This window comes from Rhodococcus sp. IEGM 1307 (assembly GCF_030056915.1).
Taxonomy (GTDB): domain Bacteria; phylum Actinomycetota; class Actinomycetes; order Mycobacteriales; family Mycobacteriaceae; genus Rhodococcus_F; species Rhodococcus_F opacus_D.
In genome coordinates this window covers 357,929-471,453 of the sequence record NZ_JASHKW010000003.1, presented here as the reverse complement: position 1 = coordinate 471,453, position 113,525 = coordinate 357,929, and the positions used below count along the sequence as shown (strand labels likewise).

Below are 113,525 nucleotides of genomic sequence, written 5' to 3'. Positions count from 1 at the left end.
GCCAACTTCGGGCTCGCCGGCCACCCCGATCACGCCGACCGCTATGCGCGGGCGCGGGAGTTCGTCGACGCGACCGTCAAGCTGTGGGACAGCTGGGAAGACGACGCCATCCTGATCGACAAGGCCGCAGGCATCTACGCGGACCCGGCGAAGATCCACGAGATCAACTACGTGGGGCGCCACCTGCGGGTGCGGGGACCGTTCAACGCGCCACGCTCCCCGCAGGGACACCCGGTGCTGGTGCAGGCGGGTGCGTCCAACGAGGGCCGCGCATTCGCGGGCCAGTACGCCGAGGCCATCTTCACCGCGCACCAGCGGCTGTCCGACGGGCAGGCGTTCTACGCGGACGTCAAGCAGCGCGCGACGCAGTACGGTCGCAACCCCGATCACGTGAAGATCCTGCCCGGCATCAGCCCGTTCCTCGGCGACACCGAGGCCGAGGCCCGCGACCTGGAGCGGGAGTTCAACGAACTCACGTCGCCCGAGTACGGGCTCGCCCAGCTCGAGAGCCTCACGGGTTCGAGCGTGCGCCACCTCGAACTCGACGCCCCCGTGCCCGCCGGACTGTTCGGGGACGCCGGCGACGTCACGGACAACCAGCAGAGTCGCCTGCAGGTGATCGCCGGGATCGTCGAGCGGGAGAACCCGACCCTGCGCGGATTGCTGCACCGTCTCGCCGGTGCGCGCGGGCACCGGGTCGTCGTCGGGACGCCGGTGCAGGTGGCCGACACCATCGAGGAATGGTTCACGCAGGGCGCGGCGGACGGTTTCAACGTCATGCCGCCGTACTACCCGGGCGGTCTCGAGGTGTTCGCGGAGAAGGTGGTCCCGATCCTGCAGGAGCGCGGGCTCTTCCGCACCGAGTACTCGGGCGCCACACTGCGCGACCACTTCGGTCTGCCCCGCCCCGAGAGCCAGTACGCCGACGCGTCCGGCGCCGTCGCGCTGTAGGCGCGGCCGCCGGCGTCCGCTCGCGCCCGGTGTCGCATCCGTTCCGTTCGAGTGGACGGGTGTGACATCGGGAGCCCGCGGCTGCGGATGGACCGGACGCAGGAGAAACTCGTCGAGCTCACCAACGGCTGCATCTGCTGCACCCTGCGGGAAGACCTCGTCGAGGCTGTCGCGCGGCTGGCGAAGGAGGGCCGGTTCGACCATCTCGTCATCGAATCGACCGGCATCTCCGAACCGATGCCCGTCGCCGCCACGTTCGACTGGGAGTTCGAAGACGGGTTCAGTCTCGGTTCGGTGGCCGCCCTCGACACGATGGTGACGGTGGTGGATGCGTCGACGTTCCTCGGTGAGCGAGGCCACCGTGCGCAGGCTCAACCCCACCGCGACACTGCTGCGCACCACGCGCGGCGTCGTGGATCCCGGTGAGGTTCTCGGGACCGGCCTGTACAACTCGGAGGTCGCGGCCGAGCTGCCCGGCTGGGCCGCGATCCGCCCGGACCTCGCCGCCGTCTGGTCGCAGGCCGGTCCGAACCTCGTGATCGAGCCGGCCCAGCTGTGGGCGTCCGCGCACGAGACACCGGGGGAGGAGATCGTGTTCATCGGGATCCGCCTCGACCCCGGCGGTCCGCGGCGGATCCTGGAGCCGGCGCTGCTCACCGACGACGAGCTGGCGTCAGGGCCGTCGGCCTGGGTTCGGTTCGACGACCCGCTGCCCGCGTGGGACGCGGTGCATCGGCACTAGTCCAGAACTTCTTCGACGGCCACTTCTTCGGGCGGCCGCGCCATCTCCTGCCGGTAGTGCCACACCCCGAGCACGGTGCCGATCACCAGCAGCGCGACCATCCCGGCGAGCACGGCCGGCATCAGCCACGACACCCGGTCCAGGAAAGAGCCGAAGTAGAAGCCGATGAGCAGCAGGACGGGGGCCCAAAAGATGGCGCCGATGGTGCTGGCGATCGTGTACTTGGTGTGGTTCATCTTGGCCGCGCCGGCGACCAGCGGGCACAGGGTGCGGACCCACGGAATCCAGCGGGCGATGAGGACCGCCCAGAAGCCGTGCTTCTCCAGCAGGACGTTGACCTTGTGCAGGTTGGTGTAGTTGAGATACTTCCCGCCCTTGCGGGCGAGGATGCGGTTGCCGGTGCGGTGACCGATGACGTACCCCACCTGGTTTCCGCAGATGGCGGCGATCATCGCGCCGACCGACAACGCCCACACGTGGCCGGCGCCCGACGCATGGTTGGCCAGCACGATTCCGGCGGTGATCAGCATCGAGTCGCCGGGCAGGAACAGGCCCAGGATCACCGCGCACTCGATGAACACGAATGCGAGGACGACGATCCAGACCAGCGCCGGGCCCGCCGAGACGAGAGGCCCGAAGGTGCCTGCTGCCGTGGTGACCATCGTCAGTGCGCTACTCGATCGGTTTCAGGAGGTCGGATCGGTGGGTGTGGTGACCGGCTGCGCGTCCTCGGTCGTGGCGCCCGCGCTCTGCCGCGACTTCACGACGCGCTTGCCCACCTCGAGAACGATCGGCAGGACGGACACGAAGACGATCAGCAGGAAGATGATGTCGACGTTGTCGCGGATGAACTCGATCTGACCGAGCAGGTAGCCGAGCAGCGTGACGCCGGCGCCCCACAGGATGCCGCCCACGATGTTGTACGTCAGGAACAGCGAGTACTTCATCCGTGACGCACCCGCGACGACCGGCGCGAACGTGCGCACGATCGGAACGAAGCGGGCCAGGATGATGGTGATCGGGCCGTGCTTCTCGAAGAAGGCGTGCGACTCGTCGATGTACTTCTTCTTGAAGAACCGCGCGTCGTCATGCTTGAACAGGGCGGTACCGCCCTTGCTGCCGATGAAGAAGCCCACCTGGTCGCCGAGGATCGCGGCGATGGGGATCAGAACCAGTAGCGCCCAGATGGGGGCGAACGGTTCGATCTCCGTCGACTTCGACGCCGCGATGAGTCCCGCGGTGAAGAGAAGCGAGTCGCCGGGGAGCAGGGGGAACAGCAATCCCGACTCGATGAAGACGACCAGGAGAAGTCCGACGAGCACCCACGTGCCGAAGGAGTTGAGGAGGTTCACCGGGTCGAGGAATCCCGGCAACAACGCGAGGTTGGTCACGGAATCCGATGCTGCCTGCACAATCACGGCCCTCAGCGTACCGGCGTATTCCCCGACTGACGGAATACTGCAGGTCATGGAGTTTCGGCCGGGTCGTGGACCTGTCGAAACGGGGTGCCGCGACAGCCACCGGGAGACGTACGCTACCGGTATTGCCATACTGCTAGGACCACATCGCGCGCTGCGCTGATCGCGCGCGCCGAAATCGACTCTTAATGGAGGACTGCCGCCGTGCCAATCGCGACTCCCGAGGTCTACGCCGAGATGCTTGGTCGGGCCAAGGAGCACTCCTTTGCCTTCCCCGCCATCAACTGCACTTCTTCCGAAACCATCAACGCCGCCATCAAGGGCTTCGCGGACGCCGGCAGTGACGGCATCATCCAGTTCTCGACCGGTGGCGCCGAGTTCGGTTCGGGCCTGGGCGTCAAGGACATGGTGACTGGCGCGGTCGCACTCGCCGAGTTCGCGCACGTGATCGCTGCCAAGTACGACGTCACGATCGCCCTGCACACCGACCACTGCCCCAAGGACAAGCTCGACACGTTCGTCCGCCCGCTGCTGGAGATCTCGCGGCAGCGCGTCGAGGCCGGCCGCAACCCGCTGTTCCAGTCCCACATGTGGGACGGTTCGGCTGTCCCGATCGACGAGAACCTGGAGATCGCCAAGGAACTCCTCGCGAAGGCGAAGGCCGCCAACATCATCCTCGAGGTCGAGATCGGCGTCGTCGGTGGCGAAGAGGACGGTGTGGAAGCCGAGATCAACGACAAGCTGTACACCTCGCCCGAGGACTTCGAGAAGACCGTCGACGCCCTCGGCACCGGCGAGAACGGCAAGTACCTGCTGGCCGCGACGTTCGGCAACGTGCACGGCGTCTACAAGCCGGGCAACGTCAAGCTGCGTCCCGAGGTGCTCGAGACCGGCCAGAAGGTCGCCGCCGCCAAGCTGGGGCTGTCCGAGAGCTCGCAGCCGTTCGACTTCGTCTTCCACGGTGGATCGGGCTCGCTGAAGTCGGAGATCGAGGCCGCGCTGAACTACGGCGTCGTCAAGATGAACGTCGACACCGACACCCAGTACGCGTTCACCCGTCCGATCGTGGGTCACATGTTCACCAACTACGACGGCGTGCTGAAGGTCGACGGCGAGGTCGGCAACAAGAAGGTCTACGACCCGCGCAGCTACCTGAAGAAGGCCGAGGCCGGCATGACTGCCCGTGTCGTCGAGGCCTGCAACGACCTCAAGTCCGCGGGACGTTCCGTCTCCGGATAGGCGCTTCGCGCCCGTGCGCCTTTCCGGTAGCCACCGCTACCGGAAAGGCGCACAGTCGTTTATCGGGGGTCGCAGATCTTCCAGGTGCCGTCGACCTTCTCGAGGTTGAACGTGCGCCACGACTGCTCGCCGGGGTTGGCGGCCGTGTGGGCCTTCACCTGGGCGATGGCGCTGTCGCCGGTGATCTGCACGGCGTCGACGCCGCCGACCACCGGAATGTTCTGCTGGTTCACGGCGACCTGGTGGACCTCGGCGAAATCCTGATCCGCGATGCCCTGGTAGTACTCGGCGAGGCTGCCGCAGGTGCTGGTGCGCAGCGTCGCCAGATCGCCCTGGGTGAGGGCCGCGACGAACGTGTCGATCGTTCCCTGCACCTGGGCCTCGGGGGAGTTCTCGGCCTGGTTGTTGTTGTAGACGATCACGCCGGCGACCGCGATGGCGGCGACGACGATGACGCCGGCGGCGATCGCGGCGAACAGCCACGCCTTGCCGTGCTTCTTCGCAGGCTGCTGCGCCGCGGCGACACGCTGCGGCGCGCTCTGCTGGGGCGGCAGCACCCGCTGCGGTGCGGCCTTCGGCGGGGCGGGCGCCGGCCGAGGGGGAGCGGGCGGCGGGGGCACGGGCCGCGCGTTCTGAGGCTGGTTCGGCTGGGCGGCGGCAGGTCGGGGTGGCGGCGGCGTCGCCGGGACGGCGGGCTTCGTCACCGGGATCGCGACGGTCTCGTCGTCCGACGGCGGTGTCGCCTGCCCCTGCCCCTGCGGGGTCTGTGTGGTCGCTGCGCGGTGCATCTTCACGGTCGCGGCGTCGCCCGATGCCGGCACGCTCTTCTGCGTCGGGATCGCGGTGGTGGCCGCCTCGGATGCCTTGTCCACGGGTTTCGCGGCAGAGTCCGGGCCGGCCTGAGGTGTCTCCGCTCGTGGGCGTGGTGCCGGAGGCTTGGGCAATTCGGGCTGCGGTTCGTCGGCCTTCTTCTCTGCTACCTTCTCGGGCGCCTTCCTCTGCGGGGGCTTCGGCTCGGGCGACTTCGGTGCGGCGGGCTCTGCGTCCGCCGCGGGCTGCGCGGTCTTCGCAGGCTTCGCAGTCGCGTCGGCGCCGCCGGCACCCTTGCCTGCGGTGGTGCCGGCCGCGGCCGGGCCGGACGGTGTGTCCGCGGCCGGCTTCTGAGTCGATTCGTCTTTCTTCGGGTCCTGCACTCGCTGCCCCTCGGTCTGCAGAGAAATGAACGTTGGGGGCAGCCTAACGACATCCTGCGTCATCGGAGACCGCGACAGGGCGCGTCGCGGACGCGGGCCGACGCAGTGACGGCGTCGCGGCGGGGGCACAATAGGCGCATGACGTCTTTCGGTGACCTTCTCGGACCACAGCCCACGCTGCTCCCCGGGGACGACGAGGCCGAGTCGGCCCTGTTGAACCACGAGGATCCGGCTTCCGTCGCAGCCGCCCATCCCACCGCATCCATCGCATGGGCCTACCTGGCCGAGGCGGCCCTCCAGGCCGAGGAGACCATCGCGGCGTACGCCTACGCGCGCACCGGGTACCACCGTGGACTGGACCAGTTGCGTCGAAACGGGTGGAAGGGTTTCGGCCCGGTTCCGTACAGCCACGAACCCAACCGTGGTTTCCTCCGGTGCGTCGCCGTGCTGGCGAAGGCGGCGAAGGCGATCGGCGAAACGGACGAGTACGCGCGGTGCCTCGATCTGCTCGAGGACTGCGATCCCCGAGCCGCCGAAGCGCTTGGCGTCGGTTAGCGCCCTCAGCTCGGCGAAAGTCCGTGGCCGGGACGGGCTGAGGACTTCGGCCCAGCGACTGCGGGTGTCGGCACTGCCGATCCTGCAGTGCGCGATCGCTGCCGGCGCCGCCTGGTGGGTGGCGACGGTGGTGATCGGTCACCCGACGCCGTTCTTCGCGCCGATCGCGGCGGTGGTGTCGCTGGGGCTGTCTCTCGGCGCCCGCCTGCGCCGTTCCGTCGAGTTGGTGGCCGGTGTCACGATCGGGATCGGGGTCGGCGACCTCATCGTCTCCGTCATCGGGAGCGGTACCTGGCAGATCACTCTCGTCGTGATCCTGGCGATGTCCGCGGCCGTATTGCTGAACAGCGGACCGATCTTCTCGATGCAGGCGGGTAACTCCGCGGTGCTTGTGGCGACGTTGCTGCCACCCGGCGGCACCGCCGGTATCGACCGCATGGTGGACGCCTTGACCGGTGGTCTGGTGGGGATCGCCGTCGTCGCGCTGATCCCCACGCATCCCGTGGGGCGGGCGCGGAAGTACGCCGCGAACGTTCTCGGGACGGCGTCCGAGGTGATGCAGCTGGTGGCAGACGGTCTGGTGGCCAACGACGAGAAGCCTATCGAGAAGGCCCTCCAAAAGGCGAGGGCAACGCAGGCGTCCATCGACACGCTGCGGACCCACCTCGCCGGCGGCCGTGAGATCAGCCGAATCTCGCCGCTGTACTGGAACACCCGCGGCCGGCTCGAACGACTCACCGCGGCCGCGGACCCACTCGACAATGCGTTGCGCAACATCCGGGTTCTCGCGCGGCGTTCGCTCACGCTGGTGCGTGACGACGAGATTCTCAACCCACGGCTCGTCGACCAGGTGGAGAAACTCGCCCACGCCTTGGAAACCCTCCGGCAGATGGCGCTCGCCGACCCCGGTCAGCAACCCGATCAGGCCGAGGCGGCGCGAGTGCTGCGTTCGGTGGCGTCTGGACTGAAACCGGAACTGGTGGAGAACGCGGGCTTGTCGGCCACGGTCGTCTTCGCGCAGATCCGGTCGCTGACCGTCGACCTTCTGCAGGTTGCGGGGCTGAAGCGCATCTCGGCCATCGCCACCCTGCCGCCCACCGTGGAGAAGCCGGCCTATCGTCCCGAGCTCTGACCGCCCGAGCACGCTGTTGAACATATGCGTATGTACGCATATGATCGGCACAACTCGGGAGGAGGCTCACCCATGGGAGTCGGTCACGGCCATTCGCACGGCCATACGCAAGGCAGCGGTGAGGTAGGCCCGTCGCGGGGTCGGATCCGCCGCATGGTGATCGCTCTCGTCATCCTCCTCGCGTTCCTGGTTCTCGAGGTCGTCGTCGGTCTCACCGTCAACTCGCTGTCGCTGCTCGCCGACGCCGGGCACATGCTGACCGACGTCGTCGGAATGTCGATGGGGCTCGTCGCACTTCTCCTGGCACGCAAGGGCAGTGCCACCGCGGCCCGGACCTTCGGCTGGCATCGCGCCGAAGTGCTCACGGCCATGGCCAACGCCGCGATGCTGCTCGCCGTCGCGGTCTGGGTGTTCTACGAGGCGATCTCCCGCATCGGCGACGCCCCCGACCTTCCCGGCATGGCGCTGATCCTCACCGCATCCGTCGGACTCGCCGCGAACCTCGTGGTGATGCTGATGCTGCGCGCCGATTCCAAGGACAGCCTGGCCGTCCGCGGCGCCTACCTCGAAGTGCTCGCGGACGCCGTCGGCAGCGTCGGCGTGCTCATCGCCGGCGGCGTCGTGCTGGCGTTCGACTGGACCTACGCCGACATCATCGTCGGTGTCCTCATCTCGCTGTGGGTGGTGCCGCGGGCGATGAAACTCGCCGCCGCGTCGCTGCGCATCCTCACGCAGGCGTCCCCCGAGGACGTCGATGTCGAATCGGTCCAGGCCGACCTCGAAGCGCTACCCGGGGTCACCGGCGTGCACGACCTCCACATATGGACGCTCACGACGGGAATGGACGTGGCCACCGTCCACCTCACCACGGACGCCGACTCGTCCGTCGTCCTCGAATCGGCGCGGACCGTCCTCGAGAGCCACCTGCTCTCGCACGCGACAGTGCAGGTGGAATCCACCGCCAACGGACGCCACTGCGCCGAGAACGTCACCTGGTAGGCGCCCTGTCTGTTTCGTCCGCTATCGCGGCGGGAAATCGTTGCGGGACGACTCACGAAAGGGAACACCATGTCCACTCTCGCAGCGTTCGCACGACCCGTCGCCGTTGCCGCACTCGGTGCGGCCGCCCTCTTCGCAGCACCTGCCACCGCCTCCGCCGCGCCGTTCATGCCCGACCCGCTGGCGAACTGTAAACCCGCCGCGACGCTCGATGTCGAAAAGGAAGGCAACCAGGTCGAGTGGGAGTTCGAGGGGCCGGAAAAGGCCACGACCGACGCTCAGGTGACCTACCTGAACATCGGCGGCCAGGCGCCGACGATCGGCTCGTCCGGGCCGTTGACGAACGGTGAGGGTGTCGAACGCGAACTGCCCGGCTTCACCGGACACCTGATTCCCGGCGGAACCTACGACCCCGACGGGCCGAAGGGGCCGCTCGAGGCCTGCACTCTCGGCTTCGGATTCGCCGTCACGCAGTAACCGTCACTTGGTGAACCGGGTGACCTCCGCACCCGGTCGCCACAGATCGACGTACAGGTGGTCGCCGTCGACGGTGGTGAGCACCATCGTGTGGTGACCGGGGTTGCTGTGGAGAGAGAATCGCGGATCGCGTTGCAGGTCCTGTACTTTGCGTGCACCAACCATCGAGCCGAGCAGTAACGCGCCTTCGTAGAACTCGACCTCGGTGCCGCTCACCCTCGGGGAACCGTCCTTGCGGAGCGTCGCCAGTACGTGGTGCTTGTGCGCCTCGAAGCGTGCGGCGACAGCCTTGGCGAGGTCGGGTGCTTCGGTCTCGAACTGCGTCCAGTTGGTCATGCCGACCAGTGTGCTCTCCTATCCCTGACATCTACTGTCAGGGATTTTCACTAGAATCGGAGCATGCGTTCGAGTCGGCTCGTCGAGGTCATGCTCCGTCTGGAGGGCAGTCGCGGGGCCACCGCGCAGCAACTCGCGGACGAACTCGGGGTCTCGGTCCGCACCGTGTATCGCGACGTCACGGCGTTGTCGGCGGCCGGTGTGCCGTTGTGGACGGAGAGCGGGCCCGGCGGCGGAATCCGGTTGCTCGACGGCTGGCAGTCGAAACTCGGCGGCATGACGGGCGAGGAGACGTCCGTGTTGATGTTGCTCGGTGTCCCGTCGATCGCCGACGATCTCGGTCTTCGCGACGTCACCGCTGCGGCGCAGTCGAAGCTGTTGGGGGCGTTGCCGGTCCCGTTGCGCGCCGGGGCTCAGCTGTGGCGAGATCGCCTCTACGTCGACGCCCCCGGCTGGTTCGACGGACCACGCGACAACGGTGAGCTCCCGGTGGTGGCGTCCGCGGTGCTCGAGGGCCGGCGCCTCGGCATCCGCTACCGCAAGGGGAGCCGTTCGGCGGCAAGAACTCTCGACCCCCTGGGGCTGGTGGCGAAGGCCGGTGTCTGGTATCTCGTTGCGCAGCATCGCGGACGGACGCTGTCGTATCGCGTGTCGCGGATCAGTGACGCGACCGTGCTGAAACAAGCGGCGGTGCGGCCCGACAACTTCGATCTGGGTGCGTGGTGGTCGGCGTCGGTGGCCGAATTCGATCGTGCGCTCCTGCGTTTCCGGTGCCGGGTGCGCCTGTCGCCCGCGTCGTGGCGCCGGCTGCCCCGGGTGGTCGGTGTGGAGGCCGCACGGGTCGAAGCCGGAACGCCGGACGACGACGGCTGGGTGACCGTCGACCTGGTGCTCGAGGCCGAGGACGTGGCGCTCGAGCAGTTGACCGTTCTCGGCGGGGGAGTCGAAGTGCTCCAGCCGCACTCGCTGCGAGAGTCGCTGCGTGTGGTGGGGGACGCGATCGCCCGCCGAAACGGCTGAGGTGGACTACTGCCGCGTCACACGAGTCGTTCGAGCACCGTGGCATTGGCGAGTCCGCCGGCCTCGCACATGGTCTGCAGCCCGAACCGGGCCCCGCGCTGCTCCATCGCGTTGACCAGCGTGGTCATGATGCGGGCGCCACTGGCCCCCAGTGGATGTCCGAGCGCGATCGCGCCGCCGTGCACGTTGACGCGGTCCAGGTCGGCTCCGGTGTCTGCCGCCCAGGCCAGGACCACCGACGCGAACGCCTCGTTGACCTCGAACAGGTCGATGTCGGAGATGTCGAGTCCGCTGCGCTGCAGCACCTTGCGTGTCGCGGGAATGACGGCGGTGAGCATCATCAGCGGGTCGTCGCCGACGACGGCGAAACTGTGGAGCCGGGCCAGCGGGCGCAGTCCCAGGCGTCCCGCGATCTCACTCGTGGTGATCATCAGCGCCGCACTTCCGTCGGACAGGGGACTGCTGTTGCCCGCGGTGATCGACCAGTCGATCTGGGGGAACCGCTCCTCGTAGAAGTCGCTGCGGAAGGCCGGTCGCAGGCCGGCGAGTGCGTCGAGCGTCGTGTCCGGCCGGATGGCCTCGTCGACGCTCAGCTCCGGCAGGACGGCGAGTTCCTTCGCGAAGTTCCCGGCACTCGTTGCCGCCGCGGACTTCTGGTGGCTGCGCAGGGCGAACTCGTCGAGCTGGGTGCGGGACAGTCCCCACCGGGCGGCGATGAGTTCGGCGCTGATTCCCTGCGGGACGAGGCCGTCGGGGTAGCGGCGCTCGAAGCCCACGCCCATCGATTCGCGTCCGATGCTGCTGGATCCCATCGGAACTCGGCCCATCGATTCGACACCGGCGGCGACGACGATGTCGTAGGCACCCGACATCACGCCCTGCGCGGCGAAGTGAACGGCCTGCTGGCTGCTGCCGCACTGCCGGTCGACGGTCGTGCCGGGCACGGATTCGGGGAATCCGGCGGCCAGAAGCGCACTGCGGGTGATGTTCTGGCTCTGGTCCCCGACCTGGGTGACGGTGCCGCCGATGACGTCGTCGATCAGCGCGGGATCGATTCCCGTGCGCTCGACGAGGGTCGACAGGCTGTGGGCGAGAAGGTCGACGGGGTGCACTCCGTGCAGGGCGCCCGAGGGCTTGCCCTTGCCGATCGGCGTGCGGACGGCCTCGACGATGACGGCGTCTCTCATGATGGTTCCCTTTCGGTGCTGTGAGTACTTGTCAACCGCGGGCGGTTGACAAGTACTCACGGGGTGGATTCATCCGTGTGGCGGTGAGTGCGGCGACGACGGCCACCACCGCCACCGCCGACCAGGCGAGTTGGAAGGCGGAGTGGGTGTCTGCGTAACCGGTGGTCGTGCCGAGGATTGCGACCAGCATGCTCACGCCCAGCACGGTTCCGACCTGACGGCTCATGGTGACGACGGCGCTACCGGTGGCCGAGCGCGTCTGCGGTAGTCCGGCGGTGGCGGACGACAGGATCGTCGGCAACGCCAGTCCGACCCCGACACCCGCGATCATCCAGCCGGGCAGCAGTTCCGACGCATACTGCGGTTCCCTCCCGACGGACGAGAGGACGAGCACGGCGCCGGCCGCCCACAGGGCGCTACCCGCCGCGGTGAGCGCTGCGGCCGAGAACGTGCGGGACAGGAACTGGCCGACCACGGCGAACACCGGCACCATCAACGGGCCCGGCGCGATCGCGAGACCCGTCAGAAGCGCGGAGTAGCCCCACACCTGCTGCAGCCACAGGATGTTCGCGAGCAGACCGGCCGCGAAGGCGGCACTGAACGCGAGCGCGGTCACGTTCGACCAGGCGAACGTGCGCACCTTCAGCATGGCGGGTTCGATGAGCGGCTCACGCTGTCGGCTGTTGCTCCACCAGAACAGTGCGACGGACACGGCAGCGACGGTGAAGGCGAGCGCGATTCGGGGGTCGCCCCATCCCCAGTCGGGTCCCTGGACCAGTCCGAGTGCGAGGGCGCCGATACCGACGGTCAGTAGTGCAGCCCCGAACAGGTCGAGGTCCGCGTCGCGGGCGGTCGGGCGGAAGTCGGGGACCAACCGGACGGTGGCGATCAGGAACGCGATTCCGATGGGGACGTTGATCAGGAAGGCCCAGCGCCACGACGCCTCGACGAGCAGGCCACCCACCACGGGTCCGAAGGCCGCGGCCGCGGCACCCGACGCGGCCCAGATCCGGACCGCGCCCGCACGTCTGGCTTCGGGGACCGTGCTGATGAGCAGTCCCAGGCTGGCTGGGGTCAGGGCGGCCGCACCGACGGCCTGAAGGAGTCGGAAGGCGACGAGCAGCCACAGCGAGGGGCTCAGCGCGCATGCCGCGCTGGCCGCGGTGAACAGCGCCAGCCCGAGAAGGAATCCGCGCCGGCGGCCGACGCGGTCGGCCCAGCGTCCGAGCGGAACAAGGAGTGCGGCGAACACGATCGCGTAGCCGCCCAGCACCCAGCTGAGGTCGCCGAGGCTGTACCCGGGATAGCTCGCCGCGATGTCGCCGAACGCGACGTTGACGACGAACAGATCGAGGCTGGCGACGAACGGCGCGCCGGAGAGGACGGTGAGGAGCGGGCCGACCCGCACTTCCTCACGCACCTGACTATTGAGGGCCATAGTCAGCAATCTACACCTGACTATGACTAACGCAAGTCAGGTGTGATGGGCGACTCGGATCGCCGGTTTGCGCTGCGAAGACCCCGCGGCGGTCCTAACGTGAGGCATGGCTGTTCTGACCCCCGGCTTCCACGGCAGACCTCGCAGCGAGCACTCTCTTCCGCCCGGGCAGTACGAGGTCGGCGATTTCCCGGTCCTCTCGGCAGGACCGACGCCCCGCGTCCCGACCGAGACGTGGACGCTGACCGTGACGGACGAGACCGGCCGGCGCCACGAGTGGTCGTGGGCCGAATTCATGAAGCTCCCGCAGGAGCGGCCGACGGTCGACCTCCACTGCGTCACGCGATGGTCGAAGTTCGGAACCTCGTGGAAGGGCGTCTCCCTCGACACCCTGTTCGCGGACGTCGAGACGTCCGCGGGATTCGTCCTCGTCGGATGCGACGGCGGCTACACCACCAACCTTCCCGTCTCCGACATCCTCGGCGGCAAGGCGTGGATCGTGCACACCTACGAGGGCGCGCCGCTCACGCCGGTGCACGGGGGTCCGGCCCGTCTGCTCGTGCCTCATCTCTACCTGTGGAAGTCCGCGAAGTGGGTTCGGTCGATCCAGCTCGTCACCCAGGACGTCCCGGGTTTCTGGGAACAGCTCGGGTACCACGATCGCGGCGACCCGTGGCGGGAGCAGAGGTATCAGGGTGACCAGTGAACTTCTGGGCCGGGCGGTGCTCAGCTGGCGAGTGGCGGAACTCGTCGAGTCGTGGCCCGAGACGGCGAGTGCGCGGGCCCTGGTCCTCGAGGTTCCGGAGTGGCCTGGGCATCGCGCCGGGCAGCACGTCGATCTCCGCCTGACCGGTCCCGACGGATACACCACCGAACGGAGTTACTCGCTGGCGTCGCCGGCCGAGCGTTCACGGGACGGGTGGCGACTGCGGTTGGTCGTCCAGCGGGTGGCGGACGGCGAGGTGTCTCCGTATCTGACCGACGTGTTCGCCGCGGGCAATCTGATCGAGGTGCGCGGACCGATCGGTGGCTGGTTCGTGTGGTCGCCGCGCGAAGGTGGCGGCGCGCCGGTGCTTCTCGTCGCGGGTGGGTCGGGGATCGTGCCGCTGATGTCGATGATTCGCGAGCGCCGGTTCCGGCACGACCGCACGCCGTTCCGGCTCGTGTACTCCCTCCGGACGCAGGCCGACGAATTGTTCGCGGACGAGCTGAACCGGCCCGGGAGCGGCGACGGGGGAGTCGAGACGTTCGTCCTCTGCACCCGTGAGGACTCGCCGCGGCGTCCGGCGGGTCGGATCACCGCCGCCGATCTCGCGGCATGGGGATGGCCGGCGGACTTCGCCCCGCGCTGCTTCGTGTGCGGGCCCACCGGATTCGTCGAGGAGGCGGCTCGCCTGCTGCTCTCGCTCGGGCACTCGCCGGACGACATCAAGACCGAGAGGTTCGGTCCTTCGGGGCCGTGACCGGAGGAAGGAATTGTCGATGAGTACGTTGCAGGGCAACGACTTCGAGGACGGGAACGTTCTCGGCGGGCCGTTCGCGGAGATCTTCGTTCACGACCTCACCGCGGCGACCGGGCAGTGCCGGTTCTGCGGTCTCGACGGACCGATGGCGGCGGTGCACGTCTATACGCGTGCGCCCGGTGTCGTCGTGCGGTGTCCGGGATGTCAGGAGGTGCTGCTGCGACTGGTGTCGACTCCGCGCGGGCTCGAGCTCGACGCCAGCGGGCTGTCGCACCTGTCCTGGAAACTGTGAGCGCTGACTATGGAATTTGCAAGTCAGCTATGCTGAGGTGCATGGACGCGGCACGGTTGGACGGCTTTCTGGCAGATCGCGACACCTGGCGGGCGACGCACTGCTCCATCGGCAAGGCGATGGACGTGATCGGCACGCGTTCGGCCGTCCTGATCCTGCGCGAGGCCTACTACGGCACCACGCGATTCGACGACTTCGCGAAACGGGTCGGCATCACCGAGGCCGTTGCGGCGTCCAGGCTGCGTGAACTGACGGCCGAGGGCCTGTTCGAGCGGCAACCCTACAAGGAGCCCGGGCAGCGCACCCGCTTCGAATACGTGCTCACCGAGAAGGGGCGAGACCTCCTGCCCGCCGTGCTCGCGCTGATGCAGTGGGGCGACAAGTACCTCCAGGGCAAGCACGGTGCGCCCATCGGGATGCGGGACGACGCGACCGGCGAACCCGTGCGCGTCGAGGTCCGCAGCCCCGACCGCGAGGTGCCGTTGGCGGAACTGCGGCTGACCCCCAACTTCACCGAAGAGGATGCGTCCCGCCCGTGAGTACTTGTTAACCGCGGGCGGTTAACAAGTACTCACGGGTCAGAGCCAGAAGCGCATCAGGTAGTTGCCGTACTGCGCGTAGATCTCCGGCACCCCGGACAGTTCGAACAGCCGGTAGATGACGTCGAAGAACACCACGTTGATCGACGGCACGAACAGCAGCGCCACGAGGATCAGCAGTCCGTACGGCTTGAACTGGTCGACGGACCTCCGAGTGCGCGGCGGCAGGAACGGTTCGAGCGCGGCGTACCCGTCGAGTCCGGGCACCGGCAGGAGATTGAGCACGGTGGCCATCACCTGCAGGAACGCGAGAAAGCTCAGTCCCGTCCAGAACACCTGGTGGTCGCCGCCCAGCCCGAACCAGCGGATCACGGCGAGCAGGACGATCGCGGACACCAGGTTCACGGCGGGTCCGGCGAGCGACACCCGCGCCTGCACCTTCGGCGAGAACAGTCCGGTCCGCAGGTACACGGCGCCGCCGGGCAACCCGATCCCGCCGAGTGCGATGAACAGCACCGGCAGACCGATCGACAGCAGCGGGTGGCTGTACTTCACCGGGTTGAGCGTGAGGTAGCCGCGCACCTCGACGTCGGTGTCGCCGTGCCGCCACGCCGTGTACGCGTGCGCGAACTCGTGCAGGCAGAGCGTCACCACCCATCCCGCGACCACCAGCAGGAACACCCCGACGTGGCCGAGCACCGACTCCAGTTCGGCGCGCCACGCGAGAACACCGCCGGCGACCGCGACAGCGACGACCAGGAGGAACACCGGACTGGGCCGGACCGCGGTGGTCCGCGCCCTGGGCAGGCTCATCGGACCAGCAACCACTCTTGATCGTGCCGGTAGAACGTCGAACGCTTGACGTCGCGCGGGTTCGGCACGCCGTCCCGGTTCAGCGCCGCCGCGGGCGACCCGAGCTGCACGGCGCGACCCTCGACCCAGCGGCGGGGGAGCCAGCGCCTGCGAGGCTCGACCGACGCCCGCAGACCGGGCATCCGTGGGGTCGGGGTGACGTTCATGCTCGTCGTCGTCCCCGAGAACAGCCGGGTGTCGTCGACGTAGGCCTCGCCGACGAGCGGACCCCCGTCCGGACCCGTGACGGTGGCGCACCCGACGAGCGCGATCCCCGCGTCGTCGCGGATGAGGGGGACCGGCTTGGCCGTCCCCTTCAGCGCGGTGCGGGCGCCGCGGGCGCCGGAGGACAGGTGGTAGGCGTCCGTCGCCTCCGAACGATGCTCCGCGACGTACGCGAGTTCGATGTGCAGGCGATCGGTGCGCATCAACCGGGTCAGGGTGGCCGCGAAGGCGGCGTCGCTGCCCACCACGATCAGTCGCGGATCCACGACGACCTGAAGTTTGGAGAAGACCTCGTCGAAGTCGTCCTTGTCCGGGACGGCAGGTGCGCTCGAGGTCGAAATGGAGCCCAGAGGCAGGGGAAGCGGCACGTCGCCGCAAATGAGCACTACGGGGGTCAACGCCACTCCTCGCCCGGATGTCCCGCCGCGATTTCCGCAGCTTCCCTTTCGGATCATCCTAGTGGCACGCCCGAGATGGCCTCCCCAGCCGTACTGTGGGGTCTGTTCTCCGTGCCCTCGGCTAGACTGTTCCCCCGGCCACTGCCTACGAACGGCAGGACCACGCAGTCGGATACGACTGTACGTCGACCGTAGGAGACAACGTCATGCCGGCAATCGTCCTGATCGGCGCCCAGTGGGGCGACGAGGGCAAGGGCAAAGCTACCGATCTACTGGGCGGACGCCTGCAGTGGGTGGTGCGCTACCAGGGCGGTAACAACGCCGGACACACAGTGGTTCTTCCGAACGGCGACAAGTTCGCTCTGCATCTGATCCCGTCCGGAATCCTCACTCCGGGCGTCACGAACGTCATCGGCAACGGTGTCGTGGTGGACCCGGGAGTGCTGCTCACCGAACTCGCCGGACTCGACGAGCGGGGCGTGGACACCAGCCGCCTGCTGCTCTCGGCCGATGCGCACCTGATCATGCCGTACCACGTGGCCATCGACAAGGTCACCGAACGCTTCCTCGGAGCCAAGAAGATCGGCACCACCGGCCGCGGCATCGGGCCCTGCTACCAGGACAAACTCGCGCGTGTCGGCGTCCGCGTGCAGGACGTGCTGGACGAGAAGATCCTCACCCAGAAGGTCGAGGCGGCACTCGAGTTCAAGAACCAGGTGCTCGTCAAGATCTACAACCGCAAGGCCCTCGACCCGCAGCAGGTCGTCGACGAGGTGCTCGAGCAGGCCGACGGTTTCAAGCACCGCATCGCGGACACGCGCCTGCAGCTCAACGAGGCACTCGAGCGCGGTGAGACGGTGCTGCTGGAGGGTTCGCAGGGCACGCTCCTCGACGTCGACCACGGCACCTACCCGTACGTGACGTCGTCCAACCCGACGTCCGGTGGCGCAGCGGTCGGTTCGGGCATCGGACCCACCAAGATCACGACGGTGCTGGGCATCCTCAAGGCGTACACCACCCGCGTCGGCTCGGGCCCGTTCCCGACCGAACTCTTCGACCAGAACGGCGAATACCTCGCCAAGACCGGTGGCGAGGTGGGTGTCACCACCGGCCGTGCCCGTCGCACCGGATGGTTCGACGCCGTGATCGCCCGCTACGCAACGCGTGTCAACGGCATCACCGACTACTTCCTCACCAAGCTCGACGTGCTCAGCAGCCTCGACACCATCCCGATCTGCGTCGGTTACGACGTCGACGGCGTGCGGTACGACGAGATGCCCATGTCGCAGACCGACGTTCACCACGCCAAGCCGATCTACGAGGAAATGCCCGGCTGGTGGGAAGACATCTCGCACGCCCGGACGTTCGAGGAACTCCCGAAGAACGCGCAGAACTACGTCCTGCGCCTCGAGGAGCTGTCGGGTGCGTACATCTCCTGCATCGGCGTCGGCCCCGGCCGCGACGAGACCATCGTCCGCCGGGACGTGGTTCGGTAGTCCGCGCTCTTCTTCGCTTGACCCGTCGCCCGATGTCACCGCGGTTCCGTCAGATCGAACCGATGTGACATCGGGCGACGGGTAGGTGGTGCGGCAACCTACAGGGTTGCGGGCAGGGACGGCGCGAGGCGCTCCAACGTCGGCTTGCGCCCGTGCTCGATGTGAGCGAACGCGCTGGCTTCCGCGAGTCTCCCGTTTCCGCTGCGGATCGCTTCGACGAGTTCCCGGTGCGCCGCACACGACACCGCGGGATTGTGGTGCCACGTCAGCCGGAACAACCAGTGGACCCGGCCCATCAGCGAATTCATCACCGACACGAGGAGCTTGTTGCCGGACAGTTCGACGACGTCCATGTGGAACCGCGCGTTGACTGCCGGGATCAGGAGGGGTTCGTCGTTTCCGATCAATTCCTCGGTGCGCGCCATCGTCGACAGCAGCGCCTCCATGGATGCACCCCGAGCGACGTTCTCGGCTGCGCATCGTGCCGCGTACGGTTCCAACGCCAACCGCACGTCGAACAGTTCCTCGATGTCGCGTAACGACAGCTGAGTCACGACCGCGCCCCGCCGCGGCAGGATCTGAATGAAACCGTCCCACTCCAGCTGGGGCAACGCCTCGCGGAGCGGGACCCGCGAGACGTCGAACTCCTGCGACAGTTCGCGCTCCCGCAGGCGACTGCCGGGTGGATACGCGCCCGAGATGATGCGCTCACGAATCACGGAATAGATCTGTTTCGGGAGTGGCACGTCCGACAGTCCGCCGGCCACGCCCGTGCCCAGAGGCGACGCCGTGGACTCCGCGACCCCGATCTCGCCGTTCAGGTTCACCGTCATGAACCGATGATGGCATACCAAGCTGAAGTCGACCACCGGACGCGTTTCGTGACAGTGCTGGTCAGAGGGATTAACCCGAATGTAACGCTCCACGCTTGGCGCTCGGGTTCCGCGCTTGGTAGACCATATACATCCGGCCCGGCAGCGCAGTGTGGCGCAAATTCGGTCGCCGCTCACTTCGTCGAAAGCTTCGGAACTACCCTCTCCATGCGGAAGGATTCCCGTGTCCACTGAACGAAAAATGCTTGCTCGCAAGGGTTTCGGGTATGCGCTGATCGGCCTGTCGGTCACCTTTTCCTTGGTGGCGTGCACCAGCGCAGCCAGGACCGACGCAGGAGGCGGACCGGGCGACCGGCCTGTCGTCCTGGCCTACCAGAATCAGATCTCCACGCTCGACCCCATCCGCGCCGACTACGCTCAGACGAACTTCGTCGACCAGGCCTTGTACGACACCCTGGTCACATACGACGCCGACAACGAGATCGTCGGTCAGCTCGCGTCCGAGTTCGTCCCGTCTCCGGATGCGCGATCGATCCAGATGACCCTGCGCGGGGCTACCTTCCACGACGGTGCCCCCGTCACCCCCGAGGACGTCCGTTACACACTCGATCGGACGGCGGCGCTGGGGCAGGGTATTGCCGGTCAGATGACTGGATACCTGGGTACCACGGTCACCGGTCCGCGGAGCCTGACGATCGAACTGACGGAACCGAACTCGCTGTTCCTCGGCGCTCTCTCGAAGATCTACATCCTCAACTCGGCCCTCGTGAAAGCCAACGAGGGGACCGATCGGGGGCAGGCCTATCTCGCGGGACACGACGCCGGGTCCGGGCCCTACTTCCTGGCGGGCCCGGGCGGTACCGACACGTACACGCTGACACGGTTCGACGACTACTGGGCGGGCGACGCGGGTCGTCCGGCCTCGCTCGTCTATCGGCGAATCGACGAGAGCGCCACGCAGAGTGCGGAACTGAAGGCAGGCAACATCGATGTGTCCTTCGGGCTCACCAACGCCGACGCCGAGGCGCTGGACGGCTTCTCCGGCGTGACGGTGCAGAGTCAGCCCGTCAACCTTCAGGCGAACATCTTCTTCAACGTGATGAACGGGCCGACGGCGAACAAGGCCGTACGACAGGCCATCCAGCTGGCGTACGACTACACCGGTGGCCTCGCCACGATTCGTGGTGGCAACGGCAGCATCGCCACCGGCCCGCTGCCCGGACAGTTCTCGTGCCGGCCGGAGATGCCCGCCTACGGGCAGGATCTCGAACAGGCGAAGAAGTTGCTCTCCGACGCCGGAATGTCCGACCTCACCCTCACCATGAAATTCCAGCCCGTCTTCAAGGAGCAGGAACGCGAGGCGACGCTGCTGCAGTCCAACCTCGCGCAGATCGGTGTCACGCTGGATCTCGAGCCCATCGCGTACGCGGATTATCTGTCCGCTCTGAAATCGCCCGACTCGATTCCGCAGATGATGCTCGCCACCGACTTCGCGCAGTACCCGGATCCCGGAGTGATGCTCGTCAAGACTTACAAGTCGGACCAGGTCGGAACGAACAAGTCCGGCTACATCAATCCCACGGTGGACGAGTTGCTCGGCCGCGCGGCCGAGACATCCGATGCCGCGGCGCGGTGTGACCTGTACAAGCAGGCTCAAGAGGATATTCGCAACGACGCGGTGGCCGTCAACATGTACACCCTGGGGCAGACCACCGCTCACAGCAACAGGGTGACCGGTGTCGGTCCGGCGGTCGTGGGCAGCGGAGTCTGGGTTCCCGCGATCCGCGTGGCGTGAGGGAGTACCCGATGACGACACTCGACATGCCTCGCGCCGTACATCGCCTCACGGCGCCGGTGGCGTTTCTCGGCCGCAAACTGGGCGCGGCGCTCCTCACCCTGGTCGGACTGGCCACCATCGTCTTCGCCATGACCAAGGTGATTCCCGGGGACGAAGCGCAGGTGGCCGCGGGGGAGAGCGCCACTCCGGACCAGGTGGAAGAGGTGCGTAGTCAGCTGGGACTGGACAAGCCGGCGGCCAGGCAGTATTTCGACTATCTCGGCCGGATGCTCCACGGCGATCTGGGCACCTCGAGTTCGACCCGCCAGCCGGTGCTCGACGACGTTCTCGCGCGACTACCCGGAACGCTCGAATTGGTCTTTCTCGCAATGGTGCTCGCGGTATCCTTCGCGGTTCCGATGGCGACGATCGCAGCGGCGCGATCACGAGGAGGATTCGACAAGGTCAGCCGCGTCGGTGCGATCGTCGCATTCGGGCTTCCCGGTTTCTGGCTCGCGCTGATGTTGCAATGGGTGCTGGGCTCGTGGCTGCAGATCCTGCCGATCTCGGGACGTATCTCGGTGGGCGTCGAGGTCCCGCACCGAACGGGCATGACACTCGTCGACGCCACCCTCGCCGGAGACTTCGCCGCGTTCAGCAATGCGTTTCAGCATCTGATGCTGCCCGCGTTCGTGCTTTCCGTCGCCGTCGCCGCACAGATGTTCCGGGCTCTCCGTGCCGATCTCCTCCGGGTCCGGGGCCGCGATCACATGACCGTTGCCCGAGCGAAAGGTGTTCCAACCCTGCGTCTGTGGACCAGGCATGCACTTCCCAACGCGACCGGACCGCTTCTGAACATCATCGGCATCGAGATCGGCATGCTCGTCGGTTCCGCGATCTTCGTCGAGTCCGTGTTCGGGTTGTCCGGGGTCGGCGACTACCTCTCCAATGCGGTCAGCCGCAAGGACATCACCGCGGTCATCGGCACCGTCACCGTCGTCGGCGTGATCGTCGTCGTCGCGAACTTCATCGTGGACATGCTCCAGCTGGCCCACGACCCCCGGCTGCGTACACCCGGAAAGGTGCAGTGAGTCCGATGAGTATTGCAGCGAATGTCACCGGAGTGACCGGAGTGGTCGGCCGATGGAGATCCGCCTCGATTCGCGGGCGTCGACGCCGATCGAGATGGGGACTTCTCGACGTCGTCGTCGTCGGTGCTGTCGCCGTGATCGTGGTGCTCGCCGTCGCCGGTCCCTGGATCGCACCGGAATCCGTCTACCGGTCGGATATCGCGAACGCCCTTACCGCTCCCAGCAGCGAACACTGGCTCGGGACCGACGACCAAGGGCGCGATGTTCTGTGGCGCACGATCGCGGGCGCCCGGTCGTCGGTGCTGTCCGCGGTTCTGGTCGTCGCCGCGTACTCGCTCATCGGAACGGTTCTCGCCACGATGGCCACGGTCGGCGGACGGTGGCTCGACGAAACTCTCATGCGAGTGACGGACATCGGGTTCGCTCTTCCCGGACTCGTCGTGGCACTGGGTATCGCCGCTGCACTCGGTCCGAGCCTGAGCAGCGCTCTGATCGCGATGATCGCCACCGGCTGGCCGTACACGGCGCGACTGCTGCGCGGGGTGATGCGCGAGACGATGGCGTCGCCGTTCGTGGACGGCGCAGTGGTCCTCGGGGTCGGTCGATGGCGCCTGATGACACGGCACGTGCTGCCGAACTCGCTCGACGTCATGACCGTCAAATGGGCAGGGGACATCGGCAACACCGTTCTGGTGCTCGCGGGTCTGTCGTTCATCGGTGTCGGCGCGCAGCCGCCCAGCGCGGAGTGGGGCGCGGCCGTCGCCGGCGCACGTGACTACCTGTCGACGGCCTGGTGGGCTGCGCTCGTGCCGGGCATCGCGATCGTCATCACGGCCGCGGCCTTCGGCCTGCTCGGTGACATGTTGCACGAGCGGCGCGACCCTGCACGACAAGGAGCGTGATCGAACATGACGACAGAAACAGTTCAGCGCACGGCACTTCTCCAGATCTCCGGGCTGACCATCGACACGGAGCCGGGCGGCACGTCCGTCCGGTTGGTGGACGGCGTGGATCTCACGGTGGCGGCGGGCGAGCGCGTGGCTCTGGTAGGCGAATCGGGTTCGGGAAAGTCGGTGACGGCACGCGCACTCATGCGTTTGGACGGTTCACTGACGATCGGCGGTTCGATTCGGCTGGGCGACACGGAGATCCTGGCGCAGACCGAACGCCGCCTCAGCACGATCCGGGGCAATCGCATCGGGATGGTGTTCCAGGACCCGATGGGTGCGCTCGACCCGCTGCAGTCGATCGGCGCACAGGTGAGCGAGCCACTCCGGCAACGCGGCATCAGGAAGAAGGACGCACTGCGGCGGGCTGCCGAGGTGCTGAGCGAACTCGGGGTGGTGCGTGCGCACGAACGACTCGGCGCCTATCCGCACGAATTCTCCGGGGGCATGCGGCAACGGGTAGTTCTCGCGATGGCCCTCATCGGTGAGCCGGAAGTTCTGATCGCCGACGAACCGACGACCGCACTCGATGTCCGAGTGCAACAACAGGTGCTGAATCTGCTCGACGAGGTCACCCGTGAACGAGGGCTCGGCCTCCTGTTGATCACGCACGACCTCGGGGTCGTCGCCGGACTCGCCGACCGTGTCGCGGTGATGTACTCGGGGCGGATCGTGGAGGATCGTCCGGTCCGAGCACTGTTCGCGGACCCTCTGCACCCCTACACCGCAGGACTGCTCGCTGCGGTGCCGAGGCTGGATGTTCATCCTTCGCGGATGACCACCATTCCCGGTGCGCCTCCGTCACCGGCGCTGCGGCCCGCCGGTTGCCCCTTCCATCCGCGATGTCCTGTCGCGATGGAGCGCTGCGCGAGTGAAACCCCACCGACGACGGCGACCGCTGACGGCGGACGTCTCGCCTGCCATCTCGATCAAGGGAGCGGGAACTGATGAACGGGACACCTCTTCTCGACATCCGAGCTCTGAACAAGTCTTTCGGAGGATCCCGCGGCAGCAAGGCGCTCGATGACGTGTACCTGTCGGTACCAGAGGGCGGAACGTTCGGGCTGGTCGGCGAATCCGGTTCCGGCAAATCCACGCTCGTCAAGTGCATCGTTCGGCTCGAGCGACCGGACTCCGGGACCGCCACCTTCGAAGGGCGTGACGTCCATGCGCTCCGGGGCGGAGAGCTGCGCCGGTTTCGTCGCGACGTCCAGTTGGTCGCGCAGGATCCGTACGCCAGCCTCAACCCTCGGATGACGGTGGAGCAGATCGTCGGCGAGGGACTCGTCGTGCACCGGCTGGCCCGTACCCGCGCGGAGCGGCGCGAGCGGGTCGCGCAGACCCTGATCGAGGTGGGTCTCGACCCGGATGCGATGGGCCGATTGCCGGCGACGTTCTCCGGTGGACAGCGGCAGCGTATCGCCATCGCGCGTGCCCTGATCCTTCGCCCGAGGTTGCTCGTGTGCGACGAACCGGTGTCGGCCCTGGACGTCTCGGTACAGGCACAGGTGATCAACCTGCTGGCGTCCCTGCACGAGGAGCTCGGTTTGACGATCTTGTTCATCGCGCACGATCTCGCGATCGTGCAGCAACTCTGTTCTCAGGTGGCGGTCCTTCGATCCGGCGTGGTGGTGGAGGAAGGGCCCACCCGGCAGGTGTTCTCCACTCCACGTCACCGATACACCCGCGAACTGCTCGAGGCGGTGCCGGTTCCCGACCCGGATCTGGCACGTGCCGGGCGAACCATCCCCGGTGGCGTCCTGACTCTGCCGTGAGGCCGTCGAGTCTCGGCCTCTCATTACATCGATCATCCCTGACGGAAGTAGGTAGACATGCGAATTGGTGTAGACGGACGCAAGATTCCCGAGAGCCGCACTCGGGGTCCCGTGAACAGCCTCGAACACGCCCACGAACTGGGTATGGCCGGCTTGTTCTTCCGGACCGTACTCGATATGAGTCCGGCCCTGGACGCCGCTGAACTGCGCGACATCCGATCCAAGGCAGACGAACTGGGTATGTACCTGGAGACCGGTCTGGGCAAGGTCAATCCCTACGCGAACCCGGAGGCGCCGGAGCTGCGCGCCGTCGGCGACGGTGACATCGTCCTCGGCTTCCGCCGGATGATGGAAGCCTGCGCGGCCATCGATTGCCGTGAGCTCTGGGTGGCCACCGCGAACTACAAGTCGGCGTACCGCGGCCGCTGGGCATACGACCGCTTCCGCACCGACGTGGCGTGGACGGAACAGCTGGCTGCGACGGCGCGTTTCCTCGGAACACTGGCTCCGATCGCACGGGACCTCGGTATCCACCTCAACCTGGAAACACACGAGGAGATCACGTCGTTCGAACTCGTCCGGCTGGTGGAGGCGGCCGGCTCGGACGTGGTCGGGGTCGTGTTCGACACCGCGAACGTGCTTCAACGCCTCGAACATCCTGTCTGGGCGGCCGAACGGCTGGCACCGTACGTGCGTCAGACACACATCAAGGACGCCGCGATCACCCACACCGAGGGCGGTCTCGCCTATCAGATGCGCCCATGCGGCACCGGCGTCGTCGACTTCGATCGCATACTGCCGGTACTCGCGGCGGCGAATCCGGCGCTCAATCTCACGATCGAGAACGACGAGTCGCTCGACGACCTGCCGCGTCCCCGGCGGATGATGCTCATCGAAGCGTTCGACTCCGAATTCCTCGACGGCCACCCCGATCTGACGGTTCAGGAGATGGCGGCGTACGTGGACATGGTGCAGTCGTACGACCGGCAGATAAGGTCGGGGGAACGGATCGACAACGCCACCTATGCCGCGCTGCCGTACGGCTACGCGGAGACGGTGTCGTACATCAGGTCGAGTGCCGACCACGTGCGGAGTGTGTGTGCAAAACACGATCTTCCGGTCGAATCGGACACGAAGGCAGGCAATCTCGCGGAGTCGGCGCGGTGATCGTCGGCGACGACGTCGGCACCGTTCGCCGGGACATCGGAGCGTGCGCGCGTGTGCTGGGCGAGGAATCAACCCCTCGGGAGACCATCCGCACGGCGTCCGGTCTCGGTCTACGGCACGTGGAGTTCGCTTCTCCTTTTGCGATTTCGCCCGCGCTCGATCCGACCGCCTTTCGGGCACTCGCCGACTACGGACGTTCACTCGGTGTCCGGCTGAGCTGCGCGCTGGGAATGGTGTCCGCCGGGCATGCCGAACGAACCACGCGATTCCGCGAGGCAGGGCGAGGCGATCTGGTGGCGGGACTGAGCAAGGCGTTGACGGCCATCGGGGAACTCGACACCGACTACGTCCAGGTCGTCGTGGGGATGCTGGACGACCGCTATGACGCATCGGTCGTGTGGCCTGAGCAGCTCGACGCCACGGCGCAGTTGTATCGGAACCTGTCCCCGGTGCTCACCGACCTGGGCCTGAAACTCGCGGTCAAGACGCACGAGGAGATCACGTCACACGAAATCCTCCAGCTCATCGACGCCGTCGGCTCCGACCATCTGGCGGTGGGCCTCGATCCGGTCAACCTGCCGGTGCGAGGCGAGGATCCGGAGCTGGCGACCGCCCGGCTCGCCCCGCACGTCGCCCGGATTCACTACGACGACGCGTGGATCACCTTCACCGGTCGCGGTCTCGCGCGACGGTTGTGCCCGGGCGGTCAGGGCGACATCGACTGGGGAGCGATCTTCCGGATCCTCGACGGCGCAGGCTCCAGCGCGCCGGTCCTCGTCGACCTGCACCGCGGAGAGTTCGAGATGCCGGTGTGTGACGAACGGTGGCTGCTGCAGAACAGCGACGTCTCACTGAGAGAACTCTCGATACTGTCGTCCCGGGCGCGGCCCGACCGGCCTCCGGTGATGGCAACAGCGCCGCGACTGCGGGCTGCGCTGTCCGAACTGGCGACGATGACGCGCGGGACGGCGGCATGACCGCGATGTTGCTGCACGGGGCCACAGTCGTGACCGTGGACCGTGAACGCCGGATCATCGAGGACGGCGCCGTCCTGATCGACCGTGGCCTCATCAGCGCGGTCGGTGACAGCCAGGCGCTCCTCGCCGTCACGGATCCGTCCGTCCGCCGAATCGACTGCCGGGGCAAGCTGGTGATACCAGGGCTCGTCGACGCCCACGGTCACGCCGGCCACTCGCTGATCAAGACGCTGGGATGCGATAGCCCGACGTTCTGGATGCGCACCGTCACACCTGCGTACTTCCACGCGACGACACCGGAGTACTGGTATCACGACGGGCTCGTGTCCGCGCTCGAGCGCGTCCGCGCCGGAGTGACGTGCGGAGTCAGTGTCATGGGATCACAGCCCCGCAGTGACGATCCCGAGATCTCACTTGCTCACGCGCGCGCCTACCGGGAGGTCGGAATACGCGACGTCGTGTGTGTCGGGCCGGCGGGTTTGCCGCTGCCCCATCCGGTCACGCAGTGGTCCGGCGGGGTTCCCCGTCGACGTGAGGTCGGATTCGACGAGTTGCTGTCCGGCGCGGAATCGGTGATCGAGACGGTGAACGGCTACGAGGGCGATCTCACGTCGGTGTTCCTGACACCCTTCACGATTGTCCCTTCGGTCGATCCGTCCCACCCGTCGCGACCCGACGTCGCCACCCATCTCACCGAGGACGATCGCTACCAGGCGCGCCGGGTCAGGGAGGCGGCGGAGCGCTGGGGTGTCCGCATCCACTCGGATGCCTTCGGTGGCATGGTGCGGCTCGCGGCGAAGGATCGGGAGAACGCGCTCCTCGGGCCGGACATCCATCTGCAACACTGCACGGGTTTGTCTGCCGAGGAGGTCGCGATCCTGGCGGAGACCGGGACGTCCGTGGGCCATGCACCGGGAGGACGTGCGCCGGTCCCTCAGATGTTGCAGGCAGGCATCACCGTTGCGATCACCACCGACGGTTCGTCGCCGCGCCGTCCCTTCGACCTCTTGCAGGCCGCGCGCGCCGCTCAGGCCGCCAATCAACTTCTCGCCGACGATCCCTACCTGCTGCCACCAGGTCGATTGCTCGAGATGATCACGATCGATGCTGCGGCGGTCCTCGGAATGGCCGACTTCATCGGATCCATCGAAGTGGGTAAACGCGCCGATCTCGCGATTCTCGACATGCGCAAGCCGCATCTCGTACCCAACTGGATGCCGGTGCATCGCCTCGTCTACGAGGCGACCGGAGCCGACGTGCAGACGGTGATCGTCGGGGGAAGGGTGGTCATGGAAGACCGCATCGTGTGCGGAGTCGACGAGACGGCGGCGCTGGACGAGGGGGACCGGCACGCCCGATTGCTCGTCGAACGCGCCGGCCTGGCGCACCACCTCACCGATCCCGGATGGCGAAGCAACAGGCGTGAATTCGACGGGCCGATCGAGGTGCCGGTGCCATGACGGAACCTGTGGTCAGAATGACGGCGGCCCACATCCTGGCCTATCGTGACGGCGACCACGTGCTCGTCTCCGACGGAGAGATCGTCTATCGGGGCGCGCGGATCCTGCACGCGGGACGGGGATGGGACGGCCCGGTCGACGAGACGGTCGACTGCGGTGATGCTCTGATCATGCCGGGATTCATCGACCTCGATGCGCTCGCAGACATCGATCACGCGCTGCTCGATTCCTGGGCGACACCCGATCTGGCACTCGGGCTGCAGTGGTCGGCCGACTATTTCCGATCGGGGCGGCGCGACGTATTCGACGCACCCGAGCGTGCCGTCATCCGCGAATACGCTCTGTCGCAGCTTCTTCGGCACGGAATCACCACCTTCATGCCGATCGCCTCCGAGTCTCACAGCAAGTGGGCGGAGACCTATGAGGACATGGTCGAGGTGGCTCGGATCGCGAAGCGTCTCGGAATTCGGGGATACCTCGGTCCCGCCTACAGGTCCGGTGTCAACGTCGTCGACGGTGGACGCCGGTCGGTGCTGTTCGACGAGGAACGGGGCCGAGCCGGGCTTCGGGACGCCGAGCGCTTCCTCGATCATGCCGCCGACCACGGCGGCGATCTTGTGCACGGCGCTCTCCTGCCCTGCCGGATCGAGACGCTGACAAGGGAACTGATGGCGGCGACCGCACAGGTGGCGATCGCCCGCGACACGGTGGTGCGACTGCACTGCATGCAGGGTGAGGTGGAGTTGGCGCTGCTCGACGAGTGGTACGGGATGCGCCCCGTCGAACTCCTCGAGACGTCCGGACTTCTGGAGACGCGTCTGCTGGTGCCCCACGGCATCCATCTCGGGGCACCGGGCGGTCAGGGTGGGCAGGCCGACCTGCGGCGCCTGGCGGAGGCGGGTGTCACGATCGTGCACTGCCCGATGACGTCCATTCGATACGGGGCGGTGCTGGAGTCGTACGACCGGTATCGAACGGCCGGTGTCCACCTCGCTCTGGGAACCGACTCGTTTCCCCCGGACCTCGTCCGCGGAATTGACTACGGGACCCATCTCGCGAAACGGGCTGACGGATCACTTTCGGCGGGTGCCACAGCCGATTACATCCGTTCGGCGACGATCGGCGGTGCTCGTGCCCTCGGCAGACCGGATCTGGGACGCCTGCAGCCCGGAGCGAGCGCCGACTTCATCGTGGTCGATCTCGCAGACTTCGCCATGGGTGTCCGCGACGATCCACTTCGCACTCTCACGATGAACGGATCGGCCCGCGACGTCCGCCGGACGGTGGTCGCAGGTAGCACCGTCATGGTCGACGGCGTCGTCCTCGGCGCCGACCAATCGCGGCTGCAGGCTCACGCGCAGGTCCTGTTCGAACGCATGAGAGCGGCATACAGCGAACGAGACCACCGACGCAGACCGTCGGCCGAACTCTTTCCGCCGACATTCCCCGACATCACGAAAACCACGAAAACCACGACACCGAAGGGGTATTCGCATGATCAATCCTGAGCACTCCCACCTCGTCGACGGCAGTCACTGGGTCAGCCCGTTCAATTTCGACGCCACCGTCCAGTCACAGTTCGACTGGCCTTCACCGTTCGCGCTGATCGACAGCACTCTGCGGAAGACGCTCTTCACCGCAGGCGCAACCACGTCGATGGACGGATTCGTGCGGATCGCCGCGGCGCTCGGTGCCGCGGGGATCCGGGAGGAGAGCGTCAACATCAATTGGGGTGGCGGAGCGTCACCGATGCCGCGCGAAGCGGCGCTCGTTCGCGCCGTCGCCGCCCGGGACTTCGGATTCCGGCTCAATGTGTACGCCGACACCCTGCTGTCGGACGGAGAGAACTACCAGCAGGTCGGCATGAAGGAAACCGTCGATCAACTGCACGAATGGGGAGTGCGCACGTTCGCACCGGGCATCGTCCCGGCACCCTCGGCTGCCGCCCGCTCACGTCAGTACCGCGATCTCGAGAAGTTCTTCGAGTACCTGCGTGAGCTGGGCTGCGACGTCACGATCACACTCGCCAACGTGGGCCGCCGCGACTTCGACGATCTCGTGGCAGCCTGCAACGTCGCCGTCGAACTCGGTGCGCGGCGCCTCGATCTGATGGACTCGACCAGCAGTCTCGGCCCCGAAGCGATGAAACTGTTCGTGCGGACGTTCCGGGAGCGCCTCGTCGACGACGTGCCGATCACGATGCACGTACACGACGACTTCGGTCTCGGCACCGCCACGGCCATCGCGGCCGCAACGGCAGGCGCGAGCCCGGACGTGTCGGTGTCCGGAATGTCCTACCGCGCCGGCTTCGCCGCGCTGGAAGAGGTGGTTCTCGCTCTCGAAGTGCTCTACGGAGTGGACACCGGGATCCACGTCGAACAGCTGACCTCCCTGGCGCAACTCGTCGCGACGGAAAGTTCGGTGAGCCTGCCGCCGCTCAAGCCGGTGGTCGGAGGATATGCCCACCTCAAGCACATGCCCGGCGACGTCATCGCTGCGATCGCCGGGGGACCGGATGTGTTCCCGCCCGTCTCGTCGTGCGTGAGCCCCGCAGTGGTGGGCGGTCGGCAGGAATGGGTGTGGGACAGCCTGACCACCGACCGTATGGCCGACGTGCTGCTGCGGTCGCTCGGACTCGAGGCCGACGCGGAGGAGATCGCGTTCGTCCGCACCGCTCTGGACGACGCGGTGGCAGCGGTGACGTCCTATCCACGCTGGCTGACGGCCGGGGAAGCGGCCCGGGTGGCGGAGGAAAGCCTCGCACTTCATCGGCGTGCGAGCGCCCATGCCTGACACTGCCGTCGTGACACTCAACGCCCTGGACGAGTCCGCTCTGGAGAAAGAGCTGTTGATCTGCACGCCGTCGCGGACCTGGGCAACCGCGGTGCTGTCCGCACGCCCGTACGCCGACCGTGAGGACCTCCTCGCGGCGGCGGCGGCCGCGTGGCGGTCCATGACACTCGACGACGTCGCGGCGGCACTGGAGAACTATCTTCCGCTCTCGGCCCCTCCCGACTCGGCTCATGCCGCTGCCGAGCACGGTGCACTCGTCGCCAGTTCGGCCGGGAGACTCACCCTCCTGCGCCAGCGGGAGTCCCGGTATCGCGCTCGGTTCGGCTTTCCGGTCGTCATCGCGGCGAAGGGGCTCACCCTCGACAGCATCCTGGCGGAGATCGACCGAAGGGTGACCAACGACCGAGCCGACGAGTTGGTTGTCGCCACGCGCCACATGGTCGCGATCGGAGAGGGGAGGATCGCGACGTTGATCGCGCTGTGTGAAGGGCCGGGGTGAACTGCGATACATTCGAGCCGATGATCAGGACTGTCGAAGCGAGTACCCGGGTGCCGGCCGCCCGGTGGTACGACAGCTTCCATGCAGCGGCCGTCGTCCTGGAGGCATTCGGGCACGACCGGCCGGACGCAGGCAGGTGCGTGGCGGTGGTGTCGACGGATCTCGGTGTCTGGGTGTTCGAGGGTGACCCGCGGTCGACGGTCGACGCGTTCGTTCATGCCGTGGAGCGGGCGATCGTCGCCGGCGGGCAGGCGTTCGTGTTGGGATGCGCCAGGGTGACCGGGGTCGATCAGCGGGTGGTCCGGACCCTCCGGGTTCCCGACGGCGACAGGATGGCGGCGGCCGCGGCGCTGGCGCGTGAACTCGTCGGCGACCCGCAGCCTCTGATCAGAACAGCACCGGGTCGTCGAACCCCGGAGCGTGTTCGAGGGCCAGTAGTTCGCGCTTGGTGAGCGTGCCGCCACCGGCGGAGAAGCCGCCCACCTGCCCGCCTGCGGCGAGGACGCGATGGCACGGGATCACGATCGGCAGCGGGTTGCGGCCGAGGGCCTGACCGACGGCCTGCGCGGCCCCCGGCTTGCCGAGTTCCGCCGCGATGTCACCGTAGGTGAGTGTGGTGCCCGGGTCGATTGCGCGGGTGAGTTCGTATACGGTGCAGTCGAATTCGGGGACTCCCTCGAAGTCGAGATCGATCCACCGCAGATCGTCGAGTGCGCCGCCCAGATGTTCGCGTATCCCGTCGATGGCCCGCTGGACCGGCGCAGGCGGCTGGTGCTCCACCGCATCCGGGAAGCAGTGTTCGAGACGCTGCCGGGTGGATTCGGGGGAACCTTCGGGCAATTGCACACCCACGATCCCGGCGGCCCGCCATGCGATGGCGCAGGTGCCGAGGGCCGTGTCGAACAGGGCGATTCCTGTGGTCACCAATCCAGTATGCCTCCCACATCCGACGTTCACCTTCCGTTGACCACGGTTCGGCATCCTCGAAGCTCGCCGACCGAGGAGATGTTTTCGTGTATCTGTCCCGCCGTGCCCTGCTCCGCTCCACCGCACTCGGGTTGCTGGCCGTGCCCGCTGCCGCGTGCTCCGACTCCGGCAGCGCGGGTCCGTCGCTGGTCCGTGACCGACCCACCCTCACGCACGGTGTCGCGGCCGGTGACGTGCGAGCAGACGGTGCGCTCGTCTGGGCGAGGTCCGACCGTCCCGCCACGATGATCGTGGAGACCTCGGCCACCGAGTCCTTCACCGACCCGGTGCGATTCGAGGGTGGACTGCTCACCCCGGACGCGGACGGCACCGGGCGGCTGCGTGTGACCGGACTACCCGCCGGGCAGCAGGTGCACTACCGGGTGACCCTCGAAGGTGACGACGGCGCCACCTCGGAGGCGGTGACGGGTGTCTTCCGCACCGCTCCGAGCGCCGCAGGCGACATCCGGTTGCAGTGGTCCGGGGACACGGCGGGTCAGGGATACGGAATCAATCCGGACATCGGCGGAATGCGAATCTTCGACATGATGGCCGCGCGCGACCCACACTTGTTCCTGCACTCGGGCGACGTCGTGTACGCCGACGGTCCGCTGAAGGAGTCCGTCACGCTGCCGGACGGACGCGTGTGGCGGAACACGGTCAGCGAGGCGAAGAGCGTTGTCGCGCAGACGCTGGACGAGTACCGCGGCCAGTACGCGTACAACCTCACCGACGACAACTACCGCAGGTTCAATTCCTCTGTGGCGCAGATCGTTCAGTGGGACGACCACGAGACGGTCAACAACTGGTACCCCGGTGAGGTCCTCGACCTCGACGCGTACACGGAGAAGAACGTGGACGTGCTGGCACAGAGGGCATTCCAGGCGTACCACGAGTGGCTGCCGGTGGAGCCGGCCGACGCGGTCGACGGTCGTGTGTACCGCAAGATCGGATACGGCCCACTGCTCGACGTGTTCGTCCTCGACATGCGCACCTACAAGGACGCGAACGGAGTCAACACCGGTGCGGCCGGGCAGATTCTCGGTGCAGCCCAGAAGGAGTGGCTGATCCGGGAACTCGGTGCGTCCACGGCGACGTGGAAGATCATCGCCAACGACCTCCCGCTCGGGGTGGTGGTCCCGGACGGCGACACCGCGTTCGAGGGCGTCGCGAACGGGGAGCCCGGTCAGCCGTCGGGCCGGGAATCCGAGATCGCCCAGGTGCTGTCGGCGATCAAGGCGGGACGGATCACCGGGACGGTGTGGCTCACCGCGGACGTGCACTACACCGCCGCGCACCGGTACTCGCCCGACCGCGCCGCGTACAAGGATTTCGACGAATTCTGGGAGTTCGTCTCCGGTCCACTCAACGCGGGCGGTTTCGGTCCCAACGACCTCGACGCCACGTTCGGCCCCGAGGCCGTGTTCGTGCACACGCCGCCCGCACCCAATTCGTCGCCGCTCGACGGATACCAGCACTTCGGGGAGGTGTTCATCGACGGGCAGACGTCGGAGTTGCGGGTGGACCTCCTCGACGCGGCCGGGACGGTGCTGTTCAGTCAGCTGCTGCCGCCGCCGGCGCGCTGATCGCCTGGAGAAGGCCAGTCCGGATCTTCTGGACTGCTCGACTGGTCGGGAAAGATCCCGCCGAGTGGGGCGCCGATCCGGAACTGCTCCAGGCGAAACACGCCCTTACCTCCCTCTTTGGGACCGTAGTGCGCGACCGCCGCGGCCAGGAGAGCCATGCATGCGAGGGTGATCAGTGTCGTCATGGATTCGAGCCTCGCCAGAACTGGCTTTGAGTTGAATAGCCAAGAGGTTGATACTGGACTGCATGATGACTCGCGTACTCGGTGCACGCTCCCTGGCCAGGGACCTCGGTAACTGGCAGGACGACAGCGGCCGCCGGTCGGCCGCGAGGCCCGCCTACCGGGCGCTGGCCGACGGGATCCGGTTACTCGTGCACGACGGCCGCATCCCGCTGGGGGTCGCGCTGCCGAGCGAGCGCGAACTGGCGTCGATGCTGGAGTTGAGCCGGACCACGATCACGTCATCGTATTCGGTACTCCGGGACGAGGGGTATCTCATCAGCCGTCAGGGGTCGCGCAGCACCGTCGCGCTGCCGCTGGGGGCACGGCAGAACGGGCTGATGTTCCGGGCGCACCAGCCCGGTTCCGACAGCTCGGTGGTCGACCTCAGCTACGCCGCGATGGCCGCGCCCGCGGAAGCGGTCGAGCAGGCCTACGCCTATGCGTTGCAATCGCTTCCGCAGTTCCTGCCGACTCACGGGATGGAGCCGGTGGGGATCGGCGCGTTGCGGGACGTCATCGCGGCGCGTTACCGGGCGCGGGGGCTGGAGACCTCGCCCGAGCAGATCATGGTCACCTCCGGTGCTCAGCACGCGCTGCGGCTGCTCCTCAACGTGCTCACGGCGCCGGGGGAGCGGGTGCTGGTCGATCACCCCACGTACCCCAACGCGCTGGAGGCGATCCGCAGGGTCGGTGCGCGTCCGGTCCCGGTGCCCGTCCGTCCGGAGGGCGGTGCGTCCGGGGCGTGGGATCTCGACGGAATCCGCAGCGCCGCCCGGCAGACTGCAGCCCGGATGGCGTACCTGATCCCGGACTTCCACAACCCCACCGGACTGTGCCTCGACGCGTCCGGGCGGGCCGAACTGGCGCGGATCGCGCGCGACACCCGCATGACCCTGGTGGTGGACGAGACGATGGTCGACCTGTGGCTGGACGAACCGTCACCGGGGCCGGTCGCGGCGCACGGCAGGGGAGCCGCGAAGTCGGAAGTCGTGACGATCGGGTCGGCGGCGAAGTCGTTCTGGGGCGGGCTGCGCGTCGGCTGGATTCGCGCCGATCCGGCGCTGATCACCCGGCTCGCCGGGGCGCGGGCCGCGGTCGATCTGGGCACGCCGGTGATGGACCAGCTCGCGGCGGCGCATCTGCTGTCCGACGACGAACTCGTCCTCGCCCGGCGCCGGGCGGAACTGCGGGAACAGCGCGGCGCGATGCTCGACGCTCTCGCCGACCGCCTGCCGGACTGGATCCCGACCATCGGTTCGGGAGGAATGTCGCTGTGGCTGCGCATGCCTGCGCCGGTGTCGACGGCGCTGGCCGCGACGGCCCCCAACTTCGGGGTGCTGCTGGCGGCGGGACCGCGGTTCGGGGTGGAGGGCGCGTTCGAGAGGTTCGTCCGGCTCCCTTACGCGCGGACGTCCGACGAACTGCGCCGCGGTGTCGACTGCATCGCGGCAGCGTACGAGACGCTGGCCGTCGACCGAGAGCTCGCGGAACCGTCCCTCGTCGTCTGAGCACGTGAGTGGCGAAGCGTGCCGGAACACGCATCGCCACTCACGTGGGGGTCAGGTCCAGACGGTGTCGATGTCGACGCCCTCGCGGGCAGGCGGGGTGGGTACGCCGGCCGGGGTGCGGGAGAACCGCGGCGCCGGGGCGTGCTGCGTGACGCCGTCGAGATCGATCAGCGATCCGCGGGCGGCGATGTGCTCGTTGGACGGCGCCTCCGCGAACGTCAGCACGGGCGACACGCAGGCATCGGTGCCGAGGAAGATAGCGGCCCACTCGTCGCGGGTCTTCGACAGGAACTTCTCCGCGAAGACCTTCTTCACCTGCGGCCACGCCGAGATGTCCATCTGCTGCGGCAGTTCGGCGGGGTCGAGTTCGAGGCCCTGCAGCAGCAGAGCGTAGAACTGCGGCTCGATCGAGCCGACGGCCATGTATTTGCCGTCGGACGTCTCGTAGGTGTCGTAGAACGGCGCGCCGGTGTCGAGCAGGTTGACACCCCGCTCGTCGGACCAGACGCCGCGGCCGCGGAACGCCCACATCATGTGCGAGAGGGCCAGCGCGCCGTCGACCATGGCCGCATCCACGACCTGGCCCTTGCCGGACGACTGGCGTTCCACCAGCGCCGACAGAATCCCGAAGATCAGGAACATCGAACCGCCGCCGAAGTCGCCGACCATGTTCAGCGGCGGCACGGGACGTTCACCCTTGCGGCCGATGGCGTGCAGGACACCGGTCAGCGAGATGTAGTTGATGTCGTGCCCGGCCGCGCTGGCCAGCGGGCCCTCCTGGCCCCAGCCCGTCATCCGTCCGTACACGAGTCGCTCGTTGCGCCCGAGGCAGACGTCCGGGCCCAGGCCCATGCGCTCGGTGACACCGGGGCGGAAGCCCTCGATCACGACGTCCGCGCGCTCGATCAGACCGAGAACCTTCTCCACCTGCTCGGGGTCCTTCAGATTGGCCTCGACGACGCGACGACCCCGCTGGATCTGGTCGTACGGGCCGTCCGGCGGAATCACTCCGGGACGCTGGACGCACACCACGTCGGCGCCGAGATCGGCCAGGAGGGCGGCGGCGTGCGGGCCCGGTCCGAGGCCTGCGAATTCGACGACGCGAATGCCCGCGAGGGGGCCCTTCTTCTCTGTAACTGGAGCAGACACGCGAGTTCCTCATTCCGGTACGAGACAACCTGTCGAATCGACGTTAACTTGCGACCCTCGGTCCGTGTGCCCCGGGTCACGGGATACCGCCGTCAGTGAGCCCGCGCTCTTGCCTGCCCGCGGGTGCGCGGGGCACAGTTGATTCATGAGTCTTCAGGGTGAGCTCGTGAGTTTCGTGGCCAGCACCGATCTGGACGTCTCGGAGATGTTCTACGTGGAGACCCTGGGGCTGACGCTCGTCTCACGGGACGAGTTCGCGTTGGCCCTCGATTGCAACGGCTCCCTGCTCCGGGTCACGCTGGTGCAGGCGAAGGCCGACACCGGGTACACGGTGCTGGGGTGGAAGGTCGGCGACCTGAACAAGGTCGTCGAAACACTGCGCAGCAAGGGCATCGAGTTCACCGAGTACCCGGGCATGGATCAGGACGAGCACGCCGCCTGGCGCGCCCCGGACGGCATCCGCGTCGCGTGGTTCCGGGACCCGCACGGCAACGTGCTGTCGCTCTTCGAGGAACCGAACTGACCGGCGTCAGCGGCGGGCCGCACCGCGGCCGGCGAGCAGTGCCTCGGTGGCGTCCCACAACCGCGCGGCGAGTTCGGCGTCACGTGCGTCCTTGCTCGGGTGAACAACCTTGCAGCCCTTGACGTATTCGCCGGTGAACTTGCCGCTCTCCGTCGCGGTGGCGGTCCAGACCACCGTGTCCGCTGCCTTCGCGACGTCCGACGCGAACGGGGTCAGGAGTGTCCCCACCACCTGGTAGCCGAACAGACCCCGCCCGAGGGAGGTGCCGCGGACGAACCCGGGGTCGGCGCAATTGACGACCAGCCTCGCCGGATCGGACCGGCGCGCCAACTCGCGGGTGAACAGGGTCAGGGCGAGTTTGGAGTTGTTGTACGCACGCTGGCCGTGGAACGTGTCCTTCGTGCCGTCGAGGTCGTCGAAGTCGAGGTGCCCGCCGCGATGTCCCGACGAGCTGACGTCGACGATGCGTGCCGGATGCCGGTAACCGGCGGCGTCGGCGGTCGAGGCCTGCGCCATCGCCGGAGCCAGCGACGTCGCCAGCACGAACGGCGCGAGATAGTTCACGGCGAACATCTCTTCGAAGCCGTCCACCGTCAGTTGACGATGCCCCACGTCGATGCCCGCGTTGTTCACCAGCACATTGATCCGCGGGAACCGGTGCAGCAGTTCCTCCGACAGCCTGCGTGCACGGTCGAGCGAGGACAGGTCGGCGAGCGCCGAGTTCAGCCGGTCGCGGTCGGTGTTCTCGGACAGTTCGGCGATCACCGCGTCGATCCTGTCCTGGTCCCGGCCGACCAGAACGACGGTGGCCCCGCGGCGTGCGAGTTGGCGGCAGGTCTCCAGGCCGAGCCCCGAGGTGGCACCGGTGACCACCATGGTGCGGCCTGCGAGATCGTTCGACTCGGTCATTCTCGCCTCCCGAATGCAGGTCTCTACGAGACTAGGGCAACCGGGAGGGTCGCACCGGGGAACGAAAACACCGCGAATCCGCCCGCGACTGCCGCCGGCTAGCGTCGGTGCTCGTACCCCAGCCAGGCGCGTCGACGCTCACCGAGCGGATCGTTCTCCACCCGGCTCGTCGCGTCGATGATGAGCGTCTCGCGGCGCTCCGGCGAGTACCGGGGCCATCCGGGTGCCGGGGTCCCGTGCCGGGCGAAATGCAGCCAGTGCGACTGAACGGTGTCGGTGACGGCCCGCAACCCGCGGCGGCCCCCGAGCGCGGTGAGCAGCCGCGCCCACGGCCCGGTCAGCCCGAACACCGCGTACATCTCCGTCGCGTGGGTGGCGCCCAGCCCGAGGATGTGAAGCAACCGGGGTGCGAAGTCGTACCGGTAACTGTAGGTCGGTGCGACGGTCGTGTGACCCTGCGCGCACAGGACGGACGGTTCCCAGAAGGTGACGTCACCGCCGAGGTCCGCGGCCGCACGCCTCCCGGGATAACCGGGGTAGGCGGCGATGGCCCGTTCCTTCACCGACGCGTCCACGTGCGAGAACATCTTGTCGATCCGGGCGGGATCGGTGGGCAGGATGTTCAGGAACCGGGGAAAGACCCTGCCCTCGTGGCGGTTCGTGCCGATGATCAGCGGAACCGGGTGCCCGGAACCGGACGCGAAGCAGTCGAGCGGATGCGTGGGAAGGAAGAAGCCGTCGACGACGGGCGCGAACGCGCGGGTTCCCGGTTCCTCGTCGGCGCCCCGGTGCGCCAGTGTCGTCCCCGCTTCGACGAAGTCGGCCGGGTCGGCGGTCGCGAGCCACGTCGCGGCCTCGGAGAGCGGGACCCCGGCGATCTCGAGGAATTCGCGCGACCACCGCGCCGCCCGCTCGGGGTGGTACGCCGACGCCACCGGAGGGCTCTCCGCGATGGCCCGCGCGAACAGTCCTTTCGCGGCGGGGGTGGTCATGAGTGTGGTGACGGCGTTGGCGCCCGCGGATTCGCCGAAGACGGTGACGTTGTCGGGGTCGCCGCCGAATTCGGCGATGTTGCGTTGCACCCATTCGAGTGCGGCGACCTGGTCGCGGAGTCCGAGGTTGGAGTCGAAAGGTCGTTCGGGGGTGGAGAATTGGGTGAAGTCGAGGTATCCGAGCGATCCGAGGCGGTAGTTGATCGACACGTACACGATGTCGCCGCGGCGGACCAGCGATTCGCCGCTGTAGAGCGCCGAGGACGAAGACCCGCCGGAGTAGGCGCCGCCGTGGATGAACACCATCACCGGTCGCGGCGACTCGGATGTGGACCCGGGGGCGAGCACGTTGAGGGTGAGACAGTCCTCGTCGGTCCCATCGCCCTGCGGTGCGGGGGACCCGAAGTGGAAGGCCCGCCGGACCCCCGACCACGGTTCGACCGGGTGCGGGGCCCGCAACCGCAGCGGCCCGACGGGGGGAGCGGCGTAGGGGATACCCCGCCAGGCAGTCAGGTCGTCGATCCGGCGTCCTCCGACGGCGCCGGCTTCGGTGTGGACCTCGAGAGCGCTCACAGGCCCTGCCCGTAATAGCCCCGGTACCCCTCCCAGGCCAGCCTGCGCTCCCGGCGCGGATCGTCCTGGACGGTGGTGACGGTGTCGAACACGAGTGTTGCCCTCCTATCGGTGTCGTACTGCGGCCACGACGCCAACGGTGTTCCCTGCGAGGCGAAGTGCAGCCAGTGCCGCTGCACGGTGTCCGTCACGTCCTTGAGCCCGCGACGACCGCCGGGCAGGGTGAGGCCGCGGCCGATCAGGGTGTCGGCGATGTCGAACACCGCGAACAACTCGAATCCGTGTGTGGCGTCCAGTCCGAGCCATTTCATGGCGCGCGGAGCGAAGTCGAAACGATAGCTGAAGGTGGGGGCGAACGCGGAATGGGCCTCGGCCAGTTCGACCGACGGCTTCCAGAACGTGAGGTCGCCGCCCAGGTCGGTGGCCGCGTCCGGCGCCGGGTAGCCGGGATACGCGGCGGTGACGCGGGCCTCGGCGCCGGGGTCGGTGAGTGCGAACATCCGCCCGATCCGGTCGGGGTCGGTCGGCAGCGCGTCGAGGAGTTTCGGGAACAGGGTGCCCTCGCGGGCGTTGGTACCGATGACCAGCGGTACCCGGTGCGCCGAGCCGTCGGCGAACGCGTCGAGCGGCGGCTTCGGCAGGAAGTCGCCGTCGATCACGGGTCCGAACGGGTGCAGTCCCGGCGTCTCCGACAGCACTTTCGCGCCGAGACGATTTCCGGCCCGGCCCAGTGCGCCGACCGGTGACGAGGCGAGGGCCTCTGCGGCGGTGTCCGGTTCGGCCCCGAGCAGCGTCACGTAGTCGGATGCCCACCGGGCGGCGCGGTCGGCGGTGGTGACGAGGCCGGGGGCGGAACTCTCCGAGATGGCCCGCGCGAACAGTCCTTTCGCGGCGGGGGTGGTCATGAGTGTGGTGACGGCGTTGGCGCCCGCGGATTCGCCGAAGACGGTGACGTTGTCGGGGTCGCCGCCGAATTCGGCGATGTTGCGTTGCACCCATTCGAGTGCGGCGACCTGGTCTCGGAGTCCGAGGTTGGAGTCGAAAGGTCGTTCGGGGGTGGAGAATTGGGTGAAGTCGAGGTATCCGAGCGATCCGAGGCGGTAGTTGATCGACACATACACGATGTCGCCGCGGCGGACCAGCGACTGTCCGCCGTAGAGCGCGGTCGCCGACATGCCCAGCGTGTACGCGCCGCCGTGGATGAACACCATCACCGGGCGTGCCCCGGACGTGCCGGGCGTGGCCAGCACGTTGAGCGTCAGGCAGTTCTCGCTGGACGGCTGATACTTGCCTGGCCGGAGAGCGGTGAACTTCTTGTGCTGCACGGCGGCGTCGCCGAATTCGGAGGCGTCGAACTCACCGGACCACGGCGTGACCGGCTGGGGTGCGCGCAACCGCAGCGGCCCGACCGGGGGAGCCGCGTAGGGAATTCCCCGCCACGCGACCAGGTCGCCGACGCGCCGGCCACGGACCACCCCTGCGGTCGTCCTCACCAGCGTGTCGGTTGTGAGAGTGTCAGACGCCATGTCGGAAACTATACGGAGACCGCCTGAGGGGGCATTCACCTCCGCCGACGGTGTTCCGTTCAGCTCAGCGCCGCGCCTCCAGCAGCCGCAGCCACACCTCGCTCACGGTCGGGTACGACGGGACCGCGTGCCACAGCGAGTCCAGCGGCACCTTCCCGACCAGCGCGATGGTGGCGGCATGGATGAGCTCGCCGACATCCGTGCCCGCGAACGTCGCCCCGACCAGGGTGTCGGTGGCCCGGTCGATCACGAGCTTGGCGTGACCACTGAAATCGTCGCGCGCCAGTGACGAGCCGGCGACGGCGATGTCGACCTCGACGGTCTCCACGTCCACGCCGGCGTCGCGTGCCTCCTTCTCGGTGATCCCGACGGCCGAGACCTCCGGGTCGGCGAACACCACCTGGGGAACCTGGCCGTGATCGGCGGTCGCCCGGAAGCGGGCCCCCTCCAGCGGCCTGCCCTCGGCGCGCGCGGCGATCACGTCGCCGCAGACGCGGGCCTGGTATTTGCCCATGTGAGTGAGCAGCGCGCGGCCGTTGGCGTCGCCGACGGCGTACAACCATTCGTCCGCCGTCGTCAGGTGGTCGTCCGTGGTGAGGTATCCGTGGGAGTTCAGCAGTCGCGCGTCGAGGCCGAGCGCCGCCGTCGCCGGCGTGCGCCCGGTCGCGACGACGACCTCGTCGACGACGAGCGGCTCCTGTCCCGCCACGTCCAGCGTCACCGGGCCGCCGTGGATGCGGCCGATCCCCGTGTCCCGGGCGTCGGCCCGCTCGACGCCGCGAAGGTCCGCGCCGAACAGGACCCGCGCACCCTTCTTCTCCAGCGAGCGGGCCACCCGCTCACCGGCGAACGGCTCGTTCTTGGGGAGCAGCGCCCGGCCGCGCACCACCATCGTCAGTTCCTCGACGCCGAGGTCCAGCAGCCACGTCGCGCTCTCACAGGCCACGACGCCGCCGCCGATCACGGCGACCCGGCGCGGAATCTCTCTCAGGTTGGTGGCGTCCCGCGAGATCCACGGCAACGCCGCCCGCAGGCCGGGGGTGTCGGGGACCGCGGCGGTCGTCCCGGTGGCGACCACGACGGCGTGCCGGGCGCGCAGCCGGCGGGAATCGCCGACCGTCACCGTGCGGTCCCCGGTGATGCGTGCCGATCCGCGGATGACGTCGATCCCCTGCGAGTCGGCCCACATCACCTGCGAGGAGTCGTCGTGGTTGCCGGTGAACGAGTCGCGTCGCGCCAGCACGGCGTCCACGTCGAGCGGACCGGCCGACACCCCGGGCATGTTGCGCGCCGCCCCGAGGACCTCACCGGGACGCAGCAGTGCCTTGCTGGGCATGCACGCCCAGTAGGAGCATTCCCCGCCGACGAGTTCGTGTTCGATCAGTGCCGCGGTGCGGTCGCTGCCCGCGATGGCGTAACTCGCCGCGTTCTCACCGGCGGGGCCGCCTCCGATCACGATGACATCGAACTCTTCCACGCCGCTCCCCGAGTCAGTCATACCTGTAACCGTAAGCCGGTCGGTGGTGGATGTCAGAGGTTCAGGCGGGCCTCTCGCGTTGTTACCCGCGGGTAGATAGGGTGGCCGAATGAGACGGCAGAAGATTCTGATCACCGGGGCCAGCTCGGGACTCGGCGAGGAGATGGCTCGCCGGTTCGCAGCCCAGGGACGAGACCTCGCGCTGTGTGCGCGACGCGTCGAGCGGCTCGAGTCCGTGCGTGACGAGTTGCGGGCGGCGCATCCCGGGATCACCGTCGCCATCCGCGAACTCGACGTCACCGACCATGACGCGGTGATCCGCGTTTTCGGGGAACTGCGCGCCGAGCTGGGCGGGCTCGACCGCGTCGTCGTCAACGCCGGACTCGGCAAAGGGGCCCGGATCGGAACGGGCCGGGCCGACGCCAATCTCGCCACCGTCCGCACCAACTTCGTCGGTGCCCTGTCGCAGTGCGAGGCGGCGCTCGGCATCTTCCGCGAACAGAACGCCGGGCACCTGGTGCTCGTGTCCTCGATCAGTGCCGATCGTGGTCTGCCCGGCCCGAAGGCGGCGTACTCGGCGAGCAAGGCGGGAGTGTCGGCCCTCGGCGAGGCGCTCACCGCGGAGCTGGCGAAGAGTCCGATCGTGGTGACCACGCTGCTGCCCGGGTACATCGCCACCGACATGTCGGGCCGGGCCGGCGACAGTGCCAAGATGACGGCCACCCTCGACGACGGCGTCGATGCGATGGTCGCGGCCATCGAGAAGGAGACGAACCGCGCTGCGCTACCCGGAATCACATGGCGAGGAATCGACCTCGCATTGAGATTCCTTCCTCATGCATGGACATCCCGGTTCGTGTAGGACTGACCTATGACGACCGCCCAGGAATCCTCGTCCCTCGGCCTGCAGCGTTCGAGGCCGCGTGTCGTCATCGTCGGGGGAGGGTTCGGCGGAATCCACGCCGCCCGGCGGCTCCGCGACGTCGACGTGGACGTCACCCTGCTGGACCGGGGAACCAGCCACCTCTTCCAGCCGCTGCTCTATCAATGCGCGACGGGGTTGCTCTCCGAGGGCGAGATCAGCAGCCCGCTGCGGCACCTGCTGCGTGGGAACCGCAACGTGCACGTCGCCCTCGGGGAGGCGCACGCGATCGACGCCGTCAGCAGGGTCCTGACCGCCAGTCGCTTCGACGGATCCACATTCGACCTGCCCTACGACTACCTGATCGTCGCCGCGGGCATGCGACAGACGTACCACGGGCACGATGAGTACATCCAATGGGCGCCGGGGATGAAGACCCTCGACGACGCGCTCGCCATTCGCCGGAAGCTGATCTGCGCCTTCGAGATGGCCGAATCGCTGCCCACCGCGGAGGAACGCAGGCCGTGGCTGACCTTCGCCGTCGCGGGCGGTGGGCCCACCGGGGTCGAACTGGCGGGTCAGATCCGGGAACTCGCCGTGCACGCTCTCGCCCACGAGTTCCAGTCCATCGACCCCTGCGAGGCCCGGGTTCTGCTGTTCCACGGCGGCGACCGCGTTCTCCCGTCGTTCAATCGGAAACTGTCCGCGGCGGCGCAGCGGACCCTCGACAAGATCGGCGTCGAAACGCACCTCGGGGTGCACGTCACCGACGTCTGCGAGACCAGCATCGAGACGACGGCCAAGAATGCTGCGCGCACCAAGAAGCGCTACGGGGCTCGCACGATCCTCTGGACCGCGGGCGTCGAGGCCGTGCCGTTCGCGGAAGCTCTCGCGAATGCGCTGGGCGTGAAGCAGATTCAGGGCGGGCGCATCGCCGTCGAACCCGACCTCACCGTGCCCGGACACCCGAACGTCTGGGTGATCGGCGACCTGATGTCGCTGAACGACCTCCCCGGCGTGGCCGAGGTCGCGATGCAGGGCGGCAGGCACGTCGGTGGGTGCATCGCCCGCACGGTCGCGGGGGGAACGCCCGACCGCAAACCCTTCAAGTACCGCGACCTGGGGAGCGCGGCGTACATCGCCCGCAGGCATGCGCTGCTTCAGGCGGGCCCGATCCGGATGTCCGGGTTCCTGGGCTGGGTGTCGTGGGGCGCCATCCACATCGCGTTCCTCGCCGGGTACCGCAACCGGTTCGGCACCCTGCTCAACTGGGCCGTCACGCTGGCGTCGCGGACGCGCCGGGAGCGGGCGATCACCTACGGCGATCCGCAGTCGGCGCGTCAGCCCTACGCCGAACCCGCGTCCGAGTCCTGACGTCACCAGCTCCGTGCGTCGAGCCGGTGGCGGGCGAGGACGTTCGCCGCTCGCTCCCGGAGCGCGGCGTGGTCCGGGCTGTCCAGCGATTCGAGCGCGAGGGTGTAGCTGCCGCCGAATCGGCTGAGATAGGCGGAGAGCCGGGTGCGGCTGGTCACGACACCCGGATGCACGGCCCGGGTGGCGATGCCGGTGGCGCGGTGACCGCCGATCGAGACGAGCGCCTCGGGTAGCGGTCCGATGTTCGAACACAGCACGTCCCGTTCGCCGGGTCTGCCCGTGAGGGCATGCGCCACCCGGTCGGGGACCAGTTGCAGCATCTCCTCCGGGAACCCGGCCGGACTCGTCATCGCGGGCGCGGAGAACGCCGCGCGGCTCGCCGCCCGAACGTCCGCGACGGTGTCCTGCGGGCCGACATCCACCTCGACCATGGCGACGGAGTTCGCGGTACCCGACGAGGTGGCCGCGCCCCGCAGGTCCATCGGCACACTGATCGTGAGCGGGCGGGACTCGCCGTCCCGCCGCGCCAATTCGGCCACCACGGCCAGGAACAGGCTGTTCGGGGTTCCGCCTGCCTGCTCCGCGGCGGCGTCCCACCGTTCGGCGTCCACGTCCAGCACCGCCGACACAGGTGAGTGGCAAAGTGTGCCGGGGGACGCATTGCCACTCACGTGCAGGAAGCGGCGGAGTTCCGCGCGACGGGCCCCGCTCACCACGAGACCGGTGACCGCACGCACGGTTCCCTCGGTCACGCGGCGGGCGAGCCGGGTGGCGTCCCACATGTCCGCGACAGCGCCTTCCGCACCTCCCTGATCCGACGGGGGTAGTCCCCGCAGCGCCGCCGCGATGGCGGCCGCCAGCCCGCGCGCATCCGCGATCACGTGCGAACACACCAGCGACAGCACCGTGCCGCCGCCGGCCGGTCGTGCGCACGCCAGACGCCAGGCGGGACCTCGCTCGGGGTCCACCGACAACGAGCCCTGCTCGTCGGCCCAGGCGAGGACCGCCCCGGCCTGGATCTCCGCGTCTTCGACGGGAAAGGCGTCGGTACTCGGCTCGAACCGGGGCCGCGCGCCGGGAATCCGCGGACGCACCACCCGCCTGCCCAGCGGTCCGCGGGCGAAGTCTGCGCTCAGGGCATCGAGGGTCGAGGCGGTCACCTCCCCGTCGGTACGCCACAGGCCCTGCATCACGATCGGCGTTCCCCACCCCCGATGGGTGCGCAGGAACATCTCGTCGACGACGCTCAATCGGGCGCTCACCAGCGAAGTGTACGACCGGTCGAGGTGGTCGCAGGAGGCCGACCTCTGGACAGCCGGCGCATACTGGAAGTGCAGCGCTGTACGGACCGCACACGGAGAACACCATGGTTAGCGTCGAGAAATGGAAGGTGTGGGGTTCCGTCGTGGAAGTCGACGTCACCGAAGGCGCCGCCCTACCCGAGGCTGCAGCGCTGATCGCGGCCGTCATCGACGAGACCGAATCGGTCTGCGACATCCACCGCGGCGACGCCGAGATCCACGCCGTCAACCTCTCGCAGGGCGCGCCGGTGAAGGTCAGCCGGCGGATGTCCGCACTGCTGCGGTCGGCGCTCTGGGCCGCCCGGATGACCGACGGGGTGGTGAACCCGCTCGCCACCGAATCTCCTGACGAGGACCTGATCCCCACCGTGCACCCGGCACCCAGCTTCCTCGACGTCCAGATCGACGACGACGTCGTGTTCGCGCCGTGGGGCGCCTCGTTCGACATCACCGACACCGCCAAGGCCGACACGGTGGACCGGGCGGCGGAACTGGTGGCCCGCCAACTCGAGTGCGGGGCCGCCGTGCGTATCGGCGACGTCGTCGCGACGGCCGGGCACTGTCCCGCCGGCGGCTGGCAGATCGCGGTGCCCGGCGACGGCGAGGTCGAACTGGTGAACGGGACGGCGATGGCGACGGCGTTCGCGCCCCCGGCTGCCGAACCACCCACCGCCACCGAGTGGGAGACCGTGTCGGTGATCGCCGACGACGCGCTCTGGGCGTACGCGGCCAGCGTCGCTGCCCTCGCCCGCGGCATCGGTGCGATCCGCTGGATCGAACAGCACGAGTTGCGCGCCCGGCTGGTGGACCGGTCGGGCCGGGTCTACACCACCGAGAGCTGGTGAATCAGGCCCGTCCGCGCTGACGGCGGTACCAGCGCACCAGGCTGTCCGTCGACGAATCGCTTTGCGTGGCCGGTTCTTCCGCCGCGGTAAGCACCGGCTGCAACTCGACGGCCTGCGTCTTGCCGAGCTCGACACCCCACTGGTCGAACGAGTCGATGCCCCACACGACGCCCTCGACGAATACCTGGTGCTCGTACAGGGCGATCAGCTGTCCGATCACCGACGGGGTGAGCTTCGGCGCGAGGATCGTGGTGGACGGCCGGTTGCCGGGCATGACCTTGTGCGGCACCAGATGTTCGGGCGTTCCCTCGGCCGCGATCTCCTCGGCCGTCTTGCCGAACGCCAGGACCTTCGTCTGGGCGAAGAAGTTGCTCATCAGCAGGTCGTGCATGCTGCCGGTGCCGTCCGCCGTGGGCAGGTCGTCGGTGGGTTCGCCGAAACCGATGAAATCGGAGGGGACGAGCCGCGTGCCCTGGTGCAGGAGCTGGTAGAAGGCGTGCTGCCCGTTGGTTCCGGGTTCGCCCCAGAAGATCTCACCGGTGGACGTGGGGACGGGTGTGCCGTCGGCGCGCACCGACTTGCCGTTCGATTCCATCGTCAACTGCTGCAGATAGGCCGCGAACCGCACGAGGTCGTTGGAATAGGGCAGCACGGCACGGGATTCGGCGCCGAAGAAGTTCGAGTACCAGAGGCCGATCAGGCCGAGCAGGACCGGCGCGTTCTCCTCGAGCGGCGCCGTCCGGAAGTGTTCGTCCACGGCGTGGAAGCCGGCGAGGAACTCCGCGAAACGCTCCTTGCCGATCGCCGCCATCACCGACAGCCCGATGGCGGAATCGACCGAGTACCGGCCACCCACCCAATCCCAGAATCCGAACATGTTGGCCGTGTCGATTCCGAACTCCGACACCCGATCCGCGTGCGTCGAGACGGCGACGAAATGCTTTGCGACCGCTTCGTTTCCGAGGCCGAGACCGCCCAGCAGCCACCGGCGCGCGGCGGTGGCGTTGGTGAGCGTCTCGAGCGTCGAGAACGTCTTGGACGCCACGATGAACAGGGTGGTGGCCGGGTCGAGGCCCTGCAGGCTGCGCACCAGGTCGGCGGGGTCGACGTTGGAGATGAACCGGACGCTGATGCCCGCGTCGGCGTAGTGCCGCAGCGCGCGGTACACCATCACCGGACCCAGATCCGATCCGCCGATACCGATGTTGACGACGGTCTTGATTCGCTCGCCCGTCGCGCCGCGCCATTCACCGGAGCGCACCCGATCCGTGAAGTCGCCCATGCGGTCGAGGACCTCGTGGACGTCGGCGACGACGTCCTGCCCGTCGACGACGAGAGACGCGTCGGCGGGGAGCCTCAGCGCCGTGTGGAGGACGGCGCGGTCCTCGGAGGTGTTGATGTGCTCGCCCGCGAACATCGCGTCCCGGCGTGCCTCCAGGTCGGCACTGCGGGCCAGTTCGAGGAGCAACCCGATGGTGTCGCGGTCGATGCGGTGCTTGCTGTAGTCGATGTACAGGTCGCCGGCCGAGACGGTGAGCTCCTGCCCGCGTGCCGGGTCCTTCTCGAAGAGTTCTCGAAGATGGACGGACTGAATTTGAGCGTGATGATCACGCAATTTCTGCCAGGCAGCGGTTCCGGTGATGTCTGAGCTCACGAGATTTGAGCTTAATGCCCGCGCGTCGAAACTTCCGTGCGAACTTCGGTGCGGCGCATGATGGACGTCATGGATGCTGTCGAACTCATGCGAACCGTTCCCACAACCCTCTTCCTCGGCGGCGAGAAGCGTGACGCCGAGAACGGCGCCACGTTCACCGTTTTCGACCCCGCGACCGGTGACGCGCTCACCGAGGTGGCGGACGCCAGTCCCGCCGACGCGATGAAAGCGCTCGACGCCGCGGTCGCGGTGCAGCGGGAGTGGGCGGCGACGCCGGCACGTGAGCGCGGGGAACTGCTCCGCGCGGTGTTCGAGAAGATCACGGCCCGGGCCGACGACTTCGCGCTGCTGATGACGCTGGAGATGGGCAAGGCGCTGCCGGAGAGCGCGGCGGAGGTCAAGTACGGCGCCGAGTTCTTCCGGTGGTTCAGCGAGGAGGCCGTGCGTATCGCCGGCCGCTACACACCGGCACCCGCGGGGAACGGACGCATCCTGGTGACCAAGCAACCCGTCGGGCCGTGTCTGGCGATCACACCGTGGAACTTCCCGCTCGCGATGGGCACCCGCAAGATCGGACCCGCACTGGCGGCCGGCTGCACGATGATCGTCAAACCCGCCTCCGAGACTCCGTTGACGATGCTCCTGCTCGCCGAGGTGATGGCCGACGCGGGGCTCCCGAAGGGCGTGCTGTCCGTGCTGCCGACGTCGAAGTCGGGGGAGGTGACCGGTCCACTGCTCGACGACCCCCGGCTGCGGAAGCTCACGTTCACCGGCTCGACCGGGGTCGGCCGGATGCTCGTCGAGAAGTCGGCGAAGGGGCTGCTGCGCACGTCCATGGAACTCGGCGGGAACGCGCCGTTCGTGGTCTTCGACGACGCCGACGTGGACAAGGCGGTGGCGGGCGCCGTCCTCGCCAAGATGCGCAACGGCGGCGAGGCCTGCACCGCGGCCAATCGCTTCCACGTCGCGAACAGTGTGCGGGAGGAGTTCACCGCGAAGCTCGTCGACAAGCTGTCCTCGTACACGCTCGGACCCGGCACGGACTCCGACACGACGCTCGGCCCGCTGATCAACGCGGACCAACTCGAGAAGGTCGGGGAACTGGTGCAGGACGCCGTCGGCGCCGGTGCCCGGGTGCGGCTCGGCGGGGTCGCACCGGAAGGTCCCGGTTACTTCTACCCGGCGACCGTGCTGGACGAGATCCCCGCGCAGGCTCGGATCCTGAAGGAGGAGGTGTTCGGGCCGGTGGTCGCGATCGCCGGGTTCGACACCGAGGAGGAGGGCATCGCCGCGGCCAACGACACGGAGTTCGGCCTGGCGTCGTACATCTTCACCCGGGATCTGGACCGTGCACTCCGGGTGGCCGACGCCCTCGAATCGGGCATGGTCGGCATCAACCGGGGAGTCATCTCGGACACCGCTGCCCCCTTCGGCGGCGTCAAAGCGTCAGGCTTCGGGCGCGAAGGGGGCAGTGAAGGCATCGAGGAGTACCTGGAGACCAAGTACGTGGCACTCGAGCCGTAGCGACCGCCGTCGGGGGACGGGCAGGCCGCTTCGGGAAATCAGTGACCGAGGCGGCCGCGCCCGAGGCGCAGCAGCAGCATGGCGAGTGTGTGGCCTTCCTGGCCGAGCTCGTTGAACCGCTCGAGCACCTTCATCTCACGGCTGTGGACGAGGCGGGGACCGCCGGACGCCATCCGGGTGCGCCCGATGAGCTGCGAGACCTCAGCGCGGCGCTTGATAGCGGCGAGAATCTCGGCGTCGAGCTTGTCGATCTCCTGACGGAGAACCTCGATCTCGGCCTCGCTGGTGGGCACAGCGGTTTCCTTGGCGGCTGATGCGACGGTCTGAGTGCTCATTGGTTCGTCTCCCTCTTGTCAGAACTTGGATCGTTGTTTTGGCTCGAGTCGTTACCGATCCAGGCTCGTTTGACGAAAAAAGCCCCGGATCCGGTGCGGACCTCGGGGCTCGTGAGCTGTTCAGTTCACGGGCACCGGAGGCCGGTACCCGTAAAAAAATCGCCACAGGGGGCGCGACGGCGGACTGAACATGTGTACCAGTTTGCCATGGCGGTACCGCGCAGGCCAAGCGGCTGTGACGCTGTCGGTACACGCCGGTAAGTTTGATAGTTGATGAACACTATCTCCGGCACCGCTTCTCCCCTGAGCGCCACGTCGACTCCGCACGCCGCCGCACCGGCGCGCGCAGGGTCCGATGCGCTCCTCCAGGGCCTCAACCCACAGCAACGGGAAGCGGTCGTGCACGCCGGTTCTCCGCTGTTGATCGTCGCGGGTGCGGGCTCGGGCAAGACGGCTGTGCTCACCCGCCGCATCGCATATCTGCTGGCCGAGCGGGGGGTGATGCCCGGTCAGATCCTGGCCATCACGTTCACCAACAAGGCTGCCGCGGAGATGCGGGAACGCGTCGCCCACCTCGTCGGCCCCAGGGCCAACAGCATGTGGGTGTCCACGTTCCACTCGAGCTGCGTGCGGATCCTGCGGGCCCAGGCGGCGCTGCTCCCCGGCCTCAACTCGAACTTCTCCATCTACGACGCGGACGACTCGCGGCGACTGCTGACGATGATCGCCAAGGATCTCAACATCGACACCAAGCGCTACTCGGCTCGGCTGCTCGCCACCCACATCTCGAATCTCAAGAACGAGCTCGTCGATCCCGAGCAGGCGAGCGCCGACGCCGACAAGGATCCGGCGGAACTGCCTCGGCTGATCGCCAAGGTGTACGGGCACTACCAGCAGCGGTTGCGTTCGGCGAACGCGCTGGACTTCGACGACCTGATCGGCGAGACGGTCGCGATGCTGCAGGCGTTCCCCCAGGTGGCGGAGTACTACCGTCGACGGTTCCGCCACGTGCTGGTCGACGAGTACCAGGACACGAACCACGCCCAGTACATGCTGGTGCGCGAGCTGGTCGGCGGAACCGCGGACGGCGAGGACGCGGACCACCGGGTCGCCCCGGCCGAGCTGTGTGTGGTGGGCGACGCGGATCAGTCGATCTACGCGTTCCGCGGCGCCACGATCCGCAACATCGAGGAGTTCGAGCGCGACTACCCGGACGCCCGCACCATCCTGCTGGAGCAGAACTACCGCTCCACCCAGAACATCCTGTCGGCGGCCAACTCGGTGATCTCGAAGAACACCGGCCGGCGTGAGAAGCGGCTGTGGACCGATTCGGGTGTGGGTGAGCTCATCACCGGCTACGTCGCGGACAACGAGCACGACGAGGCGTCGTTCGTGGCGTCCGAGATCGACAAGCTCGTCGATTCCGGCGACGCCAAGTTCGGTGACGTCGCCGTGTTCTACCGCACCAACAACTCGTCCCGTGCCCTCGAGGAGATCTTCATCCGGCTCGGCGTTCCGTACAAGGTCGTCGGCGGAGTGCGGTTCTACGAGCGCAAGGAGGTGCGGGACATCGTCGCGTATCTCCGAGTCCTCGCGAACGAGAACGACACCGTCAGCCTGCGCCGGATTCTCAACACACCCCGCCGCGGCATCGGCGACCGCGCCGAGGCGTGTGTGGCCGTCCATTCCGAGCAGCGGGGCATCAGCTTCGCGGAGGCACTGCGGGACGGCGGTGAGGGCCGCGTATCGCTGCTGAACACCCGTTCCCAGAAGGCCATCGCGTCGTTCCTCGAGCTCATGGACGGACTGCGGGTGCTGCTCCCGCCGGAGACCACTGCGGATGACGTCGTCCCCGACCAGCTCGGCGACATCGGCGACGTCGTCGAGGCGGTCCTGGAGCGGACAGGCTACCGCGCCGAGCTCGCGGCGAGCAGCGACCCTCAGGACGGGGCGCGTCTCGACAACCTCAACGAACTCGTGAGCGTGGCGCGTGAGTTCAGCTCCGACGCGCGGAACGCGGCCGGCCTCGTGGAACCGCCGGAGGACGGCGACGTCGACGCCCGGGACGGTGAACCCGATCCCGGTTCCCTCGCCGCGTTCCTCGAACGGGTGTCCCTGGTCGCGGACTCCGATCAGCTACCCGACAACGATGAGGGCGTCGTCACGCTGATGACCCTGCACACCGCGAAGGGGCTCGAGTTCCCCGTCGTCTTCGTCACCGGGTGGGAAGACGGTCAGTTCCCGCACATGCGGGCTCTCGGCGACCCCACGGAACTGTCGGAGGAGCGCCGGCTCGCATACGTGGGCATCACCCGTGCCCGGCAGCGGCTGTATCTGACGCGGGCCGTCATGCGGTCGGCGTGGGGCCAGCCCATCCAGAACCCGGAGTCGCGGTTCCTGCAGGAGATCCCATCGGATCTCGTGCACTGGCGTCGTGAGGACCCGGGCACCGGTATCGGTTCGGGGGGTGCGATCGGCGGTGGCCGTGCGCGTGGATCGGGATACGGCGGCCAGGGCTTCGGTGGCGGTTTCGGTTACGGCGGCGGGTCGGCGGGCACGCCGAGCTTCGGCGCCGCCCGCTCCCGCAACAACAACCTGGTGCTCACGGTCGGCGACCGTGTCAGTCACGACAAGTACGGCCTCGGCACGGTCCTCGAGACCAAGGGCGCAGGCCCGACCGCGACGGTCACCATCGATTTCGGCAGCGCGGGCAAGGTCCGGCTGATGCTGATCGGTGGCGTCCCGATGGTCAAGCTGTAGAGACACGAAAGACAACTGCGGCGCATGCAATGCATGCGCCGCAGTCGTGTGTTCGGGTGGTGCCGAAAGGTTTCGGTCAGTCCATCTCGGGGCCGAGGCTGATGCCGCGGGAGGCCAGCCAGGGGAGGGGATCGATCTTGTTCTCGCCGGCGAGGTGGACCTCGAAGTGCAGGTGCGGGCCGGTGGAGAAGCCGCGGTTGCCGACGGTGGCGATCTGGTCGCCCGCCATGACCTTCTGGCCGACGGTGACGGTGGAGGTGTTGATGTGGCCGTAGACGGTGATGGTGCCGTCGGCGTGCTTGAGGCGGACCCACATGCCGAACCCGGAAGCCGGACCCGAGTCGATGACCTCGCCGTCGGCGACGGCCACGATGGGGGTGCCGATGGGGGCGGCGATATCGACGCCTGCGTGCAGGGTGCCCCAGCGGCTTCCGAAGTTGGAGGTGAAGGTTCCCACGGCGGGGAGGACGAACAGGGGGCGGCGGGCAGCGGCTTCGCGGGCGGCGCGCTCTTCGCTGAAACGCTGTCCCTTGGCGAGCAGGTTGCTGAACTGCGACAGGTCGGTCGGGTTCGCGATGTTGAGGACCTGCGGGGCGTTCGAATCGGACGCGGCGGTGTCGGCGACCGTGGAGAACTGGGCGGCCTGTGGCTCGGCGGTGGTTCCGATGGTGCTCGACTCGTCACTGGCGAGGGCGACCTCGGAGTGGTCGGAGGAGCTGGACGATCCGCTGGTGACGGCGGCCTGGCCCGCGGCGACTACGGCGCCCGCTGCGACGGCGAGGACTGCGGCGCGACCTTTGAGAGCTGAGGGGGGAGTCGGGATGCGGTGGGCTCCGCGGCGGGAGTGGGAGGGTGCGCCCTCGAAGGACTCGGAACCGCTGCGGGGAGTGAAGCCGGGAATCTCGGACTCGGTGTCGATGGTCTCGAAGCCGGTGCCGGCGTCGACGCTGTCGGGGGTGGAGCGTGTGGACTGCGAATTGCGGAAGAGCATGCGTGAAATCTCAGAACTATCGGTCTCGGGATAACGCTCGACCGACCTCGAGGGGTACGTGGGCGCGACTTCGTCGTTGTGACCCCGCAACTCGTCATCGTGGTGACTCACAAAACGGCTGGCCGTGAACTGGCTGCGATGGTGCATACGCCCGTCCCCCTCCTGCTCGTGACCTGCCTGTGACTTAGACCTTGGCGACGGTAACGAAACGGTTGCGATGCGCGCAACCTGTAACGCGGAGGAACGGCTACATGTGACGGGCATCACAAACTGAGCTGGGGAAACGTCGAACCCACTTTTCGTCTCGGTTCAATCTCGCCCCTGAATACGCGTGTCACAACGTGGGGGAGGCAGTGGGTTAGCGCTAGCGTCGGCCTGTGGCGTCATCAACTCGATCTCCGGACGGGCGTAGGGCCGAGCCCGAACGCATTCCCTCGTCCGGCGGCACCGGTCTGACGGCCGTCGAGGAGCCCGATCCCGCCCGTGCGCGCCGGGGTTGCGTGCTCGCGGTCGTCCTGGGTCTCGTCGGGGGTGTGGGAGTGGCCTCGGCGCCCGTCCTGCACGCCGTCCGTTCGGCCGACGGGGTGGCCGCGCCGTCCGCGATCGGCGCAGCCGCACTGTGGGCTGCCGTCTTCGCCCTCGCCGCATCCGTTCTCGCCGTCCTCGCGCTTCTCGCCCGGCGCACCGCGGTGGCGGGTGCGCTGCTGGCCGGTGCCGGTGCGGTGTCCCTCGGCGCCGCCGTGCTCGACACGCAGCTGTGGACGGACGCCATCGACGCCAATCGACTCGAATTGTTCCGGCCCGAGACGGCGGCCGAGCTCGCCGCCGGGTCCGGCGCGTACGCCGCCCTCGGCGGACACCTGCTGATCGCCTTCGCCGGCCTCCTCGGCATGGTCGCGGTCCACCGGGAATCGCTGATGGACGGTTACGGCGACGCCCGCAGCTCCGAACAGGTCGGACGGGCGACCGGCGCCCGTGTCGGATTCCTGCCGTCCGCGGTCGCGGTGGTCGCCGCCGTCGTGCTCGTCGGCGCGCTGTTCGCTCCTGCCTTCGAGTCCGAGGATCCGGTCATCCTCGTCCCGACGGTCGTGGAGTCGGATCTCGCCGCGTCCGCAGGCGCCGGGCTGCTGGCGGCGGCCGCTCTGATCGTGGTCGCCTCCGCACTGGCGTCCATCTCGCCGCCCGTCGCGTCCGGTGCGCTCGTCGGTGCCGGTCTGTCCGCGCTCGGCGTGGTCGGGACGCGCCTGGTGGCCGGACTCGCCGCGGGCGAACGGATCCAGCCCGGGCCCGGCGCGGTGTGGGGGACCGTCGGCGCCGGTGTCCTCGTACTCGTCGGTGTCTGCATCCCGATGGTCGACCGGGCTCGCGACAGCAGGATCCTGAAGACGCTCGCCACCCCCTCGTCGTCCGCGCCGGCTCAGGGCGGCCCGGCGAAGAAGGGGGCCGTCGCCCCGTCCGCGAAGGGCGTCGCCAAGGCGGCGCTGCGAGCCGAGGCCGCCGCGGCCCGCGCTCGAATCGCCCGCTGGCACGTCGCCGCCGGGACCACCGGAATCGTCACCGCCGTGCTCGCCGCCGCCGGTGCCCTGCTCCCCGTCCTCGACATCCCGGCCGACGCCGTGCGCCCCGATGTCTACGCCACCCGGGTCGTGCTCGTCGCCGCCCTCGTGCTCGTCGTCGGCTGCGTCTGGCTGCTGCTGTCGGAGTTCGCCTCCACCGTCCGGCCGGCGGTCGGAGTGCTGTGGGTGACGATCCCGTTCTCCGTCGCCTCGGTGTCGCAGTCCGTCGTGCTCGCCACCGACGTTCCCGGAATCGGCGCCGGAATCGGCGCGGCGCTGCTGTGGTGTGCGGCCGTCACCGCCGGCGTCACCGGCGTGCTGACGTGGTTCGCCGGTTCGGCGGAACGCGAGGAGATCGACACGTCCGAAGAGCCCTCCACCTCGATCGCGGTCCTCGCGGTCGGTGGCCTCGGGGCGGTTGCCGCGTTCGTCGGACTGGGACTGCCGCTCTTCCACGGGACCGACGCACGCGGCGACGAATACGCGCCCGCGTCGTTCGCGGAGTTCCCGTGGAACCTCGACGTGTGGGGGCGCGTCGTACTGGGCGTCGCGGTGGTCCTCGCAGTGATCGTCGCCTCACGTGCCCGGCCGGCCCGGGCGGTGGCACTCCTGCTCGGTTCGGCCGTTGTGGTGGGGGTATACCTCCTGTCGTGGCCGCTCACCGCGGCCCGGGTGACCGATCCCTCAATGGGGGCCGGTGTCGTCCCGACAACGGTGGGCATAGTGTTGATTGCGGCTGCCGCGGCCCTCACGACACGCAGCAGAAATCGGTGAGGTCCGCCCCGTCGACGGCGGTGAGGCCCGCCTCAATACGTGAGATCGCGTGATGTGGACCACATAGCAGACACGCGGGCGCAGACCGGGCCCGGCAACTGGTTAAAGTCCAAAACAGACCCGCTCCTACCCCTCGAGCGGGTGTCAACGCAGACGAGACGGTGAGCAGATGGATCTCTTCGAATACCAGGCGAAGGAACTCTTCGCCAAGCACGAGGTGCCGACTTCGGCTGGGCGTGTTACCGACACGGTCGCCGGCGCACGCGAGATTGCCGAAGAAATCGGCAAGCCCGTGATGGTCAAGGCGCAGGTCAAGGTCGGAGGCCGCGGCAAGGCCGGTGGCGTCAAGTACTCCGCCGACGCCGATGCCGCCCAGGCCAACGCCGAGGCGATCCTGGGCCTCGACATCAAGGGTCATGTCGTCAAGAAGCTGCTGGTCGCAGAGGCGAGTGACATCGCCGAGGAGTACTACATCTCCTTCCTGCTCGACCGCACCAACCGCACCTACCTGGCCATGTGCTCGGTCGAAGGTGGCGTCGAGATCGAGGTCACCGCCGAGGAGAACCCCGACGCTCTCGCGAAGATCCCCGTCGACGCCGTCAAGGGTGTCGACCTCGCGTTCGCGCGCAGCATCGCCGAGGCAGGAAAGCTGCCCGCCGAGGTGCTCGACGCAGCGGCCGTGACGATCCAGAAGCTGTGGGAGGTCTTCATCAACGAAGACGCTCTCCTCGTCGAGGTCAACCCGCTCGTCCGCACGCCGGACGACCAGATCCTCGCACTCGACGGCAAGGTCACGCTCGACGAGAACGCTGCGTTCCGTCAGCCCGGCCACGAGGCGTTCGAGGACAAGGACGCCACGGATCCGCTCGAGCTCAAGGCCAAGGAAAACGACCTCAACTACGTCAAGCTCGACGGTGAGGTCGGCATCATCGGTAACGGCGCCGGCCTGGTCATGTCGACCCTGGACGTCGTCGCCTACGCAGGTGAGAAGCACGGTGGCGTGAAGCCGGCCAACTTCCTCGACATCGGTGGCGGCGCCTCCGCAGAGGTCATGGCGAACGGCCTGGACGTCATCCTGAACGACGCGCAGGTCAAGAGCGTGTTCGTGAACGTTTTCGGTGGCATCACCGCGTGTGACGCGGTCGCCAACGGCATCGTCGGCGCCCTGAAGACGCTCGGTGACGAGGCCAACAAGCCGCTGGTCGTCCGCCTGGACGGCAACAACGTCGAAGAGGGTCGTCGTATCCTCGCCGAGGCCGCCCACCCGCTGGTCACGGTCGTCGGAACCATGGACGAGGCTGCCGACAAGGCTGCCGAGCTGGCCTTCGCCGCAAAGTAAAGGGACTCAAAAAACATGGCTATCTTCCTGACCAAGGACTCCAAGGTCATCGTCCAGGGCATCACCGGCGGCGAGGGCACCAAGCACACCGCGCTGATGCTCAAGGCCGGCACCCAGGTCGTCGGCGGTGTCAACGCCCGTAAGGCCGGCACCACCGTCACCCACGACGGCGGCGTCGAGCTGCCCGTCTTCGGCACCGTCGCCGAGGCCATCGAGAAGACCGGCGCGGACGTCTCCATCGCGTTCGTCCCCCCGGCCTTCGCCAAGGACGCCATCGTCGAGGCCATCGACGCGGAGATCCCGCTGCTCGTGGTCATCACCGAGGGCATCCCGGTGCAGGACTCGGCGTACGCCTGGGCGTACAACGTGTCCAAGGGCAACAAGACCCGCATCATCGGACCCAACTGCCCCGGCATCATCACCCCCGGCGAGTCGCTGGTCGGCATCACCCCGGCCAACATCGCGGGCACCGGCCCGATCGGTCTCGTGTCCAAGTCCGGCACGCTGACCTACCAGATGATGTTCGAGCTGCGTGACTTCGGCTTCTCCACCGCCATCGGCATCGGCGGCGACCCGGTCATCGGCACCACCCACATCGACGCCATCGAGGCGTTCGAGAAGGACCCCGAGACCAAGGTCATCGTGATGATCGGTGAGATCGGTGGCGACGCCGAGGAGCGTGCCGCCGACTACATCAAGGCGAACGTCACGAAGCCGGTCGTCGGCTACGTCGCGGGCTTCACCGCCCCCGAGGGCAAGACCATGGGCCACGCAGGCGCCATCGTCTCCGGTTCCTCGGGCACCGCGCAGGCCAAGAAGGACGCCCTCGAGGCTGCCGGCGTGAAGGTCGGCAAGACGCCGTCCGAGACCGCTGCGCTCGCTCGCGAGATCCTGCAGAGCCTGACCGTCCAGGCCTAGGCGCTCCGCGCCCGTGCGCCTTTTTGGTAGCTCCCGCTACCAAAAAGGCGCACGGGTCGTTCAGGCATCGACCCACATCTCCCCGGCCGGATCGAGTGTCCCCGTCCCCGACGTGACGGCAGCGACCAGATCGGCCAGTTCCGCCGAGTCCCTCGCCGCGAGGGTGAGGACCGCGGATTCCCCGTAAGTCGTGTCCACCACGACGACGCCCCGCCCACGCAACTCCGACTCGACGCGTCCCGCCTCGGCGTGGCCGACGGCGAGGGTGTGCAGGTAGCGCAGTTCCCTTCGCACGAGCGGTGCGGCATCGACTGCCGTGGCCACCGCGCCCGAGTAGGCGCGCACCAGTCCGCCCGCGCCCAGTTTGATTCCCCCGAAGTACCGTGTCACGACCACCGTGACGTCGACGAGATCACGGGCCTTGAGTACCTGCAGCATCGGTATGCCCGCGGTGCCACCGGGTTCGCCGTCGTCGCTCGCACGCTCGACCCGGTCGCTGGGCCCGTTTCCGATGATGTACGCCGAACAGTGATGTCGCGCATCGGGATACGCGCGCCGCTGATCCTGGACGAAAGCCTGCGCCGCCTCTGCGTCCTCGACGCGCCGCAGGGCGGCGATGAAACGTGAGTGCTTCACCTCCGTCTCGAGGGTGAGATCGGCGGTGCGAGGGGCGAGGGTGTACGGCACCGGACCATTGTCTCCTGCGCTGTTCCCGCCGCTGCGTGCCGCGAGTGACGGCAGTGACCGACGGGTATACGTAGGCTAGCGTCGGAAGAGCGCACGCAGACGACCACTTGTCGACTAGGAGAAGTCATGACGTTCACGCCCGGAGGACCGAGTTACGGTCCGCCCGCGCAACCGACTGCAGGGGGAGAACCGAAAGGCCTGGGCTTCTTCCTTCTGATCGGTGTCGCAGTTCTCGGTGTCCTCAACCTGCTGCTCGGGTTCGCCCCGTACGCCACCTTGGCGCGAGAGTCCGTCAACTCGTTCGAAGCGAACACGGACGGGCTCGGCCTGCTATTCCTCGGTGGTCTCCTCGCGGCGGTCTCGCTCCTTCCGAAGCAGTCCTATGCGGGCGCGGCAGCGGCGGCGTCCGTCGCCGGCTGGGTAGTCGCGTTGTTCGTGTACCTCAACGTCGACGCGGATTCCGGTTGGGGCGCAATCCTGATCCTCGTTCTCGGCTTCATCCAGTCGGCCGTGGCCGTCGCGGCCACTCTGTTCGACATCGGACTCCTCAAGCAGCCGGCACCCAAGCCGTCCGCAGCCGCGGGCTTCGGTCAGCCCGGTCAGGCGCCGCAGGGTTACGGCCAGGGCGCCCCGCAGGGCTACGGGCAGGGCGGCCCGCAGCAGTCGTACGGACAGCCGCCGCAGGGCTACGGCCAGAGCGCGCCGCAGGGCTACGGGCAGCAGAGCCAGTCGCAGCCCGGCTACGGGCACCAGAACCAACCCGGTTACGGCCAGCAGGGCTACGGCCAGCAGGGTCAGCCCTCGCAGGGCCAGCCCGGCTACGGCCAGGGCTACGGGCAGCCCCAGCAGCCCGGTTACGGCGCCGGTGCGGGTGCCGGGTCTGCGTCGTACGACGCCCCGACCACCGCCTACCAGCAGCCGCAGTACCAGGGGTACTCGCAGCCGTCGAGCCCGTCGCAATCCACCGGAACGCCCAGCTCGCAGTACCCGGCCGGGACCAGCCACGGTTCCGCGCAGCACGCGGCGCCTGCGTACGGCTCGCAGTCGGAGTCGTCCCCCGTCGAGCGCACGCTGGAGTACGGCGAGCAGCCGCCCACCGAGGCGAAGCCGGCCGAATCGGCGGACAAGCCCGAATCGGAGGGCTACAGCGCGCCGACCCAGGCGTTCGACACGCGTGCCGACAGGGACGACAAGTAGCGGCCCAACCAGCAAGGTGGCCTCTGACCGAACGTGGTCGGAGGCCACTTCTGTGCGGCGCGCCTGACCGCTGTCGCGGCGTCGGAGTGCCACTCTCGAGGGGATGAGTTCTTTGGTTGATCGTGCGCAGCGCGTCGCACAGGGTGCGCGACGGCGAGCCGTCGGTGACGAGGAGCGGCAAGTTCCGCGACAGCGACCCGTGCCCGACGCAGACGAGATGCGGGCGCTGCTCGCGGTCGCGTTCCGGCCGGCGGGTGTCACCGTCGTCCTGCTGTCCGCACTCATCGTCGTCACGCTGGTGGCGGCGAACAGCGATCTCACGGGAACGTTCGGTGCCATCGCGGCGTCGTGGCTGGCGATCCACCAGGTGCCGTTGACGATCGACGGCACGTCACTCGGAGTCCTCCCGTTGATCCCGACTGCGGGGATGGTGTGGGTGGTCGCCCGTGGATGCGCCGGCGTGGTGCACCCGGCGTCCTCGCGGCGGCATGCTCTGCAGGTGATCGGCGCTGCGGTGGCCGGACCGCTGGTCGTGACGGCCATCAGCCTCGCTGTCATCGCGGACGCGTCGGCGGTCATCCCGTTGTCGTCGCCGAACGCGCTCGCCGCGTTCGGATGGGTGCTGTTCGTGCACCTGCTCGCGTCGGCGATCGGTGTGACGGTCGCGATGTGGCCGACGCTGGGGGCGCAGGTTCCGTCGTGGGTCCGGGACGCGGTACGGCCGGGACTGCGTGCGTTGGCGGCGATTCTCGGTGCCGGCGCGGTCATGGTCACGATCTCGCTGCTGATGGAGTGGTCGACGGTCGGCTCGCTGCTCGAACGCGGCGACGGCGTCGTCGGAATGCTCGGACTGACGATCCTGTCGGTGCTGTACCTGCCGAACGTCGTGGTGGGTGCCGCGGCCGCGGTGATGGGAGGGACCGCGCAGATCGGGGACGTCTCGGTCAGCGTGTTCGGGAACGTCGGTGGTTCACTGCCGCCGTTGCCGCTGCTCGGCGCCGTCCCAGACGGGGTGTCGGGCGGTGCGTGGCCTGCGTTGCTGGTGATTCCCCTGCTGATCGGTGTGATGCTCGGACGCGACTGCGGACGCCGCGTCGCCGGGCAGGAAGCGCTGTTCACCGTGCTGACCGCCGCCGCGGGGGTGGGCGCGGTGACGGCGGTACTCGGCCTCGTGTCCGGCGGCAGGCTCGGCGCATTCGGAACGGTCGAGCTGAACTGGTGGGCGTTCGGGCTGCTCACGTTCGCGTGGCTCGGGCTCGCGGGCGCGGTGACGGCGGTGGTCGTGGCCTGGCATCGGAGCCGGGGCGCCGTGGACGAGGACGCCGCCGACACCGAGGACGAAGAGCCGCACCTTCCAGGCGCGGAGGAGGTTCCGGCGATAGCCGCCCCGATCACCGAGGAGCCGGTGGTCGCCGAAGACGTCGCGCCGAGTCGGGTGATCGAAGCCGAACTCGTCGACGACACCGAAGCGCCGGCAGCGCCGGTTGCACCGCAAGATACCGACTCCGACACCGAGGTCGTGGTGGATGTCGAGGTCGAGGAAGACCCGGCGACGGAGGAACCCGAGGGGACGGGAGACGCCGGCGAGAGCCCGGAAGCCGACCTGCCCCGAGGGCCTGCAACCCCCAGCGACTAGGCTCTTGGTCGGTCGACGATGCGACCGCCCCCATTTTTGCCCGTCGTTCGATTCACCCGGCCTTTCGATTGTTCAGGAGTAGAGCGCTGACTTCCTCGCGTGACCACCTGAGGCCCACGACCGGTTCGCCGGCGCGGATCGTCGTACTCGCCTCCGGGGCGGGAACCCTCCTGAGGTCGCTGATCGACGCAACACACACGGATGGGTATCCCGCCGAGATCGTCGCCGTCGGCGTCGACCGCGACTGTGACGCGACCACCCACGCGAACGCGGCGGACATTCCCCACTTCCGGGTGAGCCTGCGCGACCACGCAGACCGTGCCGCCTGGGACCTCGCGCTGACCGAGGCAGTCGCGTCGCACCAGCCGTCGCTCGTCGTGTCGGCGGGGTTCATGAAGATCCTCGGCCCCGCCTTCCTGGACCGTTTCGGCGGTCGCATCATCAACACGCATCCCGCGTTGCTGCCCGCATTCCCCGGCGCGCACGCGGTCCCCGATGCGCTGGCCTACGGCGTGAAGGTGTCGGGATCGACCGTCCACCTCGTGGACGCGGGTGTCGACACCGGCCCGATCCTGGCGCAGGAACCCGTGCCGGTGCTCGACGGCGACGACGAGTCGACCCTGCACGAGCGCATCAAGACTGTGGAGCGACGGTTGTTGGCGGACGTCATCGCCGCTGTCGCCACCCGTGGAGTTGTTTCCGATGGACGAAAGGCCGTGATCCCCAGTGAGTGAACGCAAGGCAGTACGCCGAGCGCTCGTCAGCGTCTACGACAAGACCGGTCTGGTCGAACTGGCTACGGGCCTGCACAAGGCAGGCGTCGAGCTGGTGTCGACAGGGTCGACCGCAGCGAAGATCGCCGACGCCGGCATCCCGGTCACCCCCGTCGAGGCGCTGACGGGCTTCCCCGAATGCCTCGAGGGCCGGGTCAAGACGCTGCATCCGCGGGTGCACGCCGGCGTCCTCGCCGACACCCGGAAGCCGGAGCACCTCGCGCAGCTCGAGGAACTCGGCATCGAGGCGTTCCAGCTGGTGGTCGTGAACCTGTATCCGTTCACGCAGACCGTCGCATCGGGGGCGACCCCCGACGAGTGCGTCGAGCAGATCGACATCGGCGGGCCGTCCATGGTGCGTGCCGCCGCGAAGAACCACCCGTCCGTCGCGGTCGTGGTGGATCCCGCCCGCTACGACGACGTGCTCACCGCGGTCGCCGACGGCGGTTTCACGCTGCCCGAGCGCACCGCGCTCGCCGCGCAGGCGTTCCAGCACACCGCGTCGTACGACGTCGCGGTCGCCAGCTGGATGACGTCCACACTGGTGGAACCGGGTGACTCGCAGTTCCCCGAGTGGGCAGGCGCCACCTGGGACCGCTCGGCGGTCCTGCGGTACGGCGAGAACCCGCACCAGGCGGCCGCCCTCTACGTGAACCCCGCCGCCCCGGCCGGTCTGGCCCAGGCGGAGCAGTTGCACGGCAAGGAAATGTCGTACAACAACTACACCGACGGTGACGCCGCCTGGCGTGCGGCGTTCGACTTCAGCGAACCGGCTGTCGCGATCATCAAGCACGCGAACCCGTGTGGCATCGCGGTCGGAGCCGACATCGCCGAGGCGCACCGCAAGGCGCACGCCTGCGACCCGGTCAGCGCGTACGGCGGAGTCATCGCCGCGAACCGCGAGATCACCGTTGAGATGGCCGAGCAGGTCGCCGAGATCTTCACCGAGGTGATCATCGCCCCGTCCTACGCGGACGGTGCGCTCGGAGTCTTGCAGCGCAAGAAGAACATTCGCGTCCTCCTTGCCCAGGCACCCACTGCGACGGGAATCGAACTGCGTCCCGTGTCCGGGGGAGCGCTCCTCCAGGAGCGCGACGTGCTCGACGCCGAGGGCGACGACCCCGCCAACTGGACGCTGGCCGTCGGCGACGCCGCCGACGAACAGACCCTGAAGGATCTCGAGTTCGCGTGGCGCGCGTGCCGTTCGGTGAAATCCAACGCGATCCTGCTCGCCTCCGACGGTGCGTCGGTCGGCGTCGGCATGGGCCAGGTCAACCGCGTCGACTCCGCGCACCTCGCGGTGCAGCGGGCCGGTGACCGGGTGGTCGGGTCGGTGGGCGCGTCGGACGCGTTCTTCCCGTTCCCCGACGGACTGCAGGTGCTCGCGAACGCCGGCGTCAAGGCAGTCGTGCAGCCGGGTGGTTCCGTCCGCGACAACGAGGTGATCGATGCGGCCAAGGAGGCCGGCATCACCATGTACCTGACGGGTGCACGGCACTTCGCGCACTAGCGTTCGGCAACTCTCGAACGGGTCTCGGCATCATGCCGGGGCCCGTTCTGCGTCGTCAGGCGGCTGCGGCCCCGTGTGCTCGGCCCGTGCCCTGGAGTTCGCGAGGCGAACCGGTGATGACCACGCGGGCGGCGCCGCGGCTGCGGACCTCGCTGATCAGCTCACCCAGACCGGCCTCGTGGGCGGCGTCGCAGTGCGACAGGTCGAGGGTGACGGCGTAACCGGTGAGGTCGTCCGGCAGATCGAGATACGGGGGAGAAGTGGACAGTTGGTTGATACGAAGTTTCATGAGGTGCTCCTGAAAGTGAAAGGTAAAAGAAAAGGCACCCGAGGGGTTTGCCCTGGGTGCCCGAGAATGACTTGGTTGAGTCTCAACATTCTCGGGGTGCGCCGAACTTGGTGATGTGCTTGTCGGCGAAGCAGCGACGCCATGCGGGTACGGACGCGAAGAGCGCGTGAAGCTGCATCATGGCCGTACCTTTCTGCGTGTCGTTGCTGGTTGGTAGATGACCGTACATCACCGGTTGAGGGTTTGCACTTCCATTATCCAGCCGCTGCGCAGAAATGCAGGGTTGTACTCGATGTTTACCCACAGTTCTGCGCAGTGACGCTTCTGTGGATGGCGACGTGCGTTATCCACAGACCCGGAATTCGCGACGTTTGTCGAGTGCCGGACTGTCAGGGTTCGACGATGGGGGAATTCCGGCAACCGTTCCGGGGATCCGAAGCGCTGCGGGACGGGCAGCTCACGCGGCACGGTTTACGCACCTACCGGCGCCTGCACCGGGACGTGTATGTGCACAGAAGTGCCGAACTGACAGCGCTCTCACGTGCACGTGCCGCCTGGCTGTGGGCCGACGGCGAAGCGGTACTCGCGGGCTTCTCCGCGGCCGCCGTACACGGAACCCGGTGGATCGGCGTAGGCGAGTCGGCGACGCTCATCCGGCGAGGCAGCCGCCGATCGGTCGACGGCATCGAGGTGCGCGCGGATGCCCTCCTGCCGGACGAAGTGTGTCGCGTGGGCGAGATGCTCGTCACCACTCCGGCGCGGACAGCCTTCGACCTGGGCCGATGGCTGCCCGTTGATCGCGCCGTCGAGGTCCTCGACTCCCTCTGCCACGACACCGGACTGCGCCCGGCGGAGATTTCGTCGGTGGCTGGACGCCATCGGGGCGAACGTGGACTCGCGTCGCTGCGTGACGTCGTGTCGTTGGTGGATCCCGGTGCCGAATCCCCACCGGAGACACGCACTCGCCTCGTCCTGATCCGTGGAGGGCTGCCCGCACCGGAGACACAGATACCGGTCGAGGATCGCCGCGGCCGCGTCTTCGCCCGTGCGGACCTGGGCTGGAGGAGGTGGAAGGTGCTCGTCGAGTACGACGGCGAACATCACTGGTCGGACGAACGTCAGCGCACGTGGGACATCGAGCGGATGGAACGGCTCGCCGAGCTCGGGTGGGTGGTGGTGCGGGTGAACGCGGAGCAGTTGCGTCGGCGGCCGCAGGTGATCGTCGCGCGAGTGCGGGACCGAGTGCGGCAGGCGGGTGCTCCGGTGTGAGTGCGCAGAACCGCAGGACTCCTCTCGGCGTTTGCCGGCGGAACTGCGCATTCGGCCCCACACTTTGGTCACAGGTTGCTTTCGATACGGCCTCGAGCTGCCCGCACGCACGGTGCAGCTGATTCACTCGGGGCTGATGTGACTCGAGTGGCACCTGTGGAAGGAGAGTGGCGCCCGGACTGCGACGGTGCGCCCATCCCCGTTATGAACCGATTTGCGATCAAGGCCGGCCTCGGCGCCTGCGTCCTGGGTGCGTCCGTGCTCATCCCTGCCCAGGTTTCGGCGGAACCCGCGGCGACGGCGACCGGCACCGAACTGTCCGGGATGACGGTGTTCCTCGACCCGGGACATCAGGGTTCCAGCGAGGGCCACGACCTCGCGCAGCAGGTGAACGACGGCCGGGGCAACACCAAGGACTGCCAGACGAGCGGCATGACGTCGCTCGGCGGGGTGCCCGAGCACACCATCAACTGGAACGTCTCCCAGCTGGTGAAGAGCAGCCTCGAGAGTCTCGGCGCGAAGGTCGTCCTGAGTCGGCAGGACGACACCGGCTGGGGCGGATGCGTCGACGAAAGAGCGCGTGCAGCAAGCGAATCGAATGCCGATCTCGCGGTGAGCATTCACGCGGACTCGACGGCGCAGGGCGAGGACGCGAGCAAGCACGGGTTCCACATGATCATCCCGTCGCTGCCCATCCCCGACGAGAAGGCGGACGCGGCGCAGTCCGGCGGCGGGCTCGAGGCGTCGACGATGATGCGCGACGCCTACAAGTCCGACGGATTCGTTCCCGCCAACTACGCCGGCGTGAACGACGGCCTTCAGACCCGCGCCGATGTGGCCGGGCCCGCGCTGACTCAGGTTCCGCTGGTGTTCGTCGAGATGGGCAACGGTTCCAACAAGGAAGACTCCGCCCAGCTGGAGAGCACCGACGGCCAGTTGAAGCACGCGATCACCATCACGACGGGCGTCGTCACCTACCTGCTGACGGGGTCGGAGGCGGCGCCGGCCGAGAAGCTGGCAGCAGCGCCGGCGGCCACCACGGCACCGGAGGCGAGCGAGGACAGCGCGTCGTCGACCACCACCACGACCCCGAAGGCGACCACCCCGAAGGCGGCACCGAAGTCGACGGCACCCGATTCGGCGCAGTTCTCCGAGTTGATGGAGATGCTGGCGCCGCTGCTCGAGGTCGAGGGCCTCGACGGGCTCGAGGATCTCGTCAACGACAAGAACCTGGGGCTCGTGTCCGATCTGGCGAGCACACTGATGGCCGTGATCACCGGAGCCGGCGGGAACTGATCACAGAGCGGCGATCCACCTGCTGAACGGTTCGGTGAACTCCGCCGAGTAGGGGAGCGGTTCCACGTAATCCGGTCCGGTGGACGGACGGTCGCCGACGTCCTTGAGGACGTGATTGGCGTTCGTCATCCGCACCGGCGTCAGCGCGGTGTGCGCGAGGGCGTCGTTCAGGCCGTCGACGTCCGCGAGCTGTACCTGGATGTCCTTGGCGGAGCAACTGGTGAGGACGGGGAACCCGGCGGGCAGCCGGCCGGCCAGTGCGCGCGGGTCGAGAGCGTCCTCCTCCGCGAGGGCTTTCGCGTTGGCATGGACCAGCCCGGCGTTCTGCAACGGTTCCGGAAGGTCGTCGGGGATCGTGCCCGACGTGCGCAGGGATTCGACGGTGTCCGCGAGCGCGAGCCGGAGTTCGTCGGCCAGCTCCACCGGCAGCTGGCCGGTGCCGACGACGGCGTCGAGCTGGCCGTGGATCTGCGTGGTGAGCAGATCGAGGAGCCGGACACTCAGCGGTTCGAGCAGTCCGACGGCGCGCACCCGCGACTCGTCTTCCGCGGTGGCGAGCGCGAGGGCGACGAGTCCGCCGTCGCTGTGACCGATGACGATCAGCCTCGACGGGTCGACCCCGGGTTGGGCGGCCAGGAAGTCGAGGCCCGCGGACGCGGCGTCGACGAAGGTGGTGAATCCGAGACCCCCGACTTCTTCCACCTCGTAAGGGCCGAGGGCGGTCTCGCCGCTGCCGATCTTGTCGTAGCGCAGGCTGGGGATGCCGTGCTGTTCGAGCACGTCGGCGAGGTGGCGGAGCGTTCCGATGTCACCGGGGAGCAGGGCGCTGTCGCCGTTGCGGTCGGTGGGACCGCTGCCGGCGAGCAGCAGCGCGGCGGGCGCCGACCCGTTCGGGTGGTCGGGGGTGCGCAGGCTGCCGTAGTACGTGACGGCACCGCTGTCGAACGTGATCTCGGTGTCAGGCATGGGGACTGTCTACCAGTTCACGTCGCGCGCAGTCGCCGCACCCGCTGCACCCCTCGCCATGCGAACCACAGCAGGAACGCGAGTAGCGGGATGACGAGCAGCGGAAGCAGCAGGGCGATCAGGGATGTGACGAACGAGACCACGTCTTCGATCACCGACACCACGGGATTGGCCAGTCCGCCGGTGGAGGCCGTGCTCACGGCACGGGTCCCGGTCTGCGCGGTGCTGAACGCCAGAGCGGTGGGCGCGCCGATGACGATTCCGGCGATCGCGGCGGTCGACGGGTCCACGTCCGCGAAGGCTGCCCAGGTCGCGATGACACCCGCCACGGGACCGGTGACGTTGCCGATCACGGACAGCACGTTGTCGACGAACGGGATCAGATCGGCGGTCAGTTCCACCACTGTCGCGATCGACAGCGCGACCAGCGCCCCGGTCGAACCGAGCCACCGCATCGACTCGTTCAGGGTGATCCCGAGCACCTCGAAGTGCACCGCGGCGCTGAGCATCAGCAACGGCAGGAACGTGCGCAGTCCCGACGCGGCGGCGAGGCCGAGGCCGAGCAGTCCGGGCAGAACCCAGGTCTCCATGCACGGAGTGTCGAAGCTCGGCGATCACGGCAGGCGGGCATCGCGGCCGAGATCTCAGAGAAGCATCACAGAACTCACACAATCGGCGATTAGCGTCTGCATCACCAGTTGTTCCAACGGATTACGTCCGAGGACAGCCCCCGACTCCAGGAAGGTGCCGCACCATGAACGTCGTACAGCTGACCACCGGTGATGTCGTCGCCGCCATGTTCTCCCTCGACTTCGTCGACGGCGGATTCCGACGGGAGGCCGTCGAGCGGATTCACCGGGGAGCGATCGACGAGTGGGTGTCCGCGCTCACCGGGTCGGGTCTGTTCTCGAACCGCGCGGTCGCGGACGTGGTCCGGGCCTGGCGCGAGGATCCGCGAGTCCTGCTCGATTCCCTTCTGGCGGAGGCCGATCCGGTGACACTCGAGTGCTACCGCTGCGCCTGGTGCGAGTTGGACGCCGCGTCCGCGTACGGTGCCGCCGCGTAGGCGGACCCTCAGGGGATGCTGAAGACGTCGGCGAACGTGGCGAGCAGCGCCGGGTCGCCGGTGACGGACACGCTGCCGAGAGCGATGGCGTCCTCCGGGGTGATCTCGCGCGCCATTAGTGCCTTCACCGCCGGCCCGGTCTCGATCACGAGGTCGGGCCGCTCGGCTGCGCGCTCCACGACCTCGAGTGCGCCGCGGTCGATGCGGGCGGACAGCACGATCGGCCCGAGCCGCAATTCGTAGGTGAGGGTGACGTCCCGTGCGGCGTCGGGGTGGAACGTCGATCGCAGCGCCATCACCATCGAGTCGACGGTCACGGCATCGTCCGGGTCGGGTTCGCCGAGAGTGCGGGCGCCCCACCGGCCCAGCGACTTCACGGCGTCCTCCAGGGCGTTGCCGTAGTCGGTCAGTTCGTAGACCACCGCGTTCGACGGCCGGGGCAGCGCGCGGCGAGCGATCACGTCGGCGTCTTCGAGTTCTTTCAGGCGCGCCGACAGGATGTTGGACGGGATGCCCGGCAAACCCTGCTTGAGATCCGTATATCGCCGCGGTCCGACCAGGAGATCTCGGACGATGAGCAGTGCCCAGCGTTGTCCCACGATGTCCAGGGCATGCGCGAGTCCGCAGTACTGCCCATAAGCCTGCCGTGCCATGGTTTCAACTATAGACCGAAGTTGCCTATTGACATCAATAGGTTTCCTTTTGCAACATTGGTACGTGATCTGCTCCACAAGGTCGCACGGCTCGTCACCCGAAAACACTCGGCTCCACCGACGGAAAGAGAATTCGATGTCGACCACGATCTTCGTGAACCTCCCCGTGAAGGACCTCGGCAAGTCGACGGCCTTCTACGAGGCGCTCGGCTACCGGAAGAACCCCCAGTTCTCGGACGAGAACGCGTCGTCGATCGTCGTCAGCGAGCAGATCCACGTCATGCTGCTGACGGAAAAGTTCTTCTCCACCTTCACCAAGAAGGCCGTCGCGGACGCCACCACGACCACCGAATCCATCATCTGCATCTCCGCGGACAGCCGGGAGGCCGTCGACGCGCTGGCCGACAAGGCGCTCGCGTCGGGCGGATCCTTCTCCAACGATCCGATGGACGAGGGATTCATGTACGGCCGCAGCTTCCAGGACCCGGACGGTCACCTCTGGGAGGTCGTGTGGATGGATGTCGATGCGGCGCAGGGGCAGGAGTCGTGAGCACCGCGACCACACCCGTGACGGCGGAGTCGGGATCCGCGCGCACGGTGGGCTGGGTCCTCAGCGGACTCGTCGGCGCCTTCCTCCTGTTCGACGCGGTCGGCAAGCTCCTGAAGATCGGACCGGTGGAGGACTCGGCCGCCGAACTGGGACTGCCGATGCACATCATCGTGCCGATCGGAGTGGTGCTGCTCCTCTGCACGGTGCTCTATCTGGTGCCGCGGACCGCCCCGCTCGGTGCGGTGCTGCTGACCGGCTATCTCGGTGGGGCGGTGCTCACCAACTGGCGCGTCGAGAAGCCGTTGTTCAGCACGGTGCTGTTCGCGGTGTACGTCGGAATCGCGGTCTGGGCGGGTCTGTACCTGCGCGATCGCAAGGTCCGCGAACTGCTCCCGCTGCGCCGCGAGGACTGACCCGGGCGGGTCGGCGCGCGTTAACCGCGTGCCGATTCGCTCGAACCCTCGTAGCGTGGAGTGGTGACGTCATCGGAACACAGACCTTCCACCGTCGGTGAGCTCCGCGAGTCGGGCCACATTCAACGCACCGTCAAGGAAGAGATCCGCGAGAATCTGCTCGCGGCCCTACGCGACGGTCGTGATCCGTGGCCCGGCATCGTCGGTTTCGAGGAGACGGTGGAACCACAGCTCGAACGGGCTCTCATCGCCGGTCACGACGTGGTGTTGCTCGGCGAACGTGGTCAGGGCAAGACCCGCCTCCTCCGCACCCTCAATCTGCTCCTCGACGAATGGACCCCGGTGATCGCCGGTTCCGAACTCGGGGAGCATCCCTATGAGCCCATCACCCCGGCGTCGATCCGCCGGGCGCAGGAACTGGGCGACAGCCTCCCCGTCGCGTGGCGGCACCGCAGCGAGCGGTATTCGGAGAAACTCGCGACCCCCGACACGTCGGTGGCGGACCTCGTCGGCGACGTGGATCCGGTCAAGGTGGCGGAGGGCCGGAGTCTCGGCGACCCGGAAACCATTCACTTCGGGCTGGTTCCCCGCGCGCACCGGGGCATCGTCGCCATCAACGAACTGCCCGACCTCGCCGAACGCATCCAGGTGTCGCTGCTCAACGTCATGGAGGAACGCGACATCCAGGTCCGCGGATACACCCTCCGGCTGCCGCTGGACGTCCTGATGGTGGCCAGCGCGAACCCGGAGGACTACACGAACCGCGGTCGCATCATCACCCCGCTGAAGGACCGGTTCGGTGCCGAGATCCGCACGCACTACCCGACCCGGCTCGACGACGAGGTCGCGGTCATCCTGCAGGAAGCGCATCTCACCGCGGAGGTGCCCGAGTACCTCCTCGAGATCCTGGCCCGGTTCACCCGTCTGCTCCGTGAGTCGACGTCGGTCGATCAGCGGTCGGGTGTGTCCGCCCGCTTCGCGGTGGCAGGCGCCGAAACCGTCAGTGCCGCCGCGGTGCATCGTGGCGCCGTGCTCGGTGAAGCCGACCCGGTCGCGCGGCCGGTCGACCTCGAGACCGTCGTCGACGTACTGCGGGGCAAGGTGGAATTCGAATCCGGTGAGGAGGGGCGCGAGATCGAGGTCCTGGAGCACCTGCTCCGGCGGGCGACGGCCGACACGGTCCGCACCCGGCTGGGCGGCATCGACCTGGCGGAACTCGTGGACGCTGTCGAGCAGGGCGACCCGGTGGTGACCGGTGAGCGGATCACGGCGAAGGCGCTGCTGAACGAGCTGCCCGAACTCGAGGTCCTCGACGAGCTGGCCGAGCGTCTGGGCGCGGAGTCCGACGGTGAGCGGGCCGCGGCCGCCGAGTTCGCCCTCGAAGGGCTGTACCTGGCGCGGCGGATCTCGAAGAACCCGGACATCAACGGGCAGACGGTGTATTCGTAATGTCCCGCAAGGCGGAGCGCGGACCGCACAACGCGCGGTACGGGCCGTACGAGGGCGGTGATCCGCTGGCGCCGCCGGTGGACCTGCGCGAGGCCCTGGCCGCGATCGGCGACGACGTGTTCGCGGGAACGTCGCCGCGGCAGGCGCTGCGCGAGATGCTCCGGCGCGGCAACCGGGACATGCGCGGGTTGGACGAGCTTGCGGCCGAGGCCAATCGGCGTCGCCGTGAGCTGTTGAAGCGGAACAACCTGAACGGCACACTCGAGGAGGTCCGGGAACTCCTCGACCGCGCGGTGCTCGAGGAACGCAAGGCGCTGGCCCGCGCGCTCGACGACGACGCCCGCTTCTCGGAGATGCGTCTCGAGGAACTGTCGTCGTCCACCGCGCAGGCCGTGCAGGAACTCGCCGACTACGACTGGCGCAGTTCGGAAGCCCGCGAGGACTACGAGAAGATCCGGGACCTCCTGGGGCGCGAAATGCTGGACCAGCGGTTCGCCGGCATGAAACAGGCCCTCGAGGGGGCCACGGAAGAGGACCGCGAACGCATCCGCGAGATGCTCGCCGATCTCAATGACCTGCTGGACAAGCACTCCCGCGGCGAGGACACGCAGGAACAGTTCGACGAGTTCATGGACAAGCACGGGGAGTACTTCCCCGAGAACCCGCAGAACGTCGAGGAACTGCTCGACTCACTGGCGCAGCGGGCGGCGGCGGCGCAGCGCCTGCGGAACTCGCTGTCGCAGGAGCAGCGCGACGAACTGGATGCGCTGGCGCAGCAGGCGTTCGGCGATCCGTCGCTGATCGGGCAGCTCGACCGGCTGGACCAGCATCTGCAGGCCGCGCGCCCTGGTGAGGACTGGCAGGGCGCGCAGCGGTTCCGCGGCGACGACGGCATGGGCCTGGGCGAGGGCACCGGAGCGTTGCAGGACATCGCGGAACTCGAGTCGCTCGCCGAGCAACTGTCGCAGCAGTACGCGGGCGCACAACTCGACGACATCGACGCGGACGCTCTGGCCCGGCAACTCGGCGAGGAGGCGGCGGCCGATGCTCAGACCCTCGCCGAACTCGAGAAGGCCCTGCGCGATCAGGGCTTCTTCGACCGTGGGGCGGACGGCCAGTGGCGGCTGTCGCCCAAGGCGATGCGGCAACTCGGTCAGACCGCTCTGCGGGACGTGGCGCAGCAACTGTCTTCGCGTGGCGGGCAACGGGAGACGCGCCGCGCCGGGGCGATGGGGGAGCCGACCGGCGCGTCCCGCGAATGGGCGTTCGGCGACACCGAGCCGTGGGACGTCACGCGCACGATCACCAACGCCGTGCTGCGGGCGGCGTCCGATCCGGTCGAGCGCGGTCGCGTCCCCGTCCGGTTGTCCGTGGCGGACGTCGAGGTGATGGAGACCGAGCAGCGGTCGCAGGCGGCGGTCGCGCTGCTCGTCGACACGTCGTTCTCGATGGTGATGGAGGGCCGGTGGGTGCCGATGAAACGCACCGCCCTCGCCCTGAACCACTTGGTGAGCACCCGATTCCGCAGCGACGAACTGCAACTCATCTCGTTCGGCAGGCACGCGCAGGTGCTGACGCCGTCGGAGCTGGCCGGCCTGGACGGCGCCTGGGACCAGGGCACCAACCTGCACCACGCGCTGCTGCTGGCGGCCCGGCATCTGCGCCGGCACCCCAACGCCCAGCCGGTGGTCCTGATCGTCACCGACGGTGAGCCGACGGCCCACCTCGAGCCGGACGGTTTCGCCTACTTCGACTACCCGCCGAGCGCCCGGACCCTCGGTCTGACGGTCCGGGAACTCGACACCCTCGCCCGGCTCGGTGCCCACGTCACGTTCTTCCGGCTCGGTGAGGATCCCGGCCTCGCGCGGGTGGTGGACCGGATGGCCGAGCGGGTCGGCGGACGCGTCGTGGCGCCCGGGCTGGACGGTCTCGGCGCCGCCGTCGTCAGCGACTACATGCGTCGCAGGCGCTAGCCCGTGAGTACTTGTTAACCGCGGGCGGTTAACAAGTACTCACGGGCGCGTCAGCGCACAGCGGGCTGATGCTGGGTGATGCAGTGGATTCCGCCGCCGCGCGCGAAGAGCGGGCGGGCGTCGACCGTCACGACCGTGCGGCCGGGGTAGGCGGCCGACAGGATCGCGACTGCTTCCTCGTCCGCGGGATCGTCGAAGCTGCACGCGATGATGCCGCCGTTGACGACGAAATGGTTGATGTAGCTGTAGTCGACGAAGCCCTCCTCGTCGCGCAGGACTGTCGGCGCGGGGACGGTGATGATCTCCCACGACTCACCGCGGGCGTCGGTGGTCTGCTTCAGCACGTCGATGACGGCCTTGCTGACCTCGAAGTCGGGGTGTTCGGGGTTGCGCTGGTCGTGCACCAGGACGACGCCCGGTGACGGGATGGCGGCGACGATGTCGACGTGCCCGCGCGTGCCGTACGTGTCCTGGTCCCGGGTCAGTCCGCGCGGCAGCCAGATGACCTTCGTGGCACCGATCGTCCGGGCGAGCTCGGCCTCGATGTCGGCTTTCGACAGTTCGGGGTTGCGGCCGGGGTCGAGTTGCACGGTCTCGGTCACCAGCACGGTGCCGAGGCCGTCGACCTGGATGCCGCCGCCCTCGTTGACGATGGGCGAGTCGACGAGGGCGGCCCCGGACCGCTCGACGACCAGTGCGCCGATCTTCGAGTCCTTGTCCCACCGGGCCCAGTCCTGGCCGCCCCAGCCGTTGAAGATCCAGTCGACGCCGCCGAGGCGTCCGTCCTCGGACAGCACGAATGTGGGTCCGATGTCGCGCATCCAGGCGTCGTTCAGCGGCGCCTCGACGATGTCGATGTCGGCGGACAGGTATTCCTTGGCTGCGGACACCTGTCCGGGGTCGACGACGACGGTGACGGGCTCGAACCGGGCCACGGCGTGCGCCACCTCGGCCCACGTGGTGCGGGCCTCGTGGTGTTCCTCGGCGGTGTCGCCCAGGGAGTAGCCCTCACTGGGGTAGGCCATCCAGGTGCGTTCGTGCAGTTCGCCTTCCGCGGGCATGCGCCAGGTCATCAGGCCCTCCCGAACGGGGAGGCGTGATCGACCGGCTCGGTGAGGACGCCGTACGTGTCGGGGCGCCGGGTGGCCAGGAACGGGAACAGGGCCAGCCAGTCTTCGCGCTGCTGGAGGTCGAGGTCGGCGACCAGGACCGCGGAATCGTCGCGCGGGGCCTGCGCGAGTATCCGGCCGTAGGGGTCGGAGATGAACGACGAGCCGTAGAACGTGATGAGGCCTTCGCTGCCGTGGCGGTTGGGCACCACCATGAAGGTGCCGTTCGCGATGCCGTTGCCGACGATCACCTGCTGCCACAGCGGCTGGGTGTCGAACTGCGGGTGGTCGGGCTCCGAGCCGATCGCGGTGGGGTACACCAGGATCTCGGCGCCGCCGAGCGAGTACGCGCGGGCGACCTCGGGGAACCACTCGTCCCAGCACGTCGGCAGTCCGAGCTTCGCCCCGCCGAGTGCCTCGGCGGTGTGGACGGGGTACGGATCGGTTGCGGGACCGCCGCGGAAATAGGTGTCCTCGTAGTAGCCGGCGGTGACGGGGATGTGCAGCTTGCGGGTGCGGGCGAGCAGTTCACCGGAGGGGGCGACGAGGATGGCCGTGTTGAACCCGAGTCCGTCCTCGTATTGCACGCCGTCCTCGGTGTCGTTCCGCTCGTACAGCGAGGCGTGGACGAGGACGCCGTGTTCGGCGGCGGCCTTGGCGGCGAACGTGAACGTGGGGCCGGTGAGGAGGTCCTCGGCGGTACGTCCCGGGTTGTCGCCACCCGGCGTCGACGCGGGGTAGCGGCTCAGTGTGAGTTCGGGGAGGAACACCACGCGCGCCCCGAGTTTCGCTGCCGCGGCGATGCCCTCGTCGAGTTCGGCCCGCAGATCCTGATCGTTGTCGTGCCAGCGGTGCTGGACGAGACCGACACGGAGCGGGGTGCGTCCCGTCTCGCTCGTCCGCGACAGGGACTCGGGAGGGGTGAGGGCGGTAATCGTCAACATTGTGTTTCCTCGGATGTTCGGTTCAGCGAGCGCCTAAAACGAATTGGATTCGTTAAGTATGGTGGGTGAATGCTCGGCGATCAAGGGGTGGGGCGTGACGAATTCGATTCCTTCGGTATCCACCCTGGTCGCCGGTGACACACACCGACCAGGAGGGCACCCATGCCACGGCCATCACAGCGACTGCTGTCGCCGGAGATCATCACCGAAGCTGCCATGCGCATGGTGGACCTCACCGGTGACTTCACGATGCCGGGTCTCGCCGAACGGCTGAAGGTGCGGCCCTCCTCGCTGTACAACCACGTGTCCGGGAGGGCGGAGATCATCGAACTGATGCGTGCCCGCATGATGGCGGGCATCGTGGTGGTGGACCCCGACGGCAAGTGGAGCGAGACGGTGGCCGGCCTGGCGCGCGAGTATCGGCGCAATTACGCCGAGCATCCTCGGCTGATTCCTCTGTTCACCGCGCACACAGTGCAGTCCGGTGTGGCGTTCGGGCTGTACAACGCGCTGGCGCAGGCATTCTCGGACGGCGGCTTCACGCCCGAAGAGATTCTGCACGCCATCACGACGGTCGACAGCTTCGTGCTCGGGTCGGCGCTGGACCTCGCCGCACCCGAAGTGGTCTGGGCGACGGCGCCCGAGGCGAACGAGGCCATGCTGGCCGCCCTGGCCACGTCCGGGCCGAACCCCGGACGGGCGGATGCAGCATTCGAGTTCGGGCTGCGGACGCTTATCGCGGGCTTGGTGGCGCAGGCTCCGATCGAGCCGTGAGATCGCCCTCGTCCCGCAACGCGGACGTGTCGCGGTTGAGGGTCTCGCCGCGGAAAAAGGCGGGGCTGCGGAAGCGCATGACCATCATCAGCACGGCGCCGAGCAGGAGGATGCCGAAGCCGAGGAAGAAGACGAGGCCGATTCCGCCGATGGACGCACCGCTCGCGTTCTCCGGGTCCATGCTCTCGTCGATCGAGATGACGAACACGGCGAACAGCATCAGCCCGCCGAGCAGCGGGAACGCGAACCGGAAAACGGCGTTGCGCACGCTCGTGAACAACCGGCCCCGGAAGTACCACACGCAGGCGAACGCGGTGATGCCGTAGTACCAGCAGATCATGATGCCCAGCGCGGCGATCGTGTCGAGCAGCGTGCGCTCGGACAGGAACGTGACGACGGTGTAGAAGACCGCGGTCACGACACCGGCGACGACGGTCGCGTAGGACGGCACCAGGAATCGCGGCGACACCTCGGCGAGCTTCTTGGGGAACGCGCCGTAGGCGCCCATGGCCAGCATCGTGCGCGCGGCGGGCAGGAACGTGGTCTGCAGGCTCGCGACCGAGGAGACGAACACGGCGAGGAACAGCAGCATGCCGCCCCAGTTGCCGAGAACCGGATCGGCGAGGGCGCCGAAGACGTTCTCGGAGTTGTCCGGGTTGCCGAGGCCGAGACCGTCCTCGCCGACGCCGGCGTACATCATCGCGGCGACCGACACGAGCAGGTAGGTCAGCAGGATCGTCGCGACGCACAGCAGGCCGGCGCGACCGGGGGTCTTCTTCGGGTTCTTCGACTCCTCGCCCAGTGTCAGGCAGGTGTCCCAGCCCCAGAACGCGAAAATCGAACCCGTCAGGCCGATCACGAACGCGCCGAGGGCCAGTCCGGTGAACGGGTTGAACCAGCTCAGGTCGAACGAGAGCCCGGCCGGGGCGGACCCGTTGCCGACGTGAACCAGTGCCACCACCGCGAAGGCGATGAGCAGCACCATCTGGAAGCCGACGAGCGCGACCTGCAGGCGCTCGCTGGTGGTGATGCCGCGGCTGGCGATCCAGGTGGCCAGGGCGATGAACACGAGCGTCGTTCCGACGTTCACGAATTTGTTGCCGGGGAGGTCGGCGATGCTCGGTGCGTCGAACAGTTTCGCGATGAACAGATAGAAGAACTGGACCGCGATCGCCGCGAGGTTCGAGAGCACGATGATCGTGGCGATCACCATGCCCCAGCCGCACATCCAGCCGACGTACGGACCGAACGCCTTGGTCGACCACGTGAACGACGCACCGCAGTCGGGTGATTCGGAGTTGAGCTCACGGTAGGCGTACGCCGTGAGGAACATGGGAATGAAGCCGGCGATGAAGATGGCGGGCATCTTCAACCCGACCGCCGCGACGATCAGTCCGATGCTGGCCGTCAGCGTGTAACCCGGTGCCACGGAGGAGATTCCGAGAATCGCCCCGGAGAAGGTCCCGACCGCGCCGGTGGCCAGCCCCTTGGCGCTCACGGCGCCGTCGGCCGACGGCGGTGCGCCTTCGCTGTTCGTCATGTCTGAACCTCCGGTCGGGAACGAGCGTGGATCCGGGGCTGGTGTCGCGGACGGTTTACTCACTGTTGGGGAACTCCTGCTTGGGGACGACCACCATGGGCACCGGCAGGACGCGGAGCATCTTGGCCGCGGTGGATCCCAGGAACAGTCGATGAGGTTGGGCGAGCCGGCTGGAGCCGACCATGACGAGGTCGCCGTCCTGCCAGTCGAGTGTGCGGACCGCCGATTCCACGGAGGATCCGTCGGCGATCGTGACGGACACGGGAAAGTCTTCGGGAAGAGCGGATTTCGCCGCTTCGAGGGTACTGTGCGCGTGGGCGACGGCCCGGTCGCGGATGTCGTCGGGGGTGTCCCGGTGATCGCGAAGGTCGTTCTGCGGGTCGAGTGCGACGAGGGAGACGAGGCGGAGCGGGGTCTGCATCCGCTCGCACGTTCGCACCGCCGTCCGCAGCAGCACGTCGGCCCCGGTCCGGGTCCCGAGCGCGCAGGTGACCTCGCGGATCTTCTTCGCGGAGGAGTGCCGCGCCCCGCGGGGCGCGAGGGCCAGCGGAACGTGCGCCGAGTGCAGCAGTTCCGTCGACACGGAGCCGACGGAGTGCCGCCCCAGCAGGCCGTCCCCGGCGGCGCCGACGACGATCGCCTGCGCCCCCAGCCGGGACACCTCGTCGATGAGACCCTGCGCGAACGATTCGTGGAAGCTCAGGTGGACGTCCACGTCGATGTCGCTCGGCACCGACGACTTCGCCTCGTCCAGCCAGCGCTGGGCACGGGAGGCGAGGATGTCGTCGTAGCCGGTCTCTGCCGGAACTCTCGCCGGGACCGTCCGGTCCGGCGGGAGCACCATGCAGATGTCGAGCTGTGCGCCGAGACTGCGGGCGAGCTGCGCCCCGAGGGCAAGACCGTCCTCCCCGCTGGGGGTGGCGAGATATCCAACGACCAAACGCATGGTGACGGTTCCGATCTGTCTCGGGGCGGGGGGTTTACGCGAAGCCGACGTACTTGGTCTCGAGGTACTCCTCGATGCCTTCGGTGCCGCCTTCGCTGCCGAGTCCGGACTGCTTGACTCCACCGAACGGTGCGGCGACGTCGGAGATGACTCCGCGGTTGACGCCGACCATGCCGCTCTCGAGCTTGTCGGCGACGCGGAACGCGCGGTCGACGTTCTGGGTGTAGATGTACGCGGCGAGACCGTATTCGGTGTCGTTGGCGGCGGCGACGCCCTCGGCCTCGGTGTCGAAGCCGGTGATCGCGGCGACGGGTCCGAAGATCTCCTCGCGGACGATGCGCGCGTTCGCGGGCACCTCGTCGAGGACGGTGGGCTGGAAGAAGTAGCCGGGACCGTCGACGGACTTGCCGCCGGTGCGGACCCGGGCGCCCGCGGCGACGGCGTCGTCGACGAGGGACGCCACGTTGCGGCGCTGCTTCTCGTTGACGAGGGGGCCGACGTTGGTGCCGTCGTCGCTGCCCGGTCCGACGGTGAGTGCGGCGATCCGGTCGGTGAGCTTGGTGGTGAATTCCTCGCGCACCGAGTTGGCCACGATCAGGCGGTTGGCGGCGGTGCAGGCCTCGCCGCCGTTGCGCATCTTCGCGGCCATCGCGCCCTCGACCGCGGCGTCGATGTCGGCGTCGTCGAAGACCACGAACGGGGCGTTGCCGCCGAGTTCCATCGAGGTGCGCAGCACCTGCTGGGCGGACTGCTCGATGAGGATCTTGCCGACCCGGGTGGATCCGGTGAACGTCACCTTCCGCAGCCGCGGATCCGCGAGCAGCGGTTCGGTGACGGCGGCGGCGTTCGACGCGGGCAGCACCGACAGCACACCGGCGGGCAGGCCTGCCTCGGCGAAGATCTCGGCGAGCAGCAGCATGGTGAGCGGGGTGTCCTCGGCGGGCTTGACGATGATCGTGCAGCCGGCGGCGAGCGCGGGGCCGATCTTGCGGGTGCCCATCGCGAGGGGGAAGTTCCACGGCGTGACGGCCAGGGTGGGTCCGACCGGAACCTTGGTGACCATGATCCGTCCGCTGCCGGACGGTGACGTGGTGTAGCGGCCCTGGATGCGGACGGCTTCCTCGCTGAACCAGCGCAGGAACTCGGCGCCGTAGTTCACCTCGCCGCGGCTTTCCGGGAGTGCCTTGCCCATCTCCATCGTCATCAGCAGCGCGAGGTCGTCGGTGCGCTCGATGACCTTCTCCCACGCCGAGCGCAGGATGATCGACCGCTGCCGCGGCGCGGTCGCCGCCCATTCCTCCTGGACCGCCGCGGCGGAGTCCAGTGCGCGCATCGCGTCCTTGCCGCCGGCATCGGCGACGTCGGCGATGAGGGTTCCCGTGGCCGGGTCGTAGACCGGGAACGTGCCGCCGTCGATCGGGTCGGTCTGGGCGCCGTCGATCCATAGACCGGTGGGCAGGGTGGCGCGGAGCCGTTCGAAATCAGTCATCGGAGTCCTCGTGGTGGGAATGGTGGTGATCGCACGCCTCCGGGGTGGGGGCGACGTCGAGGGCGGGGTTGCGGTCGAAGAATCCGGCCGGCTTCAGCCAGAAGGACACGGTGTCCGCAGGCATGATCGGCCAATCCTCCGGCCGGGGAATGTGGTGGATACCGAACGTGTACCAGAGCACCACGTCGGTGTTCTCGATCGGGCGGTTTGACTCGGTCCAGGCGGGAAGTCCGTGATCGACCTTGCTCTGGTTCACGAATTCCCCGGCAGGCCAGCGCTCGTCGGGTGAATTGGGTGTCACCCAGACGGTGTGGCCGATCGCTCCGGTGCGCTGGAAGGTCGGCGACGCCGGGTCGAACATCGACGGTATCGCGCCGCCGGGTACGAGCTTGTAGGCGGGGGCGGTGCCGAGCCCGGTGGTCGTGTTGTCGTTGACCACCTTCCACGCCCGCTGGCTCTGCCAGTCGAAGTCCTGTCGGCCCTCGAGTTCGGTGCGCAGCGGGGTGTTCTTCTGGCGCAGCGCCAGACCCAGAGGGTTGTCCGGGCCCATCGGCACCACCTCGGTCTCGGTCGCGTACACCGTGTTCTCGGTGCCGTCCACGTCGAGATCGAGGCGGGCGACCAGGAAGTGCTGGTGGAACGGCGCGTACGTGCGGTTGTCGACGAGCGTCCCGCTGGGGTGCTCCCCGCCTTCGGGGAAGTGGCTGACCACCATGATCCCGGTGGCGCGGACCTCGCACTCGATGTTGCCGTCCTGGTAGAACCGCCAGTACACGAGATATTCGTAGTTCGCGACCGTCACATGTGTCGACACCGTCAGCCGCCGCATGCGGCGCACCTCGGCGCCCGCGTCGTGGTCGACGTGCTTCCAGAGGACGGCGTTGTCCTCCTCGTGGATACAGATCGCGTTCTCGATCGTGTACGGCACACCGTGGCTGTCGTGGAGGACGGCGTCGAGGTACCGGATCTCACCGAGGCAGTCGCAGCCCAGGGTCAGCGACGTGGTCATGAACCCGATGCCCCACTCGCCGATGTCGAAGGCGGTGCGGCGGTAGTGATCGGTGCTGGTATCGCGATACGGCACCGCCATTTCCGCGAACGACATCCGGTTCGCGATCGAGCGCACCCGGCCGTTGTCGTTGTACGTCACCGCGTGCAGGGTCATGCCCTCGCGGTAGTTGAACCCCACCCGCAGCGACCAGTTCTGCCACTCGAGCTTGTTGCCCTCGAGCGTGAACGACGGTCCCTCCGGCTGGACGATGTCCAACGGCTTCAACGGCGGCCGGGTGCTCGCGTCGCGGATCCGTTCCGGGATGTGCCGGGGCACGTACTCGCCCATGACCTCGGGACGTTCGACGCTGAACGTGTCCTCGATCTCGAGCAGTTCCATCTTGTTGACGTCGATCACGCAGTGGAAACCGTTGACCGGGCCCGCATACGGGTTGGCGCCCTCGGCCGCCCGCACCCAGGTGTCCGACCAGCCGAGCCGGCGCCCCTTGTACTTTTCCGGGGTCACCGCGTCGCCGTACGTCCACACGTCCATGAACACCAGGCTCATGTCCGTGACCCCGCGCTTCGCGAGCGCCGCGATCACGTCCGGGTGCCCGCGGAGGAAGGCGTCCGCCTCTTCCCATTCGTCCACGGTGAAATTCGCCTGGACGTCCGGGATGTGCTCCCAGGAGACCACGTTGTCTTCCGTGAGCGAGACGAGCGCCTTGTAGGTGTCTCCGCTGCTGCGGTCGAAGCACACGACGACGGCCCGGCGGTCCGGGACGGCGCCCGACGCGTCGAACGCCGACACCTCGGCCTTGGCCGGCTCGGCCAGTTCGATCGACGCGAACCGCCAGCCGTCCCCGACCCCGTGTTCCCGGGCGAGGACGGCCGCAGCCTGCGCGAATTCGTCCGCCCCCAACGGGTCCAGAGGATGGAACGTGCCGGTGGTCGTCCGGGTCATGGTGTCTCCTCTGGTCGTGGGGTGGGCACTTCGTGCTCGTGCGCCTTTTCGGTAGCGGTGACTACCGAAAAGGCGCACGGGTCAGACGAGCGAGCGCACGATCTGCTCGATGACGGTCAGGGCGTCGTCGAGCAGGTCGTCGCTGATCACCAGCGGCGGAAGCAGTCGGATGACGTTTCCGTAGGTACCGCACGTCAGCAGAATGACACCTTGTTCGAGCGCATGTGCGGCAATCGCCTTCGTCAGTTCGGCGTCCGGCTCGTCGGTGCCGGGCTTGACGAACTCCATCGCGAGCATCGCGCCGCGTCCACGCACGTCACCGATGACGCCGACGTCGGCGGCCAGAGCCTTCAGCCGCGGCAGGGCCAGGTCGCCGATGTGCTGTGCGCGAGCGGGCAGGTCGAACTTCCGCATGCTGTCGATCGCGGCGAGTGCGGCGGCACACGCGACGGGGTTGCCGCCGTACGTGCCACCCAGACCGCCAGGGTGCACCTTGTCGAGGAGTCCGGCGCGGCCCGTGATCGCGGACAGCGGCATGCCGCCCGCCATGCCCTTGGCCATCGTGATGATGTCCGGGACGATCTCCTCGTGCTCGCAGGCGAACCAGGCGCCGGTGCGGGAGAACCCGGTCTGCACCTCGTCGGCGATGAACACGACGCCGTTGGCGCGGGCCCAGTTCACCAGGGTGGGGAGGAATCCCTCGGCGGGAACGATGAATCCGCCCTCGCCCTGGATCGGTTCGATGATGATCGCCGCGAGTGAATCGGCGCCGATCTGCTTCTCCATCTGGCTGATGGCGCGCTGGGCGGCCTGCTCGCCGGTCAGTCCGTCCTGGTCCCGGTAGGGGTAGGACATGGGGAGCCGGTACACCTCGGGCGCGAACGGACCGAAGTGAGCCTTGTAGGGCATCGACTTGGCGGTGAGGGCCATCGTCAGGTTCGTCCGACCGTGGTAGGCGTGGTCGAACGCGACGACGGCGTCGCGGCCGGTGGCGAGGCGAGCGACCTTGATCGCGTTCTCCACCGCCTCCGCGCCCGAGTTGAACAGGACGGTGCGCTTCTCGTGGTCGCCCGGGGTGAGGGCGGCGAGCTCCTCCGCCACGCGGACATAGCCCTCGTACGGGGTGACCATGAAACAGGTGTGGGTGAAGTGCCCGACCTGCTCCCGAACCGCCTCGGCGACAGCCGGATCGGACGCGCCCACGCTGGTGACCGCGATGCCCGAGCCGAGGTCGATCAGGGAGTTGCCGTCGACGTCGACGACCACACCACCGTCGGCATCCGCCGCGTACACGGGGACGCTGGAGCCGACGCCCGCGGCCACGGTGGCGCGGCGGCGTGCGGTGAGGGCCGCCGACTTCGGGCCGGGGAGCTCGGTGACCAGGGCGCGCTTCTGCGGCAGCCGGTACTGGATGTCGTTCATGATGGTGCAGTCCTCAGGGTCGTGACGTGGATGGGTAGGGGGTGGGCGACGTCAGTCGTTGGAGCTCATGACGTGCTTGATGCGGGTGTAGTCCTCGACGCCGTAGCCGGAGAGGTCCTTGCCGTAGCCGGAGTACTTGAATCCGCCGTGCGGCATCTCGGCGACGAGCGGGATGTGGCAGTTGATCCAGACGGCACCGAAATCGAGTGCGGCCGAGAGCCGTTGCGTGACGCCGTGATCGTTGGTCCACACACTCGACGCCAGACCGTACCGGACGTCGTTGGCGAGGGTGACGGCCTCCTTCTCGTCGGAGAAGCTCTGCACGGTGAGGATGGGACCGAACGTCTCCTCCTGCACGATGTCGTCGCGCTGGTCGACGCCGGTGATCACGGTGGGTTCGAAGAAGAATCCCTGCTCTCCCGAACGCTTTCCGCCGGTGACGATCTTGGCCGAGGTGGGGAGCGCGGCGATCTTCGAACTGACCGCGTTGAAATGGTTGACGTTGTTGAGCGGGCCGTAGAACGTGTCCGGGTCGTCCGGCAGGCCGGGGTTGAGCGTCTCGGCCTTGCGGACGAGCGCGTCGACGAGCTGGTCGTGGATGGACTCGTGGACGAGGACGCGGGTGGCGGCGGTGCAGTCCTGGCCGCCGTTGAAGAAGGCAGCCTCGGCGATGCCGCTCGCGGTCTTCTCGATGTCGACGTCACCGAAGACGATGGCGGGTGCCTTGCCGCCCAGTTCGAGGTGGGCGCGCTTGAGCTGGCGTGCGGCGGAGACCGCGACGGCGATACCGGCGCGAACGGATCCGGTGATCGACACCAGTCCGAGGGCCGGGTTCTCCACGAGGGTGGCGCCGGTCTCACCGTTGCCGAGGACGACGTTGAAGACGCCGTCCGGCAGGATCCCCTTGGTCAGCCGGGCCAGGACGAGTGTGCTGTTCGGGGTGGTGTCGCTGGGCTTGAGCACGATCGTGTTGCCTGCCGCGAGCGCGGGGCCGATCTTCCACAGCGCCATCATGAACGGGTAGTTCCACGGGGTGACCTGACCGACGACACCGATCGGCTCGCGGCGCACGTAGGACGTGAAGCCGTCCATGTACTCGCCGGCGGCCTTGCCTTCGAGCATCCGGGCCGCACCCGCGAAGAAGCGGAGCTGATCGGCGCCCACCTTGATCTCTTCGTCGGCGATGACCTGCTTGGGCTGCCCGGTGTTGCGGCACTCCGCCTCGACGAGTTCGTCGCTGTGCGCCTCGATCGCGTCGGCGAGCTTCAGCAACGCGGTCTGGCGCACGCTCGGGGTGGTCTTGCCCCACGAGACGAAGGCCCGCTCGGCTGCCTCGACAGCGGCGTCCACGTCGGCCTTGGTGGAGACGGGCGCACGCCCGACGACGCTCTCGTCCACGGGGTTGATCAAGTCCAGCGTCTCCGTCGCGGATGAGGCGACGAACTCACCGTTGATGTAGTTCTCGAGTACGTCGATCGACATTCGTACCGGTTCCTCTCGTGGGGTCGAAACTCGTGGTTCGGAACGGACCGTCGGTCGAACAGTCCGACCGGGGTCCGGAGTTGCAGAGCATCTGAAAACAAGTGTGCGCTGCCTCACAAGCCAGGGGCAGCTGACAAAATGGTGAAAGACGCGCCCCCCGCCGCGCCGAGTTGTCCAATCCGGAGTCACCCGTGCGAGCAGGTGTGGCCGGCCGCGCCGGAGCCGGCGAACGGCACGTCCGGAACGGCGCTCGCGGAGGCGGCGTCGTGCACGATCGCGCCGCCGACGAGGGTGAGGTCGGCTCGCTGGTCCAGCAGTTGCCCGGGCTCGAGCGTGTAGAGGTCCGCCGACCAGACGACCAGGTCGGCGCGGGCACCCGGACGAATCACTCCGAGCTCGTCCTCGGCGTGCCACGCCCACGCGCCGCCCCGGGTGTACGCCCGCAACGCCGAATCCAGGTCCATCCGTTCGCGCGGAGTCCAGTCGGTCCGGCCGTCCAGGCCCGAGCGGGTCAGGGCCGAGTACAGGCCGACGAGCGGATCCATCTCCCCGACCTGCCAGTCGCTCGAGAACGCCAGCGCCGCCCCCGACTCGGCGAGCGAGCGGAACCGCCACGCCCGCTCCCACCGGTCCTCGCCGACGTTCTCCATCCACGTTCCCGCGACGAGGTCCGGCGAGCAGTGCCGCGGCTGCATCGCCGCGACCACGCCGAGCTTCCGGAACCGGGGAAGGTCCTCGGGGTGGAGGCATTCGACGTGGACGATGCCGTGCCGCCGGTCGGCCGTCCCGTTCACGCGGCCGGCGTGCTCGATCGAGTCGAGCGCCAGGCGGATACCCCAGTCGCCGGTGGCGTGGGTGTGTGTCTGGAAGCCGAGGCGGTCGAGTTCGGTGAGCATCGCGGTGAACTCCTGCGGCGGCAGGCTGGGCGCGCCGCGGTGCCCCGGCCGGTTCGCGTAGTCGGACAGCATGGCCGCGGTATGCGGTTCGATCACGTCGTCGGCGTACAGCTTCACCGGTCCGAGCCGGAGCATGTCGTCGACGGGTGCGCCGTCGACGGCCTCCCGCAGGTCCCGGCGGAACGCGGCGTCGGCGCCGACCGGGTGGAACAGGGCGGTGATCACCCGCGAGTTCATCCGTCCCTCGGCGCGGGCCCGGTACATCAGATCGAGTTCGGCCAGCGGCACCTGAGGTTCGACGACGGTGGTGATGCCGCTCGCGGTCGCCATCTCCAGACTGGACGTGATGCGCCGATAGCGGCGGTCGGGGGAGTACATCGGGATGTCGCGTTGCAGACCGGCCAGACCGGCCCGCGTCATCGCGCTGGTGTAGAAGTCCGTGACCCAGCCGGTGGGGACACCGTCATCATCGAATTCCGGCCGCCCCCAGGGAATGTGGGTGCCGCGGTCGATTCCGAGGACCCGCAGCGCGGCGTCGTTCAGCCACACCGAGTGCTGGTCGTAGGTGGTGATGAAGACCGGACGGTCCGTGATGCCGCGCAGGTCGGCGGCGTTCGGGCGGCGCCCGGTCACCACGGAGTAGACGGCGTTCTCGGCGCAGATCCAGTCGAGGTCGGGGCGGGCGGCCGCGTGCGCGCCGATCCGTCGCCGGACCTCGGTGAGGTCGGGTGCGCCTTCGAGGCTCACGGCGTCGGGATCGAATCCGAGGAGCAGGTGGTTGTGGCTGTCGATGATGCCGGGGGTGAGCAACCGGCCGTGCAGGTCGATGGTGCGCCGGGCGGCGGGGGCGTCCTCGGTGGTCCCGACGTACCGGATGTGGCCGTCCGCGATGCCGACGGCCTCGGCCCGGCCGGGGGTGTCGAACGTTCGCACGATGCCGTTGGTCAGAAGCAGGTCGAGCATCAGCAGTTCTCCTCGGGGGCGGCGTTCAGCAACAGCAGGTGGGTGTTCTTGCGCGGTCGCAGGTACAGGGCGAAGTAGACGAAGCCGGCGGTGACGAGTCCGAGGGAGATGCCGAGGCTGAGCCACTGCTCCGGGTCGAGCAGCGTGACGACGAAGACGAGGCCGAGCGCGGCGATGCAGATTCCCGGGGCCAGCGGCCACAACGGCATGCGGTAGCCGGTTCGGGTGGTGCCGCCGCGGCGGTGGTTGATCGCGGCCAGCGCGATGAACAGGTACGTGAACGTCAGGGTCGACCCGGTGGCGGTGAGCAGGACGTCCAGCGGGACGAAGCACGCGGCGAACGCGATGGCGCCCATCACGACGGTGGCGAGGACGGGGACGCGGCCCTTGGTGCTGACGGTCTGCAGCGGCGCGGCGACGGTCTCCGGGAGAGCGCGATCCCGAGCGGCGGCGTAGAGAAGCCTGCCTGCCTGCAGCGTGATCGCGATGATCGCGTTGATCACGGCGAGGGCGATCGAGAGCAGGACCACCATGGCGACGGCGTGACCGGCGCGTTCGGTGAGGAATGCCTCGACGGGAAGGCTGGAACCGAAGAGTTCGGTCTGCGAGCGGGCGCCCACCAGGATCGCGATGAGCGGGACGAGTTCGGTGGCGACGGTGATGACGGCGCTCCAGATCACTGCCTTCGCGATCGAGCGGGCGGCGTTCTTGGTCTCCTCGGCGAAGTAGACGGCGCCGCCGTACCCGTTGTACGCGAAGATCCCCTGGGTGACGGCCAGCATCAGTCCGGAGATCGCCAGTGGTGCGAGGTTGCCGGTGCTCGGATCGAGAACCTCCGGGCTGAGGAGGCTGGTCAGTGGCCGTTCCATGTGGACGAAACCGAGGACGGTGAGCAGAGCCAGCGCCGCCATCTCGACGCCCAGGAAGACCCCGGTGAGCCACGCGTTGGTGCGGATGTCGAAACATGCGGTCACGGTGGTGATCACGACCACGACGAGCGCGGTCTGCTGCGGGGACAGGCCGTGGATCGCGACGCCCAGGTAGTCGGCGACCCCGAGGGCGAAGACGGCGATGATCAGCGGCAGGGAGATGAGACTGATGAAGAACGTGGCGACGCCGAAGGCCGGTCCGAGTGCCCGCGACACGAGCGAGTAGTCGCCGCCGGCAACGGGATACGCGGAGGCGAGTTCGGCGTAGCAGAAGGCGATGAGAATGCTCACGATGCCGGCGATGAGGAACGCCCAGAACACGCCGGTGCCGAACAGGGCGAGCGCCGAGCCGCCGAGGATGAAGACGCTCGACGCCGGCGAGATCGACGACAGGGTGATCAGGATGTTTCCGCCGACGCCGATGCTCCGGGAGAGCGAGGCCTCGTAGGTGCCGGGTGCGGCGGGGGGAGTGGCGGTGGGTGGCCGGGCGGTCTGGTCCATGAGCTGTCCGTTCGGGGAGGGAGAGGGGCGGAATAGTTTTTTGACGCATCCGTCAAACAACTGGGCCGAGTGTCACAGATCACGTCGGCTAGTGTCAACGGCATGGCGCGACCGAACACTCAGAAGCAGCGGCGTTCCGAGCTCATCGAGGCGACACTCCAGGCGGGATCCGCGCACGGGCTCAGGTCGCTGTCCCTGACCGATGTCGCGAAGCGCGCGGGCCTGACGCGCGGCGCGCTGCTCTACTATTTCGACGATCTGGATTCGCTTCTCGTCGAGGCCCACCGGGCGGGCACCGAGCGCTATTGCGACCTGCGCGACGAGGCGGTGGCCGCGCAGTCGTCGTACGCCGCCAAGCTGCGGACGGCCATCGACGCCGGGCTGCCGAGCGGTCCCGACGACACCCTGATGCGGCTGCTGTACGAATTCGATTTCATGACAGGCACTTCGGCGCTGCACGACGAACTGGTTCAGAAGATGTATCTGCGGCAGCTCGCGACGTACCGCGCCATCCTCGGCGACGGGCACGCGGCGGGGGAGTTCGCCGTGCGCGGCGACATCGACCAGGCGGCAATGAATCTGGTGGCCCTCGAAGACGCGTACGGGCTGCACATCGTCGGCGGAAACAGTCTCATCACCGTCGAGACCGCGCGCACGGCGATGCTGGGGTTCTGTGAACAGATCGGCTGCGGCGTCACGGAAGACGCCGCAGCCGAACGGGACTGACCGGGTCGGCTACCCCGGGTGGCTGCCTGCCACCTCCGCCTCGTGGCGCACCGAGCCGGCCACCACGGTCAGCTGCACCCGCGCGGTGAGCAGGGAATCGGCGCCGGCGGTGAACGGATCCCCGTCGAGGACCACGAAGTCGGCGGCCTTGCCCGCCACCAGTTGACCGGTGAGATCGTCCCAGCGGCACGAGTAGGCGGCGTCGCGGGTGGCGTGCGCGAGCGCGTCCGCCATCGGCAGTGCGTACTCGGGCAGGTTCGGTGCGAGCGCCGGATCGATCGCGGACTTGCGCGTCGTCGCGATGTACATGTTGGGCAGCGGGGGATGCGGCGCCGTGGGGGCGTCGGACCCCAGCGCGAGGACGGCGCCCGCGGCGGTCATCTCGGGCCACGGGAACGCCCGCTCGACCCGATGGTCGCCCAGCATCGCCCGCCAATTGTCCTGGATCGCCGGATCGGCATGGACCGGCTGCATCGACGCGACGACGCCGAGGCGCGCAAGCCGCTGCACGTTGTCCTTCGTGATCGTCTCCAGGTGCTCCATCCGGTGCCGGCGCGGGCGAATCCCGTTGGCGGCGATCGCCTGTTCGAGCGCGGCAAGCGCGATCTCCGACGCCTCGTCGCCGATCGCGTGCAGGGCCACCTGGAGGCCGGCGGCATCCGCTGCGACGACCACCGGTGCCAGCGAGGCGAGGTCCCAGATCGGTTCGGCGTTCGTGCCGTCCGAGTACGGCTCCTTCATCGCCGCGGTGCAGCTGTCGATGACGCCGTCGATGATGATCTTGATCCCGGCCATCCGCAGCCACGGACCTTGCAGTCGCCTGTGGTGCTCCACCGCCTCGTGCACCTGGCGGACGTTCTCCTCGTCCGAATCGGTTCGTTCGATCAGCCAGTGCCCGGCCACCCGGAGCGGCAGCGTGTCGCCGCCGGCGGCCAGTGCGCGTTCGAGCGCCTCGAGCTCGTCCGCGCCGAGCGCCATGTCGACCGCCCCGGTGACGCCGTCCGTCAGATACTGCTCGAACGCTGCCGCGAGTGCGACGTCCCGCTCGGTGTCGCTGACCAGCTTCGCGAGGGCGGGCCACACGATCTGGGTCACCGCCGTCTCGTAGAGCATGCCGGTGGCCTCGCCGGTGACGGGGTCGCGTTCGATCCGGCCGCCGATCGGGTCGGCAGTGTCCGCGTCGATGCCGAGTTCGCGTAGCGCGGCCGTGTTCACCCACGCCGAGTGCACATCGTTGGAATCGAGGTACACGGGACGGTCGGCCTCGGCGGCGTCGATCATCTGCCGCGTCGGCGGGTGCCCGTCGAGTGCCGAAAACAGCCAGCTGCGTCCCAGGAGCCGGGGTGCGTCCGGGTTCTCGGCGGCGAATCGGCGGATGCGGTCCTGGATGTCGTTCAGATCGGCGGCGCTCTGCAGGTCCACCTTCTGGAGGGCCTGGCCCATCATCAGCAGGTGGGTGTGGGCGTCGATGAAGCCGGGCAGGACGAAGGCGCCGCCGAGTTCGACGACGCGGGCGTCGCCGGACAGCGTGTCGGCGGTCGCGGTGTCGCCGACGTAGGTGAGGCGATCGCCCTGGACGATCATCGACTCGGCCCAGGCGGGTTCGGCGGCGGTGAAGATCCGGCCGCCGCGGTAGTGGGTCGTCGTGTCGGTATTCATGGTGTTCTCTCTTTCCGTCAGACGACGACCGAGGTGGTGTACCGGGCAGTGGGATCCTGTCCGGGTGACGCGGACGCGCGCTCGGTGCGCGTCGACAGGCGAGCGATCGACACGATCGGCACGAGCAGGACGAGGCTGATACCCGCGAGGACGAAGCCGAACGCGACGTAGCCGACTGCGCCGGTCACGAGGGTGCCGAAGAGCGGGGCGAATGCGGACCCCACCAGATACGTCCCGAGGAGCGGGGCGGACCAGCGGCCGGACGAGTCCAGCGCGGCCGCGATGGCGACGACGTAGATGAAGGCCGCGGCGTACACCGTGTTCCAGGCGATGATGAGCACCAGATACGTCGTCGAATCGGTGGCCAGGCACGAGCCCAGTTTGAGGGCGGCGCCGAGCACGAGGAGCACGGCGGTGGGGACGGTGCGTCCGAGGCGTGACCCGAGCGCGGTCAGGACGAGGGCGGCGCCGATGCCGCCCGCGGTGGAGAGGCTCAGGGCCAGGCCCATCTGCTGTTCCGTCAGGGCGGCGTGTTCGGCGCCCATGATGCCGGACACCGCCCACAGCGAGTCCTCGCCGATCGCCCAGATCGCGAAGAGCACGAGCAGGGTGGAGCCGGCGACGGCCAGTTTCTTCTCGGTGACGCCCTCGGGCAACGGGGTTGCTGTGTGCGGGGTGCTCGCCGAGTCGTCCTCGACGGCGGGGGCGGACGGCAGCCAGCTGATCGTGAACACCGTCGCCAGCGCCAGTACCGCGACGATCCCGAACGCATTGGTCATGTGCAGGCCGAGGATCGGGATCAGTGCCAGTACCCCGGTGACCGCGGTGCGGTTGACGAGCCCGTTGATCCCGGACACCCGGTTCGGATTGTTCAGCGCGGCGAGGGCCGCCCCGCCGACCGCGACCGCGCCGCCGGCACCGATCCCGCCGACGATGATCGCGACGCACGCGATCGGGGCCGAGTGGACGGTGGCGGCGACGGCGAATCCCGCGGCCATCACGACGAGGCTGACGCGGCCGAGCAGGTGGCGCGAGCGCCCCGCCGCCCATCGGGTGGTCGCGAGGCAGACGAGTGCGGTGGCCAGCAGGGAGCCGGTGAGGACGGCGCCGGCGACGGTCTGGGTGATGCCGAGATCGTCCACCATCGCGATGATCATGAGCGGGATCAGATTGGCCGTGATGTAGCCGACGACGAAGACGCTGAACGTGGCGATACCGCGGCCGAGTGTCAGTGGGACGCGGACGGCGGCGGTCACGTGGGAATCCTGGGGTGGGTCAACGACAACTCCGTGTCTCGGGTGGCGCCCGCGTGAGACGTGGGTCACTTAGCGAATGGGATTCGTTAAGTATGCGGAGGGCGCGCCCCGTACGCAAGGGGTCAAACGAACTCAATTCGTTAAGGTGGGGTTTCGGCGTCGCCCGAGGGTCGACGTCTGACACAATGGAGTAGTCGTCCGTGCTCCGCTGGCCAACTTGTCCAGCGCTATCCCGATCCCGACCGATCGGGGTGGCACGGACCCGACCGCAATGCGCAGGAGCCGACATGACCGTTCCCGTTCGCTGGATGTTGTCCCAGCCGGACCTGGCTCTCGAGCTGAAGGGTGGCGCCGCCGGTCTCGGGAACGAGATCACGTTCGCCCACACCACCGAACTGCAAGACCCCTTCCGGTGGCTCTCCGGCGGCGAATTGCTCCTCACCACCGGCATCCGGCTTCCGCTGACCGCCGCCGACCGGGCCCGATACCTGCGCGGCCTCGGTGAAGCCGGGGTGGCGGCAGTGGGGTTCGGCACCGGTCTCTCGCATCCGGAGGTCCCCGAGGACCTGGTGGCCGTCGCCGACGAGATCGGGCTGCCGCTGCTCGAGGTGCCGTTGCCGACACCCTTCGCGGCCGTGGTCAAGCGGGTCATGAACCGACTCGCGGAGCAGGAGTACGAGGCGGTGCTGCGCGCGTCCCGGGCCCAACCGCGGATGACCCGCGCCGTCATCCAGGGCGGCACCGGCGCCACCGTGCGCGAGCTTGCCGTCGCCACGTCGGCCACCGTCCTGCTCCTCGACCTGTCCGGCCGGGTGCTGGAGTCTCATCCGGCGCAGCCCGCGGAGGATGTGATCGGGGAACTGCGGGAAGTGCTGGAGGCGGGTACCGGCGGGGCGTCGAGCAGCGTGTCGCTGGCACGGTCGGGTGCGTCGATCACCGTGCAGCAGATCAGCGTCGGCAGCACACCGCACGGACACCTCGCCGTGATCAGCCCCACCGCTCTCAGCCACGTCGACCAGATCCTGCTCGGTCACGCGAACTCGTTGCTCGCCTTGGATTTCGAGAAGCCGGTGCGGCTCCGGACCGCACAGAACCGGCTCAACTCGCACGCCCTCGGCCTGCTGCTCACCGAGGACCGCGACCTCGCGCCCGCCTGGTCGCAGATCCGGCACGCCGCGGACGCGGACGGGATGGTCCGCGGACTCACGGTCGTGGCCGAGACACCGGCACTCGCGGAACGGGTGGAGTCGGCGGTCGCGGTCGCCATGAACAAGGCCGGGCGGCAACTCTTCTCGCGCCGTCACGACACGCGGGTCACGGTTCTGCTGCGGGGAACCGACGACGTGGACTTCGCGCGGGCGATGCTGCGCGGGCTGTCCGGGCCGGCGCGGAAGGCGATCCGTGCGGGGCTGAGCGGGAAGCGGGAGGTCGCCGGTCTGGTGGCGGCCATCGAACAGTCCCAGCTCGCCGCGTCGGCCGCCGAGGCGGGGGCCGAGCCGTTGGAGTTCGCGGCGCTGACCGGTAGCGCGCTACTCGCCTTCAGCTCGACGCGGGAGGTGCTGAACTCCCTGGCGGACACGATGATCGCGCCGATCGACGACTACGACCGCACCAACGGCACGGAACTGCTGGGATCGCTGCGGGCGTTCCTCGAGGCGAACGGGCACTGGGAGTCGGCGGCCGCGGCGATGGGCGTGCACCGGCACACCCTGCGCAGCCGCATGGCGCGCATCGAGTCGTTGATCGACTGCCGGCTGGACGTGGCGCGGGTGCGCGCCGAACTGCTGCTCGCGATCATCGCCCGGCAGTCGTGACTGCCGGGCGATGATCGGACGGGACTACTTTCCGAGGCGGGCGACGATGTCCGCGGCGGTGCGCTGACCCATCCGCACGGCGCCGTCCACGTGCTGGTAGCCCTCGGCGGCGATGTCCGAGCAGGAGAAGTGGAACGGTCCGACCGGCGTCCGCGTGTCCTTCCCGTACCGGTGCAGGCCACCGAGGTCGAAGCTCGCGGCGTACGCGCCCCGGGTCCATTCCTCGGAGCCCCAGTCGGACTCGTAGTAGACGACCGGCTCGGCGGCCTTCGGTCCGAGGTAGCGGGCGAGCGAACCGAGGATGGTGGCGCGACGCTCCTCTTCGCTCAGTTCGAACATCGCGTCGGCCTTCTCGTCCGACACGAACGCGACGAGGGTTCCCCGGGTGTCCTCGTGGTTGGTGTTGTCGTACACCTCCTGGACGACCTCGGACGCGCCGAATCCGGTGCCTGCAAGGCCGTCCTCACGCCAGAACGGGGTCTCGTACACGGCGTGCACCTTGATGACGAGTCCCAGCGACTGGTGCTGGTGCATCTGGTGCTGGCGGCGCGGCAGCGGCGGGTCGTAGGAGATGCGGGAGTACAGGTTCGGCGGGACGGCGAGCACGACGCGGGCCGCCTCCACGCGAATGTCCCCGTCCGCCAGCACGACTGCGCCGCCCTCACTCCATTGGACGGTGCGCACCGGCGCGTTCAGGAAGACGTCGTCGCCGAGGGCGGCGGCCATCCGGATCGACACCTGCTGCATGCCGCCGATGACACGCTTGTCGAGGATGAAGTCCTCGTCCACCAGGTGCGAGAACGATCCGGCGGACGCGGCCATCAGCACCGCCTGCAGCGCCGAGAACGAGTGAGCGGGCTTGGTCAGCATGCCGCCTGCGATGAACAGGCCGATGTTGTCGCGGGCCTCGGCGTCGTCGGACTGCTCGATCAGCCAGTGCTTGAACGAGATCGTGTCCAGTTCGCGGGCCAGCGGATGCGCCCAGGGCTCCTCGGCGCCGACCTGCGCGGCGAGGTCGTCGAGGATCTGGATCAGCCGGTCCATCTCCTTGCGGGTCGTCTCGTCGACGGGGAAGGATTCGCCGGTGTAGCGGGTGCGTTCGCCGGCGGCGGAGATGTAGACGGATTCACCCTCGCGGTACCGGTCGAACGTCTCGAGTCCGAGTTCGTCGAGCAGGGAGATGAGCGTCGTCTGGTCGGGGGAGACCCACTGGCCGCCGATCTCCAGCATCGCGCCGTCGATGGTGTCGGTCCAGGTCCGACCTCCGACGCGGTCGCGCGCCTCCAGGACCGCGACGGACAGCCCCGCCTTGCGCAGCGCGGTGGCTGCGGCCAGGCCGGACGGGCCGGCGCCGACGATGGCGACATCACGTTGGAGAGTAGGCACTTTCGAGCTCCTTTGGTTGAAGTGCTGACGGATTCGTGAAAGGTGGTTCGGTTAGCAGCGGGTGAGCGCGAGCGACAGTTCGGCGTCGATGACGCAGATGCTCGAGTTGTCCACGCGGTCGTGGCTCCGCAGCTCGCCGAGCATCTGGGCCAGGCGGTCCGCGGCGGTGGTGTGTTCGGTCAGCCAGTCGGCGACGGCGTCGGCGGCGGACGTCGCGGGCGAGGCGTCGCGCAACACCAGTCCGATCAGGCCGTGCCAGTGCTCCTGCAGGTTGTCGACGAGGACGGCACCCGCCATCGCCTCCCAGTAGGCGGTCCCGGTCTCGCCGACGGAGAACCGTTCCGACAGCCAGTCGAGGCCCACCACGCGGCCGAATTCGCGGTACGTCTCGGCGACCTGGGTGATCGGCAGGTCGAGCGCCTGCGCCGTGGTCTCCAGCGCGAAGCCCTGCGCCAGGATCCGCAGCGTGCCCAGGTCCTGGGCGGGCGCACCGGTGAGGCGCGGCAGTGCCGCGGCGAGTTCCTGGACCGGCTTCGCGAAGCGCTCGATCAACTGCTGCGCATCCGTGCCAGCGGTGCGATGCCGCAGCAGCCACGACGTGGTGCGCTCGATCAGGTCCTGGATGCCGAAGTGCAGGTTCAGCCGGGTCCGGTGGGACGCGCCGGGCAGGGTGAGGACCTCGTTCCACAGGCGGTCGATGTCGAACACCTGCCGCACCACCGCGTACGCGACGGTGATCTCGGGGGTGCCGACGCCGAGCCGCTCCTCGAGGCGGTGGATCAGGCCGGGTCCGACACGGTCGATCATGTCGCCGGCCACGATCACGGCCACGATCTCCCGGGCGAGCCGGTGACCGCTGATCTGCTGGGGGACGCGTTCGCGGATGGACGCCGGGAAGTAGTCGGCGAGAACACCGTCGAACACGGCGTCGTCGAGCACGGGGGAGGCGAGCAGTTCGGTGACGACGAGGTTCTTCGACTGTGCGAGCAGAACCGCGATCTCCGGCCGGACCAATCCCTGGCCCGCGCGGTGCCGGGCGGACAGTTCCGCCGCCGACGGCAGCACCTCCGCGGCCCGGCTGATCCCCGCGTCGCGCTCGAGGTTCTCGATCAGCCGCTCGTGGCGTCCGAGCAGGAACGGTGCGTGGACCTCGGCGAGGCTGATGGCGAGGGTCTGGGAGGCGGCGTCGGCGAGCACCGATTCACCGATCTCGTCCTGGACGCGGGCGAGCAGCGTGTTCCGTTCCGCCGCGGGCAGTTCGCCCGCCGCCACCGCCGCGTCCAGCGCGACCTTCAGGTTCACTTCCCGATCCGACGTGGCGACGCCGGTGGCGTTGTCGATGAAGTCGGCGTTGATCCGGCCGCCGTTCAGCGCGTACTCGATGCGGGCGCGCTGCGTGAGGCCGAGGTTGCCGCCCTCGCCGATGACCGCGGCGCGCACGTCGCTCGCCTCCACCCGGACGGCGTCGTTGGCCGGGTCCGCGGCGTCGGCGTGTCCCTCGGTGGAAGCCTTGACGTACGTGCCGATTCCGCCGTTCCACAGCAGATCCACGTCCGCGGTCAGCAGCGCCTTCACCACCTCGTGCGGGGGCAGTTCGGTGGCGGTGACGCCGAGGCGTTCCCGCACCTGCGGCGACAGCGGGATCTTCTTCACCGTCCGCGGCCACACGCCGCCACCCGCCGAGACGAGGCTCCGGTCGTAATCGTCCCAGCTGCTGCCGGGCACGGACGCGAGGCGCTCGCGCTCGCGGTAGGACGCCTCGGAATCCGGTTCGGGATCGAGGAAGATGTGCCGGTGGTCGAACGCGCCGACCAACCGGATGGCGCGGCTGAGCAGCATGCCGTTGCCGAACACGTCGCCGGACATGTCGCCGATGCCGACCACCGTGAACGCGTCGGTGTCGACGTTCTTGCCCATCTCCGCGAAATGCCTGCGGACGGAAACCCATCCGCCGCGCGCCGTGATACCCATCGCCTTGTGGTCGTAGCCGGCGGAGCCGCCGGACGCGAACGCGTCGCCGAGCCAGAAGCCGCGACGCGTCGCGATGCTGTTGGCCAGGTCGGAGAACCGGGCCGTGCCCTTGTCGGCGGCCACCACCAGATACGGGTCGGCGTCGTCGTAGATCACCGTGTCGCGGGGGTGGACGACCTCGCCGTCGACGATGTCGTCGGTGACGTCGAGCAGTCCGTCGATGAAACTTGTGTACGCCGCCCGGACCGCGTCGGGTGTCGTCTCGGTGCGCACCACGAACGCGCCCTTCGCGCCCATCGGAACGATCAGCGAGTTCTTCACGTGCTGCGTCTTCATCAGACCCAGAACCTCGGTGCGGAAGTCGTCCTTGCGGTCCGACCACCGCAGTCCGCCGCGCGAGACCGGACCGCTGCGGACGTGGCTGCCCTCGACGATCGGCGAATGCACGAAGATCTCGCGGTACGGGGTCACGGCCGCGGACAGTGATAGCAGCGACGGGTCGATCTTGAACGCGGCGGGGGCGGCGCTGATGGTGCGGTCGTGCTGGAACCAGTTGGTGCGCAGCACCGCCGACGTGAACGACAGCAGGCCGCGGAGCAGACGGTCCTCGTCCAGCGTCGCGGTGCGGTCGATCGCGTCGAGCAGCACGCGCTCCGCGTCCGCGACGGCGCTGTCGCGGTCGGGGCCGGTGACGGCGGGATCGAAACGGGCGGTGAACAGGTCGCGGAATCCGCGCACGAAATCGCTGTGCCGCAACAGGATCGCCACGATATTGGGTTCCGACAGTCCCAGCCCCACCTGACGGAGGTAGCGGCAAGCCGCCCGGACCAGGACGGCGTCCATCCACGTCAGGTTCGCCGCGGCGACGAGGCGGGTGAATCCGTCGACCTCCAGATGTCCGGCGGCCGCAGCCTCGAACGCATCGGACAGCAGGCCCGGAGTTTCGGCGTCCCAGGCGAAGTCGCCGGTGCTGAAGTCGAAGCGGTGAACCAGCGGGCTGCCGGGCTCGCCCGCGGGCAGCTGTTCGTGGGACGCGACCCGCAACCCGAGGTCCGCGAACAGCGCGACCAACTCGGCGAGCAACGGGGTGCCCTGCGGCCAGACCATGACGGCGGCCGGCTCGGGCAGTGCATCCGCGGTGTCGACGAATCGCAGCCGCGGAGTGGTTCCTCCGGACGCCAGGACCGCGCTCGACACGGCGGCCTCGTCCTGGCGTGGACGGGGTGTGTCGGTCGTGCTCGGAATGACACCGGTATAGCTCATCGTGTGGCTCCTGACCCCTGATCTGGCAAACGCGTGACTTGGGAACCAGTGTGTCGAGAAGAGACGCACGCCACATCCGACGAAGTGGAGCGTCGTACGGCGACGGACGCGACGTTTCGGAGCCGTGAGTACTTGTTAACCGCCCGCGGTTAACAAGTACTCACGGCTCGCCAGGTGGAGACCGCTGCGGTGCCGAGCAGTCCGCCGGTGATCACGAAGATCGACGACGTGCCCGCGACCCCCGCCGCGGCGCCTGCGGCCAGCGGAATCAGTACCTGCCCGAGCCGGTTGCCGGTCAGGCGCAGCGACAACGCGGCGGCCCTGTTGGCGGCGGTGACGAGCCCGGCCACCCAGGTCATCGTCAGTGGTTGACCGATGCCCCAGAAGAATCCGGCCACGACGAGGAGCAGCGCCATCCAGACCGGGTCGGGCACGAACGGCAGCAGGGCGGTGGGCAGCGCCGAGCACAGCGTGGCGGAGATCAGCAGCTTCTGCCGCGACACCCGGGTGAGCAGCCACGGCAGGAACGCGCGCGACACTATCGACGCCGCGGTCCGCGCGGTCAGCAACAACGACACCAGCAGAACGCTGAAACCGAACTCGTGCCCGAGGACGGGGAGGTACGCGACGACGACGTCGACCGACGCCAGCACGATCAGACTGCTGAACACGGCCGGCCGCATCCCGGTCGTCGAGATCATGCTGAACACGGACTGCCGGTCGCCGGGCGACGGCGGCTCCGCTGCTTGCGGGCGTTCGCGTACCGGCCAGGCGAACGGGACCGCGGCCAGCGACACCACACCCATCACCGTCAACGCCAGAGTGGTTTCGACGACGCCGCCGTCCGAGCTTCCCGCCGCGATCAGCCCGACGAGCGGGACACCGACCGCCTGGCCGATCGAGACGCCGAGCGTCAATCCGGCGAAACCCCGGTCCAGCTCACCGGGTGGGGACAGCAGCGTGATGAACCCCTGCGCGGCGACGGTCACGAGGATCTGGCCGAACCCCAGGATCACGTTGCCGAGGCCGAGGACGATCAGGTCGCCGCTCATGGCGATCACCAGGACACCCAGCGATGTCAGCACCACGCCGGTCCGCAGGACCGCGGCGGCGTGCCGACGGTCGACGGCGCGTCCGATCCGGACCGCGACGAGCAGCGGTGCCAGCGAGAACAGGGCGGTGACGATGCCGATCGTGACGGCGTCGCCGCCGAGCGCGAGGACGCGGTAGGAGACGAGAACGCGGACAGCGTGATAGACGGCCTGGAGGAGAGCAGTGGCAACGCAGACGTTGAGGAACCAGTGCTTCACCAGGTCATCCGTTGATCACCTGGCGATCGCCGAGCGGCGCCTGCAACGGGACTTCGAGGGTGCCGAACACGGCGACGAGAATGCACATCTTGTCGGCGGCCTCCGGGAGGGTGCCGGTGCGCAGCGAGATCGTGACGGTGGTGTCGGTCTCGGTGACGGTCGCGTCGGCGCCGTAACACTCCGGGGTCCCGGTGACGAAGTGGATCGCCACCGTGTTGCCGTCAGCGCGGGACCACGACTCGAATGGCGTCGGATTCGCCCGGACGATGTCGGGGCGCGACTCGAAGACGGTGCCGAACTCGTCGCCGGGCACTTCGGAGGGAATCGGCATCCCCGTCGACGGATTGGTGGGGCTGGGATCCACTGCGGACGCGATCTCCGGGGGAATCGTCGGTTCGTCGGTGCTCGAACCGGACCCGCATCCGGCGAGGGCGAGGCAGGCCAGCACTGCGAGGGCGATTACGCGCATATGCCACGGTAACCTCATCCCGCGAGCAGGCCGGAGACCAGCGCAATCCCCGGAATCGCGGCCAAAGTGGTGATGAAAGCCGTGTCTCGCGCCAGCACCGTTCCGACCCCGTACCGGCTGGCGTAGACGAAGACGTTCTGGGCCGTGGGCAGCGTCGCCACCACCACGATGGCGAAAAGTTCGTGGCCTTCGAGCCCGAGCAGATAGCGCGCCATCAGGTAGGCCAGCACCGGTTGCACCACGATCTTGAGCACCGACGCCAGCGCGACGTCGCGTCGCGGGCTCGTCCCCTTCTCCAGCACCCGCACCCCGTACAGCGAAATGCCGAACGCGAGCAGTGCACCCGGCACCGACGCGCCACCCATGAGCCGGAACGGCTGCATCAGGGCTTCCGGAGGTGTCCAGCCGAGGAGCGCGATCAGCAGTCCCGCGGCACCCGCCAGGACGATCGGGTTCTTGAACGGTGCGGTGATCGTGTCGAGTCGCGACGCGCCCCGTCGGAGCGTGGTGACGTCGAGGATGGTGAGGGCGATGGGGGAGTACGCGATGATCTGGAACAGCAGCAGCGGCGCCACGAACGACGCGTCCCCCAGCACGAACACGGCGATGGGTATGCCGAGATTCGCGGAGTTCACGTAGGACGCCGACAGTGCGCCGATCGTCAGTTCCGGAAGGGACCTGCGTAGCCACACTCTCGCGACGACCATGTACAGTGCGCCGACCGTCAATGCCGTGACAGCCGCGACGGCCAGAGTGGGCGAGAAGATCACCGAGAGGTCGGACGATGCGAGCGAATCGAACAGCAGCGCCGGTGTGGCGACGAAGAACACCAGCCTGCCCAGGACGGTTTCGCCCTCCGCACCCAGCGTCCCGCGACGGCCGAGCAGGTAGCCGATCGCAATGATCACGAATATGACGGTGAATCCCGCAACCACTCCCGACACGCTGCGGGGCACCTCCTCGACAGGTAAGCCTCCTGTCGGCAAACCTTCCGAAGTCTAGTGCTCGGCGTTCGGGTGGGTGACAATAGCCTCCGGTCGGGGAGATCGTCTGTGCGCGCGTTCCGCCGCGCGCGAGGAGCCGCAATGCTGCGTCGAACGACCGTCCTCTGTGCGCTGTTCTGCGCGTGGACCCTCGCCTGGGGTGCCGCTCCCGTGGCGTCGGCGCTGGCTCCGCCGTCGAGTGGGGATCCGAACCTGATCGCGCTCGCCGGGCAGGTGCTCGGGCGCAGCTACCGCGAGAACGCGAGCGTCGCGTACATCGACGCGTCCGGTACCCGGTTCGCGAATTTCGGGGCCAACGAGGCCACCGACTTCGAGATCGGTTCCGTCACCAAGACGTTCACCGCGGAACTGTTCGTCGACGCCGTCGCCCGGGGTGAGGTGCGTGAGAGCACGAAGGTCGGAGATGTGCTGCCGTTGCAGGGCGCACCGGTCGGCGACGTGACGCTGCTCGAGCTGGCGTCCCACACGTCCGGGCTGGCGCAGTTCCCGATGAGCACGGACACCGTGGTGGCCGTCGGGCACTGGGTGGTCGCGTCCAACCCGTTCACCTACGACCGGGACACCCTGCTGCAGCAACTGCAGTCGGCGCCGCTCACGACCCGCGGCACGTACTCGTACTCGACCGTCGGCTTCGCGCTGCTCGGCCAGGCGCTGGCCGCGGCCGCGCACACCGACTACCCGTCGCTGCTCCGCGAGCGCATGCTCGTCCCCCTCGGGCTGTCGCAGTCGTGGATGCCGCTCACCGCCGCCGACCTGCCTCCGAACGTCACCCGCGGATTCGACGTCTTGCACAGGTCGCAGGACCCGTGGCCGCTGGACGCCTACGCCCCGGCCGGCGGATTGCGGTCCACCGCGAACGACATGTCGAGGTACGTCCGGGCGCTCCTCGACGGGACGGTCCCCGGCGCCGCGGCCATGGACCCGCGGTGGATCGGCGACAACTACCGCGCGCTGACGTGGTCGATCGTCCCGTTCGAAGGTCGCGAGTACACGCTGCACGGTGGCGCGACCGGTGGTTTCCAGTGCACCGTCGTGCTCGACCGCGAGAAAGACCGCGGGCTCGTCATCCTTACCGACACCATCGGCGGACTCGAGCAGCAGGGTCTGGAGATCCTCGCCCACACCCCGATGTGAGTGTTTTCGCGTCCCGGGGCACACATTGTCACTCACGTGCCTGGGTACCCCCGCTGGGTATGTCCGGTTACAGTGGTCGTGTGGAGACGGGAACCGGGCGGACGCGCACAGTCGTGGCGCGTGCCGCGCTGCTGATCGCCGTCGCTGCCGGGGTGCTCCTCATGCACAGTCTGATCGCGCCGACCGCGATCGCCGCGGCGCACGAGCAGTCCTCGGTCACCGAATCTCACGCCGAAGACCCCCACGGTTGCGGCGGGGACGGTTGCGAGCAACCCCATCTCACCGGACATCAGTGTGCCGGCGTGATCGTGGTGATCGCCGCACTGACGTCGGTGATGTTGCTGTGGTGGCACTCCGTGGATCCCGCCGCGCGACGGTCGCGGGTGAGCGCCGACCGTGTGCAGTCGGGGCGCGGACCACCACCGTGGACGGTGCTTTCTTTGGCGGAACTCTCGATTCTGCGGGTGTGACAGGGAGCCCGGGGCGTGTGCCCCGGCGGATCCGACTGTCATTTCCCGAATCGACCTCGAGGAGTTCCTCATGCGTACCAGCACCATCATTGCCCTGATCGCCGCCGCGGCAGGCGCGGCTCTCGTACTGGCCGGCTGCGGCACCGACTCGGCAGGCACCTCGTCGACGCCCGGCGCCTCGACATCCGCCGTCGAATCGCAGGCACAGTTCAACGACGCCGACGTCGCGTTCCTGGAAGGGATGTACCCGCATCACGCGCAGGCGGTGGAGATGGCCGACATGGTCTCCGGCCACACCGACAACGCCGACGTGGTCGCTCTCGCCGCAGCGATCAAGGCGGCGCAGCAACCGGAGATGGACCGGATGACCACCTGGCTCCAGCAGTGGGGACAACCGGTTCCGACGACCGACATACCCGGCATGCACGACATGGACCACGGCGACGGAATGATGTCGGCCGATCAGATGGACGCCCTGACGGCATTGTCGGGCACGGAGTTCGACCGGCAATGGCTGACCATGATGATCGAGCACCACGAGGGCGCGATCGACATGGCGAACACCGAACTGGCCGACGGTGAGAACCCGGAGGTCAGGCAGATGGCCACCGACATCGTGACCGCCCAGCAGAAGGAGATCGCCGACATGCAGGCCGCGCTCGGCTGACCGGAATGACGAAAGGCCGCGTAATCCGAGGATTACGCGGCCTTTTCGGTGCCTACGTGAGTTACCGGCTCGTGAAGGGCAGCAGAGCCATCTCGCGAGCGTTCTTGACGGCGACGGCAACCTGACGCTGCTGCTGCGGGGTCAGGCCCGTGACGCGGCGGCTACGGATCTTGCCGCGGTCCGAGATGAACGTGCGGAGGAGGTTGATGTCCTTGTAATCGACGTGCTCGATCTTGGCCGCGAACAACGGGTTCTTCTTGGGCTTGCGGCCCTCGACGGGACGCGGCTTCTTCGACGGTGCTCTCTTGACTGCCATCTGCTTCCTTTACCAGCTCGACTTGTGGACGCCTGGCAGCTCCCCGCGGTGCGCCATCTCGCGAACACGCACGCGAGAGAGCCCGAACTTCCTCAGGTGGCCGCGCGGACGTCCATCCGCAGCGTCTCGATTGCGCAATCGTACCGGACTCGCGTCGCGGGGCAGACGCTGCAGTGCCGCCCGGGCCTCCGCGCGCTCGTCTTCGCTGCTCGACGGACGGCGGATGGTCTCCTTCAGCTCTGCGCGGCGCTCGGCCCAGCGTGCCGCCACGATCTTGCGTTGCTCGTTCTTCGCGATCTTCGACTTCTTCGCCATGTGGGGTGTCTTCTACTTCTCTTCTCGGAAATTGACGTGCTTCCGCACGACCGGGTCGTACTTCTTCATCACGAGACGATCGGGGTCGTTGCGGCGGTTCTTGCGGGTCACGTACGTGTACCCGGTGCCTGCCGTCGACTTCAGCTTCACGATCGGGCGGATCTCGTTGCGGGCGGCCATCAGATCTTTCCCCCGCGGGCGCGGATCCGGGCGACGACGGCCTCGATGCCGTCCCGGTCGATGGTCTTGATGCCCTTGGCGGAGAGCGTGAGGGTGACTCGCCTGCCCTCACTGGGCAGGGCATATGTCTTCTTCTGGATGTTCGGATCCCAGCGCCGGTTGGTGCGCTTGTGGGAGTGCGAGACGGACTTGCCGAATCCTGGCTGGCGTCCGGTCACCTGGCAGTGCGCCGACATGGGCGTTCCTCTCTGTCCTCTCGTGAAACCGCCCCGAGAGGGTGATGACAATCATTTTCGACAACGACGAGTTTCCAATGTAGCGTTCCGTCCACGTAATGACAATCGTTATCGAAAGGGTGCTCCGTGAGTGAGATACTCGACGGCCGGACGCCGCTGATCCTGGTTTCCGGGTGGAACGGCCCCACCGAGGACGCGGCGCGGTCGCTGCTCCGCGAAGGCACCGTCGTCGTGCATCACGACCTCGACCTCGTGCATGAAGGCGTCGTGCGCCGGACCGTCACCACGCTGGAGTCGGGGGCGCCGCGCGAGCGCCTCGGCATCCTCGAACTGGCGCACGGCTGCATCTCCTGCACGCTGCGCGTGGACCTTCTCCCGCTGCTCCGCCGCCTGCACACCCGCAGTTCGGTGCAGCGCATCGTGCTGCACCTCGACCGCCGGCTCGAACCCGAGGCCGTGTGCTGGGCGGTCGAGCACGTGGCGGTGTCCGGCGTGATCGGGCAGATCGACGGTCCCGCCTCGCGGGACGTGCGCGTCGACGGCGTTATCACCTGCCTCGATGCCGGATCGTGGCTGGCCGACGCCACCGGCGACGACGCACTGGACGACGACCGCACCGTCGCGCAGGTCGCAGTCGGGCAGGTGGACTTCGCCGACGCCCTGGTGGTGTCGGGCAATGCAGGCGACGGCTGGCAGCAGGCCCGGCTCCACGCCGTCCTGGCCCGGCTCGCACCGGACGCCCCGATCGTCTGGGACGGGGACGCGCCCGACGTCGAGCGCCTGCTCCTCGACGTCCCGGCCGGCGCGCGGCGCGGTGAGCTGTCCCACGCCCACTCACCACTGCTGCGTGGGCAGCCGCCGCTGTCCCACGACTGCGGCGTCATGCTCGTCGAGTTCACCGCCACCCGGCCGTTCCACCCGGAACGGCTGCACGAGGCCGTCGACGTGCTCCTCGACGGAGTCGTCACGTCTCGCGGCCGCGTGTGGGTCGCGACCCAGCCGGACGAGGCGCTGTGGCTCGAGTCGGCCGGTGGGGGACTGCGGGTGGCCAGTGCCGACCGCTGGCTGGCCGCGATGACCCCGGAAGAACAGGAACAGGTCCCGACTGCACGCCGCGCGATGGCCGCGCTGTGCTGGGACGAGCGCTTCGGCGACCGGCACACGTCGATGGTGGTGCTGGTGCATGCGGCCGACCCCACCGAGATCGACCGCACGCTGCAGTGGGCGCTCGTCACCGACGACGAACTCGCGGACGAGGCGGCCTGGCAGTCGTGGCCCGACCCGTTCGGGCAGTTCCACGAAGACCCCTGCGAGAGCAGCGAATCACCCTACGCAGAACCCGAATCGAGAGAGGGACACGAATGAAGCCCCACATCCACCCCGACTACCACCCCGTGGTGTTCCAGGACGCGAGCACCGGAACGACGTTCCTCACTCGGTCGACGGTGACCAGCGACCGCACCGCCCTTTGGTCGGACGGCAACACCTATCCGCTGGTGGTCGTGGACGTGACCAGCGAGTCCCACCCGTTCTGGACCGGCGCGCAGCGCGTGATGGACACCGCGGGCCGCGTCGAGAAGTTCGAACGCCGCTACGGGGTGCGCCCGCGCCCGTGAGTACTTATCAACCGCAGGTGGTTAATAAGTACTCACAGGTCGACGACGAAGGAGGAGACAGAACATGGCAGTACCGAAACGCAGAATGTCGCGATCCAATACGCGTAGCCGGAGATCGCAGTGGAAGGCCCAGGCGCCCGACCTCGTCGAGGTGACGGTGGGCGGTGCGACGCATCGCGTGCCGCGCCGGCTGGTGAAGGCCGTGAAGCTGGGATTGGTGGACCCGGCCGGGAAGTGACGCTCCTCGTGCGAACCTTGGCGGGTGCTGCTGTACATCCTGGAACTGGTGGGCATCGCGGTGTTCGCGGCCTCGGGCGCCCTGGTGGGGGTGACGAAGCGCCTCGACATCTTCGGTGTGTGCGTGGTCGGTGTCTTCACCGCTCTCGGTGGCGGCATCGTCCGCGACGTCCTGCTGGGCATCCATCCGCCGACGTCGCTGGGTAGCTGGCCGAACCTCGGCACGTCGTTCGGCATGTCGTTGCTGGTGTTCTTCCTGCATTCGACTGTCGGGCGACTCCGCCGGGAGATCCTGGTGCTCGACGCTCTGGGCATGGGCCTGTTCGCGAGCACGGGCGCGGTGATCGCGCTCGACCACGGGGCGAGTCCGCTCGCGTCGTGTCTCATCGGCGGGACGGCGGCGATCGGCGGCGGGATCTTGCGCGACGTGCTGGTGAACGAGGTCCCGTTGCTGCTGCAGCGGGACTTCTACGCGGTGCCGGCGCTGCTCGGGTCGGCGTTGGTGGTCGTGGTGAGCGAGTGGGGTTCGGGCACCGACGTCGCGCTGGTGGTGGGCACGGTGTTCGCGTCGGCGCTGCGGGTGCTGGCGCTGTGGCGGAACTGGGGTCTGCCGGGTCCGCGGGTCCTCGAGTGACCGCCGCCAGGGCACTTCGATGATCCCTTCTCAGACATATCTCAGTTGATCGGGCCAAACTGTCGGGTATGCGCATTTTGGTGGTCGACGACGATCGCGCCGTGAGGGAGTCCTTACGGCGGTCTCTCAGCTTCAACGGATACTCGGTGGAACTGGCCGTCGACGGTATCGATGCTCTCGAGAAGGTGGCGAACGCGCGCCCCGACGCGCTCGTGCTCGATGTGATGATGCCGCGCCTGGACGGTCTCGAGGTGTGCCGACGGCTGCGGAGCACCGGCGACGACCTGCCGATTCTCGTCCTCACGGCGCGCGACTCCGTGTCGGAGCGGGTGTCGGGACTGGACGCCGGAGCCGACGACTACCTGCCGAAACCCTTCGCCCTCGAGGAGTTGCTGGCCCGGCTGCGCGCACTGCTGCGCCGCGCCGCGCCGGAGCCGGGCATCGACTCGGAGAAGATGACGTTCGAGGACCTCACGCTCGACCCCGTCACCCGCGAGGTGACGCGTGGCGAGCGGTCCATCAGCCTCACCCGCACCGAGTTCTCGCTTCTCGAGATGCTGATGGCCAACCCGCGCCGGGTGCTGACCCGCGGCCGCATCCTCGAGGAGGTGTGGGGTTACGACTTCCCGACGTCCGGCAACGCGCTGGAGGTCTACGTCGGGTATCTGCGTCGCAAGACGGAGGCGGACGGTGAGACCCGCCTGCTGCACACCGTCCGCGGAGTCGGCTACGTGCTGCGGGAGACTCCTCCGTGATGGCAGTTCCGTTCCACAAGACCGCCGACAAGTCGGGGGCGAAGCACGACTCGCACCACATTTCCCGGCACCCCACAGGCCCGATCCCGTTACCGCCCGAGATGCGGCCTCCGATGCCGTTGACGCGGTCGGTGTCGTTGCGGTGGCGGGTGACGCTGCTCGCCGCGTCCGTGGTGGCCATCGCGGTGGCCGTCATGGCGATCGCGGCGTACGCCGTGGTGTCGCGGGCTCTGTACGCGGATGTCGACAACCAGTTGCGCACCCGCGCGTCGGCGCTCATCGACAGCAATCTCGTGACGTTCGATCCGCGCTACATCGCGGGCGCGACGCTGTACACGACGGACATCAGTGTGGCGCTGATCTTCCCGGACCTCGACACGTACACACCCCCGGGGTCGAGTGTCCCCATCGGGGAACCCGAACTGGCCGTGGCCCGCGGCGAGCGCGACACGTCGTTGCGGACGGCGGACAATCAGCGGGTGCTGGCCGAGCGCACCCAGGACGGCAGCACGCTGGTGATCGCGCAGCGCCTGGCGCCGACGGGCGCCGTGCTCGACCGGCTCGCCTGGGTGCTGTTCATCGTCGGCGGGTGTGGAGTGGTCCTCGCGGCCGCCGCCGGAACGACGGTGGGGCGCACCGGTCTGCGTCCGATCGCCCGGCTCACCGCTGCCACGGAACGGGTGGCCCGGACCGACGACCTGACACCGATGCCGGTGACGGGCAACGACGAACTCGCCCGGCTCACCGAGAGTTTCAACACGATGCTGAGGGCGCTCGCGGAATCGCGGGAGCGGCAGAGCAGGCTCGTCGCCGACGCCGGACACGAACTGCGGACGCCGCTCACGTCGTTGCGCACCAACATGGAGTTGCTGATCGCGTCGAGTCGTCCTGGCGCACCGCATATTCCGGACGAGGACATGGCCGAACTGCGCACCGATGTGGTGGCGCAGATCGAGGAACTCTCGCAGCTGGTGGGCGACCTCGTGGATCTCGCCCGCGAGGACGCACCGGAAACCGTCTTCGAGAGAGTCGATCTCAGCGAAGTGGTGGATCGCAGTCTCGAGCGGGCACGCCGCCGGCGCAACGAGATCGACTTCACCGCCGTCACCGTTCCCTGGTTCGTCTACGGCGACCACGCGGGACTGTCGCGGGCGGTGCTCAACGTGCTCGACAACGCGGCCAAGTGGAGTCCCACCGGTGAGCAGGTGCGCGTGGCGATGAAGGCGGCAGGCGACGGACTTCTCGAGCTGACGGTCGACGACGCGGGCCCGGGCATTCCGGAGGAGGATCGGGAGCTGGTGTTCGACCGCTTCTACCGGTCGACGGCGTCGCGCTCGATGCCCGGCTCCGGGCTGGGTCTGGCGATCGTCAGGCAGGTGGTGGTCAAGCACGGCGGCACGATCGCCGTCGACGTCTCCGAACGGGGCGGTGCGCTCATCCGGATCGTCCTTCCCGGCGAACCCGAAGCGGAATAGTCTCAGGGTCTCGGCTAACTCCAAGGCCGGTCTCAGGACCTTCTCAGTCCCACCGGGCACTCTCGTACACAGAGACGGTGCGACCGCCCTTTGCGGGCGGTCGCAGGAGATGGAAGTGATGCGATGACCGAAGATCGAAACAGTCACGACGGCAACAGCCGCGACAATGCCGGTGGCGACCCGGGCGCGCGCCCCGATCAGCCTGCCCACCCGCAGGCGGCGCCAGGTCACCACCCGACCGAGCAGTTTCCGGCCACTCCGCAGCACCCCGCGGGAGGCCCGATGGGTCAGCAGGCCTACGGCGCCGGGTACCCCCAGGGCAATCCGTACGGTGCGCCGCACCAGCCCACACAGCAGTTCGGGCAGCCTCAGCACGGCGCTGCGGGACACCCGGGTGCCCAGCACGCGGCCGGGCAGCATGGGGCGCCTCAAGGCCCGTTCCCCGGCCTTCAGGGCCCCGGACAGGTCGGGGAGGGATCGACGGCGACCGCGACCAAGCGTCCCGCCCGCACCGCCATCGTGGTGGGCGCTGTGGCGCTCGCTCTCGTGAGCGGCGGCATTGGCGGCGTCGTGGGCTCCCTGGCAACCGACCGGAACGGCAGCGGCGCCGCGGTGACCAACTCCCTCGACGCCCCCAAGAACAACACCGCGACCCCGGCCGCGAACGCACCGGCGGGTTCGGTGCAGGCCGTCGCGAACAAGGTGGTCCCGAGCGTCGTCCAGATCGAGGTCGCGACGGCCGGCGGTTCCGGTGGAGAAGGATCCGGCATCGTCATCTCGTCCGACGGCATGATCCTCACCAACAATCACGTGGCAGGCGCGGCCGCCAAGGGCGGCAAGCTGACGGTCGCCTTCTCGGACGGCAGCACGGCGGACGCCAAGCTGGTCGGCGCCGACCCGGTGTCCGATCTCGCGGTCATCAAGGTGGACGGCAAGACCGACCTCACTCCGGTCGAGCTGGGAACGTCCGGCAACGTGCAGGTCGGGCAGCAGGTCGTCGCGATCGGGTCGCCCCTCGGCCTGGCCGGGACCGTCACCGAGGGCATCATCTCGGCGCTCAATCGCCCGGTGTCCACCAGCGGTGAGTCCGGCAACCAGAACACCGTCATCGACGCCCTCCAGACGGACGCGGCGATCAACCCGGGCAACTCCGGCGGCGCCCTCGTCAACATGGACGGCCAGCTGATCGGCATCAACACCGCCATCGCGAGCATCGGCGGTTCCGGTGCGGGCGAGCAGAGCGGATCCATCGGACTCGGCTTCGCGATCCCGGTCGACCAGGCCCGGCGCATCGCGGACGAGCTGGTCAAGACAGGCAAGGCCACCCAGGCCGTCATCGGGATCCAGGTCCCGTCGCAGGACGCCGCCAACGGTGCCACCGTCGTCGAGGTCACGTCGGGCAGCCCGGCGGAGAAGGCGGGAATTACGAAGGGGTCGGTGATCACCAAGGTCGACGACCGCGTCATCACCAGTGGTGACGCACTCATCGCCGCCATCCGTTCACACGCACCGGGAGACAATGTGTCCATCACCTACACCGACGGGAACGGATCCAATACCAAGACCGTCGACGTCACGCTCGGAACCGCCGAACAGGGTGGCCGCTGATGAACACGGGGATTCTCGGGCAGGTCGAGTCCGTTCTGAACGGGGCCACTACGGTAGGGACCATGGACATCGAAGCCTCGCTGGCCGGCCGCGCGCTGGTGGTAATCGTCGACGACCGCACCGCTCACGGTGACGGCAAGGACTCCATCGGGCCTCTGGTGACAGAACTGCTGAACGAGGCCGGCTTCATCGTCGACGCCATCGTGGCAGTGGCGGCCGACGAGGTGGAGATCCGCAACGCGCTCAACACCGCCGTCATCGGCGGCGTCGACCTCGTCGTTTCCGTCGGCGGCACCGGCGTGTCGCCGCGTGATGTCGCCCCCGACGTCACGGCCGAGGTCCTCGACCGCGAGATTCCCGGAATCTCGGAGGCCCTCCGGTCTTCGGGTCTCGCCGCCGGTTCGCTGGATGCGGGCCTCTCCCGCGGGCTCGCCGGAGTGTCCGGCAGCACACTCGTGGTAAACCTCGCCTCCTCCCGCGCCGCGGTCCGGGACGGCATGGCCACGCTGACGCCGCTTGCGGCGCACGTAATTTCCGAATTGTCCGGTCTGGAAGGCTGAGACGATTTCTCGTTCCGACGAGCCGGACTCGCCGAGCGAGACCGACGAGCAGGCAGTTCCGAGCCGGGCCCCGATCGACAGGGCCCGGCTCGAACGCGTCTTCGGGGACGTATTCCCCGACACCACCGCGGACGAACGCGAACCCGGGGGAGGGTCCACCGCCGCTGCCGGCGACGAATGGCTGCGCCGTCAGCGCCCCCCACATCACGGCTAGTTACCTTCGAAAGCCTCACCTTAAGCGAATCGTGATCTGCGGTCCCGCTCTTCGATCAGCGTGAGTATTTGTGCTTCCGCCCGGGCGGAATTTCCCCGGCGCGGGGCCGCCTTCAGCGTTCTTTCAGGCATCACATTTCGGTCAGAACAGACATCCTTCGAGCTCGTGAACCGAATGTAAACGTTACCGAACTTAACGTGAACGGCCAGTGAACCTGCTGGTCAAACGGTTGACGAGTGGTCGGAATTCTCTCGCAAATCCCACACGTTGGACACGTTTCCGGGTGTGGCATACATCACGATTCCGTTTCGGCAGGAATTAATTGCTTAGGCAACCACCTGCCGGTTACTGTCCTCGGCGAGTCAGTACTGGAGATGGAGGGCAGGGTCGATGTGCCGTTGCCCAGTCGGAACTCTGACGCTTCGTCAGTGATTTCGTCTTCAGCGCGGTTATCGAGCTGTGATCATCCGTAGTTCACTCTGCGGACATCACAGCTCTGGATACTGCGCTGGGCCCGACATGGACCACTCCTCAGTCTCGAAGGTCGTGACTGGGAACCAGCAGAATCCTGATGAGGGGAACGAATGAGCGAGAACCGAAAGACCGGCCTGCGCCGTGGAGCCCGCATTGCCGGCCT

The 113,525-nt window shown here is 68.3% G+C and carries 106 protein-coding genes and 1 pseudogene (1 of these 107 cut by a window edge); 61 read left to right on the top strand and 46 right to left on the bottom strand.

The features are described 5' to 3' along the window. A protein-coding gene (locus QM841_RS08460; RefSeq protein WP_283331587.1) for an LLM class flavin-dependent oxidoreductase crosses the window boundary here: on the top strand, positions 1–951 show its 3' portion. 405 nt of this gene lie to the left of the window's left edge; the window shows 951 of its 1,356 coding nt (coding positions 406–1,356); its start codon lies off the left edge, out of view; its stop codon occupies positions 949–951. Positions 952–1,038: 87 nt separating this feature from the next. Next, positions 1,039–1,693: pseudogene (locus QM841_RS08455) on the top strand (GTP-binding protein); the annotation flags it as partial. On the opposite strand, the gene QM841_RS08450 reads toward QM841_RS08455, so the two are convergent. Further along, positions 1,690–2,355 (bottom strand): DedA family protein, encoded by a 666-nt coding sequence (locus tag QM841_RS08450; RefSeq protein WP_005260048.1) that lies wholly within the window; start codon positions 2,353–2,355, stop codon positions 1,690–1,692. The pseudogene QM841_RS08455 and the gene QM841_RS08450 sit on opposite strands and share 4 nt — an antisense overlap. Before the next feature lie 24 nt (positions 2,356–2,379). Beyond that, a complete protein-coding gene (locus QM841_RS08445; RefSeq protein ID WP_280784148.1) occupies positions 2,380–3,111 on the bottom strand; it encodes a VTT domain-containing protein in 732 nt (243 codons plus the stop codon). Positions 3,112–3,315: 204 nt separating this feature from the next. Here QM841_RS08445 and fbaA point away from each other — a divergent pair, with 204 nt between their 5' ends. Continuing rightward, positions 3,316–4,350, top strand: a complete 1,035-nt coding sequence (fbaA, locus tag QM841_RS08440; protein ID WP_280784147.1) for a class II fructose-bisphosphate aldolase — start codon at positions 3,316–3,318, stop codon at positions 4,348–4,350. Between the two features lie 59 nt (positions 4,351–4,409). Here the strand turns inward: fbaA and QM841_RS08435 are convergent, their stop codons facing one another. Next, positions 4,410–5,543: an Rv0361 family membrane protein gene (locus tag QM841_RS08435; protein ID WP_283331586.1), complete on the bottom strand. Its 1,134-nt coding sequence runs from the start codon at positions 5,541–5,543 to the stop codon at positions 4,410–4,412. Between the two features lie 138 nt (positions 5,544–5,681). Here QM841_RS08435 and QM841_RS08430 point away from each other — a divergent pair, with 138 nt between their 5' ends. From QM841_RS08430 to QM841_RS08415, 4 genes are all read left to right on the top strand, one after another. Next, complete coding sequence (locus QM841_RS08430) at positions 5,682–6,098, top strand: DUF3151 domain-containing protein (protein ID WP_283331585.1); 417 nt, start codon at positions 5,682–5,684, stop codon at positions 6,096–6,098. Positions 6,099–6,162: 64 nt separating this feature from the next. After that, positions 6,163–7,230: an FUSC family protein gene (locus QM841_RS08425; protein ID WP_283331584.1), complete on the top strand. Its 1,068-nt coding sequence runs from the start codon at positions 6,163–6,165 to the stop codon at positions 7,228–7,230. Positions 7,231–7,302: 72 nt separating this feature from the next. Continuing rightward, positions 7,303–8,229, top strand: a complete 927-nt coding sequence (locus QM841_RS08420) for a cation diffusion facilitator family transporter (RefSeq protein WP_283331583.1) — start codon at positions 7,303–7,305, stop codon at positions 8,227–8,229. Positions 8,230–8,298: 69 nt separating this feature from the next. Beyond that, positions 8,299–8,706, top strand: coding sequence for a hypothetical protein (locus tag QM841_RS08415; protein WP_283331582.1), 408 nt, complete (start codon positions 8,299–8,301; stop codon positions 8,704–8,706). Positions 8,707–8,709: 3 nt separating this feature from the next. Here the strand turns inward: QM841_RS08415 and QM841_RS08410 are convergent, their stop codons facing one another. Beyond that, the gene (locus QM841_RS08410; protein WP_283331581.1) at positions 8,710–9,042 is read right to left on the bottom strand and encodes a pyridoxamine 5'-phosphate oxidase family protein; all 333 of its coding nucleotides are present in this window, start codon (positions 9,040–9,042) and stop codon (positions 8,710–8,712) included. 63 nt (positions 9,043–9,105) lie between these two features. Here QM841_RS08410 and QM841_RS08405 point away from each other — a divergent pair, with 63 nt between their 5' ends. Then, the gene (locus QM841_RS08405) at positions 9,106–10,062 is read left to right on the top strand and encodes a helix-turn-helix transcriptional regulator (protein ID WP_283331580.1); all 957 of its coding nucleotides are present in this window, start codon (positions 9,106–9,108) and stop codon (positions 10,060–10,062) included. Between the two features lie 17 nt (positions 10,063–10,079). On the opposite strand, the gene QM841_RS08400 is transcribed toward QM841_RS08405, so the two are convergent. Both QM841_RS08400 and QM841_RS08395 read right to left on the bottom strand, forming a co-directional pair. Next, positions 10,080–11,249, bottom strand: coding sequence for a thiolase family protein (locus QM841_RS08400; RefSeq protein WP_280784141.1), 1,170 nt, complete (start codon positions 11,247–11,249; stop codon positions 10,080–10,082). Positions 11,250–11,280: 31 nt separating this feature from the next. Continuing rightward, on the bottom strand, positions 11,281–12,687 hold the full coding sequence (locus QM841_RS08395; protein ID WP_283331579.1) for an MFS transporter: 1,407 nt from the start codon (positions 12,685–12,687) through the stop codon (positions 11,281–11,283). A gap of 106 nt (positions 12,688–12,793) precedes the next feature. Here QM841_RS08395 and QM841_RS08390 point away from each other — a divergent pair, with 106 nt between their 5' ends. Genes QM841_RS08390 through QM841_RS08375 form a run of 4 tightly spaced genes read left to right on the top strand, consistent with a single transcriptional unit; the run spans position 12,794 to position 14,981 of the window. Next, complete coding sequence (locus tag QM841_RS08390; RefSeq protein WP_283331578.1) at positions 12,794–13,393, top strand: sulfite oxidase-like oxidoreductase; 600 nt, start codon at positions 12,794–12,796, stop codon at positions 13,391–13,393. Further along, the gene (locus tag QM841_RS08385) at positions 13,383–14,150 is read left to right on the top strand and encodes a ferredoxin reductase (protein ID WP_283331577.1); all 768 of its coding nucleotides are present in this window, start codon (positions 13,383–13,385) and stop codon (positions 14,148–14,150) included. The genes QM841_RS08390 and QM841_RS08385 overlap by 11 nt, the downstream gene beginning before the upstream one ends. A gap of 19 nt (positions 14,151–14,169) precedes the next feature. Then, positions 14,170–14,442, top strand: a complete 273-nt coding sequence (locus tag QM841_RS08380; RefSeq protein ID WP_005238458.1) for a DUF6510 family protein — start codon at positions 14,170–14,172, stop codon at positions 14,440–14,442. A gap of 41 nt (positions 14,443–14,483) precedes the next feature. Further along, entirely contained in the window at positions 14,484–14,981 is a 498-nt protein-coding gene (locus tag QM841_RS08375) for a winged helix-turn-helix transcriptional regulator (protein ID WP_283331576.1), read from the top strand. A gap of 39 nt (positions 14,982–15,020) precedes the next feature. Here QM841_RS08375 and QM841_RS08370 read toward each other — a convergent pair whose 3' ends face one another. Together QM841_RS08370 and QM841_RS08365 are read right to left on the bottom strand one after the other, a co-directional pair. Further along, the gene (locus tag QM841_RS08370; protein ID WP_247252820.1) at positions 15,021–15,794 is read right to left on the bottom strand and encodes a site-2 protease family protein; all 774 of its coding nucleotides are present in this window, start codon (positions 15,792–15,794) and stop codon (positions 15,021–15,023) included. Then, positions 15,791–16,444, bottom strand: a complete 654-nt coding sequence (locus tag QM841_RS08365) for a hypothetical protein (RefSeq protein WP_241962211.1) — start codon at positions 16,442–16,444, stop codon at positions 15,791–15,793. The genes QM841_RS08370 and QM841_RS08365 overlap by 4 nt, the downstream gene beginning before the upstream one ends. A gap of 218 nt (positions 16,445–16,662) precedes the next feature. Here QM841_RS08365 and QM841_RS08360 point away from each other — a divergent pair, with 218 nt between their 5' ends. Next, positions 16,663–17,952 (top strand): adenylosuccinate synthase, encoded by a 1,290-nt coding sequence (locus QM841_RS08360; RefSeq protein ID WP_005260012.1) that lies wholly within the window; start codon positions 16,663–16,665, stop codon positions 17,950–17,952. A 98-nt stretch (positions 17,953–18,050) separates the two neighbouring features. On the opposite strand, the gene QM841_RS08355 is transcribed toward QM841_RS08360, so the two are convergent. Continuing rightward, positions 18,051–18,785 carry a GntR family transcriptional regulator gene (locus tag QM841_RS08355; protein WP_237735283.1) on the bottom strand — a complete coding sequence of 245 codons (735 nt, stop codon included), beginning with the start codon at positions 18,783–18,785 and terminating at the stop codon, positions 18,051–18,053. Between the two features lie 223 nt (positions 18,786–19,008). Between QM841_RS08355 and QM841_RS08350 the strand changes: the two genes are divergently transcribed. The 12 genes from QM841_RS08350 to QM841_RS08295 are packed head-to-tail and all read left to right on the top strand — an operon-like array spanning position 19,009 to position 31,723. Further along, complete coding sequence (locus QM841_RS08350) at positions 19,009–20,580, top strand: ABC transporter substrate-binding protein (protein WP_283331575.1); 1,572 nt, start codon at positions 19,009–19,011, stop codon at positions 20,578–20,580. Between the two features lie 11 nt (positions 20,581–20,591). Further along, positions 20,592–21,653: an ABC transporter permease gene (locus QM841_RS08345; protein ID WP_283331574.1), complete on the top strand. Its 1,062-nt coding sequence runs from the start codon at positions 20,592–20,594 to the stop codon at positions 21,651–21,653. 5 nt (positions 21,654–21,658) lie between these two features. Then, on the top strand, positions 21,659–22,555 hold the full coding sequence (locus tag QM841_RS08340) for an ABC transporter permease (RefSeq protein WP_283331573.1): 897 nt from the start codon (positions 21,659–21,661) through the stop codon (positions 22,553–22,555). Between the two features lie 6 nt (positions 22,556–22,561). Next, positions 22,562–23,548: an ABC transporter ATP-binding protein gene (locus tag QM841_RS08335; protein ID WP_283331572.1), complete on the top strand. Its 987-nt coding sequence runs from the start codon at positions 22,562–22,564 to the stop codon at positions 23,546–23,548. Beyond that, positions 23,548–24,375, top strand: coding sequence for an ATP-binding cassette domain-containing protein (locus tag QM841_RS08330; protein ID WP_283331571.1), 828 nt, complete (start codon positions 23,548–23,550; stop codon positions 24,373–24,375). The genes QM841_RS08335 and QM841_RS08330 overlap by 1 nt, the downstream gene beginning before the upstream one ends. Positions 24,376–24,432: 57 nt before the next feature. Continuing rightward, positions 24,433–25,542: a sugar phosphate isomerase/epimerase family protein gene (locus tag QM841_RS08325; protein WP_283331570.1), complete on the top strand. Its 1,110-nt coding sequence runs from the start codon at positions 24,433–24,435 to the stop codon at positions 25,540–25,542. Next, complete coding sequence (locus tag QM841_RS08320) at positions 25,539–26,519, top strand: sugar phosphate isomerase/epimerase family protein (RefSeq protein WP_283331569.1); 981 nt, start codon at positions 25,539–25,541, stop codon at positions 26,517–26,519. Before QM841_RS08325 ends, QM841_RS08320 begins: the two co-directional genes overlap by 4 nt. Further along, positions 26,516–27,979, top strand: coding sequence for an amidohydrolase family protein (locus tag QM841_RS08315; RefSeq protein ID WP_283331568.1), 1,464 nt, complete (start codon positions 26,516–26,518; stop codon positions 27,977–27,979). Before QM841_RS08320 ends, QM841_RS08315 begins: the two co-directional genes overlap by 4 nt. Next, the gene (locus tag QM841_RS08310; protein WP_283331567.1) at positions 27,976–29,487 is read left to right on the top strand and encodes a chlorohydrolase family protein; all 1,512 of its coding nucleotides are present in this window, start codon (positions 27,976–27,978) and stop codon (positions 29,485–29,487) included. Before QM841_RS08315 ends, QM841_RS08310 begins: the two co-directional genes overlap by 4 nt. Further along, positions 29,474–30,772: a hydroxymethylglutaryl-CoA lyase-like TIM-barrel protein gene (locus tag QM841_RS08305; protein ID WP_283331566.1), complete on the top strand. Its 1,299-nt coding sequence runs from the start codon at positions 29,474–29,476 to the stop codon at positions 30,770–30,772. The genes QM841_RS08310 and QM841_RS08305 overlap by 14 nt, the downstream gene beginning before the upstream one ends. Before the next feature lie 10 nt (positions 30,773–30,782). Next, the gene (locus QM841_RS08300; protein WP_283331565.1) at positions 30,783–31,271 is read left to right on the top strand and encodes a 2-oxo-4-hydroxy-4-carboxy-5-ureidoimidazoline decarboxylase; all 489 of its coding nucleotides are present in this window, start codon (positions 30,783–30,785) and stop codon (positions 31,269–31,271) included. 20 nt (positions 31,272–31,291) lie between these two features. Further along, complete coding sequence (locus QM841_RS08295) at positions 31,292–31,723, top strand: racemase (RefSeq protein WP_283331564.1); 432 nt, start codon at positions 31,292–31,294, stop codon at positions 31,721–31,723. Here QM841_RS08295 and QM841_RS08290 read toward each other — a convergent pair. Continuing rightward, a complete protein-coding gene (locus QM841_RS08290) occupies positions 31,659–32,252 on the bottom strand; it encodes a methylated-DNA--[protein]-cysteine S-methyltransferase (protein WP_411194565.1) in 594 nt (197 codons plus the stop codon). The genes QM841_RS08295 and QM841_RS08290 overlap by 65 nt on opposite strands. Positions 32,253–32,284: 32 nt before the next feature. Between QM841_RS08290 and QM841_RS08285 the strand changes: the two genes are divergently transcribed. After that, entirely contained in the window at positions 32,285–33,823 is a 1,539-nt protein-coding gene (locus tag QM841_RS08285) for an alkaline phosphatase D family protein (RefSeq protein WP_283331563.1), read from the top strand. Here the strand turns inward: QM841_RS08285 and QM841_RS08280 are convergent. Continuing rightward, a complete protein-coding gene (locus QM841_RS08280; RefSeq protein WP_283331562.1) occupies positions 33,796–34,008 on the bottom strand; it encodes a hypothetical protein in 213 nt (70 codons plus the stop codon). The genes QM841_RS08285 and QM841_RS08280 overlap by 28 nt on opposite strands. Positions 34,009–34,070: 62 nt before the next feature. Here QM841_RS08280 and yczR point away from each other — a divergent pair, with 62 nt between their 5' ends. Next, a complete protein-coding gene (gene yczR / locus QM841_RS08275; protein ID WP_283331561.1) occupies positions 34,071–35,555 on the top strand; it encodes a MocR-like transcription factor YczR in 1,485 nt (494 codons plus the stop codon). Positions 35,556–35,606: 51 nt separating this feature from the next. On the opposite strand, the gene QM841_RS08270 is transcribed toward yczR, so the two are convergent. Beyond that, on the bottom strand, positions 35,607–36,704 hold the full coding sequence (locus tag QM841_RS08270; protein ID WP_283331560.1) for a CaiB/BaiF CoA transferase family protein: 1,098 nt from the start codon (positions 36,702–36,704) through the stop codon (positions 35,607–35,609). Between the two features lie 145 nt (positions 36,705–36,849). On the opposite strand from QM841_RS08270, the gene QM841_RS08265 reads away from it, so the two are divergent. After that, positions 36,850–37,227: a VOC family protein gene (locus QM841_RS08265; protein ID WP_280784131.1), complete on the top strand. Its 378-nt coding sequence runs from the start codon at positions 36,850–36,852 to the stop codon at positions 37,225–37,227. Positions 37,228–37,233: 6 nt separating this feature from the next. Here the strand turns inward: QM841_RS08265 and QM841_RS08260 are convergent, their stop codons facing one another. From QM841_RS08260 to QM841_RS08245, 4 genes are all read right to left on the bottom strand, one after another. Then, complete coding sequence (locus QM841_RS08260; protein ID WP_283331559.1) at positions 37,234–38,136, bottom strand: SDR family oxidoreductase; 903 nt, start codon at positions 38,134–38,136, stop codon at positions 37,234–37,236. A gap of 98 nt (positions 38,137–38,234) precedes the next feature. Beyond that, positions 38,235–39,701 carry a carboxylesterase/lipase family protein gene (locus QM841_RS08255; protein WP_283331558.1) on the bottom strand — a complete coding sequence of 489 codons (1,467 nt, stop codon included), beginning with the start codon at positions 39,699–39,701 and terminating at the stop codon, positions 38,235–38,237. Further along, positions 39,698–41,227, bottom strand: coding sequence for a carboxylesterase/lipase family protein (locus QM841_RS08250; protein ID WP_283331557.1), 1,530 nt, complete (start codon positions 41,225–41,227; stop codon positions 39,698–39,700). The genes QM841_RS08255 and QM841_RS08250 overlap by 4 nt, the downstream gene beginning before the upstream one ends. A 64-nt stretch (positions 41,228–41,291) precedes the next feature. Next, positions 41,292–42,725 (bottom strand): dihydrolipoyl dehydrogenase family protein, encoded by a 1,434-nt coding sequence (locus tag QM841_RS08245; RefSeq protein ID WP_283331556.1) that lies wholly within the window; start codon positions 42,723–42,725, stop codon positions 41,292–41,294. A gap of 88 nt (positions 42,726–42,813) precedes the next feature. On the opposite strand from QM841_RS08245, the gene QM841_RS08240 reads away from it, so the two are divergent. Then, positions 42,814–43,566: an SDR family oxidoreductase gene (locus QM841_RS08240; protein ID WP_283331555.1), complete on the top strand. Its 753-nt coding sequence runs from the start codon at positions 42,814–42,816 to the stop codon at positions 43,564–43,566. A gap of 9 nt (positions 43,567–43,575) precedes the next feature. After that, complete coding sequence (locus QM841_RS08235; RefSeq protein ID WP_283331554.1) at positions 43,576–44,940, top strand: NAD(P)/FAD-dependent oxidoreductase; 1,365 nt, start codon at positions 43,576–43,578, stop codon at positions 44,938–44,940. 2 nt (positions 44,941–44,942) lie between these two features. Here QM841_RS08235 and QM841_RS08230 read toward each other — a convergent pair whose 3' ends face one another. Beyond that, positions 44,943–46,202 (bottom strand): hypothetical protein, encoded by a 1,260-nt coding sequence (locus tag QM841_RS08230; RefSeq protein ID WP_283331553.1) that lies wholly within the window; start codon positions 46,200–46,202, stop codon positions 44,943–44,945. A gap of 104 nt (positions 46,203–46,306) precedes the next feature. Between QM841_RS08230 and QM841_RS08225 the strand changes: the two genes are divergently transcribed. Then, positions 46,307–47,086, top strand: a complete 780-nt coding sequence (locus QM841_RS08225) for an FAD:protein FMN transferase (RefSeq protein ID WP_283331552.1) — start codon at positions 46,307–46,309, stop codon at positions 47,084–47,086. A gap of 1 nt (position 47,087) precedes the next feature. Here QM841_RS08225 and pgi read toward each other — a convergent pair whose 3' ends face one another. Further along, a complete protein-coding gene (gene pgi, locus QM841_RS08220) occupies positions 47,088–48,740 on the bottom strand; it encodes a glucose-6-phosphate isomerase (protein WP_280784122.1) in 1,653 nt (550 codons plus the stop codon). Positions 48,741–48,809: 69 nt separating this feature from the next. Here pgi and QM841_RS08215 point away from each other — a divergent pair, with 69 nt between their 5' ends. Beyond that, the gene (locus QM841_RS08215; RefSeq protein WP_280784121.1) at positions 48,810–50,264 is read left to right on the top strand and encodes an NAD-dependent succinate-semialdehyde dehydrogenase; all 1,455 of its coding nucleotides are present in this window, start codon (positions 48,810–48,812) and stop codon (positions 50,262–50,264) included. A 38-nt stretch (positions 50,265–50,302) separates the two neighbouring features. On the opposite strand, the gene QM841_RS08210 is transcribed toward QM841_RS08215, so the two are convergent. Further along, positions 50,303–50,599 (bottom strand): chorismate mutase, encoded by a 297-nt coding sequence (locus tag QM841_RS08210; RefSeq protein ID WP_005238528.1) that lies wholly within the window; start codon positions 50,597–50,599, stop codon positions 50,303–50,305. Positions 50,600–50,872: 273 nt separating this feature from the next. Between QM841_RS08210 and pcrA the strand changes: the two genes are divergently transcribed. Further along, positions 50,873–53,359 carry a DNA helicase PcrA gene (pcrA, locus tag QM841_RS08205; RefSeq protein WP_283331551.1) on the top strand — a complete coding sequence of 829 codons (2,487 nt, stop codon included), beginning with the start codon at positions 50,873–50,875 and terminating at the stop codon, positions 53,357–53,359. Between the two features lie 76 nt (positions 53,360–53,435). Here pcrA and QM841_RS08200 read toward each other — a convergent pair whose 3' ends face one another. After that, positions 53,436–54,497, bottom strand: a complete 1,062-nt coding sequence (locus QM841_RS08200) for a M23 family metallopeptidase (protein WP_283331550.1) — start codon at positions 54,495–54,497, stop codon at positions 53,436–53,438. A gap of 230 nt (positions 54,498–54,727) precedes the next feature. On the opposite strand from QM841_RS08200, the gene QM841_RS08195 reads away from it, so the two are divergent. The 3 genes from QM841_RS08195 to sucD all read left to right on the top strand — a co-directional run bounded on the left by QM841_RS08195 (position 54,728) and on the right by sucD (position 58,937). Then, positions 54,728–56,680 (top strand): hypothetical protein, encoded by a 1,953-nt coding sequence (locus QM841_RS08195; protein ID WP_283331549.1) that lies wholly within the window; start codon positions 54,728–54,730, stop codon positions 56,678–56,680. 169 nt (positions 56,681–56,849) lie between these two features. Beyond that, a complete protein-coding gene (gene sucC, locus QM841_RS08190; RefSeq protein ID WP_005238541.1) occupies positions 56,850–58,019 on the top strand; it encodes an ADP-forming succinate--CoA ligase subunit beta in 1,170 nt (389 codons plus the stop codon). Positions 58,020–58,034: 15 nt separating this feature from the next. Continuing rightward, complete coding sequence (sucD, locus tag QM841_RS08185) at positions 58,035–58,937, top strand: succinate--CoA ligase subunit alpha (RefSeq protein ID WP_005238543.1); 903 nt, start codon at positions 58,035–58,037, stop codon at positions 58,935–58,937. Between the two features lie 60 nt (positions 58,938–58,997). Here the strand turns inward: sucD and QM841_RS08180 are convergent, their stop codons facing one another. Further along, positions 58,998–59,624 (bottom strand): IMPACT family protein, encoded by a 627-nt coding sequence (locus QM841_RS08180; RefSeq protein ID WP_283331548.1) that lies wholly within the window; start codon positions 59,622–59,624, stop codon positions 58,998–59,000. 126 nt (positions 59,625–59,750) lie between these two features. Between QM841_RS08180 and QM841_RS08175 the strand changes: the two genes are divergently transcribed. The 4 genes from QM841_RS08175 (at position 59,751) to purH (ending at position 64,740) form a co-directional block, all read left to right on the top strand. Further along, entirely contained in the window at positions 59,751–60,821 is a 1,071-nt protein-coding gene (locus tag QM841_RS08175; RefSeq protein WP_283331547.1) for a DUF5336 domain-containing protein, read from the top strand. 112 nt (positions 60,822–60,933) lie between these two features. Further along, positions 60,934–62,457 (top strand): cell division protein PerM, encoded by a 1,524-nt coding sequence (locus tag QM841_RS08170; protein WP_502943235.1) that lies wholly within the window; start codon positions 60,934–60,936, stop codon positions 62,455–62,457. A gap of 68 nt (positions 62,458–62,525) precedes the next feature. Then, positions 62,526–63,191, top strand: coding sequence for a phosphoribosylglycinamide formyltransferase (gene purN / locus QM841_RS08165; protein WP_280784114.1), 666 nt, complete (start codon positions 62,526–62,528; stop codon positions 63,189–63,191). Next, entirely contained in the window at positions 63,184–64,740 is a 1,557-nt protein-coding gene (purH, locus tag QM841_RS08160) for a bifunctional phosphoribosylaminoimidazolecarboxamide formyltransferase/IMP cyclohydrolase (protein ID WP_280784113.1), read from the top strand. Before purN ends, purH begins: the two co-directional genes overlap by 8 nt. A gap of 55 nt (positions 64,741–64,795) precedes the next feature. On the opposite strand, the gene QM841_RS08155 is transcribed toward purH, so the two are convergent. After that, positions 64,796–65,029, bottom strand: coding sequence for a hypothetical protein (locus QM841_RS08155; RefSeq protein WP_005238564.1), 234 nt, complete (start codon positions 65,027–65,029; stop codon positions 64,796–64,798). Positions 65,030–65,431: 402 nt separating this feature from the next. On the opposite strand from QM841_RS08155, the gene QM841_RS08150 reads away from it, so the two are divergent. Continuing rightward, a complete protein-coding gene (locus tag QM841_RS08150; RefSeq protein WP_283331545.1) occupies positions 65,432–66,298 on the top strand; it encodes a DUF559 domain-containing protein in 867 nt (288 codons plus the stop codon). A gap of 204 nt (positions 66,299–66,502) precedes the next feature. Continuing rightward, complete coding sequence (locus tag QM841_RS08145) at positions 66,503–67,594, top strand: N-acetylmuramoyl-L-alanine amidase (RefSeq protein ID WP_283331544.1); 1,092 nt, start codon at positions 66,503–66,505, stop codon at positions 67,592–67,594. On the opposite strand, the gene QM841_RS08140 is transcribed toward QM841_RS08145, so the two are convergent. Beyond that, the gene (locus QM841_RS08140; protein ID WP_283331543.1) at positions 67,595–68,560 is read right to left on the bottom strand and encodes an alpha/beta hydrolase family protein; all 966 of its coding nucleotides are present in this window, start codon (positions 68,558–68,560) and stop codon (positions 67,595–67,597) included. 17 nt (positions 68,561–68,577) lie between these two features. Next, positions 68,578–69,150 carry a DUF4126 domain-containing protein gene (locus tag QM841_RS08135; protein ID WP_283331542.1) on the bottom strand — a complete coding sequence of 191 codons (573 nt, stop codon included), beginning with the start codon at positions 69,148–69,150 and terminating at the stop codon, positions 68,578–68,580. A gap of 164 nt (positions 69,151–69,314) precedes the next feature. Here QM841_RS08135 and QM841_RS08130 point away from each other — a divergent pair, with 164 nt between their 5' ends. Continuing rightward, positions 69,315–69,626, top strand: a complete 312-nt coding sequence (locus QM841_RS08130; protein ID WP_283331541.1) for a hypothetical protein — start codon at positions 69,315–69,317, stop codon at positions 69,624–69,626. An 8-nt stretch (positions 69,627–69,634) separates the two neighbouring features. Here QM841_RS08130 and QM841_RS08125 read toward each other — a convergent pair whose 3' ends face one another. Further along, positions 69,635–70,279, bottom strand: a complete 645-nt coding sequence (locus tag QM841_RS08125; RefSeq protein ID WP_283331540.1) for a winged helix-turn-helix transcriptional regulator — start codon at positions 70,277–70,279, stop codon at positions 69,635–69,637. 136 nt (positions 70,280–70,415) lie between these two features. On the opposite strand from QM841_RS08125, the gene QM841_RS08120 reads away from it, so the two are divergent. The 4 genes from QM841_RS08120 (at position 70,416) to QM841_RS08105 (ending at position 74,664) form a co-directional block, all read left to right on the top strand. Then, positions 70,416–70,829, top strand: coding sequence for a VOC family protein (locus QM841_RS08120; RefSeq protein WP_283331539.1), 414 nt, complete (start codon positions 70,416–70,418; stop codon positions 70,827–70,829). After that, complete coding sequence (locus QM841_RS08115; RefSeq protein ID WP_280784105.1) at positions 70,826–71,242, top strand: DoxX family protein; 417 nt, start codon at positions 70,826–70,828, stop codon at positions 71,240–71,242. Before QM841_RS08120 ends, QM841_RS08115 begins: the two co-directional genes overlap by 4 nt. 63 nt (positions 71,243–71,305) lie before the next feature. Then, a complete protein-coding gene (locus QM841_RS08110; protein ID WP_005238585.1) occupies positions 71,306–72,691 on the top strand; it encodes an ATP-binding protein in 1,386 nt (461 codons plus the stop codon). Further along, the gene (locus QM841_RS08105) at positions 72,691–74,664 is read left to right on the top strand and encodes a vWA domain-containing protein (RefSeq protein ID WP_283331538.1); all 1,974 of its coding nucleotides are present in this window, start codon (positions 72,691–72,693) and stop codon (positions 74,662–74,664) included. The genes QM841_RS08110 and QM841_RS08105 overlap by 1 nt, the downstream gene beginning before the upstream one ends. A 50-nt stretch (positions 74,665–74,714) precedes the next feature. On the opposite strand, the gene QM841_RS08100 is transcribed toward QM841_RS08105, so the two are convergent. Beyond that, a complete protein-coding gene (locus QM841_RS08100) occupies positions 74,715–75,737 on the bottom strand; it encodes an agmatine deiminase family protein (protein ID WP_283331537.1) in 1,023 nt (340 codons plus the stop codon). Continuing rightward, positions 75,737–76,717 carry a nitrilase-related carbon-nitrogen hydrolase gene (locus QM841_RS08095; protein WP_283331536.1) on the bottom strand — a complete coding sequence of 327 codons (981 nt, stop codon included), beginning with the start codon at positions 76,715–76,717 and terminating at the stop codon, positions 75,737–75,739. The genes QM841_RS08100 and QM841_RS08095 overlap by 1 nt, the downstream gene beginning before the upstream one ends. Before the next feature lie 162 nt (positions 76,718–76,879). Between QM841_RS08095 and QM841_RS08090 the strand changes: the two genes are divergently transcribed. Beyond that, positions 76,880–77,491, top strand: coding sequence for a TetR/AcrR family transcriptional regulator (locus QM841_RS08090; RefSeq protein WP_283331535.1), 612 nt, complete (start codon positions 76,880–76,882; stop codon positions 77,489–77,491). On the opposite strand, the gene QM841_RS08085 is transcribed toward QM841_RS08090, so the two are convergent. The 8 genes from QM841_RS08085 to QM841_RS08050 all read right to left on the bottom strand — a co-directional run bounded on the left by QM841_RS08085 (position 77,451) and on the right by QM841_RS08050 (position 89,613). Beyond that, the gene (locus QM841_RS08085; protein WP_283331534.1) at positions 77,451–79,031 is read right to left on the bottom strand and encodes an APC family permease; all 1,581 of its coding nucleotides are present in this window, start codon (positions 79,029–79,031) and stop codon (positions 77,451–77,453) included. The two genes, QM841_RS08090 and QM841_RS08085, sit on opposite strands and share 41 nt — an antisense overlap. Positions 79,032–79,086: 55 nt before the next feature. Continuing rightward, positions 79,087–79,977: a universal stress protein gene (locus QM841_RS08080; RefSeq protein WP_283331533.1), complete on the bottom strand. Its 891-nt coding sequence runs from the start codon at positions 79,975–79,977 to the stop codon at positions 79,087–79,089. Positions 79,978–80,011: 34 nt separating this feature from the next. After that, on the bottom strand, positions 80,012–81,466 hold the full coding sequence (locus tag QM841_RS08075; protein ID WP_005572762.1) for an NAD-dependent succinate-semialdehyde dehydrogenase: 1,455 nt from the start codon (positions 81,464–81,466) through the stop codon (positions 80,012–80,014). Then, positions 81,459–83,420 carry a primary-amine oxidase gene (locus QM841_RS08070; protein WP_283331532.1) on the bottom strand — a complete coding sequence of 654 codons (1,962 nt, stop codon included), beginning with the start codon at positions 83,418–83,420 and terminating at the stop codon, positions 81,459–81,461. The genes QM841_RS08075 and QM841_RS08070 overlap by 8 nt, the downstream gene beginning before the upstream one ends. 81 nt (positions 83,421–83,501) lie before the next feature. Then, entirely contained in the window at positions 83,502–84,842 is a 1,341-nt protein-coding gene (gene gabT, locus QM841_RS08065) for a 4-aminobutyrate--2-oxoglutarate transaminase (RefSeq protein ID WP_283331531.1), read from the bottom strand. Positions 84,843–84,893: 51 nt separating this feature from the next. Then, positions 84,894–86,324 carry a gamma-aminobutyraldehyde dehydrogenase gene (locus QM841_RS08060; protein ID WP_283331530.1) on the bottom strand — a complete coding sequence of 477 codons (1,431 nt, stop codon included), beginning with the start codon at positions 86,322–86,324 and terminating at the stop codon, positions 84,894–84,896. A 185-nt stretch (positions 86,325–86,509) separates the two neighbouring features. Further along, on the bottom strand, positions 86,510–88,183 hold the full coding sequence (locus QM841_RS08055) for an amidohydrolase (RefSeq protein WP_283331529.1): 1,674 nt from the start codon (positions 88,181–88,183) through the stop codon (positions 86,510–86,512). After that, positions 88,183–89,613: an APC family permease gene (locus QM841_RS08050; RefSeq protein WP_065489969.1), complete on the bottom strand. Its 1,431-nt coding sequence runs from the start codon at positions 89,611–89,613 to the stop codon at positions 88,183–88,185. Before QM841_RS08050 ends, QM841_RS08055 begins: the two co-directional genes overlap by 1 nt. Before the next feature lie 102 nt (positions 89,614–89,715). Between QM841_RS08050 and QM841_RS08045 the strand changes: the two genes are divergently transcribed. Next, positions 89,716–90,339, top strand: a complete 624-nt coding sequence (locus QM841_RS08045) for a TetR/AcrR family transcriptional regulator (RefSeq protein WP_241961817.1) — start codon at positions 89,716–89,718, stop codon at positions 90,337–90,339. Positions 90,340–90,348: 9 nt separating this feature from the next. Here the strand turns inward: QM841_RS08045 and QM841_RS08040 are convergent, their stop codons facing one another. Together QM841_RS08040 and QM841_RS08035 are read right to left on the bottom strand one after the other, a co-directional pair. Next, positions 90,349–91,998 carry an amidohydrolase gene (locus QM841_RS08040; protein WP_283331528.1) on the bottom strand — a complete coding sequence of 550 codons (1,650 nt, stop codon included), beginning with the start codon at positions 91,996–91,998 and terminating at the stop codon, positions 90,349–90,351. Positions 91,999–92,015: 17 nt separating this feature from the next. Next, positions 92,016–93,254, bottom strand: a complete 1,239-nt coding sequence (locus QM841_RS08035) for an MFS transporter (RefSeq protein ID WP_283331527.1) — start codon at positions 93,252–93,254, stop codon at positions 92,016–92,018. A 287-nt stretch (positions 93,255–93,541) separates the two neighbouring features. On the opposite strand from QM841_RS08035, the gene QM841_RS08030 reads away from it, so the two are divergent. Beyond that, complete coding sequence (locus QM841_RS08030) at positions 93,542–95,068, top strand: PucR family transcriptional regulator (protein WP_005259923.1); 1,527 nt, start codon at positions 93,542–93,544, stop codon at positions 95,066–95,068. Positions 95,069–95,092: 24 nt separating this feature from the next. Here QM841_RS08030 and QM841_RS08025 read toward each other — a convergent pair whose 3' ends face one another. The 5 genes from QM841_RS08025 to QM841_RS08005 all read right to left on the bottom strand — a co-directional run bounded on the left by QM841_RS08025 (position 95,093) and on the right by QM841_RS08005 (position 102,411). Beyond that, positions 95,093–96,454 (bottom strand): flavin monoamine oxidase family protein, encoded by a 1,362-nt coding sequence (locus QM841_RS08025; RefSeq protein WP_283331526.1) that lies wholly within the window; start codon positions 96,452–96,454, stop codon positions 95,093–95,095. Positions 96,455–96,505: 51 nt separating this feature from the next. After that, complete coding sequence (locus QM841_RS08020) at positions 96,506–99,688, bottom strand: NAD-glutamate dehydrogenase domain-containing protein (RefSeq protein ID WP_283331525.1); 3,183 nt, start codon at positions 99,686–99,688, stop codon at positions 96,506–96,508. 149 nt (positions 99,689–99,837) lie between these two features. Continuing rightward, complete coding sequence (locus tag QM841_RS08015; RefSeq protein ID WP_283331604.1) at positions 99,838–101,001, bottom strand: MFS transporter; 1,164 nt, start codon at positions 100,999–101,001, stop codon at positions 99,838–99,840. A 1-nt stretch (position 101,002) separates the two neighbouring features. Further along, positions 101,003–101,467: a hypothetical protein gene (locus tag QM841_RS08010; protein ID WP_283331524.1), complete on the bottom strand. Its 465-nt coding sequence runs from the start codon at positions 101,465–101,467 to the stop codon at positions 101,003–101,005. A 14-nt stretch (positions 101,468–101,481) separates the two neighbouring features. Further along, complete coding sequence (locus QM841_RS08005) at positions 101,482–102,411, bottom strand: AEC family transporter (RefSeq protein ID WP_283331523.1); 930 nt, start codon at positions 102,409–102,411, stop codon at positions 101,482–101,484. Positions 102,412–102,552: 141 nt separating this feature from the next. Between QM841_RS08005 and QM841_RS08000 the strand changes: the two genes are divergently transcribed. From QM841_RS08000 to QM841_RS07990, 3 genes are all read left to right on the top strand, one after another. Continuing rightward, positions 102,553–103,605: a serine hydrolase domain-containing protein gene (locus QM841_RS08000; protein WP_283331522.1), complete on the top strand. Its 1,053-nt coding sequence runs from the start codon at positions 102,553–102,555 to the stop codon at positions 103,603–103,605. Positions 103,606–103,685: 80 nt separating this feature from the next. Next, on the top strand, positions 103,686–104,075 hold the full coding sequence (locus QM841_RS07995; protein ID WP_283331521.1) for a DUF6153 family protein: 390 nt from the start codon (positions 103,686–103,688) through the stop codon (positions 104,073–104,075). 70 nt (positions 104,076–104,145) lie between these two features. Then, a complete protein-coding gene (locus QM841_RS07990; protein WP_283331520.1) occupies positions 104,146–104,742 on the top strand; it encodes a DUF305 domain-containing protein in 597 nt (198 codons plus the stop codon). 61 nt (positions 104,743–104,803) lie between these two features. Here the strand turns inward: QM841_RS07990 and rpsR are convergent, their stop codons facing one another. From rpsR to rpmB, 4 genes are read right to left on the bottom strand one after another with little or no spacing between them, the layout of a single operon-like run. Beyond that, entirely contained in the window at positions 104,804–105,058 is a 255-nt protein-coding gene (gene rpsR, locus QM841_RS07985; protein WP_009478875.1) for a 30S ribosomal protein S18, read from the bottom strand. A 9-nt stretch (positions 105,059–105,067) separates the two neighbouring features. After that, positions 105,068–105,373, bottom strand: coding sequence for a 30S ribosomal protein S14 (gene rpsN, locus QM841_RS07980; protein ID WP_283331519.1), 306 nt, complete (start codon positions 105,371–105,373; stop codon positions 105,068–105,070). Between the two features lie 12 nt (positions 105,374–105,385). Further along, the gene (gene rpmG, locus QM841_RS07975) at positions 105,386–105,553 is read right to left on the bottom strand and encodes a 50S ribosomal protein L33 (protein ID WP_283331518.1); all 168 of its coding nucleotides are present in this window, start codon (positions 105,551–105,553) and stop codon (positions 105,386–105,388) included. After that, positions 105,553–105,789, bottom strand: coding sequence for a 50S ribosomal protein L28 (gene rpmB, locus QM841_RS07970; protein ID WP_105413351.1), 237 nt, complete (start codon positions 105,787–105,789; stop codon positions 105,553–105,555). Before rpmB ends, rpmG begins: the two co-directional genes overlap by 1 nt. A 126-nt stretch (positions 105,790–105,915) precedes the next feature. On the opposite strand from rpmB, the gene mrf reads away from it, so the two are divergent. The 8 genes from mrf (at position 105,916) to QM841_RS07930 (ending at position 112,674) form a co-directional block, all read left to right on the top strand. Continuing rightward, the gene (gene mrf / locus QM841_RS07965) at positions 105,916–107,154 is read left to right on the top strand and encodes a ribosome hibernation factor-recruiting GTPase MRF (RefSeq protein ID WP_283331517.1); all 1,239 of its coding nucleotides are present in this window, start codon (positions 105,916–105,918) and stop codon (positions 107,152–107,154) included. Continuing rightward, positions 107,151–107,405 (top strand): type B 50S ribosomal protein L31, encoded by a 255-nt coding sequence (locus QM841_RS07960; RefSeq protein WP_280784079.1) that lies wholly within the window; start codon positions 107,151–107,153, stop codon positions 107,403–107,405. The genes mrf and QM841_RS07960 overlap by 4 nt, the downstream gene beginning before the upstream one ends. A gap of 64 nt (positions 107,406–107,469) precedes the next feature. After that, positions 107,470–107,643 carry a 50S ribosomal protein L32 gene (rpmF, locus tag QM841_RS07955; protein ID WP_005259908.1) on the top strand — a complete coding sequence of 58 codons (174 nt, stop codon included), beginning with the start codon at positions 107,470–107,472 and terminating at the stop codon, positions 107,641–107,643. A 24-nt stretch (positions 107,644–107,667) separates the two neighbouring features. Further along, positions 107,668–108,276 carry a trimeric intracellular cation channel family protein gene (locus QM841_RS07950; protein ID WP_005238652.1) on the top strand — a complete coding sequence of 203 codons (609 nt, stop codon included), beginning with the start codon at positions 107,668–107,670 and terminating at the stop codon, positions 108,274–108,276. A 68-nt stretch (positions 108,277–108,344) separates the two neighbouring features. Beyond that, positions 108,345–109,031 carry a response regulator transcription factor gene (locus QM841_RS07945; protein WP_005238656.1) on the top strand — a complete coding sequence of 229 codons (687 nt, stop codon included), beginning with the start codon at positions 108,345–108,347 and terminating at the stop codon, positions 109,029–109,031. Continuing rightward, the gene (locus QM841_RS07940) at positions 109,031–110,506 is read left to right on the top strand and encodes a HAMP domain-containing sensor histidine kinase (protein WP_283331516.1); all 1,476 of its coding nucleotides are present in this window, start codon (positions 109,031–109,033) and stop codon (positions 110,504–110,506) included. The genes QM841_RS07945 and QM841_RS07940 overlap by 1 nt, the downstream gene beginning before the upstream one ends. Before the next feature lie 123 nt (positions 110,507–110,629). Continuing rightward, positions 110,630–112,114 (top strand): S1C family serine protease, encoded by a 1,485-nt coding sequence (locus QM841_RS07935; RefSeq protein ID WP_283331515.1) that lies wholly within the window; start codon positions 110,630–110,632, stop codon positions 112,112–112,114. Next, positions 112,114–112,674, top strand: coding sequence for a MogA/MoaB family molybdenum cofactor biosynthesis protein (locus tag QM841_RS07930; protein ID WP_005567398.1), 561 nt, complete (start codon positions 112,114–112,116; stop codon positions 112,672–112,674). Before QM841_RS07935 ends, QM841_RS07930 begins: the two co-directional genes overlap by 1 nt. The last annotated feature ends 851 nt before the right edge of the window (positions 112,675–113,525 follow it).

What these genes read in the sequence shown, in the direction of transcription:
- QM841_RS08450 (WP_005260048.1), bottom strand. Translation starts at nt 2,355, where the DNA reads ATGGTCACCACGGCAGCAGGCACCTTCGGGCCTCTCGTCTCGGCGGGC.
- QM841_RS08430 (WP_283331585.1), top strand. Translation starts at nt 5,682, where the DNA reads ATGACGTCTTTCGGTGACCTTCTCGGACCACAGCCCACGCTGCTCCCC.
- QM841_RS08420 (WP_283331583.1), top strand. Translation starts at nt 7,303, where the DNA reads ATGGGAGTCGGTCACGGCCATTCGCACGGCCATACGCAAGGCAGCGGT.
- QM841_RS08415 (WP_283331582.1), top strand. Translation starts at nt 8,299, where the DNA reads ATGTCCACTCTCGCAGCGTTCGCACGACCCGTCGCCGTTGCCGCACTC.
- QM841_RS08410 (WP_283331581.1), bottom strand. Translation starts at nt 9,042, where the DNA reads ATGACCAACTGGACGCAGTTCGAGACCGAAGCACCCGACCTCGCCAAG.
- QM841_RS08405 (WP_283331580.1), top strand. Translation starts at nt 9,106, where the DNA reads ATGCGTTCGAGTCGGCTCGTCGAGGTCATGCTCCGTCTGGAGGGCAGT.
- QM841_RS08400 (WP_280784141.1), bottom strand. Translation starts at nt 11,249, where the DNA reads ATGAGAGACGCCGTCATCGTCGAGGCCGTCCGCACGCCGATCGGCAAG.
- QM841_RS08395 (WP_283331579.1), bottom strand. Translation starts at nt 12,687, where the DNA reads ATGGCCCTCAATAGTCAGGTGCGTGAGGAAGTGCGGGTCGGCCCGCTC.
- QM841_RS08390 (WP_283331578.1), top strand. Translation starts at nt 12,794, where the DNA reads ATGGCTGTTCTGACCCCCGGCTTCCACGGCAGACCTCGCAGCGAGCAC.
- QM841_RS08380 (WP_005238458.1), top strand. Translation starts at nt 14,170, where the DNA reads ATGAGTACGTTGCAGGGCAACGACTTCGAGGACGGGAACGTTCTCGGC.
- QM841_RS08375 (WP_283331576.1), top strand. Translation starts at nt 14,484, where the DNA reads ATGGACGCGGCACGGTTGGACGGCTTTCTGGCAGATCGCGACACCTGG.
- QM841_RS08370 (WP_247252820.1), bottom strand. Translation starts at nt 15,794, where the DNA reads ATGAGCCTGCCCAGGGCGCGGACCACCGCGGTCCGGCCCAGTCCGGTG.
- QM841_RS08360 (WP_005260012.1), top strand. Translation starts at nt 16,663, where the DNA reads ATGCCGGCAATCGTCCTGATCGGCGCCCAGTGGGGCGACGAGGGCAAG.
- QM841_RS08355 (WP_237735283.1), bottom strand. Translation starts at nt 18,785, where the DNA reads ATGACGGTGAACCTGAACGGCGAGATCGGGGTCGCGGAGTCCACGGCG.
- QM841_RS08345 (WP_283331574.1), top strand. Translation starts at nt 20,592, where the DNA reads ATGACGACACTCGACATGCCTCGCGCCGTACATCGCCTCACGGCGCCG.
- QM841_RS08340 (WP_283331573.1), top strand. Translation starts at nt 21,659, where the DNA reads ATGAGTATTGCAGCGAATGTCACCGGAGTGACCGGAGTGGTCGGCCGA.
- QM841_RS08335 (WP_283331572.1), top strand. Translation starts at nt 22,562, where the DNA reads ATGACGACAGAAACAGTTCAGCGCACGGCACTTCTCCAGATCTCCGGG.
- QM841_RS08330 (WP_283331571.1), top strand. Translation starts at nt 23,548, where the DNA reads ATGAACGGGACACCTCTTCTCGACATCCGAGCTCTGAACAAGTCTTTC.
- QM841_RS08325 (WP_283331570.1), top strand. Translation starts at nt 24,433, where the DNA reads ATGCGAATTGGTGTAGACGGACGCAAGATTCCCGAGAGCCGCACTCGG.
- QM841_RS08315 (WP_283331568.1), top strand. Translation starts at nt 26,516, where the DNA reads ATGACCGCGATGTTGCTGCACGGGGCCACAGTCGTGACCGTGGACCGT.
- QM841_RS08310 (WP_283331567.1), top strand. Translation starts at nt 27,976, where the DNA reads ATGACGGAACCTGTGGTCAGAATGACGGCGGCCCACATCCTGGCCTAT.
- QM841_RS08305 (WP_283331566.1), top strand. Translation starts at nt 29,474, where the DNA reads ATGATCAATCCTGAGCACTCCCACCTCGTCGACGGCAGTCACTGGGTC.
- QM841_RS08295 (WP_283331564.1), top strand. Translation starts at nt 31,292, where the DNA reads ATGATCAGGACTGTCGAAGCGAGTACCCGGGTGCCGGCCGCCCGGTGG.
- QM841_RS08290 (WP_411194565.1), bottom strand. Translation starts at nt 32,252, where the DNA reads ATGCCGAACCGTGGTCAACGGAAGGTGAACGTCGGATGTGGGAGGCAT.
- QM841_RS08280 (WP_283331562.1), bottom strand. Translation starts at nt 34,008, where the DNA reads ATGACGACACTGATCACCCTCGCATGCATGGCTCTCCTGGCCGCGGCG.
- yczR (WP_283331561.1), top strand. Translation starts at nt 34,071, where the DNA reads ATGATGACTCGCGTACTCGGTGCACGCTCCCTGGCCAGGGACCTCGGT.
- QM841_RS08265 (WP_280784131.1), top strand. Translation starts at nt 36,850, where the DNA reads ATGAGTCTTCAGGGTGAGCTCGTGAGTTTCGTGGCCAGCACCGATCTG.
- QM841_RS08260 (WP_283331559.1), bottom strand. Translation starts at nt 38,136, where the DNA reads ATGACCGAGTCGAACGATCTCGCAGGCCGCACCATGGTGGTCACCGGT.
- QM841_RS08250 (WP_283331557.1), bottom strand. Translation starts at nt 41,227, where the DNA reads ATGGCGTCTGACACTCTCACAACCGACACGCTGGTGAGGACGACCGCA.
- QM841_RS08245 (WP_283331556.1), bottom strand. Translation starts at nt 42,725, where the DNA reads ATGACTGACTCGGGGAGCGGCGTGGAAGAGTTCGATGTCATCGTGATC.
- QM841_RS08240 (WP_283331555.1), top strand. Translation starts at nt 42,814, where the DNA reads ATGAGACGGCAGAAGATTCTGATCACCGGGGCCAGCTCGGGACTCGGC.
- QM841_RS08235 (WP_283331554.1), top strand. Translation starts at nt 43,576, where the DNA reads ATGACGACCGCCCAGGAATCCTCGTCCCTCGGCCTGCAGCGTTCGAGG.
- QM841_RS08225 (WP_283331552.1), top strand. Translation starts at nt 46,307, where the DNA reads ATGGTTAGCGTCGAGAAATGGAAGGTGTGGGGTTCCGTCGTGGAAGTC.
- QM841_RS08215 (WP_280784121.1), top strand. Translation starts at nt 48,810, where the DNA reads ATGGATGCTGTCGAACTCATGCGAACCGTTCCCACAACCCTCTTCCTC.
- QM841_RS08210 (WP_005238528.1), bottom strand. Translation starts at nt 50,599, where the DNA reads ATGAGCACTCAGACCGTCGCATCAGCCGCCAAGGAAACCGCTGTGCCC.
- pcrA (WP_283331551.1), top strand. Translation starts at nt 50,873, where the DNA reads ATGAACACTATCTCCGGCACCGCTTCTCCCCTGAGCGCCACGTCGACT.
- QM841_RS08200 (WP_283331550.1), bottom strand. Translation starts at nt 54,497, where the DNA reads ATGCACCATCGCAGCCAGTTCACGGCCAGCCGTTTTGTGAGTCACCAC.
- sucC (WP_005238541.1), top strand. Translation starts at nt 56,850, where the DNA reads ATGGATCTCTTCGAATACCAGGCGAAGGAACTCTTCGCCAAGCACGAG.
- sucD (WP_005238543.1), top strand. Translation starts at nt 58,035, where the DNA reads ATGGCTATCTTCCTGACCAAGGACTCCAAGGTCATCGTCCAGGGCATC.
- QM841_RS08175 (WP_283331547.1), top strand. Translation starts at nt 59,751, where the DNA reads ATGACGTTCACGCCCGGAGGACCGAGTTACGGTCCGCCCGCGCAACCG.
- QM841_RS08155 (WP_005238564.1), bottom strand. Translation starts at nt 65,029, where the DNA reads ATGAAACTTCGTATCAACCAACTGTCCACTTCTCCCCCGTATCTCGAT.
- QM841_RS08150 (WP_283331545.1), top strand. Translation starts at nt 65,432, where the DNA reads ATGGGGGAATTCCGGCAACCGTTCCGGGGATCCGAAGCGCTGCGGGAC.
- QM841_RS08145 (WP_283331544.1), top strand. Translation starts at nt 66,503, where the DNA reads ATGAACCGATTTGCGATCAAGGCCGGCCTCGGCGCCTGCGTCCTGGGT.
- QM841_RS08140 (WP_283331543.1), bottom strand. Translation starts at nt 68,560, where the DNA reads ATGCCTGACACCGAGATCACGTTCGACAGCGGTGCCGTCACGTACTAC.
- QM841_RS08135 (WP_283331542.1), bottom strand. Translation starts at nt 69,150, where the DNA reads ATGGAGACCTGGGTTCTGCCCGGACTGCTCGGCCTCGGCCTCGCCGCC.
- QM841_RS08130 (WP_283331541.1), top strand. Translation starts at nt 69,315, where the DNA reads ATGAACGTCGTACAGCTGACCACCGGTGATGTCGTCGCCGCCATGTTC.
- QM841_RS08125 (WP_283331540.1), bottom strand. Translation starts at nt 70,279, where the DNA reads ATGGCACGGCAGGCTTATGGGCAGTACTGCGGACTCGCGCATGCCCTG.
- QM841_RS08120 (WP_283331539.1), top strand. Translation starts at nt 70,416, where the DNA reads ATGTCGACCACGATCTTCGTGAACCTCCCCGTGAAGGACCTCGGCAAG.
- QM841_RS08105 (WP_283331538.1), top strand. Translation starts at nt 72,691, where the DNA reads ATGTCCCGCAAGGCGGAGCGCGGACCGCACAACGCGCGGTACGGGCCG.
- QM841_RS08100 (WP_283331537.1), bottom strand. Translation starts at nt 75,737, where the DNA reads ATGACCTGGCGCATGCCCGCGGAAGGCGAACTGCACGAACGCACCTGG.
- QM841_RS08095 (WP_283331536.1), bottom strand. Translation starts at nt 76,717, where the DNA reads ATGTTGACGATTACCGCCCTCACCCCTCCCGAGTCCCTGTCGCGGACG.
- QM841_RS08090 (WP_283331535.1), top strand. Translation starts at nt 76,880, where the DNA reads ATGCCACGGCCATCACAGCGACTGCTGTCGCCGGAGATCATCACCGAA.
- QM841_RS08085 (WP_283331534.1), bottom strand. Translation starts at nt 79,031, where the DNA reads ATGACGAACAGCGAAGGCGCACCGCCGTCGGCCGACGGCGCCGTGAGC.
- QM841_RS08080 (WP_283331533.1), bottom strand. Translation starts at nt 79,977, where the DNA reads ATGCGTTTGGTCGTTGGATATCTCGCCACCCCCAGCGGGGAGGACGGT.
- QM841_RS08075 (WP_005572762.1), bottom strand. Translation starts at nt 81,466, where the DNA reads ATGACTGATTTCGAACGGCTCCGCGCCACCCTGCCCACCGGTCTATGG.
- QM841_RS08070 (WP_283331532.1), bottom strand. Translation starts at nt 83,420, where the DNA reads ATGACCCGGACGACCACCGGCACGTTCCATCCTCTGGACCCGTTGGGG.
- gabT (WP_283331531.1), bottom strand. Translation starts at nt 84,842, where the DNA reads ATGAACGACATCCAGTACCGGCTGCCGCAGAAGCGCGCCCTGGTCACC.
- QM841_RS08060 (WP_283331530.1), bottom strand. Translation starts at nt 86,324, where the DNA reads ATGTCGATCGACGTACTCGAGAACTACATCAACGGTGAGTTCGTCGCC.
- QM841_RS08055 (WP_283331529.1), bottom strand. Translation starts at nt 88,183, where the DNA reads ATGCTCGACCTGCTTCTGACCAACGGCATCGTGCGAACGTTCGACACC.
- QM841_RS08050 (WP_065489969.1), bottom strand. Translation starts at nt 89,613, where the DNA reads ATGGACCAGACCGCCCGGCCACCCACCGCCACTCCCCCCGCCGCACCC.
- QM841_RS08045 (WP_241961817.1), top strand. Translation starts at nt 89,716, where the DNA reads ATGGCGCGACCGAACACTCAGAAGCAGCGGCGTTCCGAGCTCATCGAG.
- QM841_RS08040 (WP_283331528.1), bottom strand. Translation starts at nt 91,998, where the DNA reads ATGAATACCGACACGACGACCCACTACCGCGGCGGCCGGATCTTCACC.
- QM841_RS08030 (WP_005259923.1), top strand. Translation starts at nt 93,542, where the DNA reads ATGACCGTTCCCGTTCGCTGGATGTTGTCCCAGCCGGACCTGGCTCTC.
- QM841_RS08020 (WP_283331525.1), bottom strand. Translation starts at nt 99,688, where the DNA reads ATGAGCTATACCGGTGTCATTCCGAGCACGACCGACACACCCCGTCCA.
- QM841_RS08010 (WP_283331524.1), bottom strand. Translation starts at nt 101,467, where the DNA reads ATGCGCGTAATCGCCCTCGCAGTGCTGGCCTGCCTCGCCCTCGCCGGA.
- QM841_RS08000 (WP_283331522.1), top strand. Translation starts at nt 102,553, where the DNA reads ATGCTGCGTCGAACGACCGTCCTCTGTGCGCTGTTCTGCGCGTGGACC.
- QM841_RS07990 (WP_283331520.1), top strand. Translation starts at nt 104,146, where the DNA reads ATGCGTACCAGCACCATCATTGCCCTGATCGCCGCCGCGGCAGGCGCG.
- rpsR (WP_009478875.1), bottom strand. Translation starts at nt 105,058, where the DNA reads ATGGCAGTCAAGAGAGCACCGTCGAAGAAGCCGCGTCCCGTCGAGGGC.
- rpsN (WP_283331519.1), bottom strand. Translation starts at nt 105,373, where the DNA reads ATGGCGAAGAAGTCGAAGATCGCGAAGAACGAGCAACGCAAGATCGTG.
- rpmG (WP_283331518.1), bottom strand. Translation starts at nt 105,553, where the DNA reads ATGGCCGCCCGCAACGAGATCCGCCCGATCGTGAAGCTGAAGTCGACG.
- rpmB (WP_105413351.1), bottom strand. Translation starts at nt 105,789, where the DNA reads ATGTCGGCGCACTGCCAGGTGACCGGACGCCAGCCAGGATTCGGCAAG.
- QM841_RS07960 (WP_280784079.1), top strand. Translation starts at nt 107,151, where the DNA reads ATGAAGCCCCACATCCACCCCGACTACCACCCCGTGGTGTTCCAGGAC.
- rpmF (WP_005259908.1), top strand. Translation starts at nt 107,470, where the DNA reads ATGGCAGTACCGAAACGCAGAATGTCGCGATCCAATACGCGTAGCCGG.
- QM841_RS07945 (WP_005238656.1), top strand. Translation starts at nt 108,345, where the DNA reads ATGCGCATTTTGGTGGTCGACGACGATCGCGCCGTGAGGGAGTCCTTA.
- QM841_RS07940 (WP_283331516.1), top strand. Translation starts at nt 109,031, where the DNA reads ATGGCAGTTCCGTTCCACAAGACCGCCGACAAGTCGGGGGCGAAGCAC.
- QM841_RS07935 (WP_283331515.1), top strand. Translation starts at nt 110,630, where the DNA reads ATGACCGAAGATCGAAACAGTCACGACGGCAACAGCCGCGACAATGCC.
- QM841_RS07930 (WP_005567398.1), top strand. Translation starts at nt 112,114, where the DNA reads ATGAACACGGGGATTCTCGGGCAGGTCGAGTCCGTTCTGAACGGGGCC.